Origin of the sequence: Petrimonas sulfuriphila, assembly GCA_038561985.1 — a bacterium.
Taxonomy (GTDB): Bacteria; Bacteroidota; Bacteroidia; order Bacteroidales; family Dysgonomonadaceae; genus Petrimonas; species Petrimonas sulfuriphila.
Genome location: CP073276.1, coordinates 2,191,515 through 2,306,857, shown reverse-complemented (window position 1 = coordinate 2,306,857; position 115,343 = coordinate 2,191,515). Strand labels below are relative to the sequence as shown.

General features: G+C 41.8%; 100 protein-coding genes, 2 tRNA genes, 2 pseudogenes and 1 CRISPR repeat array (2 of these 105 cut by a window edge). Of the genes and pseudogenes, 58 read left to right on the top strand and 46 right to left on the bottom strand.

The window, feature by feature from the left end; genetic code table 11:
- The 11 genes and pseudogenes from KCV26_09715 to KCV26_09665 all read left to right on the top strand — a co-directional run.
- Nucleotides 1–273, top strand: the 3' portion of a protein-coding gene (locus KCV26_09715; GenBank protein ID WZX35601.1) for a sugar phosphate isomerase/epimerase. It extends 555 nt beyond the left edge of the window; 273 of the gene's 828 nt are visible here — the last part of the coding sequence; the start codon falls outside the window, past its left edge; it ends in the stop codon at nt 271–273.
- A 2-nt stretch (nt 274–275) separates the two neighbouring features.
- Nucleotides 276–932 carry a rhomboid family intramembrane serine protease gene (locus KCV26_09710; protein ID WZX35600.1) on the top strand — a complete coding sequence of 219 codons (657 nt, stop codon included), beginning with the start codon at nt 276–278 and terminating at the stop codon, nt 930–932.
- Nucleotides 933–992: 60 nt separating this feature from the next.
- Nucleotides 993–1,562, top strand: coding sequence for an NUDIX hydrolase (locus tag KCV26_09705; protein ID WZX35599.1), 570 nt, complete (start codon nt 993–995; stop codon nt 1,560–1,562).
- Nucleotides 1,559–2,266 carry an SAM-dependent methyltransferase gene (locus KCV26_09700; protein WZX35598.1) on the top strand — a complete coding sequence of 236 codons (708 nt, stop codon included), beginning with the start codon at nt 1,559–1,561 and terminating at the stop codon, nt 2,264–2,266. The genes KCV26_09705 and KCV26_09700 overlap by 4 nt, the downstream gene beginning before the upstream one ends.
- 29 nt (nt 2,267–2,295) lie before the next feature.
- Nucleotides 2,296–3,294, top strand: coding sequence for a UDP-N-acetylmuramate dehydrogenase (gene murB / locus KCV26_09695; GenBank protein WZX35597.1), 999 nt, complete (start codon nt 2,296–2,298; stop codon nt 3,292–3,294).
- 88 nt (nt 3,295–3,382) lie between these two features.
- Nucleotides 3,383–4,687, top strand: a complete 1,305-nt coding sequence (murA, locus tag KCV26_09690; protein WZX35596.1) for a UDP-N-acetylglucosamine 1-carboxyvinyltransferase — start codon at nt 3,383–3,385, stop codon at nt 4,685–4,687.
- Between the two features lie 214 nt (nt 4,688–4,901).
- Nucleotides 4,902–6,764 carry a 2-oxoacid:acceptor oxidoreductase subunit alpha gene (locus KCV26_09685; protein WZX35595.1) on the top strand — a complete coding sequence of 621 codons (1,863 nt, stop codon included), beginning with the start codon at nt 4,902–4,904 and terminating at the stop codon, nt 6,762–6,764.
- A gap of 11 nt (nt 6,765–6,775) precedes the next feature.
- Entirely contained in the window at nt 6,776–7,816 is a 1,041-nt protein-coding gene (locus tag KCV26_09680) for a 2-oxoacid:ferredoxin oxidoreductase subunit beta (protein WZX35594.1), read from the top strand.
- Between the two features lie 237 nt (nt 7,817–8,053).
- On the top strand, nt 8,054–10,774 hold the full coding sequence (locus KCV26_09675) for a 2-oxoglutarate dehydrogenase E1 component (GenBank protein ID WZX35593.1): 2,721 nt from the start codon (nt 8,054–8,056) through the stop codon (nt 10,772–10,774).
- Nucleotides 10,775–10,830: 56 nt separating this feature from the next.
- Nucleotides 10,831–12,102 carry a 2-oxoglutarate dehydrogenase complex dihydrolipoyllysine-residue succinyltransferase gene (odhB, locus tag KCV26_09670; protein ID WZX35592.1) on the top strand — a complete coding sequence of 424 codons (1,272 nt, stop codon included), beginning with the start codon at nt 10,831–10,833 and terminating at the stop codon, nt 12,100–12,102.
- Nucleotides 12,103–12,133: 31 nt separating this feature from the next.
- Nucleotides 12,134–12,995 (top strand): annotated as a pseudogene (locus KCV26_09665) (EamA family transporter).
- A gap of 36 nt (nt 12,996–13,031) precedes the next feature.
- On the opposite strand, the gene KCV26_09660 reads toward KCV26_09665, so the two are convergent.
- The 4 genes from KCV26_09660 to KCV26_09645 form a co-directional block, all read right to left on the bottom strand.
- Nucleotides 13,032–14,216, bottom strand: coding sequence for a proline dehydrogenase family protein (locus KCV26_09660; GenBank protein WZX35591.1), 1,185 nt, complete (start codon nt 14,214–14,216; stop codon nt 13,032–13,034).
- Nucleotides 14,217–14,376: 160 nt separating this feature from the next.
- The gene (locus KCV26_09655; GenBank protein ID WZX35590.1) at nt 14,377–16,014 is read right to left on the bottom strand and encodes a hypothetical protein; all 1,638 of its coding nucleotides are present in this window, start codon (nt 16,012–16,014) and stop codon (nt 14,377–14,379) included.
- Nucleotides 16,015–16,092: 78 nt separating this feature from the next.
- Nucleotides 16,093–16,239, bottom strand: a complete 147-nt coding sequence (locus KCV26_09650) for a hypothetical protein (protein WZX35589.1) — start codon at nt 16,237–16,239, stop codon at nt 16,093–16,095.
- A gap of 210 nt (nt 16,240–16,449) precedes the next feature.
- The gene (locus KCV26_09645; protein ID WZX35588.1) at nt 16,450–16,920 is read right to left on the bottom strand and encodes an META domain-containing protein; all 471 of its coding nucleotides are present in this window, start codon (nt 16,918–16,920) and stop codon (nt 16,450–16,452) included.
- Between the two features lie 186 nt (nt 16,921–17,106).
- Between KCV26_09645 and pruA the strand changes: the two genes are divergently transcribed.
- From pruA to KCV26_09585, 12 genes are all read left to right on the top strand, one after another.
- Nucleotides 17,107–18,738 (top strand): L-glutamate gamma-semialdehyde dehydrogenase, encoded by a 1,632-nt coding sequence (gene pruA, locus KCV26_09640; protein ID WZX35587.1) that lies wholly within the window; start codon nt 17,107–17,109, stop codon nt 18,736–18,738.
- Between the two features lie 197 nt (nt 18,739–18,935).
- Nucleotides 18,936–19,961: an NAD(P)/FAD-dependent oxidoreductase gene (locus KCV26_09635; protein WZX35586.1), complete on the top strand. Its 1,026-nt coding sequence runs from the start codon at nt 18,936–18,938 to the stop codon at nt 19,959–19,961.
- Nucleotides 19,962–20,041: 80 nt separating this feature from the next.
- On the top strand, nt 20,042–20,725 hold the full coding sequence (locus KCV26_09630; GenBank protein ID WZX35585.1) for a (d)CMP kinase: 684 nt from the start codon (nt 20,042–20,044) through the stop codon (nt 20,723–20,725).
- A 1-nt stretch (nt 20,726) separates the two neighbouring features.
- Complete coding sequence (locus KCV26_09625; GenBank protein ID WZX35584.1) at nt 20,727–21,620, top strand: 4-hydroxy-3-methylbut-2-enyl diphosphate reductase; 894 nt, start codon at nt 20,727–20,729, stop codon at nt 21,618–21,620.
- A 96-nt stretch (nt 21,621–21,716) separates the two neighbouring features.
- Nucleotides 21,717–22,700, top strand: coding sequence for a 6-phosphofructokinase (pfkA, locus tag KCV26_09620; GenBank protein ID WZX35583.1), 984 nt, complete (start codon nt 21,717–21,719; stop codon nt 22,698–22,700).
- Between the two features lie 81 nt (nt 22,701–22,781).
- Nucleotides 22,782–23,186, top strand: coding sequence for a methylmalonyl-CoA epimerase (gene mce, locus KCV26_09615; GenBank protein WZX35582.1), 405 nt, complete (start codon nt 22,782–22,784; stop codon nt 23,184–23,186).
- An 82-nt stretch (nt 23,187–23,268) separates the two neighbouring features.
- On the top strand, nt 23,269–24,831 hold the full coding sequence (locus tag KCV26_09610) for an acyl-CoA carboxylase subunit beta (GenBank protein ID WZX35581.1): 1,563 nt from the start codon (nt 23,269–23,271) through the stop codon (nt 24,829–24,831).
- Between the two features lie 11 nt (nt 24,832–24,842).
- Nucleotides 24,843–25,751 (top strand): OadG family protein, encoded by a 909-nt coding sequence (locus KCV26_09605; GenBank protein WZX35580.1) that lies wholly within the window; start codon nt 24,843–24,845, stop codon nt 25,749–25,751.
- A 43-nt stretch (nt 25,752–25,794) separates the two neighbouring features.
- Complete coding sequence (locus KCV26_09600; protein WZX35579.1) at nt 25,795–26,232, top strand: acetyl-CoA carboxylase biotin carboxyl carrier protein subunit; 438 nt, start codon at nt 25,795–25,797, stop codon at nt 26,230–26,232.
- A gap of 10 nt (nt 26,233–26,242) precedes the next feature.
- Nucleotides 26,243–27,400 (top strand): sodium ion-translocating decarboxylase subunit beta, encoded by a 1,158-nt coding sequence (locus KCV26_09595; protein ID WZX35578.1) that lies wholly within the window; start codon nt 26,243–26,245, stop codon nt 27,398–27,400.
- A gap of 149 nt (nt 27,401–27,549) precedes the next feature.
- Nucleotides 27,550–28,707 carry a sodium ion-translocating decarboxylase subunit beta gene (locus KCV26_09590; GenBank protein WZX35577.1) on the top strand — a complete coding sequence of 386 codons (1,158 nt, stop codon included), beginning with the start codon at nt 27,550–27,552 and terminating at the stop codon, nt 28,705–28,707.
- A 67-nt stretch (nt 28,708–28,774) separates the two neighbouring features.
- Nucleotides 28,775–28,915 carry a hypothetical protein gene (locus tag KCV26_09585; GenBank protein WZX35576.1) on the top strand — a complete coding sequence of 47 codons (141 nt, stop codon included), beginning with the start codon at nt 28,775–28,777 and terminating at the stop codon, nt 28,913–28,915.
- A gap of 21 nt (nt 28,916–28,936) precedes the next feature.
- Here the strand turns inward: KCV26_09585 and KCV26_09580 are convergent, their stop codons facing one another.
- Both KCV26_09580 and KCV26_09575 read right to left on the bottom strand, forming a co-directional pair.
- A complete protein-coding gene (locus KCV26_09580; GenBank protein WZX35575.1) occupies nt 28,937–29,806 on the bottom strand; it encodes an NAD kinase in 870 nt (289 codons plus the stop codon).
- A gap of 82 nt (nt 29,807–29,888) precedes the next feature.
- The gene (locus KCV26_09575) at nt 29,889–30,260 is read right to left on the bottom strand and encodes a hypothetical protein (protein WZX35574.1); all 372 of its coding nucleotides are present in this window, start codon (nt 30,258–30,260) and stop codon (nt 29,889–29,891) included.
- A 157-nt stretch (nt 30,261–30,417) separates the two neighbouring features.
- Here KCV26_09575 and KCV26_09570 point away from each other — a divergent pair, with 157 nt between their 5' ends.
- From KCV26_09570 to rpsA, 6 genes are all read left to right on the top strand, one after another.
- Nucleotides 30,418–31,155 (top strand): pyridoxine 5'-phosphate synthase, encoded by a 738-nt coding sequence (locus KCV26_09570; protein ID WZX35573.1) that lies wholly within the window; start codon nt 30,418–30,420, stop codon nt 31,153–31,155.
- 44 nt (nt 31,156–31,199) lie between these two features.
- On the top strand, nt 31,200–31,901 hold the full coding sequence (locus tag KCV26_09565) for a MotA/TolQ/ExbB proton channel family protein (GenBank protein ID WZX35572.1): 702 nt from the start codon (nt 31,200–31,202) through the stop codon (nt 31,899–31,901).
- A 12-nt stretch (nt 31,902–31,913) separates the two neighbouring features.
- Nucleotides 31,914–32,321: a biopolymer transporter ExbD gene (locus tag KCV26_09560; protein ID WZX35571.1), complete on the top strand. Its 408-nt coding sequence runs from the start codon at nt 31,914–31,916 to the stop codon at nt 32,319–32,321.
- A gap of 25 nt (nt 32,322–32,346) precedes the next feature.
- Entirely contained in the window at nt 32,347–33,132 is a 786-nt protein-coding gene (locus tag KCV26_09555; protein ID WZX35570.1) for a TonB family protein, read from the top strand.
- Nucleotides 33,133–33,205: 73 nt separating this feature from the next.
- Nucleotides 33,206–33,751, top strand: coding sequence for a DJ-1/PfpI family protein (locus KCV26_09550; GenBank protein WZX35569.1), 546 nt, complete (start codon nt 33,206–33,208; stop codon nt 33,749–33,751).
- Nucleotides 33,752–33,909: 158 nt separating this feature from the next.
- Nucleotides 33,910–35,850, top strand: a complete 1,941-nt coding sequence (gene rpsA, locus KCV26_09545; protein ID WZX35568.1) for a 30S ribosomal protein S1 — start codon at nt 33,910–33,912, stop codon at nt 35,848–35,850.
- A gap of 617 nt (nt 35,851–36,467) precedes the next feature.
- Here the strand turns inward: rpsA and KCV26_09540 are convergent.
- Genes KCV26_09540 through KCV26_09530 form a run of 3 tightly spaced genes read right to left on the bottom strand, consistent with a single transcriptional unit; the run spans nt 36,468 to nt 39,131 of the window.
- Nucleotides 36,468–37,172 (bottom strand): hypothetical protein, encoded by a 705-nt coding sequence (locus KCV26_09540; protein WZX35567.1) that lies wholly within the window; start codon nt 37,170–37,172, stop codon nt 36,468–36,470.
- Between the two features lie 30 nt (nt 37,173–37,202).
- The gene (locus KCV26_09535; GenBank protein WZX35566.1) at nt 37,203–38,567 is read right to left on the bottom strand and encodes a hypothetical protein; all 1,365 of its coding nucleotides are present in this window, start codon (nt 38,565–38,567) and stop codon (nt 37,203–37,205) included.
- Nucleotides 38,568–38,573: 6 nt separating this feature from the next.
- Nucleotides 38,574–39,131, bottom strand: coding sequence for a sigma-70 family RNA polymerase sigma factor (locus KCV26_09530; GenBank protein WZX35565.1), 558 nt, complete (start codon nt 39,129–39,131; stop codon nt 38,574–38,576).
- 268 nt (nt 39,132–39,399) lie between these two features.
- Here KCV26_09530 and sppA point away from each other — a divergent pair, with 268 nt between their 5' ends.
- The 19 genes from sppA (at nt 39,400) to cas2 (ending at nt 58,280) form a co-directional block, all read left to right on the top strand.
- Complete coding sequence (sppA, locus tag KCV26_09525; protein ID WZX35564.1) at nt 39,400–41,175, top strand: signal peptide peptidase SppA; 1,776 nt, start codon at nt 39,400–39,402, stop codon at nt 41,173–41,175.
- Nucleotides 41,176–41,216: 41 nt separating this feature from the next.
- Nucleotides 41,217–42,335, top strand: coding sequence for a tetraacyldisaccharide 4'-kinase (gene lpxK / locus KCV26_09520; protein WZX35563.1), 1,119 nt, complete (start codon nt 41,217–41,219; stop codon nt 42,333–42,335).
- Entirely contained in the window at nt 42,292–43,104 is an 813-nt protein-coding gene (locus tag KCV26_09515) for a purine-nucleoside phosphorylase (GenBank protein WZX35562.1), read from the top strand. Before lpxK ends, KCV26_09515 begins: the two co-directional genes overlap by 44 nt.
- A gap of 11 nt (nt 43,105–43,115) precedes the next feature.
- Entirely contained in the window at nt 43,116–44,141 is a 1,026-nt protein-coding gene (gene thiL / locus KCV26_09510; GenBank protein WZX35561.1) for a thiamine-phosphate kinase, read from the top strand.
- Between the two features lie 87 nt (nt 44,142–44,228).
- A tRNA-Phe gene (locus KCV26_09505) sits at nt 44,229–44,301 on the top strand.
- A 445-nt stretch (nt 44,302–44,746) separates the two neighbouring features.
- Complete coding sequence (locus KCV26_09500) at nt 44,747–46,018, top strand: ATP-binding protein (GenBank protein ID WZX35560.1); 1,272 nt, start codon at nt 44,747–44,749, stop codon at nt 46,016–46,018.
- Between the two features lie 426 nt (nt 46,019–46,444).
- Nucleotides 46,445–47,215, top strand: coding sequence for a CRISPR-associated endoribonuclease Cas6 (cas6, locus tag KCV26_09495; protein WZX35559.1), 771 nt, complete (start codon nt 46,445–46,447; stop codon nt 47,213–47,215).
- Nucleotides 47,216–47,245: 30 nt separating this feature from the next.
- On the top strand, nt 47,246–47,866 hold the full coding sequence (locus KCV26_09490) for a plasmid pRiA4b ORF-3 family protein (protein ID WZX35558.1): 621 nt from the start codon (nt 47,246–47,248) through the stop codon (nt 47,864–47,866).
- 212 nt (nt 47,867–48,078) lie between these two features.
- Entirely contained in the window at nt 48,079–49,512 is a 1,434-nt protein-coding gene (gene cas8a1 / locus KCV26_09485; GenBank protein WZX35557.1) for a type I-B CRISPR-associated protein Cas8b1/Cst1, read from the top strand.
- A gap of 11 nt (nt 49,513–49,523) precedes the next feature.
- Nucleotides 49,524–50,582, top strand: a complete 1,059-nt coding sequence (cas7i, locus tag KCV26_09480) for a type I-B CRISPR-associated protein Cas7/Cst2/DevR (GenBank protein ID WZX35556.1) — start codon at nt 49,524–49,526, stop codon at nt 50,580–50,582.
- Entirely contained in the window at nt 50,582–51,256 is a 675-nt protein-coding gene (gene cas5b / locus KCV26_09475) for a type I-B CRISPR-associated protein Cas5 (GenBank protein WZX35555.1), read from the top strand. Before cas7i ends, cas5b begins: the two co-directional genes overlap by 1 nt.
- A gap of 22 nt (nt 51,257–51,278) precedes the next feature.
- Nucleotides 51,279–53,522 carry a CRISPR-associated helicase Cas3' gene (gene cas3 / locus KCV26_09470; protein ID WZX38368.1) on the top strand — a complete coding sequence of 748 codons (2,244 nt, stop codon included), beginning with the start codon at nt 51,279–51,281 and terminating at the stop codon, nt 53,520–53,522.
- 18 nt (nt 53,523–53,540) lie between these two features.
- Nucleotides 53,541–53,882 carry a hypothetical protein gene (locus tag KCV26_09465; protein WZX35554.1) on the top strand — a complete coding sequence of 114 codons (342 nt, stop codon included), beginning with the start codon at nt 53,541–53,543 and terminating at the stop codon, nt 53,880–53,882.
- Between the two features lie 51 nt (nt 53,883–53,933).
- Nucleotides 53,934–54,101, top strand: coding sequence for a hypothetical protein (locus tag KCV26_09460; GenBank protein WZX35553.1), 168 nt, complete (start codon nt 53,934–53,936; stop codon nt 54,099–54,101).
- Nucleotides 54,094–54,711, top strand: coding sequence for a hypothetical protein (locus tag KCV26_09455; protein WZX35552.1), 618 nt, complete (start codon nt 54,094–54,096; stop codon nt 54,709–54,711). Before KCV26_09460 ends, KCV26_09455 begins: the two co-directional genes overlap by 8 nt.
- A gap of 25 nt (nt 54,712–54,736) precedes the next feature.
- Nucleotides 54,737–56,452 carry an SWIM zinc finger family protein gene (locus tag KCV26_09450; protein WZX35551.1) on the top strand — a complete coding sequence of 572 codons (1,716 nt, stop codon included), beginning with the start codon at nt 54,737–54,739 and terminating at the stop codon, nt 56,450–56,452.
- 19 nt (nt 56,453–56,471) lie between these two features.
- Complete coding sequence (gene cas4 / locus KCV26_09445; protein WZX35550.1) at nt 56,472–56,981, top strand: CRISPR-associated protein Cas4; 510 nt, start codon at nt 56,472–56,474, stop codon at nt 56,979–56,981.
- Entirely contained in the window at nt 56,981–58,000 is a 1,020-nt protein-coding gene (gene cas1b / locus KCV26_09440) for a type I-B CRISPR-associated endonuclease Cas1 (protein WZX35549.1), read from the top strand. The genes cas4 and cas1b overlap by 1 nt, the downstream gene beginning before the upstream one ends.
- Nucleotides 58,001–58,013: 13 nt before the next feature.
- Nucleotides 58,014–58,280, top strand: a complete 267-nt coding sequence (cas2, locus tag KCV26_09435; protein ID WZX35548.1) for a CRISPR-associated endonuclease Cas2 — start codon at nt 58,014–58,016, stop codon at nt 58,278–58,280.
- Nucleotides 58,281–58,490: 210 nt separating this feature from the next.
- Nucleotides 58,491–62,989: a CRISPR direct-repeat array (repeat unit 31 nt; unit sequence CTTTTAATCGCACCGCTTATGGAATTGAAAT).
- A gap of 312 nt (nt 62,990–63,301) precedes the next feature.
- On the opposite strand, the gene KCV26_09430 is transcribed toward cas2, so the two are convergent.
- The 3 genes from KCV26_09430 to KCV26_09420 all read right to left on the bottom strand — a co-directional run bounded on the left by KCV26_09430 (nt 63,302) and on the right by KCV26_09420 (nt 65,695).
- Nucleotides 63,302–64,879 carry an IS66 family transposase gene (locus tag KCV26_09430; GenBank protein WZX35547.1) on the bottom strand — a complete coding sequence of 526 codons (1,578 nt, stop codon included), beginning with the start codon at nt 64,877–64,879 and terminating at the stop codon, nt 63,302–63,304.
- Nucleotides 64,880–64,974: 95 nt separating this feature from the next.
- Nucleotides 64,975–65,334 (bottom strand): IS66 family insertion sequence element accessory protein TnpB, encoded by a 360-nt coding sequence (gene tnpB, locus KCV26_09425; protein WZX35546.1) that lies wholly within the window; start codon nt 65,332–65,334, stop codon nt 64,975–64,977.
- Nucleotides 65,318–65,695 carry an IS66 family insertion sequence element accessory protein TnpB gene (locus tag KCV26_09420; GenBank protein WZX35545.1) on the bottom strand — a complete coding sequence of 126 codons (378 nt, stop codon included), beginning with the start codon at nt 65,693–65,695 and terminating at the stop codon, nt 65,318–65,320. The genes tnpB and KCV26_09420 overlap by 17 nt, the downstream gene beginning before the upstream one ends.
- A gap of 398 nt (nt 65,696–66,093) precedes the next feature.
- On the opposite strand from KCV26_09420, the gene KCV26_09415 reads away from it, so the two are divergent.
- Complete coding sequence (locus KCV26_09415; protein ID WZX38367.1) at nt 66,094–66,183, top strand: hypothetical protein; 90 nt, start codon at nt 66,094–66,096, stop codon at nt 66,181–66,183.
- A gap of 1,501 nt (nt 66,184–67,684) precedes the next feature.
- Here KCV26_09415 and KCV26_09410 read toward each other — a convergent pair.
- From KCV26_09410 to KCV26_09330, 17 genes and pseudogenes are all read right to left on the bottom strand, one after another.
- The gene (locus KCV26_09410) at nt 67,685–68,605 is read right to left on the bottom strand and encodes a hypothetical protein (protein ID WZX35544.1); all 921 of its coding nucleotides are present in this window, start codon (nt 68,603–68,605) and stop codon (nt 67,685–67,687) included.
- A 5-nt stretch (nt 68,606–68,610) separates the two neighbouring features.
- Nucleotides 68,611–70,146: a putative DNA binding domain-containing protein gene (locus KCV26_09405; protein WZX35543.1), complete on the bottom strand. Its 1,536-nt coding sequence runs from the start codon at nt 70,144–70,146 to the stop codon at nt 68,611–68,613.
- Nucleotides 70,147–70,150: 4 nt separating this feature from the next.
- On the bottom strand, nt 70,151–71,059 hold the full coding sequence (locus KCV26_09400) for a hypothetical protein (protein WZX35542.1): 909 nt from the start codon (nt 71,057–71,059) through the stop codon (nt 70,151–70,153).
- 8 nt (nt 71,060–71,067) lie between these two features.
- Nucleotides 71,068–74,280 carry a type I restriction endonuclease subunit R gene (locus KCV26_09395; GenBank protein ID WZX35541.1) on the bottom strand — a complete coding sequence of 1,071 codons (3,213 nt, stop codon included), beginning with the start codon at nt 74,278–74,280 and terminating at the stop codon, nt 71,068–71,070.
- Between the two features lies 1 nt (nt 74,281).
- Complete coding sequence (locus tag KCV26_09390; GenBank protein ID WZX35540.1) at nt 74,282–76,282, bottom strand: hypothetical protein; 2,001 nt, start codon at nt 76,280–76,282, stop codon at nt 74,282–74,284.
- A 6-nt stretch (nt 76,283–76,288) separates the two neighbouring features.
- Nucleotides 76,289–76,867 carry a hypothetical protein gene (locus KCV26_09385; GenBank protein WZX35539.1) on the bottom strand — a complete coding sequence of 193 codons (579 nt, stop codon included), beginning with the start codon at nt 76,865–76,867 and terminating at the stop codon, nt 76,289–76,291.
- 1 nt (nt 76,868) lies between these two features.
- Nucleotides 76,869–77,780: a nucleotidyltransferase gene (locus KCV26_09380; GenBank protein ID WZX35538.1), complete on the bottom strand. Its 912-nt coding sequence runs from the start codon at nt 77,778–77,780 to the stop codon at nt 76,869–76,871.
- Between the two features lie 128 nt (nt 77,781–77,908).
- A complete protein-coding gene (gene istB / locus KCV26_09375) occupies nt 77,909–78,670 on the bottom strand; it encodes an IS21-like element helper ATPase IstB (protein ID WZX35537.1) in 762 nt (253 codons plus the stop codon).
- A complete protein-coding gene (gene istA, locus KCV26_09370) occupies nt 78,645–80,237 on the bottom strand; it encodes an IS21 family transposase (GenBank protein ID WZX35536.1) in 1,593 nt (530 codons plus the stop codon). Before istA ends, istB begins: the two co-directional genes overlap by 26 nt.
- 172 nt (nt 80,238–80,409) lie before the next feature.
- Complete coding sequence (locus tag KCV26_09365) at nt 80,410–81,405, bottom strand: hypothetical protein (protein WZX35535.1); 996 nt, start codon at nt 81,403–81,405, stop codon at nt 80,410–80,412.
- A gap of 2 nt (nt 81,406–81,407) precedes the next feature.
- Nucleotides 81,408–82,535 (bottom strand): restriction endonuclease subunit S, encoded by a 1,128-nt coding sequence (locus tag KCV26_09360; protein ID WZX35534.1) that lies wholly within the window; start codon nt 82,533–82,535, stop codon nt 81,408–81,410.
- Nucleotides 82,532–84,100 (bottom strand): SAM-dependent DNA methyltransferase, encoded by a 1,569-nt coding sequence (locus tag KCV26_09355; protein ID WZX35533.1) that lies wholly within the window; start codon nt 84,098–84,100, stop codon nt 82,532–82,534. Before KCV26_09355 ends, KCV26_09360 begins: the two co-directional genes overlap by 4 nt.
- A gap of 3 nt (nt 84,101–84,103) precedes the next feature.
- Nucleotides 84,104–84,960 (bottom strand): annotated as a pseudogene (locus KCV26_09350) (haloacid dehalogenase-like hydrolase).
- A 4-nt stretch (nt 84,961–84,964) separates the two neighbouring features.
- Nucleotides 84,965–85,165, bottom strand: a complete 201-nt coding sequence (locus KCV26_09345) for a helix-turn-helix transcriptional regulator (protein ID WZX35532.1) — start codon at nt 85,163–85,165, stop codon at nt 84,965–84,967.
- 130 nt (nt 85,166–85,295) lie between these two features.
- Nucleotides 85,296–86,483 carry a relaxase/mobilization nuclease domain-containing protein gene (locus KCV26_09340; GenBank protein ID WZX35531.1) on the bottom strand — a complete coding sequence of 396 codons (1,188 nt, stop codon included), beginning with the start codon at nt 86,481–86,483 and terminating at the stop codon, nt 85,296–85,298.
- Nucleotides 86,473–86,823, bottom strand: a complete 351-nt coding sequence (locus KCV26_09335) for a MobC family plasmid mobilization relaxosome protein (GenBank protein ID WZX35530.1) — start codon at nt 86,821–86,823, stop codon at nt 86,473–86,475. Before KCV26_09335 ends, KCV26_09340 begins: the two co-directional genes overlap by 11 nt.
- Before the next feature lie 352 nt (nt 86,824–87,175).
- Nucleotides 87,176–87,658, bottom strand: a complete 483-nt coding sequence (locus tag KCV26_09330) for a DUF3408 domain-containing protein (GenBank protein WZX38366.1) — start codon at nt 87,656–87,658, stop codon at nt 87,176–87,178.
- A gap of 445 nt (nt 87,659–88,103) precedes the next feature.
- Here KCV26_09330 and KCV26_09325 point away from each other — a divergent pair, with 445 nt between their 5' ends.
- Together KCV26_09325 and KCV26_09320 are read left to right on the top strand one after the other, a co-directional pair.
- Complete coding sequence (locus KCV26_09325; protein WZX35529.1) at nt 88,104–88,418, top strand: helix-turn-helix domain-containing protein; 315 nt, start codon at nt 88,104–88,106, stop codon at nt 88,416–88,418.
- Between the two features lie 18 nt (nt 88,419–88,436).
- The gene (locus KCV26_09320) at nt 88,437–88,736 is read left to right on the top strand and encodes a helix-turn-helix domain-containing protein (GenBank protein ID WZX35528.1); all 300 of its coding nucleotides are present in this window, start codon (nt 88,437–88,439) and stop codon (nt 88,734–88,736) included.
- A gap of 33 nt (nt 88,737–88,769) precedes the next feature.
- On the opposite strand, the gene KCV26_09315 is transcribed toward KCV26_09320, so the two are convergent.
- The 4 genes from KCV26_09315 to KCV26_09300 form a co-directional block, all read right to left on the bottom strand.
- Complete coding sequence (locus KCV26_09315; GenBank protein ID WZX35527.1) at nt 88,770–90,017, bottom strand: site-specific integrase; 1,248 nt, start codon at nt 90,015–90,017, stop codon at nt 88,770–88,772.
- A 240-nt stretch (nt 90,018–90,257) separates the two neighbouring features.
- A tRNA-Asp gene (locus KCV26_09310) sits at nt 90,258–90,331 on the bottom strand.
- Between the two features lie 108 nt (nt 90,332–90,439).
- Nucleotides 90,440–92,545: a S9 family peptidase gene (locus tag KCV26_09305; GenBank protein ID WZX38365.1), complete on the bottom strand. Its 2,106-nt coding sequence runs from the start codon at nt 92,543–92,545 to the stop codon at nt 90,440–90,442.
- 52 nt (nt 92,546–92,597) lie between these two features.
- Entirely contained in the window at nt 92,598–93,263 is a 666-nt protein-coding gene (locus tag KCV26_09300) for an ABC transporter ATP-binding protein (GenBank protein WZX35526.1), read from the bottom strand.
- 207 nt (nt 93,264–93,470) lie between these two features.
- On the opposite strand from KCV26_09300, the gene pdxH reads away from it, so the two are divergent.
- From pdxH to KCV26_09270, 6 genes are all read left to right on the top strand, one after another.
- Entirely contained in the window at nt 93,471–94,109 is a 639-nt protein-coding gene (gene pdxH, locus KCV26_09295; protein WZX35525.1) for a pyridoxamine 5'-phosphate oxidase, read from the top strand.
- A 140-nt stretch (nt 94,110–94,249) separates the two neighbouring features.
- Entirely contained in the window at nt 94,250–95,005 is a 756-nt protein-coding gene (locus KCV26_09290; GenBank protein WZX35524.1) for a GntR family transcriptional regulator, read from the top strand.
- 126 nt (nt 95,006–95,131) lie between these two features.
- Nucleotides 95,132–96,880: a class I mannose-6-phosphate isomerase gene (locus tag KCV26_09285; GenBank protein ID WZX35523.1), complete on the top strand. Its 1,749-nt coding sequence runs from the start codon at nt 95,132–95,134 to the stop codon at nt 96,878–96,880.
- 4 nt (nt 96,881–96,884) lie between these two features.
- Nucleotides 96,885–98,045 (top strand): MFS transporter, encoded by a 1,161-nt coding sequence (locus KCV26_09280; GenBank protein ID WZX35522.1) that lies wholly within the window; start codon nt 96,885–96,887, stop codon nt 98,043–98,045.
- The gene (locus KCV26_09275; GenBank protein ID WZX35521.1) at nt 98,035–99,126 is read left to right on the top strand and encodes an ROK family protein; all 1,092 of its coding nucleotides are present in this window, start codon (nt 98,035–98,037) and stop codon (nt 99,124–99,126) included. Before KCV26_09280 ends, KCV26_09275 begins: the two co-directional genes overlap by 11 nt.
- A gap of 40 nt (nt 99,127–99,166) precedes the next feature.
- Nucleotides 99,167–102,289, top strand: coding sequence for a GH92 family glycosyl hydrolase (locus KCV26_09270; GenBank protein ID WZX35520.1), 3,123 nt, complete (start codon nt 99,167–99,169; stop codon nt 102,287–102,289).
- 7 nt (nt 102,290–102,296) lie between these two features.
- Here the strand turns inward: KCV26_09270 and KCV26_09265 are convergent, their stop codons facing one another.
- From KCV26_09265 to KCV26_09235, 7 genes are read right to left on the bottom strand one after another with little or no spacing between them, the layout of a single operon-like run.
- A complete protein-coding gene (locus KCV26_09265; GenBank protein ID WZX35519.1) occupies nt 102,297–103,352 on the bottom strand; it encodes a 4Fe-4S dicluster domain-containing protein in 1,056 nt (351 codons plus the stop codon).
- The gene (locus tag KCV26_09260) at nt 103,352–103,630 is read right to left on the bottom strand and encodes an ArsR family transcriptional regulator (protein WZX35518.1); all 279 of its coding nucleotides are present in this window, start codon (nt 103,628–103,630) and stop codon (nt 103,352–103,354) included. Before KCV26_09260 ends, KCV26_09265 begins: the two co-directional genes overlap by 1 nt.
- Before the next feature lie 26 nt (nt 103,631–103,656).
- Nucleotides 103,657–105,381, bottom strand: a complete 1,725-nt coding sequence (locus tag KCV26_09255) for a CoB--CoM heterodisulfide reductase iron-sulfur subunit A family protein (protein WZX35517.1) — start codon at nt 105,379–105,381, stop codon at nt 103,657–103,659.
- Nucleotides 105,378–106,685: a CoB--CoM heterodisulfide reductase iron-sulfur subunit A family protein gene (locus tag KCV26_09250; GenBank protein ID WZX35516.1), complete on the bottom strand. Its 1,308-nt coding sequence runs from the start codon at nt 106,683–106,685 to the stop codon at nt 105,378–105,380. The genes KCV26_09255 and KCV26_09250 overlap by 4 nt, the downstream gene beginning before the upstream one ends.
- A 6-nt stretch (nt 106,686–106,691) precedes the next feature.
- Nucleotides 106,692–107,087, bottom strand: a complete 396-nt coding sequence (locus tag KCV26_09245) for a hydrogenase iron-sulfur subunit (GenBank protein ID WZX35515.1) — start codon at nt 107,085–107,087, stop codon at nt 106,692–106,694.
- A gap of 14 nt (nt 107,088–107,101) precedes the next feature.
- Nucleotides 107,102–107,353 (bottom strand): sulfurtransferase TusA family protein, encoded by a 252-nt coding sequence (locus KCV26_09240; GenBank protein ID WZX35514.1) that lies wholly within the window; start codon nt 107,351–107,353, stop codon nt 107,102–107,104.
- Between the two features lie 49 nt (nt 107,354–107,402).
- Entirely contained in the window at nt 107,403–107,969 is a 567-nt protein-coding gene (locus KCV26_09235; GenBank protein WZX35513.1) for a DsrE/DsrF/DrsH-like family protein, read from the bottom strand.
- Between the two features lie 132 nt (nt 107,970–108,101).
- Between KCV26_09235 and KCV26_09230 the strand changes: the two genes are divergently transcribed.
- Nucleotides 108,102–108,779, top strand: coding sequence for a Crp/Fnr family transcriptional regulator (locus KCV26_09230; GenBank protein WZX35512.1), 678 nt, complete (start codon nt 108,102–108,104; stop codon nt 108,777–108,779).
- 9 nt (nt 108,780–108,788) lie between these two features.
- Here the strand turns inward: KCV26_09230 and KCV26_09225 are convergent, their stop codons facing one another.
- The 6 genes in view from KCV26_09225 to KCV26_09200 are tightly spaced (at most 20 nt apart) and all read right to left on the bottom strand, a layout consistent with a single transcriptional unit that may run on beyond the window.
- Nucleotides 108,789–109,403 carry a tetratricopeptide repeat protein gene (locus KCV26_09225; GenBank protein WZX35511.1) on the bottom strand — a complete coding sequence of 205 codons (615 nt, stop codon included), beginning with the start codon at nt 109,401–109,403 and terminating at the stop codon, nt 108,789–108,791.
- Nucleotides 109,391–110,704: a hypothetical protein gene (locus KCV26_09220; protein ID WZX35510.1), complete on the bottom strand. Its 1,314-nt coding sequence runs from the start codon at nt 110,702–110,704 to the stop codon at nt 109,391–109,393. Before KCV26_09220 ends, KCV26_09225 begins: the two co-directional genes overlap by 13 nt.
- Nucleotides 110,686–112,857 (bottom strand): urea transporter, encoded by a 2,172-nt coding sequence (locus KCV26_09215; GenBank protein ID WZX35509.1) that lies wholly within the window; start codon nt 112,855–112,857, stop codon nt 110,686–110,688. The genes KCV26_09220 and KCV26_09215 overlap by 19 nt, the downstream gene beginning before the upstream one ends.
- A 20-nt stretch (nt 112,858–112,877) precedes the next feature.
- Nucleotides 112,878–114,233, bottom strand: a complete 1,356-nt coding sequence (locus tag KCV26_09210) for a hypothetical protein (protein ID WZX35508.1) — start codon at nt 114,231–114,233, stop codon at nt 112,878–112,880.
- 2 nt (nt 114,234–114,235) lie between these two features.
- Complete coding sequence (locus KCV26_09205; protein ID WZX35507.1) at nt 114,236–115,285, bottom strand: ATP-grasp domain-containing protein; 1,050 nt, start codon at nt 115,283–115,285, stop codon at nt 114,236–114,238.
- On the bottom strand, nt 115,278–115,343 hold the 3' end of the coding sequence (locus KCV26_09200) for a PqqD family protein (protein WZX35506.1). Its footprint extends 180 nt past the window's final position; the window shows 66 of its 246 coding nt (coding positions 181–246); its start codon lies beyond the right edge, outside the window — the gene reads right to left on this strand; its stop codon occupies nt 115,278–115,280. Before KCV26_09200 ends, KCV26_09205 begins: the two co-directional genes overlap by 8 nt.

The window sequence follows — 115,343 nt, the reverse complement described above, 5'->3', positions numbered from 1 at the left end:
CGTAATGGAAAAGATCCTGTGAAAGACCTGAAAAAATACCGGTCCCGAGTTTTTGATGTGCATATCAAGGATGTGACCGGAGCCACGAAACAAGGCTATTCCGTTGAAGTGGGCCGGGGAATACTGGATATTCCGGCGTTTGTAAAAATGCTCAGAAAAGTAGGATACGAAGGCGTTTGTAGCTTGGAGCACGAGCGTAACATGAATGATCCGTTTCTGGGCATTGCCGAATCCATCGGATATTTCCGTGGGGTAATAGCTGCCACAAAATAAATATGATCACGTTCCTGATAATCGGAATAACATCGGTAATTTCCATAGCTGCTTTCGGCAACTATACGATGATGGATAAATTCATTTTCAGGCCCACAGAAGCGGGTCGCGGACAATGGTATCGTTTCTTCACGTATGGTGTATTACACGCCGACTATACGCACCTTATATTCAATATGTTCACGCTCTATTTTTTTGGCGGCGATATAGAGCGTGCTTTTAAAGCAACATTTGGAGGACAGACAGGAGTTTTCTATTACCTGCTGCTCTACGTAACCGCCCTGCCCGTATCCATTCTCCCCACTTACCTTAAACAGAAAAACAACAACAGTTACCGGGGAGTGGGTGCGTCCGGGGCAGTTTCAGCAATAATTTTCGCATATATTCTCATAAACCCGATGAATTTCATGGGAGTCCTATTTATCCCGGTATGGCTACCCGCTTTCCTTTTCGGAACGATTTTTTTGCTTATTTCTGTTTCACTTGACAAAAAGCAATCCAAAGGGATCAATCACTCGGCACACATAACCGGCGGTTTGTACGGAATAGCTTTTATGGTAACGGTTTTTATCGCATTTGCCAACATCAACCTGGTAAGCGAGTTTGCAGACAAAGTAAAAATCGATTCAATATACGATCTTATCCGGATAGGTTATTGATTCGTAAAATCACAACATGTATAAACATTTTTGGCTAATTTTGCAGGAAAATGTTCATCCATGAATTTGAAAAGCGACAACAAATCCCTGCATTGGAGAGTATTGGGAAGCGAATACCTGCATCAGGAACCCTGGTTAACGGTCAGAAAAGAGCAACTGCAATTGCCCAACGGAAATATCGCTCCCGAATATTACGTCTTGGAGTACGCCAATTGGGTAAATACGATTGCTATAACCCGCGAGAAAAAATTTGTACTGGTGAAGCAGTACAGGCATGGAATCAGACAGGTTTGCTACGAACTGTGTGCCGGGGTATGCGAAAACAGCGACCGGTCGCCACTCGAATCGGCAAAACGGGAGTTGATGGAAGAAACCGGCTACGGAAAAGGGAAATGGAGCGAATTTATCTGTGTTTCTCCCAATGCAAGCGCAAACACAAACCTCTCCTACTGTTTTATCGCTGAGGATGTGGAAAGGATAAATGACCAGGCACTAGAAGACTCCGAAGACCTTACGGTGCATCTCTTTTCTCTTGATGAAGTAAAAGAGTTGCTGATGAACGGAGAAATTATTCAGGCTACCATGGCTGCTCCTTTATGGAAATACATGGCTGTAAACAAGTTACTATGAAAGATGCCGCCTTATACCTGATTCCCACAACGCTGGGAGACACGCCGGTCAACCAGGTTTTACCATCGTACAACCTCCGGATCACTTCCGATTTACGCCATTTCATCGTAGAAAACGTACGAACAGCACGTAGATTTCTGAAGCAATGCAATCCTGAAATCGATATCGATTCCCTTGCTTTCTACGAGTTGAACGAACATACCGACCGGCATCGTATTTCAGCGTACCTGAAACCCATCCGGCAGGGAGAAAGTGTGGGAATTATCTCCGAAGCAGGCTGTCCGGCCATAGCCGATCCGGGAGCTGATGTAGTGGCTATTGCACAAAGCGAAAGAATAAAAGTTGTACCGCTGGTTGGCCCGTCATCCTTACTCATGGCGATGATGGCATCGGGATTCAACGGGCAAAGCTTTGCTTTTCACGGCTACCTGCCCATTGAATCCGGCGAGCGGATAAAAACACTTAAGAAACTGGAGAACAGGGTATATTCCGAAAATCAAACGCAGCTTTTTATCGAAACACCCTACCGCAACAAAAAGCTGGCAGAGGATATTTTACAGCACTGCAAACCTCAGACACTGTTATGTATCGCGATGAATATCTCCTGCGAGGATGAATACATTGCAACAAGACCGGTGAAGGCCTGGAAAGGCAATTTGCCCGATATGCACAAGAAACCGTGCGTATTTCTTATATACAGATAGGCGCTATAAGCAATAAACCCATAACCCGAATGAACATTCAACACGACATCCAACTTCAACCCTACAATTCTTTTAAAACAAAAGCGCTGGCTAAACTTTTCGCGCAACCGTCAACCATTACCGAATTGCAGGAAATTCTCTCCAGCTACAAAACCGAAAAGAAGTTGGTTATCGGAAGCGGATGCAACCTGTTTTTCACCCGAGATTTCGACGGGCTGATTATCAAACCCGAAATCCACGGCATCCGTGTTTTAGAGGAAAATGCCGATTGGGTAGAAATTGAAGCAGGGGCAGCGGAAGATTGGGACAACTTTGTGGAGTTCTGTGTTTCTCGCGGTTATTCGGGAGTGGAAAACCTATCGCTTATCCCCGGAACTGTAGGAGCGGCCCCCATACAAAACATCGGTGCTTACGGAGCCGAAGTAAAAGACGTAATCACGTACGTGAAAACAGTGGAAGCCTCAAGTGGCAAAATTGAAAGTTTCTCCAACACAGCATGCAATTTTTCCTATCGAAACAGCATCTTCAAGCAGACCCGTAAATTTGTGGTAACCTCGTCGGTTTTCAGGTTGCAAAAAGCATTTACGTATGTAGAAAAATATGCAGACCTGAACCTGGAACTGAGAAACAATTTCCACCCCTCTTTATCCCAGGTAAGGGAAGCCATTATCCGGATCCGTACCCGCAAATTACCCAACCACCTTGAATTGCCTAACGCGGGGAGTTTCTTCAAAAATCCCATTTTATCAAAACCGCAAAAGGAAAAACTGCTCACACTCCTACCCGATGCGCCAATATACAATATCGGAGACAACGGTTTTAAGACCTCGGCGGCATACCTTATCGAGAAAACGGGATGCAAAGGAAAACGGAAAGGCAACGTGGGCATTTACGAAGGTCACGCGCTGATTGTCGTGAATTACGGAACCGAAAACGGGGAGGAAATACTGAGTTTCGTTCAGGACATTCAAAACGAGGTACAATGTAAATTCCACATTATGCTGGAGCCGGAGGTCTGGATTTTTTAACAAAGGGCAGAAAATGCCGGCCGTATTTTCCTAAACAACGATTATTTCAAAAGAAAACCCTAAATTTGCACAAATCGAAAATCAACGTATGTCATCATTTATTATCGAAGGCGGACACCGGCTAAAAGGCGAAATATTTCCTCAGGGAGCAAAAAACGAAGCATTACAGGTAATCTGCGCCACACTGCTTACCGATGAAGAGGTTGTTATTGAAAACATCCCCGATATCCTGGATGTGAACAACCTTATAGCATTGCTTAAAGATATGGGTGTGGAAGTGCAAAAATTAAGCCCGGACACCTATTCGTTCAGAGCTTCAGCTATTGATTTGGAGTTCACGAAGACCGAAGATTACATGAAAAAAATCGCCGCCCTGCGTGGTTCAATTATGATAATTGGCCCACTTTTGGCACGATTCGGGAAAGCGATCGTCCCCAAACCTGGAGGCGACAAAATCGGGCGGCGGCGTTTGGATACACATTTCAACGGAATCATGAAGCTGGGGGCCGAACTGGTTTTCGATGAAAAAAAACAACTTTTTTCCCTTTCCGCCAACCACCTGCGCGGGCAATACATCCTGCTGGAAGAGGCATCGGTTACCGGAACCGCTAACTTGCTGATGGCTGCCGTGTTTGCAGAAGGAGAAACCATTATCTATAATGCCGCCTGTGAACCTTATGTGGAGCAATTGAGCAAGATGCTGGTAAGGATGGGGGCAAAAATCGAAGGGATAGGTTCTAACCGGCTCACCGTAAAAGGAGTTACAAGACTGGGGGGTTGCCGCCACAAACTGCTGCCCGATATGATCGAGGTCGGCAGCTTTATTGGAATGGCAGCGATGACTGCTTCTGAAGTAACCATAAAGAACGCGTCGATAGAAAATCTGGGAATTATTCCCGAAAGTTTCCGCAGGTTGGGTATCGCTGTTCAGCAACAGGGCGATGATTTATACATTCCGCCCCAGGAACATTACACCATCGAATCGTTTATAGACGGTTCCATCCTGACTATTGCCGATGCACCGTGGCCCGGCCTTACCCCTGACTTACTGAGCGTCATGCTTGTTGTTGCCACCAAAGCCGAAGGGTGCGTGCTGATCCACCAGAAAATGTTTGAGAGCCGCCTGTTTTTTGTAGACAAGCTTATCGATATGGGGGCTCAGATTATTTTATGTGACCCGCACCGGGCAACAGTTATCGGGTTAGGTGATCGATTCCGCCTTCGTGGGATGACCATGATCTCGCCCGATATCCGCGCCGGGATCTCGCTCCTTATTGCGGCGATGAGCGCCAAGGGCAAAAGCATCATTCATAATATCGACCAGATAGACCGGGGCTATCAGGATATTGACTTACGGTTGAATAAGCTGGGAGCAAATATTGAGAGGACATGAAACAGGAAGCTTGAAGTCTGTTAACACAAGGTAAGGCATCCGGCTAATTAATTTATAGAACGCAAAATTTGCTTTTTCCCCAACTCTTTTGTTACTTTGCACCGTATTATTATCAACGGAATTAACCTGTCAAAAGTTTAGAAACTTGTTTTTCAAAAACTCGATTGAAAAAACACACAAAGAAGTTAAAGATTTACAAATCAAGACATTTATTATGATTAATGAAACTGTAATTACAGATTTGAAGCAGGTAACGATACGGTTTTCCGGTGACTCGGGTGACGGGATGCAGTTAACCGGGACGTTATTTTCCACTTTGTCTGCCATTTTTGGAAATGAAATCGCCACTTTTCCCGATTATCCGGCAGAAATTCGCGCACCGCAAGGCACGTTAAACGGAGTTTCTGGTTTTCAGGTCCGTGTAGGATCGAAAGATATTTACAACGCGGGAGATAAAGCCGACGTATTGGTCGCGATGAACCCCGCTGCACTGAAAGTCAACCGCCAGCACTTGAAAAAAGGATCGATCGTCATTTTTGATACCGATTCCTTCACACGAAAAGACCTGGAGAAAGCGCTCTTCAAAACAGAAGATCCTTTTGCAGAACTTAACCTCAAGGACGTTCAACCTATTCCGGTGGCCATCACATCGATGACCAAAGACTCACTGGCAGACAGCGGAATGGAAAACAAGGATATTTTACGAAGCAAGAACATGTTTTCGCTGGGCATCGTTTGCTGGCTCTTTAACCGGCCGATTGAGATTGCCGAACAACTGCTGAAAGACAAATTCAAGAAAAGGCCAAAACTGGTCGAAACCAATATAAAAGCATTAACAGACGGATATAACTACGGAAACAACATACACCTGACAGCTACCACCTACCGTATCGACACCGTAGAAACCGGAAAGGGTTTTTATACCGATATAAACGGAAATACTGCCACAGCATACGGACTAATCGCAGCCGCCGAAAAAGCCGGAGTAAAACTTTTTCTAGGTTCCTACCCCATCACGCCGGCCACCGATATCTTACAGGAACTCTCCGCAAGGAAAGACCTGGGCGTAAAAGCATTGCAGATGGAAGATGAAATTGCCGGAATCTGTACCGCCATCGGCGCCAGCTTTGCCGGAAGCCTGGGTGCAACCTCCACTTCAGGTCCGGGGTTGTCGCTCAAAAGCGAAGCACTTGGACTAGCGGTGATGACCGAGCTGCCGTTGGTTGTGGTTGATGTACAGCGTGGCGGTCCATCAACAGGAATGCCCACCAAGAGCGAACAAGCCGATTTGTTTCAGGCTCTATACGGGAGAAACGGCGAAAGCCCCCTAGCGGTGATAGCGGCCACCACCCCCACCGATTGTTTCGACAGTGCCTACTGGGCATCGAAAATTGCCTTGGAACATATGACTCCGGTGGTTTTACTTACAGACGGGTATATTGCCAACGGTGCATCAACGTGGAAGATTCCAAACCTCGAAAAATACCCCACTATCACCCCTCCTTACGTTCAGAAGAACTTCAACGAAAGTGCCGAAAACTGGAAACCCTATCTCCGCGACGAAGAAACGCTGGTAAGGTACTGGGGTGTCCCGGGCACCGAAGGATACATGCACCGCATCGGAGGACTGGAAAAAGATTATTTCACGGGTGTGATATCGTCCAATCCCGAAAACCACCAACTGATGGTAGATACCCGTAAGGCAAAAATAAAAAAGATAGCCGACTTCATCCCCGAACAAGCGGTCATCGGCAATAAAGATGCCGACACGCTTATCGTTGGATGGGGAGGAACTTACGGCCATTTGCTGGAAGTAATGATGCGCATTCAGGATAAAGACAGAAAAGTAGCCCTCGCGCACTTCAGGTTTATCAATCCGTTGCCACGCAACACGTACGATATTTTGAAGAAATACAAAACCATTATCGTTGCCGAGCAAAATACCGGCCATTTTGCTTCCTATTTACTGAGCCAGTTCGATGATATTAAGGTACACCGGTTCAATCGGGTGGAAGGACAACCTTTCAGCGTAAGTGAGCTGGTGGATGAGTTTATTAAAATTATGGGAGACAACTAAAAATTAAATGTATGGAAACAGCAACAGCAGAAAAAATACAAGCAAAATATACCCAAAAAGATTATAAAAGTGAAGTAAATGTACGTTGGTGTCCGGGTTGCGGAGACTTTGCCATTTTAAGCTGTGTGCATAAAGCCATGGCAGAACTGAACATCCATCCACACGAGACGGTGGTGGTCTCGGGGATTGGCTGTTCATCGCGTTTGCCCTACTACATGAACACCTACGGATTTCACGGGATTCACGGCCGTGCCGCAGCCATCGCCACCGGAGTGAAAGTATCCAACCCCAACCTGAATGTTTGGGTGGCAACCGGCGACGGCGATTCACTGGCAATCGGTGGAAACCATTTTATCCACACCGTCCGGAGAAATGTAGACATCAACATCATCTTGTTTAACAATAAGATTTACGGGCTTACCAAAGGACAGTACTCCCCCACTTCCGATCGTGGATTTGTATCCAAATCCTCGCCTTTCGGAACGGTGGAAGATCCTTTCCGTCCGTCAGAACTTTGTTTCGGAGCACGGGGGACATTCTTCGCCAGAGCCATTGACGTGGACATGAAGAACACCACCGAGATAATGGTAGCCGCAGCCAGACACAAAGGAACATCCGTGGTGGAAGTATTGCAGAACTGCATCATTTTCAACGATGGTATTCACAATAAGATTGCTGATCGCGCGTGGAAAGCCGAGAAAACAATTATGCTGAAACACGGCGAGAAAATGATTTTCGGACTTGAGAACAATCGGGGGATTGTCCTGGATGGATGGAACTTAAAAGCTGTTACTATCGGCGAAGAAGGATATACAATGGATGATATTCTGGTTCACGATGCCTCCTCTACTGACAATGCATTACACATTAAGCTCAGCCTGATGGGTTACGACAATGATCTCCCGGTGGCGTTGGGCGTTATCCGCTCAGTGGATTCGCCATCATACGAAGCCGAATACGAGAATCAGATTGCCGAAGTACAGAAGAAAGCAGCCAAAAAGTCATTTACCGATTTTCTGATGAGCTCTTCCCATATCTGGGAAATGAAATAACGAAACAAAAGGGCGTTGTAGAATAAATGGGGCAATTTCAAAAAGAGATTGCCTCATTTTTTTTTCAGGTTTTTTCACTCCGATAGAAAATTTATCACAGCGTATCAACCTCATGTAAGGGTAGCGTTTTGCACAATCCGGTTTGACTTAAACTGCTTTTCTAAACAAAATTGTTGCAAAGCGTGAACAAAATCATCATCTTTACAGTTTGAATAAATTAACTACAACAACTGATCGATGGATACCCGCAAAGAGTTAAATTTTATGGATATTGGAGCCATAGAAGAATTGTATAAACAGTATATGGAAAATCCGGAAAGTGTCGATGAAAGCTTTCGTTTTTTCTTTCAGGGTTTTGATTTAGCCACCAGGCATTTCCCTGCCAAGCCACAGGAAATAAAGGGGGATGTCGGAGTTTCCACCAAGGAAATAGCCGTAATGAACCTGATTACCGGATACAGACGTAGAGGACACCTGTTTACCAAAACCAATCCGGTCCGTTCGCGCCGTCAATATTCACCTACACTCGATCTGGATAATTTCAATCTTTCCGAAAGCGATCTGGACAAGGAATTCGAAGCCGGGAAAGAGATCGGAATCGGCAGAGCAACCTTGAGAGAAATTGTCGAACATTTAAGTGAGACCTATTGTAAATCCATCGGCGTGGAATACCGTTACATGACGAAACCGGAAATCGTGCAATGGTTACAACAAAAAATGGAAAGCAGCAAAAACCAGGAAACCCTTCCCAACGAAAAAAAACTGCACATCCTCAACAGCCTGATCGAAGCATCGGGGTTTGAAGATTATATGCACAGAAAATACGTGGGGCAAAAACGGTTTTCACTGGAAGGCTCGGAAGCTATTATTCCAGCCCTGGACGCCATCGTTTCTCACGGAGGATCGTACGACGTAAACGATATTGTAATAGGAATGGCCCACCGGGGAAGGCTCAACGTACTGACAAACATCATGAAAAAGCCGTACTCCCAGGTTTTTCGCGGATTTACCGCTGAAAACTACGGAGAAGAGATAAAGTACGGCGACGTAAAATATCACCTGGGGTATAACAATACTATCGATTACGAGGGACGAAAAATTTCCGTCAGCCTGGCACCCAACCCTTCCCACCTGGAAGCAGTAGGTCCTGTGGTGGAAGGAATTGCCAAAGCCAAGTTGGAACAGGAACATGATTTTCAATACAATCAGGTGTTACCCATTTTGATACACGGTGATGCCGCCATTGCCGGACAAGGAGTTGTTTACGAGACCATCCAGTTCTCAAAACTGGATGGATACAAAACAGGAGGAACCATCCATATCGTAATAAACAACCAGGTGGGGTTCACCACCAACTACCTGCAGGGACGCTCCAGCACCTACTGTACCGACGTTGCCAAAGTAACCCAGTCGCCTGTTTTCCATGTAAACGGAGACGACGTGGAAGCCATGGTCTTTGTCGCAAAGTTGGCACTGGAGTTCCGTCAGAAATTCAATATCGACGTGTTTATCGATCTACTTTCGTACCGAAAATACGGGCACAACGAAGGTGACGAACCCCGTTTTACGCAACCCAAGTTATACGACATCATTGCTAAACATAAGAATCCGCGGGAAATTTATGCCGGGAAACTGATCAGCCAGGGAGTACTCACCCAACTGGAATACGAAACCCGGGTGGCAGACTTCCACAAGGTGCTGGATCAGGCATATGAAACTGCCAACGAAAGCACGCAATTGAATATCCAACTTTTTCTTGAAGAAAAATACAAGGGTATAAGGTTTCCCAAAGCAGAGGATTTCGAGACCATTGCCAATACCAAAATATCGAAAGAGATGTTTCTGGAATTAGCGGAAAAGATAACGTCATTGCCGAAGGACAAGCACTTCTACAATAAAACCGTCCGGCTGTTTTCACAAAGAGCCGGCATGATTAAAGACGATTCATACGATTGGGCGATGGGCGAATTGATGGCTTATGCATCGCTGGCAAAGGAAAATTATCCCGTTCGGTTGAGCGGACAGGATTCCGAGCGGGGAACTTTCTCGCACCGTCATGCTGAAATCATAACCGAAGACGGTGAAGAAAAATACTTTCCACTGAAGAACTTAGGCGGTGAGCACGCCATGGTGCGTGTGTACAATTCACCACTCAACGAATACGGAGTGCTGGGTTTTGAATACGGATATTCACTCGCCAATCCTTTCGGGTTAACTATCTGGGAAGCTCAGTTTGGAGACTTTTTTAACGTGGGGCAGGTAATCGTGGATCAATATATTTCTGCCGCACAGGAAAAGTGGGGCGTGAAATCGGGTTTGGTGATGTTTCTGCCACACGGATACGAAGGACAGGGAGCCGAGCATTCGAGCGGAAGAATTGAACGTTTTTTGAACCTGTGTGCCAACTTTAACATGCAAGTGGTTAACCCTACAACGCCGGCTAATCATTTTCATGCCATCCGCCGCCAATTGCATCGCGATATCCGGGTTCCTTTGATCGCATTTACACCGAAAAGCTTGTTGCGCCATCCCGACTGTACATCGACCATCGCTGATTTTACCGAGGGGCATTTCCAGGAAATAATTGCCGACAACAGCCTAAAATCCCTGTCGAAAGCAACCAAACTGCTGTTGTGTTCGGGTAAAATCTATTACGAACTGGATGCTGCACGCAAAGAAGCTAATGCAGACCACCTTTCCATTATCCGTATTGAGCAACTCTATCCCTTCCCCGAAAAGCAACTCCAAAAGATTCTGAAAAATTACAGCAAAGATATAAAGCTTGTCTGGGTGCAGGAAGAGCCACTGAACATGGGTGCTGCCCTGTTTGTTAAACACTGGATCGGTGACCGCAGCCTGCAGATCATCAGCCGTCCTTCAAGTGGCGTAACAGCAGAAGGCTTAACGGCTTTACACAAGATACATCAGGCAGAAATTATTAAGGAAGCAATACAATAAATGCAATCTGGATTCGCTTTTATTCTGAAAAACTATTGAATAACAACCGAGGTATTATGGCAATAATAGAAATAAGGGTACCCAGCCCTGGAGAATCGATAACGCACGTCGAGCTTTATAAATGGCTCGTTGCAGACGGAGCAGTAGTTAAGAAAGACACGGAAATAGCCGAGTTGGAATCGGAAAAGGCAACACTGACATTGGTAGCCGACGAATCGGGAAAAATATCGTTGAAAGCTTCGGAGGGTGATAGCCTGGAAGTCGGTTCCGTAGCATGCACCATTGATACGTCCGTTCAACCCGAAGCAGATGTGGAAACCGAAGAGAAGAAACAGACAACAGCTCCCGCTGACACGGAAAAGAAAGAAATCAAACCCGAACCTGCCAAAACAGAAAGTCGGAAGCCGGAAGCAAAAGCCACAACGGATGATTATGGAAATGTAAAAGTGACCCCATTAGCCAAACGGGTAATGGAAGAAAACGACCTGTCGCTGGAAGACGTCATAAGTGGCCTTCGCCGGTTGAAACGCTCCGATGTGGAAGCAGTACTGGCAGCAAGCGGCGTAAGCTCCGTAAGCGGATTAAAAAAACCGGCAAGCCGCGAATCCAGAATCGACAGGATGAGTTCGTTACGCCGAAAGTTGAGCGAACGCCTGGTTTCCGTAAAAAACGAAACAGCCATGCTTACTACGTTCAACGAAGTAAATATGAAGCCGATTATGGATTTGCGAAAAAATTATCAGGACAGATTCGTTGAGAAACACGGAATCAAATTGGGTATGATGTCGTTTTTCCTGAAAGCCTGTTCCATAGCGCTGCAGGAATTTCCGAGTGTAAACTCGATGATGGAAGGTGAAAACATGACCACTTACGACTATGCCGATATTTCGGTAGCGGTAAGCACACCCAAAGGACTAATGGTTCCCGTGATCCGGAACGTGGAAAGCATGGGGCTGTCCGAAATAGAAAAAGCCATTGCAGAGGTTGCCGATAAAGCCCGCAAGGGGAAGTTGTCTATCCCCGAAATGACAGGCGGAACGTTCACGATAACTAACGGCGGTGTTTTCGGGTCAATGATGTCTACCCCTATCATTAATCCCCCTCAATCTGCCATCTTGGGGATGCACAATATCTTGGACCGCCCGGTGGTGGTAGAAGGGCAGATTGTCGTACGGCCGATGATGTACGTAGCACTGTCTTACGACCATCGCGTGATTGACGGACGCGAGTCTGTGGGTTTCCTGGTACGGGTAAAGCAGCTGCTCGAAAACCCAACCGATATGCTCTTTGGGAAGAGCAGCGGAGAGAAAGAGTTGCTGGAACTGTGAGTCTCAACAAGACAAAAAGGACTCCACCCGAATGGCCGAAACCCTTTCAATTACGATAGCGGTAATATTAAGGATATTTTCCAACCCGCTGGCAAAAAGGGAGCCATCCGCTGGTTGTTAACTTTCTCACTTATTTTCTGCTATCGGTGGTTTGTGGCATTTCGCTGTTTTTTTTACGAATATCCCATCTCAACCACGATTTCTGGATCTATTCGATACTCGGAGGGATAGCAGGAGCATTGGGAAACGGATTTCTGGTAAAGGCGCTTCACCTGGGCGATTTATCGGTACTGGGACCCATTAATTCCTATAAATCCATTGTTGGGATTATTGCCGGAATATTCCTACTCTCAGAAATCCCTAACATTTGGGGAATCCTGGGCATAGCATTGATAATTTACGGGAGCTACTTTGTTTTAGACACGACCGATGAGAAATTCTCGTGGAGATTGCTGAAACGTCCCGAAATCCAATTCAGAATTTGGGCAATGATTCTTACCGCTATCGAAGCCGTTTTTATTAAAAAAGTAATACTGGCATCATCAACCACTGTGGCATTCATGAGTTGGTGCCTGTTTGGTGCTTTGTTTTCGTTTATCGTACTGTTTTTCTGCAAACTGAACCTCAAAGCAGAACTCAGCAAGACAATGAAATTTAATTATGCAAGTAAGTTCTTGCTGTTAGCAGGATGCGTAGGGACAATGCAACTTACGACAAACTACACTTTTGACCACATGCCTGTCGGTTATGCATTATCGCTGTTTCAGCTTTCTGTCATAATAAGTATTTTGTTCGGATATAAATTTTTCCGGGAAAAAGAGATTGGAAAGAAAATCGCCGGATCCATTATTATGATCATGGGGTCAACACTGATCATCTTACTTAAAAATTAAAAATCACCCTTACCCGACAACAAACCTATTTCCAGACTATTTACCTTTTCTTCTTCTGACTTCTTTCTCGATAAGCTTCAGTTCACGACTCGATTGTCCTTTTACCGATGTGTTTTCCTCGGCCCTGCGAAAAAGGTAAGGCATCATTGTTTTCACTTCACCGTAAGGCACGTATTTTACGACATTGTAACCCTTCTCCGCCAGGTTAAAGGTAATGTGGTCACTCATGCCGTAGAGTTGTGAAAAATAAATATGTGGATGATCATGAGGCAGGCCGCGTTCATCAATTAACTGCGCCAGCAGCTGTGAGCTCACTTCGTTATGCGTGGCCACCATGAAATGGATGGTATCGAGGTGGTCCATGAAATAACGGATAACTTCGTTGAAATCGTGGTCCGTAGCGGGCTTATCGGGCTGAATAGGTGATGGGTAACCCATTTCGGCAGCACGTGCACGCTCAATCTCCATATAAGCCCCCCGTACAATCTTAAGCCCAAACTTCACTCCCATATCCAAGGCAATCCGGTGGTGATCCTTTAACCGGTGAATGGCATCATGACGGTACATCTGATAGGTGTTTTGTACAATGGCCACATCTTTGTTGTATCTTTCCATCATTTCCAGCACCAGGTCGTCCAAAACAGGTTGAATCCAGGTGTGCTCCGCATCGATAAGTATAGGGACACCCAGATCATAACCCCGTTTGAAAATTGACTCCACACGGTCGTAAACCCTTCTGTATTCTTTCGACTCCTCCTCAGAAAGCTGTGCTTTTTCACTCACTTTGGCAAGCAGGTCGAACCGTCCGACACCGGTTATTTTAAATGCACTGAACGGTACATGCCTGTTGTTACGGGCAAATTCTATTGTACGAATGACCTCTGCACACGTGGCATCAAAAAGTTCGTCACGTTCCTCACCCTCAACCGCAAAATCAAGAATAGTGCCCACGTTTCGTGCTGCGAGTTTTTGAATGGTTTTGGAACAATCTGCAATAGATGTTCCCCCCACAAAATGCTGATAGATGGTGTTACGAAGGATTCCCTTAACGGGAAAGTGGACAGCAAAGGCAATGTTCACCAAGTGTTTGCCTAGCTTTACCAGACCGGCATTGTTCATTACTTTAAATAGTAAATGAGCTTGTCTCAATTCGGCATTTGATTTATTCCGGAAAGCAATTTCTGAATTATTGAAATCGATAACACTGTGTGTCAATGACATATTTTTTCTATAAAGTATTTAGATTATAAATACAAAAATAAGAATTTTTTTATTTATATGCCTATATCCCGTGTATTTTTTTATTTACTCTAAACCTGGCCAGCCGGAAAATCAGGTCACCTTTTAAAAATCCGTTGGTTTGAAACGCGGCTATGCCGCTTTATTCCCGGACGCACCGCACCGGGAACCCGTACCTCCGATCGAAATAATAGACTGGATAAAAACCACTAAAGACAAAAACCATGTGAAAAGCCATGTCCGTTCCAGTGAAGATGCTACTGCTCCAATTGTCCCCATAGGTACCGATACTTAAGAGCATGCCATTATGATCCCGGTAACCGGAGGCAGGAAAACGTGAAACAGCATGGCCGACAGTATAGGTACCGCCACTCCCGACCAGAGTTGTACCGTCTGCCTCAGCACCGGAAACTGTAGCGAAAGTACCAAACCTCGACCAGGGAAGAGAATTGGTTGACCAGCCAACCATAGCGTGCTCCGCTATACCTGCAGCATTAAAATCGGCACCGGTTGGCATGCGCCAGTTGCCTTCTACAGCACCGGTCTTACTCAGGTACTTGCAGATATCGCCCCTGGACGTCAGATACATAAAGTCGGTATTCTGCTGGGTATCGTTAAGATAAGTGTTGGTCTGTCCGCCGCCAGAAATATTTGCGCCATAAAAATCCAGGATACTATTATACGGGGTAGCACCTGAGATCCAAGAGCTTGCACCTCCCATCACATAAATGGGAGTATAGGTTACATAAGATAGGGAGGGGGAAACGCCCACCAGCGATCCCCATTTAAAGAACACACCCTGTTTAAGGTCGGAGCCAGCACCGGCATCGACAACCGTTTCATCGAACGTGAGCTGCGTACCGTTCCAATAGATATTGCTGCCCGCCCAAACAAGGGGTTCGGCAAACTTGAGGTCAGTATGGTAGTAATTCGCCGAGCCATAGAGATGGTAGGCACGGCCTCTATCCAGTCCGGCGCTGCGCGCAGGCTTTTGGTTGGAGGAAACGAGGCTACCAGCCTTTAACCCTATTACCGGTGGAATGTTCCCGTTGGGCATCACCCATTGAGCAAACAATACTGCCTGTGTGGCCGGAACGGAAACCTCCTGCCAAGGGGTTGTACCGCTACCGATGTTGGTAACCGATTCGCTTATCAGGTCGTATTTGCTGCCGGCCTTGTAAAACCATTCATCGCCTGCTGTATAGGATAATTCCAGCGTTGCCGTAAACGCATTTTCCCAGTAGTTTACCAGTGTGAGGCACTGCAAGGCACCCAAATGATGCAGCGGAATGGCACCCACCGAACTACCGGAAACAACCTCCACTTTTCCAGTAAGAGGTGTGACCAATTCGTCCAGCTTTTTGAAACCCACGGGAGAAACATCCACTTCGATCTTGCTGCCATCAGTGGCTGCCGTTGCACCGTGAACCAGATAAACGGTGCAGGGTGCAGTAACACCCGCCGGCAGTATAACGTCAAAGGTAGCTTTTTTGCTGTCCGTATCGGGGACGATGGTTATGGTTGGCTCATCTCCTGCCACAACCGACCCATCCGGCTTCTGAAAGAAAAGAAGCACCTTGTCGCCCGCTTTCCATCTCACGACAATATTTTTGTTGTCCGGATCTTTCTCCAGGGCAACGCGGGTTTGCGACTCCGTGCTCGGCATGACAGCAGTGAGGGTCAATATGCCGGTATCGCTTTGTTCGACTGGCAGTTCTGTTTTTGTGCAGCTCGCCGCTATGAAAACGAGGGCTACAAAAAGGAATAATTTATGTCTCATAACGCATAATTTTAAGTCGGAAGTTCGAGGAAGCAAATCGGCATTTTGTAATTGATAATTGACACTTGTTCATTCATTTTACCAGTCTTCGCCAGGCATACCGGGTAAATCGCCGCTACCGGCCAAAATGGTGTGACTGATTTCAATGTCGGTTACTTCGATGTCCGGGGAAATGTACTGTTCTTCGGTTGCAGATAAGGTTGTTTTTGTTTTTGCTGTTATCATAGTTATGAATGTAAATTAAAGTCAGGAAGGTATACTGCCAGCCCGGGGAAAAAGCATTTAAGCCTATAAATCAGGGCATTACACTAAATAGCGAACGTTACAATATTATTCCAAAACTGTTTTATAGCTATAAAAAGCGCAAAGAAAAACAAAAAAACGATACCAACAAGCATTGGAAAGAGGAAAAAGAGGAAAAGAGGGCAGAAACAATTATTTAACAGGCTTAATAAAAAGCAGGTATTCTTTGTCTGAATAGTAGAAATGCAGTTTATTGGTGAAAACCCTGTAATTTTTCACTTTTAACAGCCGGTTCAGGTATAAGTTGCCGTCGTTTGTTTCAGTCAGCTTGCCTGAAGAGTAAAAATCTGTCGTCGAAAAATTTATAACGCCTCTGTGCGTGTCTATGGTAAATTTCCCACCGATTGCATTAGTAGATGAGGTTCCGGTAAAGGTACCGTCTTGGTTCAACGTCAGGTAATACGCCGACGGAGAACCTAGAACTATCGTAACCTGCTTACTTTCCGAACTGGCATATCCTTCGAGCTTCCATCGGCCGTAAGGCGATTGTAATTCAAGGACATCACTTTCCAAACCTAACGCATCTTCCCTGGAACAAGAGAAGAGTATTGCCGTTGTGACGATGATTAAAAAAAACACTGTGAAGATTCTATATTTCCTCATCTGATTCATAAACGAATTACAATGTTACGTATAATAGATGAAAAAAACGAAAAAACGTTGCATGAGAAAGTGTTAAAAATGAATTTTACAATTAATTCAATAGCAAACTGCTCTTCTTCTCCGTATTTTTTTTATAAATTTGTAACACTAAAAATAATACTAACCACACAAAAAACAATACGCCTTATGTCAAAAGGAATTTATAAACTACCCGAAATTAAGAACGAACCTGTAAAGAGTTACGCACCGGGGTCACCGGAGAGACAAGCTTTAAAACAAAAACTTGTCGAATTAAATAAAGGCGGATTGGATATTCCAATGATCATTGACGGAAAAGAAGTCCGTACGGGAAACTTATACGATATTTGCCCGCCACACGACCATCAACGCTTACTGGGACACTATCATCAAGGAGACAAAACACACGTACAGATGGCTATCGATGCTGCTCTAAAAGCAAAACCCGCCTGGGAAGCGATGCACTGGGAAAGTCGTGCTGCCATATTCCTGAAAGCAGCCGAACTGATTGCCGGACCATACCGGTACGACTTCAATGCCGTCACCATGATCGGACAATCGAAAAATGCTTTTCAATCTGAGATTGATGCTGTTTGCGAATTAATCGATTTTTACCGTTTCAACGTACGCAACATGTATGACCTTTACGGGATGCAGCCTAATTCGGCTCCCGGAATCTGGAACCGCACGGTTTGGCGTCCGCTGGAAGGATTTGTTTTCGCGCTCACTCCGTTCAATTTCACTTCCATAGCTGCTAACTTGGGGGGAGCACCGGCGTTAATGGGCAACACCGTAGTATGGAAACCTTCGAAAACAGCGGTCTATTCAGCTCATCTTATTATGGAAGTGTTAAAAGAGGCCGGACTGCCCGACGGTGTTATCAACCTGGTTTATGTAGGAGGAAGGGAAGCAGCCGAGGTAATTTTTAATCATCGGGAATTTGCCGGATTGCATTTTACGGGCTCTACGGGTGTCTTTAACGGAATGTGGAAAACCATAGCCGGAAATATGGAGAAATATAAATCCTACCCGCGTATCGTGGGTGAAACCGGTGGAAAAGATTACGTTTTTGCCGATGCAACGGCCAATGCTAAACAAGTAGCCACTGCCCTCACACGCGGAGCATTCGAATATCAGGGACAAAAATGTTCTGCCGCTTCCCGGGCATATATTCCTACGACCCTGTGGGAAGAGGTTAAAAATCATATGGAAGAGGATTTAAAATCGATAAAAACGGGTACCCCTGAAGATTTCACCCATTTCATCAATGCGGTTATCGATGAAGAGTCTTTCGATAAACTGGCAAAAGAGATTGCGGATGCGCAACAATCGCTGGATGCCGAAGTAATTATGGGCGGAAACTGCGACAAGTCGAAAGGGTACTTCATTGAACCGACAGTTATTCTTGCCAAGAAACCCGACTATAACACGATGAAAGAGGAACTTTTCGGTCCTATACTAACCGTTTATGTTTACGATCCGGATAAATTGGATGAGACATTGGATATTCTTGATACAACCACCGATTATGCACTCACAGGGGCTATTTTCTCCTCCAACAGAGCCAATATAGAGAAAATGACTTCCCGGCTTACTCATACGGCTGGTAATTTTTACATCAACGACAAACCTACTGGCGCTGTGGTTGACCAACAACCGTTTGGTGGTGGCCGCGCATCAGGAACAAACGATAAAGCCGGCTCTGTTTTTAACCTGCTTCGTTGGGTCTCTCCGCAAACCATTAAGGAGACTTTCGTCCCGGCAACGGATTATATGTATCCGAATTTTTTGAATGAATAACTTAATTATTAGGGCGTTACACTAATGTAACGTCCTAATTGAATAACCTCAGATGCGCTAGGATGCGCATTCTAACTTTTATGAAGATAAACTCGCTCAAACAACAATAAAAACAAACACAGTTTTACTAATTTCCGTTATTGTTTGTTTCATTAGAAAAAAGGAAATTTTATCTTTGTAAAAAAAATATTCAAAACGTGCAATTCTTCGATGTCGTCATCATCGGCGCAGGGCCTGCCGGTCTAAAATGCGCAGAAAAATTGGGTAATTCTTCTTTGAAAGTTTTATTGCTTGAGAAGAACGACGAGATTGGGCCTAAAGTATGCGCTGGAGGACTTACCGGAAAAGGAATTGAATATCTTGGCCTTCCGCCGCAACTCATTGAATATAGTTACAACCAGGTAAAGCTACATGTTAACAATATCGCTTCAACCTTAAAATCCGATACCGATTTTGCTTTTACTATCGATAGGAAAAAATTCGGACAGTGGCAATTACAAAAAATAAAGGCATTCCCCAATATCGAAATAAGAATCAGCAGCAAGGCTACGGTGGTCAACAAAGACTTCATTGTTGTCGGTGGGGAAAAAATAGGCTTTAAATATCTCGTTGGAGCAGATGGATCCAATTCTATCGTGAAAACCTTTCTTGGTTTAAAGTCAAGAAGGAAAATTATTGGTATTCAATACATAATTTCCACCAACAAGTACCAAGATTTCGAAATATTCTTTCAGCCTGAATACTTTTCGGCATGGTACGCGTGGATTTTTCCGCATCGCAGCTATATCTCCGTCGGTTGCGGCGCCGATCCGAAACATGTATCGCCGAAAAAATTAAAGGAGAATTTTCATCAATGGCTCAACGACAGACAGATCGATATTTCCAAAGGAAAATACGAAGCTTTCCCCATGGATGCCGATTATAACGGAATCCGTTTTGACAACATATTTCTGACCGGTGATGCCGCCGGACTGGTTTCTCCGTTCACCGGCGAAGGGATTTACCAAGCACTTATATCGGGAGAAGAAACTGCAAAAACTATTCTCAACCCATCGTATATCTCCGATAAAATGCCGGCTGTTATTCATAAGCACAAACGACACCAGCAGTTAATTAATCTGATGATTAAATCGGGAAGGTTAAAATCGCTTTTCTTTGCAACCGGACAGCAGTTATTCAAGATTCCCAAATACGAGAAAAAAGCAATCGAATTGTTTGGCTAGATTTTGTGTTAAAACCAATTATAACGAAAACATTCTATCTTTGTAGTTGTTTATAAAAACAGTATCTGCTTTCAATAAGAATGGGAAAAATAAATATCGCCGTAGATGGCTTCTCATCATGCGGCAAAAGTACTATAGCCAAGGGATTGGCAAGGGAATTAGGTTATACTTATATCGACAGCGGAGCCATGTACAGGGCAGTAGCTCTGTTTGCATACCGTAAGGGATGGATAACCGATACGGAAATTGATGATGCTGCATTACAAATGCATATCTCAGAAATAGATATTTCCTTTAAAACAAATTCAGAAGGCCAACAGGAAACTTATCTAAACGGTGAAAATGTAGAAAAAGAAATCCGTTCGCTTGAAATAGGGAACGGTGCAAGCCGCGTGAGTGCTTTGGGATTTGTACGCAGAGAGTTGGTACGCCAGCAACAGGCAATGGGGAAAAAGAAAGGGGTAGTGATGGACGGCAGGGATATCGGCACAGTAGTTTTCCCTGACGCGGAATTCAAAATTTTTCTCACGGCATCACCCGAAGTTCGCGCACAACGCCGTTACGAAGAACTTCAGGCCAAAGGCAATCCTGTTACCTATGAAGACACCCTCGCCAACGTCCTCGAAAGAGATGAAAGAGACACCACCCGCATAGAGAGTCCGTTACGAAAAGCGACCGATGCTATCGAACTGGATAATTCACATATAACTATTACAGAACAATTGCAATGGGCAATGGATATGTTTAACAAAATCACAAAGTAAAATGAGTAAAATTGAGATAGACAAGCAGTCCGGCTGCTGTTTTGGGGTAGCCAAAGCTATCAGCAAAGCCGAGGAAGAACTGAAAAAAGGCGGAACTCTTTACTGTTTAGGCGATATCGTTCACAATAACATTGAAGTGGAGCGTCTCGCCAAAATGGGATTGATTACCATCAACCACGATGAATTTAAAAAACTCAGGGATGTCCGCGTTCTGCTTCGCGCCCACGGGGAGCCCCCAAGCACTTACCAAATAGCAAAAGAAAACAATATAGAATTGATTGACGCATCCTGTCCGGTCGTTCTTGGGTTGCAAAAACGAATCAAAAAGAAATTTATCACCAAACAAAATGAAGATGGACAAATAGTGATATTCGGAAAAAAAGGCCATGCCGAGGTAAATGGATTGATGGGACAGACCGATGAATCAGCCATAGTAATCGAAAAGAAAGAAGACATAGACAAACTCGACTTCTCACGCGACATAAGCCTCTTTTCACAAACGACGAAACCGCTGGACGGATTTCAGGAAATAGGGGAATTGATAAAAGAACGGATGAAAAATGGTGCCACATTTGAATTTTATGATACCATTTGTCGTCAGGTTTCCAATCGCGTACCCAACATGCAAGAATTTGCTAAGAATCACGACCTCGTTATTTTTATCGCAGGAGAAAAAAGTTCCAACGGAAAAGTCCTTTTTGCCGAATGTGAAAAGTACAACCGGAACTCACACTTGATCCATCATCCTGACCAACTGGATACGGAATGGATACGGGATGACATCAGCATCGGCATTTGTGGAGCTACCTCAACACCCATGTGGCAGATGGAGGTTGTCGCAAAAAAAATATCGGAGCTTATACCGGAAATGAAAGTTGAAAAAGCTGCTTTTTAAAGCAGCTTTTTTTTGTGCGCCTCCTAAAAAAAAATTACCTTTGCAGCCGATTGTATTCAGGTTCAACCAATTTTAAAAAAAGAACTAATTTTCGAAATGGATTCAAATGTAAAAAGCATCGGCGTACTTACTTCCGGAGGAGATGCACCGGGCATGAATGCTGCCATCCGCGCTGTAACGCGCGCTGCAATTTTCAACGGTATGCGCGTTTTTGGCATCTACAGAGGCTATAAGGGACTTATTAGCAACGAAATAGAAGAGTTTAAGACCAACAGCGTAAGCAATATAATCCAACAGGGCGGAACAATACTTAAGACTGCCCGATGTGAGGAGTTTATGACTGAAGCCGGAAGAAAGACAGCTTACGAAAACATGCAACGACACGGAATAGATGCGCTTGTGGTCATCGGCGGCGACGGATCACTGACTGGTGCCGGAGTATTTGCCAATGAATACAATATTCCGATTGTTGGGTTGCCAGGAACCATTGATAACGACCTGAACGGAACCGACACCACCATTGGTTACGATACTGCCCTAAATACCATTATGCAATCGATGGATAAAATTCGCGATACAGCCACATCCCACGAACGACTCTTCTTTGTGGAAGTGATGGGACGTAATTGTGGCTATCTGGCACTCAACAGCGCTATAGCCTCGGGGGCGGAAGCCGCCATAATCCCTGAAATAAGCATGGAGAAAGACCAGTTGGCGGAACTTATCGATCAGGGTTTCCGAAAATCGAAAAGCAGCAGCATGGTTCTTGTTACTGAAAGTGAAATTACAGGTGGCGCGATGAACCTGGCTGAGAGGGTAAAAAAACAGTATCCTCAGTACGATGTGCGCGTCTCCATTTTAGGACATTTGCAACGTGGAGGTTCACCCACGGCACAGGACCGTATCCTGGCAAGCAGGATGGGCATAGCAGCCATCCAGGCGTTGCTGGAAAATCAACGCAATGTAATGATCGGTATTCGTGAAAACGAAATCGACTATGTACCGTTTAAACGTGCCATAAAAAAAGATCGGGAAATCAGTCCTGAACTACTCGAAGTACTTGAAATTTCTTCCATTTAAAACGAAAAAAATAAATTTTATCATACAACTTAAAAGTCTTACCTTTGCATTTTTAAAAAAATAATCACTTAATTAAGTAATATGGAATTAACACACATTGAACACATCGGCATTGCTGTAAAAAACATTGAAGAACAACTTCCTTATTATGAAGGAGTTCTTGGTCTAAAATGCTACAACATCGAAACGGTTGAAGACCAAAAAGTAAAAACGGCCTTTTTTATGATCGGCCAAACAAAAATAGAACTATTGGAACCTACCAGCGAAGAAAGTACCATTGCCAAATTCATTGAAAAAAGAGGTGAAGGTATTCATCACATCGCTTTTGCCACTAAAAACCTGGGTGAGTCTCTCCGGGAAATTGAAGCAAAAGGCGTACGCCTTATCGATACGCAACCCCGTGCCGGCGCCGAAGGACTGAACATTGCTTTTTTACATCCCAAATCAACCGGTAGCGTATTGACCGAATTGTGCGAGCATCCGTAGATGACCAACCTCGATAGTGATTTGAGGAGGCTATCGATGTAACAATAAAACAAAAATTTAATTCATAACAAATTATAATCTTATGAGCATCCAACTCGAAAAAGTTAAAGAGCTTATTCAATTACGAGAAAAAGCTCGCTTAGGTGGTGGTGAGAAAAGAATCGAGTCTCAGCACCTAAAAGGTAAATACACAGCTCGCGAACGTCTGGCCATGCTTCTTGACGAAGGAAGTTTTGAAGAATTCGACATGTTTGTGGAACACCGTTGTCACAACTTCGGCATGGAAAAAACCAAATTCCTTGGCGACGGAGTTGTTACCGGATACGGCACTATCCAAGGACGCCTGGTTTATGTTTTTGCCCAGGACTTTACCGTTTCTGGCGGTTCGCTATCCGAAATGCAATCGCAAAAAATTTGCAAAGTAATGGATCAGGCTATGAAAATGGGTGCCCCTCTTATCGGTATCAACGACTCCGGAGGTGCACGCATTCAGGAGGGAATTAATGCACTGGCAGGTTATGCCGAGATTTTCCAACGTAACATTTTAGCGTCGGGAGTGATTCCACAGATTTCAGGTATCTTCGGTCCCTGTGCAGGAGGTGCCGTATATTCCCCTGCTCTTACTGACTTCAACATCATGACCCAGGGAACTTCCTACATGTTCCTTACCGGTCCCAAAGTGGTAAAAACCGTTACCGGAGAAGATGTTACACAGGAACAACTGGGTGGCGCTTCGGTGCATACTTCCAAATCGGGCGTGGCCCATTTCTCCGCTCAGACCGAAGAGGATGCTATACAGATGATTCAGAAACTGTTGTCGTACATTCCTCAGAATAACCTGGAGGAACCGCCGGTATTTAAAAGCTCCGACCCGATCGACAGGTTGGAGGACGGCCTGAACGAAATTATCCCAGACAGTGCCAACAAACCCTACGACATGTACGAAATTATTGGAGCCATTGTCGACAGTGGAGAATTTCTGGAGGTGCATGCTGACTATGCAAAAAACATCATCGTGGGTTTCGCTCGTTTCAACGGTCAATCGGTAGGTATTGTAGCAAACCAACCCAAGTTTTTGGCAGGGGTTCTCGACATTAACGCTTCACGCAAGGCAGCCAGGTTTGTCCGTTTCTGTGATGCTTTCAACATTCCCATTGTTTCGCTGGTTGACGTTCCCGGTTTCCTTCCTGGTACCGGTCAGGAATATGGCGGCGTAATCACTCACGGTGCAAAGCTGCTATACGCATACGGTGAAGCCACTGTTCCGAAAGTGACCGTCACACTGCGTAAGTCGTACGGAGGAGCACATATAGTCATGAGCTGCAAGCAACTTCGCGGTGATATTAACTATGCTTGGCCAAGTGCAGAAATCGCTGTGATGGGTGCCGAAGGAGCTGTAGAGGTTCTTTACAGCAAGGAAATTGCTGCCGAAAAGGACCCCGAAAAACTGGCTGTCGTGTTGGAAGAAAAGAAAAAAGAATACAACGACTTGTTTACCAACCCGTATGAAGCAGCCCGTTACGGCTATATCGATGATGTGATAGAACCGAGAAATACCCGTTTCCGTGTGATCAGGGCACTACAGCAATTGCAAACCAAAAAGCTGACCAATCCTCCCAAAAAACACGATAATTTACCGCTATAATTTACATAAGTATGAATAATTTAAAACAACTGTTGTTTTTGTCTGCATTGATACTTCTTGTGAGTTGTACCATAAAAGATGAAAATCCGCGTTGGGTGATCAATGAAGTTATGGTGGATAACCAAACAGGGTACATGGACGACTTCGGTCAACGAAACGGATGGATCGAGATATTCAACAACACGTATAAAACGCAGGATCTGGGTGGAAGATATCTTACCGATGATCCCAACAATCCGAAAAAATATCCAATTCCGCGGGGTGATGTTCTCACAAAAATTCCACCCCGACAGCATGCACTGTTCTGGGCAGACAACGAGCCTTTTAACGGAACCTTCCACGTGAATTTCAAGCTTGATCCGAGTAAAGACAATTATATCGCATTGTATGAAAATGACGGAAAAACATTACTGGATGAAATAATAATTCCTGCTGGATTGCCCGCTGACAAGACTTATGGTTATCCTGACGACGGCATCAAGTTCGATAAAAACAGCAATACACCTCTGGCCACTCAGCTTGAACGAATAACCCCAAGCAGCAACAATGCTGTTCTGGAAGAAAATCCAAAAGTGGTTTCACTACAGGAGAACGATCCTATTGGGGTAACCATAACCATTACCTCGATGTTGGTGGTTTTCCTGGGACTGATCTTGCTGTATCTTATCTTCAAGGCAATTGGAAACACAGCGAAAAACATTTCGCATAAACGTGTTGCTAGTGCGGGGACACTATCGGCAGTGCGGGGCGAGAGTTTGCTTACTGGAGAAGTACTGGCCGCAATATCCGCTGCAATTCATGAGCTGAATCAGGACGTTCACGATGTTGAAAGTACCATCCTTACCATCAGCGAAGTCCGACGCAAATACTCTCCCTGGAGTTCCAAATTATACACCTTGCGTCAGGATCCCCGCAGATAATTCATTAATCCATTTACACATTACACAGAAAGAAATATTCCTTATGAAAGAATTTAATTATAAAATTAACGGCGCTCCCTACCGTGTGATTATTAACAGTACCGATAGTTCTGTCGTTGAACTTGAAGTGAACGGAACTCCGTATAAAGTAGAATTGGAAAAAAAGGAAAGTAAACCGCTCTCAAAAATTAAAAAACAAGCCATTACTACGCCTACTCCACAAACGACCTCTACTCCGCTTGTTACAAGGCCTAAAGAAGCAACTGGAAAAAACACCATACAGTCTCCGCTTCCGGGAATTATTCTCGATATTCGCTGCCAGGTAGGGGATACGGTAAAGAAAGGACAAACCATCATGATTCTGGAAGCCATGAAAATGGAAAACAACATCTTGTCAAACGCCAACGGAAAGATAACAGGGATCTTGGTTAACAAAGGAGACTCTGTACTTGAAGGAGCCGAATTAGTAACCATAGAATAAAAAAGAGAAAATGAATACACTTTTGACTTTGGGTGACAACCTGAAAACATTTTGGGACTATACCGGAATGGCCAATGCCAGTTCCGGGCACATCATCATGATTCTGGTTGGCTTAATCTTTATTTACCTGGCTATTGCAAAAGAATACGAACCGTTGCTGTTAATACCTATCGGTTTTGGTATTCTTATCGGGAACATCCCGTTCAATGAGGCAGCCGGCTTGCAAGTAGGGATCTACGAAGAGGGTTCTGTACTTAATATTCTGTATCAAGGCGTTGTACAAGGCTGGTATCCTCCGCTTATCTTTATGGGGATCGGGGCTATGACCGACTTCTCGTCACTGATCGCAAATCCAAAACTTTTCCTCATAGGTGCAGCCTGTCAGTTCGGGATTTTCGGGGCTTACATTGCAGCGCTAATGTGGGGATTTGCACCCAACGAAGCAGGCTCCATCGGTATTATCGGCGGGGCAGACGGTCCAACGGCTATCTTCCTTACATCGAAACTGGCTCCACAACTCCTGGGCGCAGTAGCCATATCGGCATATTCCTATATGGCGTTGGTTCCGGTGATTCAACCCCCTTTTATGAAATTGCTTACCACCAAAAAAGAAAGGGTTATCAGGATGAAAACACCCCGTGTGGTGTCGCAAACCGAAAAAATATTGTTCCCCATAGTCGGCCTGTTGCTGACCACTTTCCTGGTGCCTTCCGGACTTCCCTTATTGGGTATGCTCTTTTTCGGCAACCTGCTGAAAGAATCGGGAGTAACACGCCGTTTGGCTGAAACGGCCCGGGGTCCGCTGATCGACACAATTACCATCTTATTGGGATTAACAGTGGGGGCATCCACACAAGCCACCACGTTCCTACGTCCCGAATCTGTAAAGATTTTTATTATTGGCGCTTTCTCCTTTGTGGTAGCCACCTGTGCAGGAGTACTTTTTGTTAAATTTTTCAACTTATTCTTGAAAAAAGGCAACAAGATCAATCCGCTTATTGGCAATTCAGGAGTATCTGCCGTTCCAGACTCGGCACGTATCTCACAGATTGTGGGGCTTGAATACGACAACACGAATTACTTACTCATGCATGCCATGGGTCCCAACGTTGCCGGAGTTATCGGTTCTGCTGTTGCTGCCGGTATTATGCTTGGCTTCTTGTATTAATATCAGGCATTAAACCCTGACAGTCTGATAAAGGGTGTTGCCGTAAGGCAATGCCCTTGTTTCAAAATTTATAAATACTGAAAAATATACCTTACTTTTGCACCGGTATATTTCAACCAACATGAATATACGCTAAAAAACGGAAAACTATGGGATTTGAACAACTGATGCCTGCTGTCGCAGGAATGACATGGCAAGACCTGGTTATGATAACCATCGGACTGATTCTCATCTATTTGGCTATTGCCAAGAATTATGAACCCACGCTACTCCTGCCAATGGGATTCGGGGCTATTTTGGTGAATATTCCACTATCGTCGGCTATCACGCAGATTGATCCTGCTACGGGAGAAGCAGTAGAGGGTGTTCTCAACATTTTCTTTCAGGCAGGGATAGCAACGGAAATATTTCCCTTGCTAATTTTCATCGCTATCGGAGCCATGATCGATTTCTCACCGCTGTTCAGGAGCCCCTCGTTACTTTTGTTCGGAGCGGCAGCACAGTTTGGTATTTTCATGACCATGGTCCTGGCTTCTTTTCTCGGTTATGACTTGAGAGAAGCCGCCTCTATCGGTATTATCGGTGCGGCTGACGGTCCAACCTCCATCGTAGTTGCCTCCAGGTTTGCTCCCAACTTATTGGGACCTATTTCTGTTGCTGCCTATTCTTACATGGCGCTGGTTCCTATTATTCAACCGCCGGTCATCCGATTGCTGACATCAAAAAAAGAACGCTTGATAAGAATGTCGGGGACCGGACACGCCAATAAGAGGATCTCGAAAAAAGCGCTGATTGCTTTTCCTATAGTTGTTACGATTGTTGCCGGTATTATAGCTCCATCATCATTGGCGTTGATCGGTTTTCTGATGTTTGGCAACCTAATCCGGGAGTGCGGAGTATTAAATAAATTGTCGCTCTCTGCTCAAAACGAATTGGCCAGTTTAGTCACCATATTGTTGGGAATCACTATTGCCAGCACCATGACTTCCGACCGCTTCGTCCGCGTTGACACATTACTAATCATTGCACTGGGATTATTTGCCTTTGTCTTCGACACGTTCGGCGGAGTAATTTTTGCAAAATTCCTCAATCTTTTCCGTAAGGAGGGTAACAAAATCAATCCCATGATAGGCGCCTGTGGTATTTCTGCGTTCCCAATGTCGGCACGCGTTATCCACCAAATGGGACAGAAAGAAGATCCGTATAATTACCTGCTCATGCCGGCTATCAGCGCCAATGTGGGCGGACAAATCGGATCGGTTGTTGCCGGAGGTATTATTTTAACGCTGGTCCCGCTGTTTGCGTGAATCAGGGTGTAAAATGATTCTCCTGTAGCACTCAGCACCCAATATCAAAAACTAAACATAAAACATTATGACATCTACAATAGAAACTACTTTATTGATTGCCGGAATAGGCATAACGGGGATTTTTGTTTTTATGGCTATCTTTTATCTGCTGATCATTGGGCTGGATAAACTCTTGCCCTTTGAAGAGGTAAAACCGGAGGAGTAAGCCAATCGCATCGCTTCATCGTTATTTTCTCCTTACGTCCACGCCCCACATCAGTTTATCGCGTAGCGTTTCGTAAAAAGTATGCCCTTTGCGCTTTACCACCTTGAGCATATAGTCTGCTTTTTTCACTTCAATTTCGGTTCTCACATGACAAACTTGTGACTGACCGTCCAGGGAAACCAGAAAACTGTTGCTTCGGCTTTCTATTCTTAGTTTGATCTTTGCATCGTCCTGTACGATTAACGGCCTTGATGTCAAATTGTGGGGAGCAATAGGCGACAAGACAAAACTTGGAGAGCTTGGAACAAGTATTGGCCCACCAACGCTGAGTGAATAGGCTGTTGAACCTGTTGGTGTAGCAACAACTAGGCCATCGGCCTGATAAGACGTGAGAAAATCGTTGTTTATATATGTATGAATAGTGAGCATCGACGCTGTGTCTTGTTTTAGTATTGCCACTTCGTTCAAGGCACGATTCGGTTCATCCACAGCTATTTCAAGCAGAGATCGTTCTTCAATCTCATATTCACCGGTAAAAATCTCATGAAGCGTTTCTTTTAAATCACTAAAGTTAACATCAGCAAGAAAACCTAGCCTTCCGGTGTTTATACCTAAAACAGGAATGTCTGAGTTACCTACAACAGCTGCCGTTCGCAGGAAAGTACCGTCTCCACCTACGCTTAACGCGAGATCTACAGGGGGTAGTTCATCGAAAAGTAAACACAACGGACGGAGGGTATCTTGTGTAAATCGCGATACCGAGTAGAATAAGGTATCAGACAAATAGAGCTCAACCGGATATTGCTTCACCGCCTCACAAACTTTAATCATTTGAGATTCGGCTTGGGGGGTATACTCGGGAAAAGTGCTCCCAAACAGTGCAATTTTCATTTTTTTCAGATTGTCAAACTTATGGGTTTACAGACATCAGAGAGTTAGGCCTTGGACCAAAAGGAGGAAGAGACGAAGCCACTCACATGTTTAGATAATACAACAACTCATCCAACCTCTCTTTATGAGTTTCGGTAACAACGCCCTCTTTCATCTCATAGTGCAAAACTTTGTAATTGAATCTTTCCAAACTCATCAAAACCGGAGAAATATCCAACAGGTTCAACTTGATGGAAATAATTAACGTATTGCCGTCAGCTACCGGGAGAATAAAAACATTCATGATGCGGGCATTGTTGCTTTCAACAATACGGGCAATCTCGGTGAGTGTATAGTCTACCAACGAAATCTCTATTACAACCAGTGAGTTTTCCGTATCGGAAAGACCGAGAAAATTCTCAACAGTAAACGATACGGACTGTTTTTCTATCTGATGTCTGATAAAATCTTTCATCTGTTACTAGGCAAAACCGTTATTTCGTATTAATTTTGTAATGTTTTACAAAGATGGGAATTTTTTAGGTAAAAAATCGCGTTAGGTTGTTTTTTATCAATTCTCATCAGAGAAATGAATTTCAAACACAACAATCAAAGAGGGTAAGTTGATTTAAATGACAAAATTAAGTGTAAATATCAATAAAGTGGCTACCATCCGAAATTCAAGAGGAGGGAATATTCCAGACGTAATTCAAGTAGCCGTTGACTGTCAACTGTTTGGAGCAGAAGGAATTACCGTCCACCCCAGACCCGATGAGCGCCATATCCGCTATACGGATGTAATTGACCTGCAACCCAGGATAACTACCGAATTTAACATTGAAGGGAATCCTTCCCCTGAGTTTATTTCGCTGATAAAAAAAATACGCCCTACGCAAGTAACACTCGTTCCTGACGCACACGATGTCCTTACATCGGATTGCGGATGGAATACGTTGGAAAACAGGGATTTTCTAACCGAGGTAGTAAATGAATTCCAATCGATGGGTGTGCGTACTTCCATTTTTGTAGACACAAATCTGGAAATGATAAAAATGGCATCGAAAATTGGTACTGACAGAATTGAGCTTTATACCGGACCCTATGCCGAAGAATTCAAAACCAATAAGGAAAAGGCAGTGGCCCCTTACGTAGAAGCGGCAACAATGGCTAAAAACCTGGGTTTGGGAGTAAATGCGGGACATGATTTGAATTTGGACAATCTGAATTACCTTTACGTAAACATTCCCTGGCTAAAAGAAGTATCCATTGGGCATTCGCTCATTAGCGACGCACTTTATATGGGTTTGGAAAAAACAATTAAAGCTTATAAAAATTGTTTAAATACTCCTGTCAACAGTACTAATGCCTAGAATATTATTTATCTTTACAAACACCTTTTAAAATATCCGATTTGATGAACTTGTTACAAATTGCTCCTGTTCAAGATACATTGCAACAAATACAGCAGATTACAACTGCCGTTGAACCTCAAACAACCATGAACGCCTTAGACCTGGCATTTAAAGGCGGTTGGTTGATGATCGTATTGTTGGTACTTTTACTACTTTCCGTATACGTACTGATTGAGAGAACATTAGTAATAAATAAAGCCGGGCAGGAAGACAATTCTTTCATGAACCGCATAAAGGATTATATCCTGGATGGAAAAATAGAAACAGCGATGACTCTTTGTCGTAATACCAACACACCCTCAGCAAGAATGGTTGAGAAAGGAATCTCGCGGTTGGGCAGACCTACGGCAGATGTTATGTCAGCAATTGAGAATCAGGGAAACATAGAAATCTCCAAACTGGAAAAAGGATTGCCGCTTCTTGCGACCACCGCATCGGGAGCTCCTATGATCGGATTTCTTGGAACGGTTACAGGGATGGTGAAGGCCTTTATGAGCATGGCTAGTGCAGGAGCGAATGTGGATGTCAATATTTTATCAACAGGAATCTATGAAGCGTTGGTTACAACCGTTGCCGGCCTTATCGTGGGGATTATCGCATTATTTGCCTACAACTACCTTACAACGAGAATAAAAGGTATCGTAAACAAACTGGAGATGCGAATCATGGAATTTATGGATATTTTGAATGAACCGGTGGCATAAAACAAAAGGAAAATGGCATTAAAACAACGATTTAATGTAGAAGCAAATTTCAGCATGGCCTCCATGACTGATGTGATCTTTCTTCTGTTGATTTTCTTCATGATCACATCCACCATCGTAGTGCCAAATGCAATAAAGGTGCTGCTTCCCAAATCACAACAACAGGCACAGGCAAAGCCCATTACTCGGGTTACCATAGACAAGAGCCTGAACTATTACGTTGCCAATGCAAACGAGACCGAACGGATGGTAACTTTTGAACAAATTACACCGTTTTTGCAATCGGTCTACTCGGCTGAACCGGATATCTTCGTAGCACTCTATGCCGATGAGGAAGTGCCCTACCGCGAAATAGTAAAAATACTGGATATTGCGAATCAGAACCAATTTAAAATGGTGCTGATGACAAGACCGAACTAGAAAACCGGTCAATTACTTTTACAGGATGCAAATCACAAGAGAAAAAACAGCAGGAATAGCAGGGACAATCCTCTTTGCCGTATTGCTTCTGCTTGTACTTTTGTTCTCTTACTTCACACTGGTAATACCCCCGGATGAGCTGGAGGGTATCCCCGTTATGTTTGGAAATGTGGAAGAGGCTTCCGGCACAACGGAATCTCCCATGAATGAAATATCTCCTGCACCCGCGCAACGCCCATCCGTCCCTGAATACTCGCCCGAAGAGCCGCTGATCACTCAACAAACAGAACCAACAATAGACGTTACTGCACAACGTGAAGCAGAGCGACGTAAGGCGCAATTAGCAGAACAACGTAGGTTACAGGAAGAGGCTGCACGCAGACAACGTGAAGAAGATGCCAGGCGCAGAGAAATAAATCAGCAAATGAGCGGACTGTTTGGTGAAAACTCCGGCAGCCGGGGTGAAACCGAAGGCAGCGGAACCCAAGGAGTTTCTACGGGAAATGCTTCCCAGGGAGCCACATCGGGTACAGGTGGAATCGGGACCTTCGATTTGGGAGGCCGAAGCTTGGGTTCAGGCGGGTTAGCTCAACCCAACTATTCGGTAAACGATTACGGAACGGTCGTTGTCAACATTACGGTAGATCCCCGCGGAAACGTTATAAATGCCGAAATTGGCCGCGGCACAAATACCCCGAACACTTCACTGCGTAACGAAGCACTGCGGGCGGCACGCAGAACTAAATTCAATGCTATCAACTCTGCCAACAATCAGCAAGGGACCATTACGTACAGGTTTAACCTCAACTGATTGCATCTTTAAATTCGGCGATTTCGCCGCTTTCAATTATCATACGAGTACAACGTAAACAAAACATGAACAGATGAAAAAAGTAGCGCTATTCTTAGCCAATGGCTTCGAAGAAATTGAAGCTTTGGGAACTGTAGACATTTTACGGAGGGCAGGGATTCCTGTTCAGACTGTTTCGATAACTAACGAGAAAAACGTCACCGGAGCGCACCATATTACCGTTCTGGCAGATGTAATCTTCCGGGAGGTGAATTTCCACGATGTGGATGTACTGATACTTCCCGGCGGCATGCCCGGAGCAAAAAACCTTAACGAACACGAAGAACTTAAGAGAAAGGTGAAGGAATATGCCGAAAAAGGCAAGGTTGTAGCTGCTATTTGCGCTGCACCAATGGTATTAGGGGGATTAGGACTTCTGGAAGGGAAAAAAGCAACCTGTTACCCCGGTTTTGAACATCAATTGATCGGAGCTAAAGTCAGCGGCAACAAGGTGAGCGTTGACAAAAATATCATTACCGGAAAAGGGCCGGGATTAGTTTTCGAGTTTGCTTTGGAGTTGGTAGAAACCATTGCCGGAGCGGGGACAAGAAAAGAAGTCCAGGAAGGATTACTTATCTGATCTTCTGCTGGCCTGTCCTCACTTGCGGAAAGTTGATATTTTCCCAAAATTCCGGGTGCAAAGAATTGGTTATTAACAAAAAACCGACTATCTTTGCACCGTTTTTTTTCGACAATATAATGTCTAACTTATTTAATTATTAATTTTTCAAACAACAAATGACTGACAATTTAAAAACTGTAGCTCCCATAGAGGAATTCGATTGGGATGCTTACGCAAAAGGTGACGTCTACTCCAAAGAAAACAAAGAAAAACTTACCGAAAGCTACGACAACACGTTGAGCAAAATCAACGATAAAGAAGTGGTAACCGGTACGGTAACCTCCATGAACAAACGCGAAGTGGTTGTAAACATCGGCTACAAATCAGACGGCGTGGTATCGATGAACGAATTCCGCTACAACCCTGAATTGAAAGTTGGCGACGAGGTAGAGGTTTACATCGAGAGCCAGGAAGACAAAAAAGGACAGTTGATCCTTTCTCACAAAAAAGCACGTGCTTCGCGTTCATGGGATCGCGTAAACGCAGCATTAGAAAACAACGAAGTAATCAAAGGATACATCAAATGCCGTACAAAAGGCGGTATGATTGTGGATGTATTCGGTATCGAAGCGTTCCTGCCGGGTTCTCAAATCGATGTGAAACCTATCCGCGACTACGATATCTTTGTTGACAAAACAATGGAATTCAAGGTGGTAAAAATCAATCCTGAATTCAAGAATGTAGTTGTTTCCCACAAAGCCCTTATTGAAGAAGAGCTGGAACAACAGAAAAAGGAAATTATTTCGAAACTCGAAAAAGGACAGGTACTCGAAGGAGTGGTTAAAAATGTTACCTCCTACGGTGTATTTGTTGACCTCGGCGGCGTTGACGGCTTGATCCACATTACCGACCTTTCCTGGGGACGTATCCAACATCCGGACGAAGTGGTTAAACTGGACGATAAGATCAATGTGGTAATTCTCGACTTTGATGATGACAAAAAGCGCATCGCCCTTGGATTGAAACAGTTAACCCCACATCCGTGGGATGCCATGGACGACAGCCTGAAAGTAGGCGATATCGTTAAGGGAAAAGTGGTAGTTATAGCGGATTACGGAGCATTTGTTGAAGTTGCAGCGGGCGTAGAAGGATTGATCCACGTATCGGAAATGAGCTGGACACAGCATCTGCACAGCGCACAAGACTTTATGAAAGTGGGCGACGAGGTAGAAGCCGTTATCCTGACACTCGATCGCGAGGAGAGAAAAATGTCGCTCGGCGTAAAACAACTCAAGCCCGATCCATGGGATAACATCGAAGAGAAATATCCTGTTGGAAGCACCCACACAGCAACCGTTCGGAACTTCACCAACTTTGGTGCCTTCGTTGAAATTGAAGAAGGTGTTGAAGGATTGATCCATATTTCCGATTTATCCTGGACGAAAAAAATTAAACATCCAAGCGAAGTTACCGAAATCGGAGCTCCAATTAAAGTTCAGGTTCTGGAAATTGATAAAGAGAATCGTCGTTTAAGCCTTGGGCATAAACAATTGGAAGAAAATCCGTGGGATGTATTTGAAACCATTTTCACAGCTGGTTCGGTTCACGAAGGGACAATTCTCGAATTTGTCGACAAAGGTGCAGTAATCGCATTGCCTTACGGTGTAGAAGGTTTTGCTACTCCAAAACACCTGGTGAAAGAAGACGGTTCACAAGCTCAAGTGGACGAAAAACTGGAATTTAAAGTTATCGAGTTCAATAAAGATGCTAAACGCATTATTGTTTCTCACAGCCGTATTCACGAGGATGCTCAAGGAGGCGGTTCTGACGAAAGCAGAAAAGGCAAACGTTCGGGTAAGAAAGAAAACCAATCATCAACAATGGCAATTCCAGTAATGGAAAAAACCACGTTGGGTGATATCGAAGAACTCGCTGCTCTGAAAGAAAAACTCGACAACCAAAAGGTGGCAGCTTTCAAGAAAGAAGCTAAGGCAAAAGCTAATAAAGAAGAGGAAGCAAAAGTTGCTGAGGCAGAAGTGAAGGATGAACCTAAAATTGCAACTGAAGCAGAAGAAACAGTTGAAAATAAAACTGAAGAAACAAAGAGCGAAGAATAAAATTCTCTTCTTCACATGTTTCAACAATAAAAAAAGCTGCCCGTTTGGGTAGCTTTTTTTATTGTTGAAACATGTCTTGTTCTGGAATAGTGTTACGTAAAAAAAGATTACAGGATAACCACCGACTCTCATCATAGATTCAAAAAGTATAAGAATCTGGTGGAAGGTACGCATCTAAACCATCCAGAACAGGTATGGGTTTCCGATATAACTTATATTGGTGGCAAAAAAACGATCATCAGAATGCACTAAATAGCAAAAAGATAACACCGGGTATGACCGAAAGCTATGATCCGTATGCGAATGCAATTGCAGAAAGGGTGAACGGTATATTAAAATAGGAGTTCTTAATCGAAGAGTATCAAGTTGATATAGAGACAATGAGATGGTTGGTTAAAGATGCCGTGCGCATCAACAATCAAAAGGCCTTATTGGTTTTGTCATGTGAAAACACCTGAACAGATGCATAAACAAGAAAGTGTAAACTTTTACATATAAAAAATCAGAGAGAAACAAGGTTAGCCTTGTTTCTCTCTGATGATTCAATTAATATTGTTCTATAAACCTGTAACGCTTATTTAGGACTAGTCAAGATGGTGTTTTGACCGCGGCTCAAATCAGTTTTTATATATCCTGACAGGCTGTGTAACGCTGGTTGGCTGTCCTGCATTTTCTTTGTAATAATTGAATTTTAACTGGATATCTTTAAAATCTTGTCCGTTAAAGTTAACCAGACTACGCAATGAACTCACGTCAAATGCTGCAAAACCATCAACATTCTTTCCAGAAGTTTCCGTGGAAGTGCCGGATTTTTCTAAACGCAATTCCAGTATATATGTATCCGTTGCATCTGGTTGAGTGGTTTCATTATAGAGTTTCGCCTGTACTTTTTCGCCTTCTTTCTTATTCCATACATATTGAACAATCAGGAAATCACCAAATGAACCAACTATGGGCAACCCCCCAATCATGTTAAAGTTAAGGACAGGAGTCATGGTTTCTTGAGGAGCCTCTTGTTGAGAATATACGCCAAGAGGTATTTGCTCTATTTCCGGTGTTATAGCGTTATGTACATTTGTACTGACCATACCGTTTTCGGTACTCCACGACCAGGTAATAAGGTACCACCTGTCCGAATCTTTCGATTTAATCTCATTGGAAGTCATCACAAAATCTCCGTTATGGGCAACTTGTGTTCCCTCTAATTGAGTAATATAAAACAATTGCCGCTGACCTGAAAAGTTACTATCTCCGGCCTCTAAGCATGAAGTCAAAAAGAGTCCAGCAATCACAACACTAAAAAATAAAATCAATTTTCTCATATACATAATTATTTGTTAAATTAAAAATCATTAGAAATCAAATCGGATCCCCGCATTCAAATCGAAACCGATTTTCTTGTCGGTATATATCGTTTTATATTCATAGTTTTTTGCATCAAAGTAATAAACCCCACCAACCTTGCCGTACAAATTAAATCCTCCGTAAATAGGGTAAAACACCCCTACCCCTGCATTTACTGAGATCTGTGGATTCTTCTGACTGATTTTCGTAGTAATCACCCCCTGAGACGCACTGTTTAGTTCAGTTGAAACACTTTGTCCCGTACTCCTGAATTCCCCGTAAATATCTTTTTCCACCATCCCTCCGAAGGATGCAAACAAACCCAGTTTTCCTATATTCACGAAGTTATAATTCAGATTGACTGGAATACCTAAATAATGAAAATGTTGCGTCTCCTGATTTTGAAAATCAACACTGGTGTTTTTAGCCCGCGAGAACAGATAGGTATAAACCAATCCGGTTTCAATGGATAACCTGTCAACAATGGTTTTAGAAACGGTGATGCCGAACGAAACCGGCTGATCGTGTTCCATTTCGGCTACGTTATCAGCAATACTTCGGTTGTTGAATGGGATACTGCTGTAATCAGCATACATCTTATTCGATCCCGTTAATCCGGAATAAAGACCATCTCCGTTTTCAGATGGCTTGACCGCACTGGCACTGCGCAAAGTCATGGGACTATTTACGGTTTTCCGCGAAGAAGTAAGTCCACCTTTTGCGTTCAGTGCCAACATAATAGGTTTACTCTTCTTATCTTCAAACGCCAAACCTTCAAAGATTGTAGCTTTCCCGGCATTCTCAAACTCCTGAATGAGCCGGTCAACCTCTTCCTGACTGGGTTGAACCACCTGCCTTTCCTCAGGACGAATTATTCTTTCTCCCATTGCCTCGGCCTTAACTTCAACAGTTTGTTCAGCAATCACTATCTTTTCCGGAGTTTGTTCTAAGTCTATGTTTACAGACAACACCTTTTCTTTTCTTTTGGTGTACCTGGCCACCAAAACCTCTTGTTTTTGAAGAGAATACCCAACCTGACCGTCCTTGTTACTTTCCTTCTTTGTCGTTTCAGTTTTTGCTATTTGAGTATCCTGTGTATCTAGGCTTCCTGTTTTTTCAGGTGCCATCTTCCCGGTGAAAACAGGGAGATCGGGTTTGACCGGATGAGGCGAATTCAAAAAGAACAAACTTCCCAGTATTAATGCCGCAGTAGCTGCTGCGGAGCCGACATACCAATTTCGGCGGATAATTCTCGCCCGCCTAATGGCATTAAGCGACTGCTCTACCTTCTCCCAGCCATCAGGGGGAACAGGAGCTTCAAAATCGCTGAAAACCGACTTCAATTGTTCTTTAAATATATCTTTTTCGTTCATAGAAGATCATATGTATTTCTTCTTCAACATGGATTGGACTTTCTTTTGTAAAAAAGTCTTGGCTCTGAAATATTGCGACCGGGAAGCGTTTTCTGTTATCCCCAGCATTGCACCAATTTCCTTATGAGGTATATCCTCAAAAATCACTAAGTTGAAAACCGTTCTGTAGCCTTCAGGCATCTCACGAATAATATTCAGAAGTTCTTGACGCGGAATATCTCCTACTTCGAGAGAGTCATCCTCAGGAGTATCCCAAAAGTCTGAATTGTCTTTTCCGTAATCGTTTAAAAAGTTGAACCTTTTTTTCTCCTGACGATAATTTTCGAGAGCCAGATTAACGAAAATCTTGCGTAACCAACCTTCAAAAGAACCCTTGCCCGAATAAGAGCCAATTTGCGTAAAAACCTGCAGAAAACCGTCGTGTAACACATCACGAGCGGTCTCATTATCTTGACAATAACGCAGGCAGACAGCCATCATTTTCGGAGCATACAACTCATACAATGCCTTTTGGGCATTCCGGTTCTGCTTCTTACATGCTGTTATCAACTGCGAATCATCCATGCTTATCGCTTACATTAGTAAAGATGGAAAAAATGAAAAAACGTTGCACGGTTTATCCATTCACCCCTATTCTTTATATTTTTTTAACTATTATAGGTTCTTTCGTGGTCTTTTGTTCTCAAAACAATTTATGAGGTATAAAACCCCGATCACTACAATAATAAATTATCTTACAAGTATAAAGAAACTAAATTGTAATTGTTTTCAATTGCAATATAATTCTTTTTTCTCTATTTTTGTGCTTATAATCAATTTAGAACACAAATTTATGAAAGATTTCTTTAAAATGATGTTTGCATCAGCATTGGGCTTCATCATCGCGAGTTTTATTTTTTCGCTTATTTCAATGCTGATCATGTTTGCTATGATGGGCTCGATCATGGGTTCTTTTGGCAAACAGGAATCATTTGTATTGCAAAATAACTCCGTTTTAAATCTAAGACTCGAAGGCGCCATACAGGAACGTATTGCGGAAAGTGACCCGTTTACCGACCTGGTAGGTGGAGTCCCATCTGCCATAGGTATGAACGACATCATTGGAGCCATCCGTAAAGCAAAAAATAACGACAAGATAAAAGGTATTTATCTGGATACACGTCTTTTTGCAGCTTCCACTGCTACATTGGCAGAAATACGGCAAGAGTTGGAGGATTTTAAAAAAAGTGGCAAGTTTATCGTTGCATATGCCGATACATACACTCAAAACGGCTATTATCTGGCTTCTGTTGCTGATAAGGTGGCCATCAATCCTCAGGGGATGCTCGATGTTCACGGAATTGCTTCAGTTCCGCTGTTTTATAAAGACGCGTTGCAAAAACTCGGCGTAGAAATGCAACTGTTTAAAGTGGGCACTTATAAATCTTTTGCAGAGCCTTTTACCCAAACCGAAATGAGTGAAGCCAACAGAGAACAGGTGAACTCATTCATTACAGATATTTGGAATACTATGAAAACCGATATGGCTGCATCCAGAAATATGGAAACTATGCAAATAGATTCGATCGCCAATCAGTTTCCAATGCTCAGAAAAACCGATTTCCTGTTGTCCCGAAATTTAGTCGACACCGTTCTCTACGAAAGTGAAATGAAAAATTATGTCCGGGAACTGCTCGGGATAGATACTGATACTAAAATTCCGTCGGCAACGGTTGCGGAAATGAAATCAGTAAAAACACCGGCTATACGGAAATCAACAAACTCCATCGCCTTGCTATACGCCACAGGAGGAATTGCATCCGGCAATAGGCCTAATGGCATTCAGGATAAATATTTCGTAAACGAGATTGAAAAACTTCGGAAAGACGATGACATTAAAGCGGTTGTTTTTCGCATCAATTCGGGAGGCGGAAGCGCATATGCCTCGGAGCAAATCTGGAAAGCAATTTCCGATCTGAAGTCGGAAAAACCGGTAGTTGTTTCTATGGGTGACATGGCTGCATCGGGCGGTTACTATATTGCGTGTAATGCTGATAAAATTGTTGCTCAACCCACCACCATCACAGGTTCTATAGGCATTTTCGGTATGTTTCCTAACTTTAGCGGCACACTTGATAAACTGGGCATCGATACAGACGTAGTTAAAACTAATGAATTCTCTGATTTCGGAGACGTTTCCCGAGCTTTCAACGCTCAGGAAGCAGCTATGATGCAAGCTTATGTGGACAGCGGTTACGATCTGTTCCTGACCAGATGTGCCGAAGGCCGTGGAATGCTGAAAGATAGCCTGGCCAAATATGCCGAAGGCAGGGTTTGGACAGGAAATCAGGCCAAGGAAATTGGATTGGTAGATGAACTGGGCGGGGTCGATGAAGCTATCCGTATCGCGGCTGAAATGGCTAATTTAGGCAAAAGCTATGCTGTTTTCGAGTATCCAAGGATAAGGTCACCGTTTGAGGAGATTTTCAGCAAAGACAAGGAAGAATTGGCCGCCAAGACGTTAAAAAGTTATCTGGGAGAAAGCTACGATAAGTTTATGTTCTTGAAAAACCTCAAAGATCAGGATTATATCCAAGCACGTATTCCGTATGAGTTGAATATAAAATAATACAGGCTTTAAAACGCGTAATCTAAAGTTGTAAACAAAAGATGGATTCACCCGTTCCCGATATACGACGTTCGTTGCTGCCACTATCGTGGTTGTACGGGCTTGGCGTGAATTTTCGGAACAGGTTGTTTGATGCGAAAATCCTGAAGCAGCACAAGTTTGATATTCCCGTTATTTGTGTGGGGAATATCACTGTGGGGGGCACAGGAAAAACACCACACATTGAATACCTTATCTACTTATTATCGTCAAGATATAAAGTGGCCGTCCTAAGCCGGGGTTACAAGCGGAAAAGCAAAGGGTTCAGGATTGTAGACGTCGATTCAAAGCCACAGGATGTGGGTGATGAGCCGCTTCAAATAAAGCAGAAATTTCCCGGAACACTCGTTGTGGTGGATAAAAACAGGAGAAGCGCCATAGAGAAAATACAATCCATCGACATAGAAGAGCGACCCCAGGTCATTCTGCTAGACGACGGTTTCCAACACCGTTACGTCACTCCGTCTCTCTCCATCTTATTGGTTGACAGTAACCGCCCGGTCTACGAGGACAAATTACTTCCCGCAGGAAACTTGCGAGAGCCGTTACAGGGAAAAGACCGCGCTTCAATCGTCATTGTCACCAAATGCAGCCGCGATATGCAACCCATCGACTTCCGTATTTATGAAAACGGCCTCGATTTATTTCCTTATCAGGATCTGTACTTCACCACTTTTGATTACGGTAACCTCATACCTGTTTTCCCCGAGTTGCAACCGGAAATTCTCGAGCCCGATGATTTGCGCAAAAAGCACGTTTTTCTGATTACCGGAATTGCATCACCTCAGCCGTTAGTAGAAAAGCTGGAACTGAAAACGTACAATTTATATCCGAAATACTTTCCCGATCACCATTTTTTTAAAAAAGAAGATATTGAGGAAGTTGTACGGGAAATGAACGCCCTGGATGTGGACGACGACGATAAGATGATCGTAACTACCGAGAAAGATGCTGTACGCTTTCATGCATTGTCGTTTCTTGACGAAGAGGTGAAAAAAAGATTGTACTATATCCCCATAGAAGTAGTATTTTTAGAAAAAAACGAAAAAGAATCATTTAATAAAAAAATCAACAAACATGTTAGAAGCTATCAATCAAACAGCCGATTATCTAAAAAATAGAATCGGTGATGTTCCCAATACCGCTATCATTTTAGGAACCGGACTGGGAGAACTAGCCCGGGAGATTAATGATAAAACTGAAATTCCTTACACCGAAATCCCCAACTTCCCGGTTTCGACCGTGGAGGGTCATAGCGGAAAACTCATCATCGGAACACTCGGCAGTAAAAGAGTACTGGCCATGCAAGGGCGTTTTCACTTTTACGAAGGATACAACATGAAACAGGTAACTTTTCCCATCCGTGTTTTCAAGGCTTTGGGTGTTGAATATCTTTTCGTATCAAACGCTGCCGGCGGAATGAATCCGAGCTTCGACGTGGGCGACATCATGCTCATTGAAGATCATATTAACATGTTTCCCGAGCATCCGCTTCACGGCAAGAACTACAACGAACTGGGAACAAGATTTCCCGATATGAGCGAAGCCTACAACAAAGAACTCCGGTTAATGGCGATGGAAATTGCCAAAGAGAAAAACATCAAGTTACAGCACGGTGTGTACGTAGGCGTATCCGGCCCGACGTTTGAAACGCCTGCAGAATATCATTTCTTCCGCGTTATCGGCGGTGATGCCGTAGGCATGTCCACCGTCCCCGAAGTTATCGTTGCCAACCACGCCAAAATGAAAGTATTGGCTTTTTCCATCATTACTGACCTAGGTGTAGTCGGAAAAATTGTGGAAGTTTCACACGAAGAGGTACAGGAAGCTGCAAAAATTGCTCAGCCCAAAATGGCAGAAATTATGCGGGCAATTGTGGAAAGAATGTAAGCAGTTAATTTATGCGTACAGAAATTTCCACCTTAGGAGAGTTTGGATTAATAGACCACCTCACCAAAAATATAATACTCACGCAACCCACAACAAAAAAAGGAGTGGGAGACGATGCTGCTGTTATAGACAACTCGGACAAACGGACGCTTGTCACCACCGATTTATTGCTGGAAGGTATTCATTTCGACCTGACTTACGTTCCGTTGAAACACTTGGGATATAAATCGGCAGTTGTCAACTTTTCCGACATTTATGCGATGAACGGAAAACCACAGCAAATAACGGTTTCGTTGGGTATCTCTCAACGGTTTTCGGTTGAAGATCTGGAAACTTTCTACGCCGGGGTATTACTTGCATGTGAAATTTACGGTGTTGATCTCGTAGGAGGCGACACGACATCATCGCTAACCGGGTTTTCTATTTCCATAACCTGTGTCGGCACAGCTGATGAAGAAAAAATCGTATACCGAAACGGAGCCAAAGATACCGACCTGATATTTGTTTCGGGCGACCTCGGTGCGGCATACATGGGCCTGCAATTGTTGGAACGTGAAAAGGCGGTTTTCGGAGGAAAAGCGGATTTTCAACCTGATTTTTCGGGGAAAGAATATATCCTTGAACGCCAGCTCAAGCCGGAAGCCCGGAAAGACATTGTTCAGTTCCTGTCCGGACAGGAAATAGTCCCCACGGCAATGATTGATATCTCGGATGGATTATCGTCAGACCTCCTCCACATCTGTAAGCAAAGCAACACGGGTTGCCGTATTTTCGAGGAACGGCTACCCATCGATTACCAAACCGCCGTAATGGCAGAAACATTCCATATGAATGTCACAACCGTTGCGTTAAACGGCGGCGAAGACTATGAATTGCTTTTTACCGTTCCCTTGTCTCTTCACGAGAAAGTGTCTGCCCTGCCGGGCGTACATCTTGTGGGCCACATCACTAAACCCGAAGAAGGGTGCTACCTGGTTACCCGCGATGGACAGGAAATGGAATTGAAAGCGCAGGGATGGAATCCAATTGGAAAATAACCGGATAATTTCCGCATATTTTTGTTCCAAAAATTTTTTATTTGTAAAAAATCCTTTTATCTTTGCAGTCGCAATTAAAAAAGCGATGGTGCCATAGCTCAGTTGGTAGAGCAACGGACTGAAAATCCGTGTGTCCCTAGTTCGATTCTTGGTGGCACCACCTGAAAACCAGGGAGTTACGAAAAAGTAGCTCCCCTTTTTTATGTCCATTTCTGTTAAAATACAGGTGAAAACGGTGAAATGTTTTCCATATAGTTAATGATATTTCGTACAAACGGGGTAAAATGTGGGAAAGTGGCTGCTTGCGGCATCTACAAAAGAAAAGCCCCTCATTTAGACGAGCTTCTGGCGGTATGGACGGGTGCGGAACACCCATCTATTAATCCGCTGTATTTGGATATATTACAGTCTCAAACAATACTTATCCCCTACGGATAAACCTACGATTGTATTTCTCTAAAATGTAAAGAACTTCTCCAAACATCTATTTCTTGGTCTTGCAAATATACATTTTTTTCGATTATGGACAAATAAAAATCAAATAAATAATTAAATATATTCGTATATAAACGAAAAAGAATTACATTTGTGCAAAATATTCGATTATGGACGAAAGAATTGCAAGAATAGAAAAGTATAACTTATGGGGGGCTAAAACATTTGATTTTGGCTTTAAACGCGAAGAATATACAGAAAAAATAGTCGATTTTATAGGAAATAGACTAATTAAAGTGCTTGTCGGACAAAGGCGTTCCGGCAAAAGCTATATCTTGCGACAAGTGGGCAAACAGCTTATCGACAATGGTGTAAAGCCTGAAAATACGTTGTTTATAAATCGCGAATTTGCCGATCTGGACTTCCTTCGTACATACAAAGATTTAGACGAACTCATAAAATCTTATAAGAAAGAACTTAAACCCAAAGGGAAAGTTTATATTTTCATTGACGAAGTCCAAATAATAGAACAATGGGAAAAAGTTGTCAATTCATACTCTCAGGATTATTCGGACAGTTACGAGATATTCATTACCGGCTCCAATTCTAAAATGCTTTCGGGTGACTTAGCCACACTCCTATCAGGACGATATGTATCTTTCGAAGTTTTCCCTTACAGTTATTCGGAATACTTGAGAATAACGGGGCAAGACAAGGGCAAACAAAGTTATATGGCTTACATGGATGGTGGCGGACTACCCGAATTATTTATGCTCCAAAAGCAAGAACTTAAACGCAATTATATCTCCGCAATAAAAGACACCGTTTTATTAAGGGATATAATTCAACGTAATAACATTCGTGATCCCAAACTGCTTGAAGATATTTTTGTGTTTTTGGTGAACAACGCTTCTAATCTAATATCCATATCAAGTATTGTAAAGTATTTCAAAGGACAGGGACGAAGAGTAAGCTATGATGCGATATCTAACTATATCGGATATATCGAAGATACGTTTTTAATTCATCGTTGCGACCGATATGATATAAAAGGAAAAGACACGTTATCGGGTAATGCTAAATTTTACATGAATGATTTAGCCTACAAAAATTATCTTTATCCGGGGTTTGGTTATGGTTTTGGATATCTTGTAGAAAATCTGATATACTTAGAGCTGTGTCGTGCCGGATTTGATGTTTATGTCGGTGTTTTACGAAACAAGGAAGTCGATTTTGTAGCTAAGAAAGCTGATCGTGTGATCTATATACAAAGTACGTATTTGCTTTCGGATGAATCTACCGTCGAACGTGAATATTCCGCTCTCGAATCCATTGGTGATAATTTTGAGAAAATTGTCGTATCACTTGATGATGCAACATTGCCTCTAAGGGGTGGAATAAGGCATTTGCAGGCATGGAATCTAAAAGAAATATTGCGATGAAAAAATGACTATTCGGAATATTTGTATCTTATACGTATCCATTTCTGATAGCCAAAGATGATGAATTGGGTAGAAAACTGCAAGATACAGATTTACGTACAAGGTTGCCGGTACCTAAAAAGAAAACAAAACAATTAAGTTAATTGATAAAATAAAATGAGTGTCTCTGCCTGGAAAAAGCAGTAATCAAATACAGAATACCAAAGATAGAACAAGATTTGATGAGGCCGGTTTTTAGGAGTTAGTAAAGGATGAGTAGAAATCCGCATAAAGCTACTTTTCTGAGATGTAAAAGGGGTGCTTTGAACCGTTAGCTGTATAAATTATTAATAAAGTTTTTTTCATAAGCATTTATTTGCAATACATGTAATTAATACCTAATTTTATTCCGTTCTTAATTATTAAAGTCAACTCACTTTGTAAGAAATGAGATTCAAAATTACCTTAAATATTGATAACACTACATTCAGGAACCGACTTCCGCTCAACTACCAATACGAAATGTCAGCCGCACTATACAAAATACTGTATAGTGCTAACGAAGAATACGCTGCATGGCTGCACAACAATGGCTACCTGGCGGACAAATTGACTTTCAAACTCTTTACGTTTTCACGCTTACATATTCCAAACTACCGAATAAAACCGCCGTTTATTGAAATTCAATCCGATACGGTGGAGTGGCTGATTTCATTCCTTCCCGGACGAAGCACACAAGAATTCATTCAAGGTTTATTCAAAGAGCAAAGTTTTGATTTGGGTAACAGGCAGGCGAACGTGCGTTTTCAGGTGAAAAGTGTGGAAATGGTTCCGCCACCAGAGTTTGAAGAAACAATGATATTTGAAACTCTTTCGCCAGCTTGCATTGTTCTCAAACGGGATGACGGCGGGGAAGATTATATTGCTCCCGACCATCCGCAAGCATATGAACAGGTAAAAATAAACTTACTAAATAAATATAAGGCCTTTAAGGGAGAAGATTTTCCCGAAACCGACTTCCCTTTTGCCCTCAAAGCGCTCACCGCGCCAAAATCTGCCCTTATCGCTATTAAATCCGGTACACCGCAAGAAACCAAAATACGTGGATTTATGTGCAAATTTCAATTGACTGCACCGGTGGAGTTGATAAAGATTGCGTATGAGTGTGGGGTTGGTGGGAAAAATAGTCAGGGATTTGGGATGGTCAAAAACAGCTAACGTTTTCATAAATCAATTAACTCAAAAGTTATGACATTTACATTTAAAATCAAAATTGACGGTAGCTCCAAACCTCCTATTTGGAGAAAAGTAAAAGTTAACAGCACCATCTCATTCGATGATTTTCATTTAGCAATCCAAGTGCTATTTGGGTGGCGTAATTATCATATGTATCAATTTTCGCCCAGCGGATGGAGGAGTACACCCTGCATCATGTATATTTACGAAGATGATGCCGAAGTTGAAATCAGACCGCTCTCTGATCCGGACACATTTCCTTACGGAGAACGATACGATGCTGAAAAAATTAAATTGGAAGACTATTTCAGACAACTCAAACAAAAAATGGTGTATATATATGATTTTGGCGATGATTGGAAACATACCATCGAATTAATCGAAGTTTCTGATGATACGGTTCTCTATCCTGTATGCTTGGGAGGAAAAGGTTCTAACCTCGAAGAAGATTGCGGTGGAATTTGGGGCTTTTACAATATGGTGGAGGCTATAAACGATCCAAAACACCCACAGCATAAGGAATACCGTGAATGGCTTGGGATGAAACGAGGGGAAAAATGGGATTTGAATGTGTTTGATTTGGAAGAAACGAATGAGATGTTGCGGGAGGTGTGGGGGATGAATAAGATGTGATTTTTTAGATAGAAACTTAAAACAACCCTCGTTAAGTAAACGAGGGTTGTACTTCCAAGTGGTGCGATTAAACTAACTAAAGTATTCTGTTATTTCAATTCCAAAACTTGGTTTGCAAAATTAGCAAATTAAAATATTTATTTTAGTTATAAAGTATTCTGTTTGGATTATAAAAATATATTTATATCTTTGTGGCACAAAATTAAAATAATATGAAACGCACCTACAATTCTATCAATTACGACTGGCTTTTTCGACCAACAGGTGATCCTTTTGCGGATGCTGGCGGATACGCCCTTAAAGAGTTTGAAAAACGGTATCCAGAATCAGATGTTTTGGAAATTATTATGAAAGCTACAGATATCTATGTGGACAAGTGGAATGGGAAAATAAATCCTTTTTTCTTAAACTCAAAAATTACGCAACCGGCTTTTGATTTAAAAAGGAAGAAAGAAGAAACAAAAAAATATTTTCTTGATTTATTGACAGATGAAACGCAAGGGAATATCGGAATCTGTAGAATTATGGGAGAGAAAACCAAGCTTTATCCTGCAGGGCGAGACAATACTGTCTTATCAGGCTCAGGCACATTGGTTAATTTCCATCATACTTTTCAGGAAGGTATTATGCTTTCCAAAGAGGCTATTATACGCTACCATTTTCTACCATTAGGTTGTGAATTATTAATCGGCCGTGTAGCGGTTATTCACAGTAATAATCAGGATATTACCAAGCAGTTTGCTTCGGATTGTTGTAGCAGAAATTTACGAAATGTGGGGAGCGGGTTATCCGATGGAATTTTAAAATCCCAATCTCGTGCACCTGGCACTGCTTTGTTTCGTTTTATGGATAATGTTATTTCGGAAGTCAAAAAAACGGACAATAAAAACAACCCACAAAATTTAATTTCACTTTATCATTTTACAAATTTTGGAGCAAACCCGGATGTGCAGATTTACACATTACCTTTTGATGTTTTCAAGTTTTACAGAACAACTCAAATAAATGCTACAATAAAAAAACAATGGAATGAGTTTGTCGCCGGGTATTATAGTAACGCTGACTATAAAAAAGCAAAATTTTACGGAGATACCAGTACCTTTATTTATGAAGACAAAAATGAAACAATTGAAGTAAAAGAAGACGACTTTAAGTTTTGGCGCAATTCTATTTACGAAAGATTAATTTATAATCAATCGATTGTGCCACAGATGTTAAAGCGGAGTCGTGAATACGAATTATCTTGGGAACTAATAAAAATTTACGAGCAATATATCAGAAAAATGAAAAAAGAAACTCTTGCAAAAATTGAACAAATGGCTGATTTTATATTATCGTCCAATGATGAACGGACAATAACAAAAGCCATAAAAAAACTGGATGGGGTAAAAAACTCTTATCTTTTAAGGCGATTTATCTTGAAGGACATTGTAGCAAAGTACTATAATGAAGGAAATGATGAAGCGATTGTAACTATTGAAGATTACGCCGAATATCTTTTCCCGGACACAAACTCTTGGCAAGAAACCAGAGATGTGCTTTTGATTGCTATTTACCAGAAAATGCACGAACGGAAAATGTACGTGGATACAGAAATTACAGACGATGAATATTTAGAAAATGATTTAGAAAATAACGAACAATAAATTTTAAAACGATGGAAAATAATTTAAAAACTCAAGGATTTGTTCTACTTGATGTAGATGTAGTGGCGTTAAATAATGCAGGCAAAAGCACAACTTCGAACTTTGATAACGCTGTTGCAACCAAAACTATATTCAAAAATGGCAAAAGCTATGTTTATGTTTCCGGGCAAGCATGGCGTTATTGGTGGCGGGAAGCGTTGCAAAAAAACCTAGGATGGAAACTTTCGCCCGTAATAAGAGACAGCAAAATTGCATACACCAATGCAAATCCTATTGAATTTCCCGACGACGATGTGTTCGGTTATATGCGTGCCGCATCAGAGGAAATAGTTGATGATAAAGGAAAGAAAAAGAATGTAAACATTACCGTTACAAGAATTTCTCCATTAAAAAATTCGGCGATAATTTCAGCTGCGTCTGTTAGACCTGTTGAAAACTGGTCCAGTATGGCTCGTCAAGAAGGAGATTCCGTTCCTTATGCCAAGCAAGAGTACAGTGCTATCATGAAAGGTATGTTCAGCTTGGATTTGAATATGATTGGCACCTTTTCCAATTACAATAAGACCGGTTATCAAAACTTATCTGATAAATTAAAAGCTGAAGCATTGGAAAACGGTGCAGTTGAAATTGATGACAATTTTGTTGAAACCAAAAAACTTATTCAACTGCCAAAACCAACAAGAGTTTCACGAGCCGTTGACACTATTTCTGCTTTGAAAAACATTTCGGGCGGTGCGATGCAAACAAATAACATGGGTGATGTCACCCCAAAATTCATTGTATTGGCAACAACAAATACGGGTAATCATCCATTTTCGCACATTGCAAAAAGTAAAGGCGAGAGAGATGAAGTGGTTGTATTAAACATTGATGGGTTAGAAGAAGTCTTGAATGAGTACAAAGACAACTTCAAAGGAAAAATTTTTATAGGCAAACGGAGTGGTTTTTTTGACGATGAAAATGAATCACTTAAAAAATTACAGGAAAAATTTAGTAACACTGTAGTTTTAGGTACTATAAATGAAGCTATTGATCAATATTGTGAACAACTAAAAGAACAAATGCAATAATGAAAGTTTACCGTATAACCATTAGTACGTGGATTTCAAGTTTCCGATATCCGAACATCATATCCGGATTTCAACCAACTTTGTTAGTCCCGCCTATCAGTACGGTATTGGGTTTTCTGAACGCTTGTTCCGGGCAGTATTTGAAACACGAACAACTGTTATTGGGATATTATTTTGAATATGGTGCCAAAACAGTTGATTTGGAAACAATTTATCAAATTGAGATAAACGACAAAGGGATTCCCAAAAACATGGTTAAATCAAATGTGATTAGAAGAGAATTTTTATTTGACTGTAAATTAGCTATTTACATTACAAATGAACACTATGTTGAATTTTTGAAATCTCCGGTTTATCAGATTCTTCTTGGACGAAGCAATGATTTGGCAACTATTGAGAAAATAGAAAAAGTGGAATTACGGGAAGTACAAAATGCCGATAAAATCAAGGGACAAGTTATTCCTTTTATTGGAAATTATCTACCCGGACTTTTACAAGCTTTGCCAAAATATTTTACGGATACTATTCCAAGAAGCAACATAGGAACAGAACCCTACTCTGTAATACCGTATGACGCCAATGATTTTCAAACAAATATCATTGCTTACCGAGACATTATTGACGGGAAAGAAGTAGATATTTATTTTCACAAATTAGAATTTGAATACGATTAATAAAAACACAGAAGAATTTCGGGTGTTGGCAAAATCCAACCCCGAAATTTCTCTTAAGAAACACATAGACGACTGCTTGTGCATTTATGAGCAGTTGCTAACGTGTGTACCCAATATTCCTGTAAGTGATAAAACATTATTTTGGCAATTGCTCAAAACAAGTATTGTGTTTCACGATATGGGAAAAGCACATCCGGACTTCCAAGATATGTTGAAAGGATTTTCGCATAAATGGCAGCAGCAGCGTCATGAACTGTTTTCTTTGTTTTTTATTAACCAATTAGACCTGCCGGAAGAACAAAAAGAATTAATTCTGTTTACGGTTTTAGGGCATCACAAGGATTTAAACGAACTGTTTTTTTTCGTTGATAAAAATTATTCTTCAGAACAAGATAAATTTTCGTTTGGAATAACTTCAGGACTTGACTTCACCAATGAGTGCAATAGAATTGCGGCAGATGAAGTTTGGGAGGTTGCAGTCTCTAATGGTTTTGTTAAAAAATCTGAAAATAAGCTGGATATAATTTCTTTAATTGAAAAAGAAACAAAACATAATACTGTTTCTGACAGAAACTATTTAGCTAAACTCCTTTTAGTAGGAGCGATGAAACAATGCGATCATTTAGCCTCTGCCGGAATAAATCAATTACATAAAATAGAAGAAAAAGATTTTTCATTTCTTTTCAGGTTTCCGCCTTATCACCATCAGCAACTTGCCTATAATGCGCTTGGGAATGTAATGTTATCAGCTCCCACAGGTTCAGGAAAAACAGAGACATCCCTGCTGTGGCTAAAAAAACAAATTGAGACAAAAGGACAAGGTCGTGTTTTTTATATTTTGCCTTATACTGCTTCTATCAACGCGATGTATGAACGGTTAAATGATGATATCAATTCTGATATTTCTAAAGTTGGGATGATACACGGAAAACTTGCCCAATATATTGAAAACAAGATGGCATACGAAGACAAATCATCGATGGGCGAATTTGACAGGAAGCAGTTAATTGAAGATTTTAAAACTCTTGTTACACCAATTAAAATCACTACGCCTTTTCAGTTACTAAAGCATATTTTTGGGTTCAAAGGTTTTGAAAAAGGGCTTTTGGAGTGGGCTGGGGGATATTTTATCTTTGATGAAATACACGCTTATGATGCGCAAACTTTTGCACAAATAATTGTTTTACTTGAATTTGCCACGAAAAAATTAGGCGTTACAGCTCATATAATGACCGCTACACTGCCGACATTTATGAAGCAAGAAATTGAAAAAGCCATCGGCAATTTTACACCCATTTTAGCTGACAATGAACTTTATAATTCCTTTACCAGGCACAAAGTTATTCTAAAAGATGGTTTATTAATCAATTCATTATCCGAGATTCGACAAAAAATTGACGATGAAAAAAAAGTATTGGTGGTTTGCAATACTGTTGAGCAGTCTCAGCTCGTTTATCAATCTTTACATGCTGACTATAAAGTTTTGATACACGGGTCATTTAATGCTGAAGACAGATTTAGAAAAGAAGAGGAATTAATGTCAGACAAAACCCAGCTGTTGGTAGGGACCCAGGCTATAGAAGTGAGTCTGGATATAGACTTTGATGTTATTTTTACGGAACCTGCACCATTGGATGCTTTGATACAAAGATTCGGCAGAGTTAACCGCAAACGTAAAAAAGGAATTTGCCCTTGTTATATTTTCAAGGAAAGAAACGAAAAAGACAAATACATATACAAAGATAAGGAAGTTATAGAGCGAACAATCAATGAATTACAAAGTATTATCGATGAGAGTAACGGAATAATCTCCGAAGCAGAACTTCAAAAAATGATGGATATTGTATATCCAAAATGGAATGAAGTAAGTAAAAATGATTTTGAAGAAACTAAACGGCTTCTCTCTTATTCTTTGGATAATGAATTGGTTCCATTAATGAATAGCGAACAATGCGAAGAAAATTTCTACAAACAATTTGATGGAAAAAAAGTACTCCCAGTATCTTTGGTTTCAAAATATCAAGGATATTTGTCTAATAGCGAATTTATTAAAGCAGAAGGTTTAATGGTCTCAATTCGTGAAACTCGTTTTATCGGGATGTTTAAAAAAGGGGAAATCAATAGGAAAGAGTTTCCTTACGAATTAAGAAACTCAGAGAAATTACTTGGAAAGACAGCGTATATAATCAAAAGAAAGTATAATGCTGAACTTGGATTACAAGTAAATGAACCGGAAAATTATTTAACAGAAGATTTTATTTTATAATTATTTACATATTTTCCCATGTCCAAATCCATCCTCAAAACCCACTTAAAATCCCTAACCAAAGAGCAGGTGATCGATTTTGTTATGCAGGTTTACGACAACGTGAAGCCCGCAAAAGAATTTATGGAATACTATCTCAATCCTAACGAACAGGTGATGTTTGAGAAGTATAAGAAAATCATTGTCCAGGAATTTTACTCAACCACAAAATACGGTGATCCTAGAACTCGCTTCTCTGTTTGCAAGAAAGCCATTGCCAATTTTCGTACGTTACATCCATCACCATTTCTTTTGGCTGATTTGATGCTTACTCTTGCCGAAAATGCCTGTAAATTTACATACGATTACGGCGATATGTGAGAACAGTTTTATGATAGCGCCGCAACAAATTTTCAATCGGCATTGAAATATATGCAAAAAAATAATTTGTTGGATGACTTCAAACTGCGTTGCGTTGATTGCGTAAAATATGCTTCGCCCTGCGGATATGGTTTTACCGATGAAATTGCTAAAATATTTTATGAATATTACGGTGAAAGTGCCAAGTTTACAAACAAATACGGAGATAAATATGAGTAACACATTAGACCAAATACTTGCCATCATCCGTTCGGTAATGGATGATAAACAGAAGCTCAACCGGATTTTGGAGTTTTTGGAAGAAGAAATTTTCATCGAGGAGAAATTTAAAGAAATTGAGATTCCTGAAAAATTTAAACCCTGCATTGCCGAGATAGCCGTCAGTATTGATGCCGGCCTTGTATGTTTTTTCAACCCCGAAACGCTTGCGATAGACGCTTATCCCCGCGATCTTTTGCATGAAGTTGATTTGTTTGAAGACGATCCGGAAGAGGTGAAAAAGAACTTGTCGGAATTATACGGTTGGGACGACGTAAAAGTGCTTGATTGGCTAATCTTTATCGAATTTACTCCGCCCGACTCTCACGAAAGCTTCCGTATTATGGAAGCATTTGCTGAAAGACTGAAAAATGCAGACAAACTGAAAAATAAACTCATCGATGCGCTGAATAATCATAAACCGTTTGCCAATTTCAAGAATATCATCGACAACAGCGACCATCGGCAAGATTGGTTCGATTTCAAGTTTCGATGGTTAGAGAATAATGTGGCCACACAATTGATGGAAGAGTTGGAAAATTTCCAATGTGAGGCTTTTGAAAAAATATAAAGTATTTAAGAAAACAATACGGGCAATGACTAAAGCAAAAAAAACGCTTCCCCTCTACGAACATCTTTTTTCTGCTCAATCATTAAAAAGAGCTTACGAATATGTGGATTATGTTGAAAATGTGCAGTTTTCCCAAAACGGTATTTCCTGTAAAGTGGAAGGTAGTTATCCATACAAAGTAAAAATTGCCTGGAACGATAACGATTACACAGAATTATCTTGCACTTGCCCATACGATTACGAAGGTTATTGTAAACACATTGCCGCCGTGTTAATGTATATAGAGGAAGAGGAGGAATTTCTCGAAATACCAACCGCAACAAAAAAACAAAAAAAGCCGGAGTGGAGACAAATTATTGAAAAATTATCGAAAGAAGAGCTACAAGCTTTCCTGATCGAATATGCTACCGATGATGAAAGCCTGATAAACACGATAATGATAAAATACGCAACGCCAATTGACAGGGTGGATATTCAAAAATACAAGAAAATTGTAAACAACATTTTCAGTTCTGCTTCCGATGATTTCGGATTTATCCACTACCAAGACGTATATGGTGTTTCTCATTTAATATCCAATTTATCAGACAAAGCGATTTCTACTAGAAAAAAAGCCAAATTTGAGGAATCGTTCAGCATTAGCGCAGCCATGTGCGAAGTATACATCGATTATATTCAAAACCTGGACGACTCAAGCGGATGGATTGGAGGACTTATTTATGACGCGTTCCGGAATATTGAAAATGTTTTTCACGAGTGTAAAAACGAAACACTCGAAAACTTGGTTTTCGAATGGCTTAGCAAACAAATGAAAAATCCGGATTACAGCGATTACGGCTGCGATGAAGGATTAGAATCCATTTATTTCGAGCTGGGGAGTAATTCACCATACACAGAATCGACATCTCGGTTTATCGATGAACAGTTATCGCAATATGAAAAGGGAACCGACTGGAGTTCTAAATACAGGTATAACAAGTTTCTAATGCACAAATTAGCATTACTTGAAAAACAAGAAAAAACAGAAGAAGCTCAATTATTGATCGAAGAGAATTTGCAACTGTCCGATATCCGGAAAATAAAGGTAAATCAGTTACTCGAACAAAAAGACTTCTTTAAAGCAATTGCGTGTATCAAAGAAGGAATTGGAATATCGGAGCAAGAGAATCTTGCCGGCGTTACCCGAAACTGGAATAATCTGCTGCTTCAAATCTATCAAGAACAAAACATGCAATACGAGCTCCATTATTTGGCAAGAAGCATGTTTTTAAATCATTCAGAATCTATGGAATATTACCGTATATATAAACGAACCGTAGAAAAAGCAAAATGGAGCGCAGAGTTGGCATCGATAATCGATGAACTGAAAAAACGGAGAAAAACAAACGCATGGCATTACCACTTCTCGTATGATTTAGCCAATATTTACATCGAAGAGAAAATGTGGGGAGAACTTTTTATCGAAGTAAAAGATGCAAACGATATCTCTGTAACAAGTAGATATGCCAAATATCTTCAAGACGGCTTTTCTCCGCAACTTATTGATATTTATCGAGACTCCATCGTTAAATATGCTCAAAGAACAGGCCGAAATATTTACGAAGATACTAAGAAATATTTGAAAGAAATGAGTAAGTTAAAAAATGGCTTGTTTGCGGCTAAAGTTTTGAAAGAGGAACTTCTTAACACATACAAGAATCGTCCGGCAATGAAAGAGATTTTATCGCCTTTATTCCGCTAATCAATAAAAAAAGAGCAAAATGCACCCCACCGGCACCCATTTCAATTACTATCAAGTTTGCAAGCGAAAACTTTGGCTTTTTGCTAACGGCATCAATATGGAGCACACATCCGACTTGGTGTACGACGGCAAGTTGATACAGGAAACCAGTTATCCGCAACGTTCGGAAAGGTACGAGGAGCTGGAAATGGACGGGATAAAAATTGATTTTTATGATGCCCGCAACAAGGTAATTCACGAAATCAAACGCTCCGATAAGGTGGAGCGAGCACACGAATGGCAAGTGAAATATTACATCCACGTGTTGGAGCGGAACGGTGTCGAAGGCGTTACGGGAATCTTGGAATATCCTGCCCTGCGCCATACATCCCAAGTGGTTATGACCGACGAAGACCGCAAAAAAATATTGGAAATGGAAAAAGATATCGAAAAAATCATTTATTCTGATGAATGTCCACCGGTAATCAATGCTAAGATTTGCCGCAGTTGCAGTTATTATGAATTTTGCTACGTGAGAGAAACCGAATAATGAAAAAAACCTATTATTTATTCAATCCCGGCACATTAGAGCGAAAGGATAACACGCTTAAGTTTACTCCGTTTGAGGAAGATGGTAATGGAGAAATGCTGAAATCCGGCCAACCGCGTTATCTTCCGGTGGAAGATATCATGGAGTTTTATGTTTTCGGCTCGCTTAGGGCAAACAGTTCGTTATATAATTTTCTGGGGCAAAAAGGTATAGCCGTTCATTTTTTTGATTATTACGAAAACTATACCGGATCGTTTATGCCACGCGACAGTTTGCTCTCGGGGCGAATGATTTTGGCGCAAACTTCTGTTTATCAAAATAAAAAGAAACGCATTGAACTGGCTCGCAAATTTGTGGAAGGAGCTTCGTTTAATATGACCAAAAACCTACGGTATTACAACACACGTGGCAAAGATCTCGATGGTTTAATAGAAAAAATTGAAGAATATACTTCACAACTTCCGTATTTAAATGCGGTGGACGCAATCATGGGTATTGAAGGCAATGTCAGACAGATATATTACAAAGGCTTTGATTTGATACTGAATGATTTCAGTATGGATGGACGAAGCAAAATGCCGCCCCGTAACGAGGTAAACGCGCTTATATCGTTTGGAAATATGATGTGCTATAGTCAATGTTTGCGTGCCATTCATCAAACTCAACTTAATCCTACGATAAGCTATCTGCATACACCTGGAGAAAGACGTTATTCACTTTCGATGGATATTTCGGAAATTTTCAAACCAATTTTGGTCGATAGAGTTATTTTCAGACTGCTGAATAAAAGGGAATTGCGGGAAAAGCATTTTGATAATAAACTCAATCGCTGCTTACTCAACCCGACAGGCAAAAAGATTTTCGTAAAAGCTTTTGATGAGCGCTTATCTGAGACTATCCAGCACCGTTCGTTAAAACGAAAAGTGAGTTACAAACATCTCGTCAAGTTGGAATGCTATAAACTGAGTAAGCATTTGTTGGGAATGGAAGAATACAAGCCATTTAAGATGTGGTGGTAATAAAGTGTTTTTTATGTACGTTATTTTAGTTTATGATATAGGAGAAAAACGTGTGGGCAAAATGCTTAGACTTTGTCGAAAGTATTTGAATTGGATTCAAAATTCCGTTTTTGAGGGAGAAATTTCCGAAGTTCGCCTAAAAGAGCTAATTTTAAAAGCAGAGAAAATTATGAAAAAAGAAGAGGATGATAGTTTGATTGTTTTTTCGAGTCCTACTAATAAATTTCTTGACAAACAAATAATTGGAAAAGAGCGTAGTAGTATCGATGTTTTCTTATAATCTGTTGTCGAAACTTACTTTTTTGAAAAATTCACCACTAGTTATCCGATCTTAAGTTCTTTGACATATTGAAAATCAAGATATAAAATAGGTTGTCGGTAGTCGGCAGTTTTCTTACTATTGACTATCGACAACTTTTTACACTAAAAAAACAATCTTATATTCATCAAACAGCTGAGCATCAGCTGTATTTTTTGCTGTTATTAACGGCTTTTAATCGCACCGCTTATGGAATTGAAATTCGTATCCGACAATCTACCTGACAATCCAAGAGACTCTTTTAATCGCACCGCTTATGGAATTGAAATAATCATATCTTGCCCTTTTGAAACAATCTTCAATCTTTTAATCGCACCGCTTATGGAATTGAAATGTAATTGATGTTGAGGGTACGGAGCGACCTTTTATTTCTTTTAATCGCACCGCTTATGGAATTGAAATTGTGGCACTTGATGGGGTGACTATTCCCGAGGGGGCTTTTAATCGCACCGCTTATGGAATTGAAATGACACCAGCGGGGCACTGGTACGCCTTTAATCGCAGCTTTTAATCGCACCGCTTATGGAATTGAAATTGGAGAAGGGTTAAGGAGCAAGTATATTGCGGAAGACTTTTAATCGCACCGCTTATGGAATTGAAATCCTGTTCCAGTACCCGTGCTTCCTCCAGTTATACCGCCTTTTAATCGCACCGCTTATGGAATTGAAATTTCGTTACTTGTTCCGTCAAGAAGGTTCACTCCGCCTTTTAATCGCACCGCTTATGGAATTGAAATGCACCAAGAGGCCCGGTTGTGAAATCTCCTATCTCGACTTTTAATCGCACCGCTTATGGAATTGAAATAATGTTCCGTCAAGGTTCGCTATTACCGCCTTGAAGCTTTTAATCGCACCGCTTATGGAATTGAAATAAATTTATGATTAATAACTACACTGGCGGTGGCCCTTTTAATCGCACCGCTTATGGAATTGAAATCTCCATCATCTCCCATAACTTGCTTTGCTTAATTACTTTTAATCGCACCGCTTATGGAATTGAAATGTCGAAAATACTTTCACCTTCGTCGGAGAAGTCAAGCTTTTAATCGCACCGCTTATGGAATTGAAATGCGCTATCTCCTGTGCCTCTGCCTGTGCTTGCTGACTTTTAATCGCACCGCTTATGGAATTGAAATGAACGTACTACGTCAAATGCGTAATCAACTTGATACTTTTAATCGCACCGCTTATGGAATTGAAATTACGTTCACCAGTTGCCAGTAGATGAAAGGGTAACTTTTAATCGCACCGCTTATGGAATTGAAATATTATTTGCGTTCATTCGATGCCAGGAGACAAGCCACCTTTTAATCGCACCGCTTATGGAATTGAAATCTCAAAATCCTCCTCGCTATCAATAAATCTATGCGCTTTTAATCGCACCGCTTATGGAATTGAAATCTGCTAAGTATGATATCTCCTGTTACGGTTACAATCCTTTTAATCGCACCGCTTATGGAATTGAAATGTCATCACTAATCATATCGTATTCTTTTTTATGGCTTTTAATCGCACCGCTTATGGAATTGAAATTTGTCTGTGTGCTATCGTTGCGATAGTGGCATTATTCTTTTAATCGCACCGCTTATGGAATTGAAATTATTAGCCATATCTTCATATTCAAGCTTGCAGCAATGCTTTTAATCGCACCGCTTATGGAATTGAAATAATGTTGTTTCATACTTTTCAATAATTCTAGTTATCTTTTAATCGCACCGCTTATGGAATTGAAATTCAATATTGATACTTCGTTCAATTTTTTTACAGTAACTTTTAATCGCACCGCTTATGGAATTGAAATATGAATTAATCGGACAAAAAAAGAATAGATGAAAACCTTTTAATCGCACCGCTTATGGAATTGAAATACGAATATAATGTGAAAAATAACAACTTGATGGCGCAACTTTTAATCGCACCGCTTATGGAATTGAAATAACACTCATAGTCGTCAGGATTAAATTTGTTTTCCGCTTTTAATCGCACCGCTTATGGAATTGAAATCCTTAAGCCGGAAAGACACAGTTCACCCGGATCCCCCTTTTAATCGCACCGCTTATGGAATTGAAATTGATTTTAATTGGAAGTATGGGGGATGGATTTTAACTTTTAATCGCACCGCTTATGGAATTGAAATGGGACTGGCCTATCTATGAGTTGCTGCCTTGCTGTCTTTTAATCGCACCGCTTATGGAATTGAAATGGGACTGGCCTATCTATGAGTTGCTGCCTTGCTGTCTTTTAATCGCACCGCTTATGGAATTGAAATTTAATAGAAAACCCTTTAACCGTCATTTCTTTTCCACTTTTAATCGCACCGCTTATGGAATTGAAATACGATTGCTACTATTTCGAGAACGTACAAAGCGGCTTTTAATCGCACCGCTTATGGAATTGAAATTTAAGCCCGGCACATAACCACAAGTCGGCGTTGTTTCTTTTAATCGCACCGCTTATGGAATTGAAATTTTTTTGGATGTATGGGTTGAGTTGGGCTTCGGAATTCTTTTAATCGCACCGCTTATGGAATTGAAATGTCCTTTCAAGTGCGATGTTAAACTCCGCGTCAATCACTTTTAATCGCACCGCTTATGGAATTGAAATCATGAAGTCCAACGGGCAATGGCATTTGATGAAGATTACTTTTAATCGCACCGCTTATGGAATTGAAATCTCGTTATAGTCAGGCTGATCGTATCGTTTGCATTCTTTTAATCGCACCGCTTATGGAATTGAAATGAATAATACTTTTTTCATAACTTATTCACTTTTTGCTTTTAATCGCACCGCTTATGGAATTGAAATTAGGCTGGTTTATCGGTTGTCTCTTCTTTTGGAGCCTTTTAATCGCACCGCTTATGGAATTGAAATGGAGATGTGGTTCTGACTTAACCCTGTCTTTTCGGCAACTTTTAATCGCACCGCTTATGGAATTGAAATGCAATTGCAGAGTTTCTAAGTTACGATAAGGTTGCTTTTAATCGCACCGCTTATGGAATTGAAATATAGCAGAAGCAATAATCGCAGCTAATGTAGTAACAGCTTTTAATCGCACCGCTTATGGAATTGAAATTGTAATTGATTATTTTGCGCCATCATCAGCACAACCGCTTTTAATCGCACCGCTTATGGAATTGAAATGGTAATTGGAATGAGCTATCGCTCGAACAATATATTCTTTTAATCGCACCGCTTATGGAATTGAAATTCAACTACCTCTGAAATGGGTATGATGATCTCACGTGCTTTTAATCGCACCGCTTATGGAATTGAAATAAGATGAAGAAGTTCGACTATTCCGAACTGGTTCTTTCTTTTAATCGCACCGCTTATGGAATTGAAATTGGTTTCAATCCACTTTGGATCAGTGTAGTAATCAACTTTTAATCGCACCGCTTATGGAATTGAAATCAATAATCCCGGTCGCCGTGTCGGAATATCTCTCCTTTTAATCGCACCGCTTATGGAATTGAAATCAATAATCCCGGTCGCCGTGTCGGAATATCTCTCCTTTTAATCGCACCGCTTATGGAATTGAAATTAGAACAGAAGGTTAACAACACCGTGGTTGGTAGTGCTTTTAATCGCACCGCTTATGGAATTGAAATGCAGGATAACGACGGATAAGATTGTTTCAAGTGACTTTTAATCGCACCGCTTATGGAATTGAAATGTCGGTTGGCTTGTTGCCTTTTTCGATTTGGATGTTCTTTTAATCGCACCGCTTATGGAATTGAAATGATAATCCCATTTACGTAATTTTTTTGCATATCTCTCTTTTAATCGCACCGCTTATGGAATTGAAATTATACAAGCCATAAGGGTCGTATGCATCGAGCTTCTTTTAATCGCACCGCTTATGGAATTGAAATGTCGGTTGGCTTGTTGCCTTTTTCGATTTGGATGTCTTTTAATCGCACCGCTTATGGAATTGAAATCGATTTAATATTTCATTGACTATCAAGGTAGTTACCATCTTTTAATCGCACCGCTTATGGAATTGAAATGATATATTCGTTTTAACATCAATATTAAACTCCCTACTTTTAATCGCACCGCTTATGGAATTGAAATATGTGATAGAGGAGCACGACGATGAGTTCCAGGTCTTTTAATCGCACCGCTTATGGAATTGAAATGCGGGTAATACAGGCGATAGAGAACAAGAACACGCTTTTAATCGCACCGCTTATGGAATTGAAATACTCATCCCAAACATCCTTTTTTAAAGAGTTAACCTCTTTTAATCGCACCGCTTATGGAATTGAAATCAGAGAGGTGAACTTAGGCCGCGTGGAGGGAGGCAACTTTTAATCGCACCGCTTATGGAATTGAAATCTATGTGAGGAGTGCGAGAAGCGGGACAGGATCACGCTTTTAATCGCACCGCTTATGGAATTGAAATGTTACAAACAAAATCAATGCCGTAGAGGCAAGAATACTTTTAATCGCACCGCTTATGGAATTGAAATGTCTGAAACAAGACGATAGTCTTTTACTACATTTGACTTTTAATCGCACCGCTTATGGAATTGAAATAGGGGGATATCTCCTGGGCGAACGTAGTGGCAATGGCTTTTAATCGCACCGCTTATGGAATTGAAATTGAACTGTGGATTGTCTGCAAAGTATTTGTTATACTTTTAATCGCACCGCTTATGGAATTGAAAGACAGGAATATCCAATAAATTCAAAAAGAGATCTGATCCATCAATATTCCATACAAACCATTTCGATTTTTCGGAGCTGTTTTTTATATGTTCAATAGTGAATTGGGATAGAAGTTTTACAAATGTTGTGCAAATTAGAAAAACAGTAAGCACCCGAGCAACTACCTCTTGATTATTCCGGAGCATACGCACCCACGGATTTGATCTGATTATTCATTCCGACAGTTACTGGATCTCCAGTAAATTGTTAGCGTATTATTAGAGTGGCTATAGGCATTTATTAGAGCATTATTAGATTTTGACTGGTGATTCGCTAGTTTCCTTCGTTTTTCCAGTAATGCGGCAAGAGCTTCTTCAGGTTTTCTTCATTCCCCGGTTTCTGGTAATATGGCATCTTGCCTATAACATCGATGAGCCACTCCCGCGGGTTCACGCCCTGCTCCTTGCATGAGGTCAACAGGGAGCAAATTATGGCCGTGTTCCCGGCTGCCTCGTGGTTGCCACAGAACATGAAGTTCTTTCGAGACAGGGCAATGGGACGGATGGCATTTTCAGCCATGTTGTTGTCGAGTTTCAGCCTCCCATCCAGCAGGTAATTTTTCATTCGAGGCCAAAGTGAGTAGGAGTAACCGATGGCTTCACCGATAAGGCTCTGGGGAAGGACCTTCGGGTAGGTTTTCTCCATCCAGGCTTCAAGCGACTTCATGATAGGAGCTGCAAGTTCCTCCCTGAGTTTGGCCCGTTCCTCGAACGGGAGGTTTCGCTCATCGGCCATCCTCTCTATACGGTATAGCTGCTGGATCTCTTTCAGGGCATGTTCTGCCAGTGCCTTATTCTCATTCAAGGCCTTCTCGTAATAGCGCCTTATGTGGACCATGCAGCCAACGAGACACACCTGATCCTCCTTGTCAAAGACATTGTAAGCTTGCCACCCGTCACTTTGCAGGTAACCGGTAAAGGATTTCAGTAAGGTACCCACGGTTTCCTGAGACCTGGAACCATCGTTGTAATAAAAGAAAACCAGTTTCTTCATGACCGCTCTCACCATCCACAAGTATTCTTTCTTTGCCTTGTGACTTTCCTTGTTGATCACCGGAAGTGTGGTTTCATCCACCTGGAGGTAATCAGTATCAATAATCTCTTTCTTCAGTACCTCGTAGAGTGGCTTCAGGAGCTCACAGGCCGGTTTGAACCAGCCGGAGATCGTATTCTCCGGTATCTTCACCCCCAGATGCCCCAACTGCTGTACCTGGCGGTAAAAGGGGAGATGATACACATACTTCTGGAGCAGGATCTCAGCCAGGAGACTGGCACCGGGAAGTCCCTTGTATATGGGCAGTAACGGGAGCGGGGCGATGATCACACCGGATGTGCCATCAACCGTCGGGGCAGTGTTGTCTTTTAAAGCGTACTTGGGGCGCACAAGCTCTTTCACATACAGCTTCCCGGGTTCAAACTCAAGTGTGCGGGTACGTTCCTCACCGATACGCTTATACTTGTTCAGGTCAAGTTCTTCCGGTTCCAGCACAACCTCCACCACGGGCAGACCCTCCAACATCTTGCGGTTGGATCTCTCTTTCTTCCTGGCGGGAGCCTGCTCTTCTATCTGCTTCTCGGCAGTAGCACGGGCCGCTTCGATCTCGGCAAGCCTTTCCTCTTCGTCTGCAATCGTTTCAAACAGGGAGAGCTGGCCCGGATCCAGTTGCGAGAGTTTCTCGCTTTTACGCCCGTAGAACTGGCGGGTGAACCAGGCGATCTGTGCCAGCAGCTTATCCATCCGCTGCTGCATCCCGGTGAGCTGTCCGGATAGCTTCGCGTTAGCCTCAGTGAGCTGACGGATTTGTTCCGCCTGCGATTGTATGAGGAGCTCTACTGCTTGCATCTGGTCCATTTACCGGGCTTTTATTCAGTCATAAAAATACTAAAAAAACCTGATCTGGACAAGCTTTCAGGAGATTATTCTCACTCTTTTCCCGATTATTTTTATCACCCGTGTCTCATCGCTTTGAGCCTCTTCAAGCGGCTTCCCGGATCATCCTGTATCCCTTCCACCATCATCACCAGATCGCGCCACTGCATGGGATAGGAACGACTCTTTTCATCGTACGCGGGTATGCGGAAGGTACCCTCCTCGAGCCTTTTCATGTACAGAACCAACCCTCCATCTTCCGCATGCAAAAGCTTCATGGTTGTACGGTTTCGATTGATGAAGATGAAGACATCACCCATGCGGACATCATATCCCATCAGGTTTTGAACCACACCACAGAGCGAGTTCATCCCTTTTCGCATGTCTGTCTTTCCCGGACACAGGAAATAGCGCATGGTGTCATTCAGGCAGAACATGGCGTGAGCAGATTTGATTCAGTAAATTGATCGCGAGCTCTGCCTGGGCAGTGCCAATGAAACTAACCTGAATACCTCCCGGGAGCTTGATCCTGATCTCTCCCTGACTGCTGCGTGGTGATGAAGCCGGCGAGGATACAGGGGCTTTAACGGGAAGATTGATACTGATCGGTGCCAGCGTACTCGTGGGTGCCTCCGGTGCATGATTGTTATAGGGACGGGTGAGTCCGAACTTGGTTTTCCAGTAGTGAAAGCTGGAGACCGTATAGGACTCGTTCGCACAAAAGTCCTTGATGCTTAACCCGCTTTTCTGTTGGCGTTCCAATATTTCCAGGAATTCTTCTTTGCTTACAGGCTTCATAAAAAATAGGTTTGCCGGCAAAGATCGAAAAAAACCATTTACGCTAAAATGGGTATTTTATCGGGGGCTTACGAAAAACAAAAACGCTATCAATCTATTTATCAGATTAATAGCGTTTTCATTTGCGGTATGGACGGAATATGAACCTCAAGGCCAACCAACTTCCGCCCAATATGTTAGCAAAGTCTGAAAATCCACGCTCACGAATTGCCACCGTGATTTCTTCGGTGATTTTCAACTTTCTGCAATTTTGTCAATGAACTACCTCACAAAGGTAAGGAATATTTATGAAGATGCAATTATAAAAAATCCTGTCCGAAAAAAAGTAATAATTTCGGACAAAATCCAAACAGTCTAGAATATGTAAAAGTTCAGTCTTGACTTACTGAACCGTGTAAATACCTCAATCATTGTTCTCCGGGTCTTATATTGCATTGTATAATTACCAATCATCTGTTTTACGACATCCTCACCTCCCTTTACATTAAGCATCGATTCGAAATGTTTGACAGTGTTGTCATATACATCCCGACCGGTATTTCTCATGTATTCATCAACCGCTTGCTTGAAAAGGGCTACTGTTTCTTCAGGAAACTCATCGGCTATATGCTTGTAATATTGTTCTAAAATATTACAGCGGAGATGTTTCGTCAGGTATGCCAATAAACGTGCAGTCTGTTTCTCTTCCACAAAAATATCAGCAATACTTGAGATAAACCAATTGTTCCCTTTCTGGTAATGCTTTATCAACTTCTCATTTTCCGCAGCCCATTCGTCTTCTGAAAAAGTTGATTTATAGGGCCGGTAATATTCAAGGTGAAAAGCCCTATCAATAAACTTACGGGATATTCTCCGTATCTCTTTTGCATTGCTTTCTTTCCGGGCTATTTCCAACAGGTATTCATCCCAGCAAGAATGATATCCATTAAAACTGTTGTTCGTATCTTTACTTTGGATATACTCATTGATCAATCTTTTCGCCTCCTTGTATTTATTATCTGCAATCATCTCTTTGACAATAATTTGACGAAAGTCTTCAATCTGTAGATTTTCTTCAAGTATTCTCTGTGCGGTCTGAGCGTCTCCTCGCTGCTTATAAAAGTCGATTTTCCGCTCCAGAATTTGTTTGGCTTCATAAGAGTTTTTATCCGAAAGGCTACTGAACAACCTATCCTGCATCGAAATATAGGCTTCAGGATCGGTATCTTGCGTCAGATTCATTACCAGATCGTTAAACAGATTCCGGGTAACCTTGTCATATTTGTTCTTTCCTATTTCCTTTTTGCAATATGCCAAAAGTCCTTCCGCTGTTAGACAACCAGCTTCGTATGCTTTTTCAAGGATATCGAATGGCCCATACAAATACTCTTCACTGATATATCCATCCGGATCAACATCAATTCTCCTCGTCCATTCAGCATACTCTTCAAGACAGGCTTTGGCTATCAGGATTGCTTCCTTCCAATTATCCTGTTCAATATACTCTCTTGCCTTATTTAGCCATTGATCCAAAACATCGATTTCAAAGCTGTCGTAATGATAATCGTAGATATCATCCATATCAAAATCGATGTCCTCCAAGGCACAACGTATGATTTCCGAATAATCAATATTTCCGTGCTGTTTTTGTTGAGGAGTAAATTCCAGCAAAACAGTCTGTTGGAATGAGCTATTGTGCAATCCGAAACGGATAACAAACTCCTGCAAATCATTTAAAGACATTTTCCTAACCACATTCTCAAACATTCCTTTTTCAGGCTTCGACCTGTTCTTACTAATGCGTTCATTAATAGCCTCCTGAACAATTGGTATATGTTTGCAAGGATAATAATCACTGGGGCAGGAACATGAAAAATTCCGGGTATTCCTGCCGTCGGTTTCTATCTTTATGGTGTAGGTTCCATAGTTTCCCCGATACCTGGCCTTCCAAAAGTTTGGACTTGTTTCCTGTAATTCGATTATCTTGTTCATAAAGTGATAGTATATTGCTTACCGGGCAGGTTTAATAATAAATAGCACATCGAAAAGAGGGGTTCTATGAATCAATTTGGCATGATTTGGACTGTATCTATTCCTTTCATCTATTGTAACAAGCCCAAGATGATAAAACAACACGTCGAATATCCTATATGAATAGCAATATGTAGCCACTTCCTCTTGTGAGCTATATCCCTCTGTAACTTCGCCAAGCAATAAGGGGAATGCTTTAAAATATTTATCGGAATAGAATGTATCTTTTTGGTCTTTCTTCCCGTATTTATGCAATAGCACAAGATTAAAACCGAGACCTACATATCCGATATTTTCAGACGAATAGAAATCGAAATAGGCGGGATTATATTTTGTAAACATCACGATTAATAAGCCCGACAACAACTTGCGGTTATCCTTCATTAATTCCTTTCCTTGTTTTGTCAAAGAAAGAGTATTGTTACGTTTCTTTACTGCCCCCATCAATTCTACAGCTATTCTTGCCATTTGGACAGAGACAGAATCTTTCTCCGTACGCAATTTAACGATACCACTCTGGATATGAGGTTCAGGGGCTCCCGCGGAATACACTTCCTTCACGATACGTGGTGGAAGGTTCCCCGTTTGGGTTAATTTAAGATTTTCTTCCTTTTCGATAATTTCCAGCAATCTTTTTATCTGCCGGAATAAAGGCACAGAATTACAATCTTCATCGACAAAATCTGCCAATTGAACAGGACAGTTCTCTCCAAACAGATTATACATGATATACTGCATTTGAGTAGGAGAATAACCATCGAAATGTGCTAACGGGCGATTATTTTCAATTTGCATCCATTCGGCAACAAATTCGTTGAGTTGTTCGATAGTTGGAGTACCGATTCCTGTTTCCCGTATCCGTTTTTCAACGTATTCTTGTAGTTCCTCTTTCTTATTCATAAAATTCATTTTTTCAATAACTCTAAAAAGACAATGCCTCGTTTTGTTATGCGGAGTTTTTGTTTCGGATGATTTTTATTTCCCGGAATAGTATTCTCTATGAGTTTATCCTCAATTAGCTTTGATACTATTTTTTCTAATTGACCGGAGATTTTCTTTTGTCCGAACGCTTCAGATATTTCTTTTCGAGAAAGAGGAACTTCCATTATTTTGTGAAGAATTTCGGAATACATTGTAGGATTGTTCAACTCCCCCTGCAACTCCCCCTGCAACTCCCCCTGCAACTCCCCCTGCAACTCCCCCTGCAACTCCCCCTGCAACTCCCCCTGCTGCCCTTGCCCTAACTCTTGCCGTGGATCTTGCTGTAACTCTTGCTGCTCAGCATAATCAAGTTTCACAAACTGTACCTGAAACGATAATCCCGTTTCTTTCCAACGGAATTCTATTTGAGGATATTCTTTCAATTCATCAGCTATAAGCTTCAATCCATTTCCCCATTGGTCGATAATCCCCATTCGTTTGAAGACAGGCGCGATAACTTTGTTGCGGGCATCGCTCTGACGACTTTCCATCGCCGCATAGTCAATAGAAGGAGGCAAAAGTCCCGGACTTGTTATTTCGACCATATCATCATAAATGGCCACTTTGATATCTTTTCCGGAAAGGGACAGGTCTCGGTGAACCACCGCATTCCGGAGGACTTCCCTTATCGCCTTTACCGGATATTCCCAACGGGAAACGGTATAGACGCCCTCCACAACAGCGCCTTTGTTTATATGACGTAACACAAAATTATAGGCTTCCTCTGCCTGTGTGGCGATATTGGTCAAAATGCTCTTCTGATCGATAAATTCCTCCGACGTAACACCTTTGAATCTTGCACATTCCACCTTGACAAAAGGAAATAGGGAACGACGAAGCTCATCATCAGAGAACAAGACCAAAGCATTAGTCGGGTATTCCACACCGTTTACTTCTCTGATGAGTTCTAATTTACGAAGTGCTTGAATATCTAACTTCTCTCCGGTTTTATCTTTATACTCCTGCTTAAAGTTCTCGATATCCAGTTCAGAGGCGGGCTTATCCACCACCAATTCACTATCGAAAGATATATTGCGTTTCCTACGCTCCAATTCAGCTATAATCTCTTCATCTGCCAAACGATTAGATGAACCAACCCGTATATACGTTCCATTATGTTTTCCTTTATCTTTCCGATAATATGGGAACGAGCTGCCACGATACACGGTAACCCGTATAATAAGCTTATCTTCCTCCGTTAGAAACGTGATATCAGGTATAATAGCAGGGTAACATCGATCAAAGATTATATTGCTAATCTGCTCCTCCATTTTAACAAGTTCTTCTTCCGGAAGCCCAACAATCTCTCTCGGGTTATTTTGGATACCAATATACAGTTCTCCCCCGGCATCATTTGCAAAAGCAATGATGGTATTCGCCAAGTCAGCACTTACCGGAAGAGCTTCCTTGAACTCTAACCGTCTGCCTTCGGGCTGTTTTATGATTTCTTTGATTCCCATAATCTTATCTTATTGCCTGCTTAATCAAACTCATGATATACTCTAAATTATTTGTATCTGAGACATTCAATTCATAATCACCGTTTCCCCAATGCCCTTTTAGAGAAACATCACTTGCTATTTTCTTCGGATCATCTAATTGTCCTTTAGGAAGATTGATCCAAATTTTCAATCCTATTTGCTGGATACGAATATCGGCAATATTCTTCTCTTTCTTGAATGCTATATACAATTTCTTTGGATGTGATTCAATATCCGAAGCTAAATTTAAAATAGCGTTTTTGTAATTTTCATATAACTCTATTACCTCGTCAGGCTTTCCGGTTAAATGGTCTTCTTCGGTGTACACTTTTATCTCTTTTACTACTTTCTTAATTTCAGATTCGTCATTATTCTGTATTTGTTTAATACTGGGAGCGGATTGAGATTTCTTGAGCGGATTAATAACGATAATACCGTTATTGAATTGTTTTATTTCCCACAATTCAATAGGCAAGTCTTTAAAGTTGGATGACTGGCGCTGAAAATCGGTAAATGAAGGAGCTACAAATATTACTTTACTTTGTGACCAATCGACATCCGATCTTTTCAGATTTTTCTTTTGAGATTCGTTATGCTCAATTATAAAGTCAGCCTTATATTCCAACATTAAATTAAGGTATGACACTCCTTGGTCAACAACGCTGTAATTCCTGCTCTGTTTATATTCGAATATTACAAAGGATTGACTTTCCTCATCGAATGCCAATGTATCAATACGATTACTTTTTATCCTAAACTCCGATTTGATAAACTTATATCCGAAAATCCTTTCCAAATTATTTTCTATTATTCTTTGAATATCTTTCTCCAATTTAAAAGGTATTTCCTTTAAACCGATTAACTCGTTTTTATTTTGCTGGAATAATTGCATGGTTATGTTTATCTATTCTTTTTAAAGTTTTCAGCTTGTTCAAATATCTCAATATATACTTCATCGCGTTCTACCGGAGGATAGCCGAATTCGTCAAGCAATAATATCAATCCAACTTTTAAAGCAGATTTAATATCTTCCCGCTTATCCCAGTCCGGATATTTAGCCTGCGTATCAACCAATACTTTCACGCTTTTAGCTAACTCAATCATTTTATCATCAGGATAAGTAAAGTCGTATTTAACGCACAACGATTTGAGTATGTCGTAAAAAGCTTTTTCTTCAAAATCAATCCCCAATTCATCTCCTGCATTAAATTCTTTATGCACATCCCATATCAGATTGGTCAAGGTTTCCGCCATCTCCTCATAGACTTCACTTCGTAGAATATCATTTGCTTCGCGATTATTATAACGCTCCACTACGGCTTGCATTTTCTTTGTAAAGTCGATGCCTTTTATCCTGTTGACTTTCCGTAAATCCCCTATAACCTTAGCTAACAACTGTTGCAATAGTTTGATTTTCGTGTTGGGCAGTTTAATTTTATCAATTTTTGCCAGATAGTCTTTATCAAAAATATCTTGTCCGGTTTCGCTTTCACCTCCCAGTTTAAATATTTCTTCTACCCCGTCGCTCTCTAATGCTGCTTTTATCATTTCCTGAACCTTGGCATTCATCCGCGCGGTATCGGGGGCATCTCCTTTAGTCAATTTGAAAACAATGGAACGGACAGCCAGATAGAAATGGGTATAATCCCGTTCCTGTTGTGTCAATTTCTCACTTCCTACGCATATATCATAAGCCGCCTTTAGTCGCTTCACCAATCCCATGAACCGAACTTCCGACTCTTTGGTCTGCTGCACAAACTCCGCGGCAAGGTTCAACGTGTTCAATTGTTCGAGATTATCTCCGTGGAAATAGTTTGTATCGTTGAATTTATGCATCAATCTGGCCAACAAATCTAAGTGGTCTCTTACAATTACCAACGATTTATCAATATCCTCAAAATTATGTTTATCGCCCCTACTGTACTTGGCAAGTGCGAGATTCATTTGCTTTTTGATACCGATATAATCGACCACCAGGCCTTTGTTTTTACCCTCCACTTTGCGGTTTACCCGGGAAATAGTCTGTATCAGGTTATGCTGTTGAATCGGTTTGTCGATATAAATCGTATCCAACGAAGGCACATCAAACCCGGTCAGCCACATATCAACCACGATAGCAATTTTAAAGTTCGATTTTTCATTTTTAAATTGCCGGTCAAGTTCTTTGCGGTATTCTTTTGTACCAAGAAGATTGTATAGTTTCTCATCATCATTATCCCCATCCCTTGTCATCACCATTTTGATCCGCTCTATCGGCTTCAATTCCCGTTTGTCTTTATCCGTAAGTTCAGCCCCTTCTTCGGCTTCACGGGTTTCGTTCCACCCTGGGCGCAGGACTATAATGTTTTTATATAGTTCATACGCGATCTTTCGATTACTACACACGAACATCGCTTTGCCTTTCACAGTTGCACCTTCAGCAACCCTTTTTTCATAATGATTGACAAAATCCTCCGCAACCGCTTTCAATCTTTTGGGGTCACCCAAAATTGCGTCCAGTCTGGTAGTCTCCTTCTTGCTCTTGTCAATTTGATATTCATTGGCCCCGGCTTGTGCAGCCTCTTCATAGTAGCGTTCAATTTTTTCTAACTCGGAATTATTTAGGGCGACTTTGGCAGCCCTGCCTTCATACACAATCCGTACAGTAATTTCGTCACGTACCGATTCAGTCATTGTATAAGCATCCACTTCCTGACCAAAGACATCGAGCGTGGCATCAATAGGTGTTCCTGTAAATCCGACAAAAGTAGCGTTTGGTAATGAATCATGCAGGTATTTCGCAAAACCAAATGATTTTGTCACTCCACTCTCGGTTATCCTGATTTTCTGCTCCAGATTTATTTGGCTCCGGTGTGCTTCATCCGAAATACAGATCACATTGGTTCTTTCGGAGAGTAGTTCGGTATCTCCCGTAAACTTTTGTATGGTGGTAAGGAATACACCCCCGCTTTGCCGTCCCTGTAGTTTCTCCCTCAAGTCAGCACGGCTTTCCACACTCTCTACCGTATTATCCCCAATGAACGTCCTGGCATTGACAAACTGTTTTGACAGTTGATCATCCAAATCGTTCCTATCGGTAATCAAAACAACGGTAGGGCTTCCAAAGTGCTCACTTTTCATCAGCAAGCGTGTCAGGTAGAGCATGGTATAACTTTTACCGCTTCCCGTGGCACCGAAGTAAGTTCCACCCTTGCCATCCCCTAAAGGCTTTTGGGCTTTTTTTATATTCTCAAATAGAGCACGCGCGGCATAGTACTGCGGATAGCGGCTAACAATCTTTTCTTCCTTTTTGCCTGTGTCGGGAATAAAAATAAAATTACGGATAACATCCCTCAACCGATTTTTATGGAACATCCCCTGTATGAGTGTAAACATGCTGTCAATACCATCTACTTCATTCGGTTGTCCTGCTATGCGTCTCCACGCGTAGTAAAATTCATAAGGCGCAAAGAGTGAACCGGCCTTGTTATTCACCCCGTCGCTGATCACACAAAAGGCGTTGTATTTTAGCACCTCAGGTATATCCCTGCGATAGCGGACTGTCAACTGATTATAGGCGTTGAAAATGGTAGCATCTTCCCGAATGGCAGATTTAAATTCAAATAGCACCAAAGGTAAACCATTGATATATACAATGCCGTCTGGGATCCGTTTTTCGGAACCATATATTTCGAGTTGGGTCACAAAACGATAAATATTTTTATCTTCCGGAATGTATTCCTCTTCTATGTCCGCGACAATGGTAATCAGTTCTTCCGCGCTATATTTGTATTTCTCTAATCCGGTATAATCGATCAGTTGGATATAGATATCCTTCTGATTACGGTCTTCACGTTTCAGGATAAACCCGTCCGAGAGCATTTTCATAAAACGCTTGTTGCTTTCGTACAGATCAGAGGCCGGCAGCGATTTCAGTTCCAAAATAATAGACTTAATTTCCGTATCAGTCAATCCCTGGCTCTTATACCGACTGCTTAGATAACAATATAAATCACCTTCTATCAGCACCTCATCAATCTGACGCTGCAATGTATTTCCCGAACTATGTAGGTAACCCTCCTGAGTTAATAGTTCGGAAAATGATTGTTCTAATTTCGCCTCTGTGAATTTCATTTTAGTCTTCTAATTTTTTTCTTAATCTCTTATTAACTTCATCCTCCACCCAATTCGTTCTATCTTTTTTTAACTGCCGAATTTCAGGTAATCCTTTAAGCATAATAATTAATATATCTGTTAATAAGTTAACTATTACTGCGGGAACAATATAACTCCAAAAATTATTACTGTTATCACCATACATATAGTAAGCATAAAAACCTATAGCCGAAAGGAAAAAGATCAAAATAGGAAATATTAAATAAAACAATAATCTTTTATTTCGAATTTTCTTACGATACACCTTTTCTACCTCAGCTTTAATTGTTTCTCTCAGCGCATTCGTTGTTTTATCTGCACTCTGTTTATACCTACCTTTTTCTTGTTGTTCTAACGTCAGTTTTGTTTTTGTTTCTTCTAAATCATCGACTAATTGCATTTTTACACCTTGAATCTCCCTTGTCATCTCAAGTGCAATTTTATCTTCATTTTCACCAAGTAATCTTTTCCTATGGACATCTTTTGCAATTCTAATCGTCTCTTCACTGGGAAGTTGTGCAATCTGCTCATTTTTTTCTAGCATTAAAGAAAGATCTGCAACCTTAAAAGCATCACGATTAGGAATTAATCCCCTCCTAACCATTGACGCAAACAAAGGAATATAATCCGTAGCATCTATATTTACCCCACCGTTATTTACTGCTAATACGTTTATTATAGTTTCTAACTTTATAGACATCGGCAAGTCTTGCACTGAGGGCTTTTGTTTCGCATAATTATTAACGGAAACTTCTTGTGACAAAATAAAATACTTTCCTTGTTCTCTTAAATAGTTTACACCCGCAATTAAGCCAACGTCATGTATCAATGCATTTTGGCGCTTATCATGTCCTGTAATTTGGTAAAATATCGCATTTAATTCAGATTGTTTTTGCTCGTCATTCTGTGACTTTTCTATCACCTCTTCCAATTTCGGATCATGATCGAATAACTCAATCCTAACTTTCTCTTCAATATACTGTGGTATCTCTAACAATTGAGAGAAAAATCGTTCGAAATCAGAATAAGTACGACATCTCCGAGCTATCGCAGTTTTTGTATATTGATCATCTGCTTCCTTTATAACATCAAGCTGATATTTTTCAACCATTCGCAGAATTTCATCTCTCTTATTTCCAACTGTATTCTTGTACTCTTCTTTGGTAATATATAAAACCCCGACCTCAATGTTTAATGATTGAAAAACTTCTTCCAAAGATTTAAATGAAGGGTAATACTCGCTTGATTCAAGTCCTATGTGCATAAGTATATTTGTATCCAATACACATTTACAGTCCTTAAATGTTTCAATAGATATATCGTCCGCACCTACAGAATTCTTAATAAGTTGTGCAGAAAAAGATGAAGTCCCATACTCCCACAAGTAAGAATCGACAACACTATCTTTTGTTGTTATAAAGCGAACAAATTTTTCGCATAAATCTTTTTGCTCTTTCTTTTCAATTTGCTCGTTGTTTAAAGTACGTCTGTTTATCGAATCCAAAATACTTTCTTTACTCCCCGAAATTGCCGACATTCTCTTATAACATAAATCGGCAATCCATTCGTTCGAATATAATTGAAAAAAAGATACAGTAATATCTTCCAACCATTCTTTTACAGCCTTTTCATCCGAAAAGAAAGGTTTAAAATAAGTTTCTATTATGTCTACTTTTCTCCTTTCCGATTCTTGATATGATGAATCTATTTTCTCTCTCTTACTTGTTGAAATATGGTATCTACCTTTATGCAAAGTGATAGAGCTGTCCTCTACTAACAATGACAAACAATTTCTAATCTCATTATCATCGAGGTTCTTAACATTTAGAATCGACTTATATTCAGCTATTATCTGCTTCTCCGAGAGAGGATTATTACTAGCATAAATAATTTTAATCAATAACTGAGAGATTGCGGCTTTTGTCAATGATTTATTTGTCGAATCCAATCGCAAGTATATTGATTTTAAAGTTTTATCCATGGTTACTTAATTTATTTTTGTAAGTTGAATATCTCCTGTTGTTTTGCGAGAAGTCCAATATTCTCCTTCTAAAGTCTTAGCATCATCACAAATTTCTAATCTTGTCGTTCCATAATGAATGCCACTACAATCTCTTACAGTCGCTTTTGGATTATTTTGGTAGGTATAAATTAATTGATTTAATCCTCTATCTTCATCAATATCGAATGAGCCACAAGTGCTAATACTCGAACTTTCGTTGGTTTTTATCTTTATTTGTATATTGAAGAAGTGATGTTTAATGACCACATCTACTAGTATAGAAGCATGACCATGATTATAAGTTGACTTAATCACACCTCTCCATTTTCCAGATAAGCAAGGAAAAGGAACAAGCCAGCCTTTAAATATTTTACATCTCCAACCCCACAGAACAAATAGCGTACATATAAGAGTAACAATCGTAACCGTAGTTGTAACATCTTCCCATATAGAATCTAAATCATTAAAATTAAGATTATTCCGAAAAGAAGATATTAGCAAAAATAATGCTATAGAAAGAATAACAATTGCAGCTATATAGCGATCCACGTTATATTTAACCATACTATCCTAATTGTAAATAATTCCACATCCAATACATAGACTCATGTACATCTCTCCGATTCCATTTATGTCCTCTCATTAAATATAGTAAATCAGAAACTTCTCCCCATTCATCATATAGTGACGAATCTTCTTTTGTACCGTTCCATAAATAGAAAATCGCATCTTTTAATATATCATTCCATATACAATTATATCTATTTTTATTGTATGTTTCCGTGGGTACATTGAAAGCCAAGCATTCCAATAAAAAAGACGTAATGTTATCATTAGAATGATAATTATCATTATTCATGTTTATTCGAACATTTTTGAAAATACGGGTGAGTCGCTTAAATCGCCTTAATGTATTGGTATTTTTGTCGATTCCATTCCTTAAATGTTGTTTAGGATAGTTGATGATTCTTTTAATTGGATTATCATCCGCGAACAATACAACTCCTTCAATATAATTTCTATTATTTGCATTGTCATATCGGCGAAATTTCCAAGTCGGAACTACATCTATTTGAATACGATTTGTGTTACCTTTTACTGTAATACATTTATTCTTTCTTATAATTTCCGATCGACCATAATAAGAAACCAACATACTTTCAATATCATTCTTAAATACTTGAAAACTGTAATTTATTGAATTTCCTAAACCATAATCATTTGCCACTCTCCCTTCTGGAAGAGAATAATAGAACCCGCCTGCATAACAAACATTGATATCAATATCACTATTTAAGCGAATGTTGGTATTATTAGCATATGAGCCCTGCCCAAACACTTCATAATCAGAATATGACACTATTGTACTCGCAGATAATGCTCTTCGTAACATAATTTCTGCATTATGCAGTTTAGTTTCTTCACTATCGCTTGCGGGGCGACACATTCGGTTCAATTGTTCTTCTGTGTATTTCATTTTGTAAACAGGAATTAAAAATACAGTGAAAATGGGAAAATCCTGTACAGTGTTTTTGGGAACATTACCTACAGTATTTTCGGGAACAGGAATACAGTAAATTCTGAGCAAAAATAAAGATATTTTCGTTAGTTTTTTTCATTTTCAAAAATTGTTTTTCTGTTTTGCATACGATAGCTTTTTCCTTTTAGTTGTATTAGTTGACATTTATACAGGAAACGGTCTAATAATGCGGTAGCCAGAGTTTCATCATCAAGTGATCTGGCCCACTCGGCGGGTGATTTGTTGGTTGTGATAATAAACGAGGTGGTTTCATATACCTGATTGATAAATACAAAGAACCGGTTACCATCTTCGCGGTTTACCGGAAGTGTCATCACGTCATCAATAATGATCAACTGGGCCTCCGCTAATCGTTTGAACTCTTTGGCTGCATTTTGAGATACATCCTTTAAGCGTAAGGTTGACAGAATATCACTGATATTTCTAAAATATGCCTTATAACCACGCTGTACGGCATCAAAGCCCAAGCCCGCCGAGATATAGGTCTTTCCTGTTCCCGAAGGTCCGGTTAGCATGATGTTGTAACATTGATCCAACCAGTTCAATTCACGCAACTGATTGAGCTGAGTGGGATTCAGGCCACTGGTAAAAGAGTGGTCGTACTGTTCCAGATCGTGGTTGACGGGCAGTCTGGCTAATTTCATTCGTAGCAGCTGCTGTTTGGCTTCGCGCTCCTTGACTTCGTGGGAAAACAGCTTGAACACAAACTCGTCGTAGCTGGGGGCGTCGTTCTGTGCCTCAAGTAGCAAGTTGGTGATATTACTACCGATACCCGACAGGCGCAGACGTGTGGCATGCTTCTTAATTTGTGGTATGTACTGGCTCATGGCTGCTGATGTTCTGGTTAAAGATTAATTCATATTCGCTGATCCTTGACTTGTCAGGCTCCATGTTTGCCAGTAGTTGAGTTTGCGTCCCTCCAAGTGGTTTAAAGGTGGCCTTTTCAGGTGTCTTTTTTACTTTATTGGTACTTTCTAACAGAGATTTGAAATCATTGGCACTAAACAATTCGTTGCGAACACAAAAGTCCAGGGCTTTTTCGGATGCTGCGGCTCCATAACTTTCAGCCAATGCCAACAAGGTGCCGAGTTGATCCCGCACATAACGGGGATAACGTTGATCAATACGATCTACAAAACAAAGAATGGCCGAACTGTGCATAAAAAAGTCCTTTACCCTGGAACGTAACTGGTCCAGCTTGATAGATGTGTCCCGGCGATGATTGCTGTTGATGACATTGTTTCCAACCCCGGCTGGCACCTGATGCCTGGCAATGGTTTGTCCGCCTTGGTCCGAGATGATTAACAGGGAACCATCTTCCTTGAGATGTACACGGGTTTCATCGTTCCTGTAGGTTCCAAAGGGTACGGAATAGCTGTTGCCACGATATTTAACCGTATTGGTCTTTAAAACCCGGTGGCCTTCTTCTCTTGTCTGTGGAAATAACGGATACCATGTCATAAGGTAGGGTTGTTCCCTTGTCCATAGCTCCCGGGGAATCCGTCTGGTAGTGTTATGTACCATTGCATTGCCGGTACGCTCCAGCCAGTTCAGAACCTCGGTATTCAGGTGATTAACGTCAACAAAGGTACGATGGAACAAAAAATTATTCTTTACATACCTTACCGTATTCTCGACTTTACCTTTACTCTGGGGATCTGCCGCACGACAGAACACAACCCGGAAGGGACGGGAGGACTGGTAGCTATTGAAGGTTTCCGTCATTATATAATCACCCAGATTCTCACGATGCAAAAATACGCTGTCCTGATCATAAACAATCTCCTGAGGGATCCCTTTAAAGTAGGAGAAAGCCAGTTCGTGTGCCATTGCGGCACTATCGGATGTAAACGCAGAATCACGAAACAGTACAAACTTTTGCCGGCTATAACAAAGCAACATAATGAAAAAATATACTTTCACCCATTCACCATTACTTGTACGTAACTTCTTCTCTCCAAAATCGACCTGCGCCTGTTCGCCCGGTGCAAGATCAGGTACCGGCGAGTATTGACGCTCACTGGCTGTAACCTTTGGGATGTTCAGCTGCCTGCGCAGATGCATTACGTAATTGTACACGGTTTTGGGGTCAACAGTTGGAAACAAGGGAAAATGCTCTTTTATACGATCGTGAACTACGGATGCAGGAGCATCTTCAAACTGTTTCAGGTAACGAATGATAAATTCTTTATAAGGGTCTAACAGACAGGGTTTGGAAAACTTCTTATCCATAAAATTGTCGAACTCTTCCTCGCTCATGGTGAGCAGCTTCCTTGCTGTGCGGAAATTAATCTGAAGATAATCGGCAATCCGCTGAATGGAAAAGCCCTCGTTTTTGCGAAGTGAATGAATCTGGTGATACATAATAATAAGTCCTTTCTTTTTTGCGTCCATGGCTGTAACCTTTTTAGTTTTGACTGCCAAGATACGCTGGTTAATAAAATTAATACAACTTATTACTGTACTTTTGTTCCCATTTTCACTGTATAATTGTTCCCGTTTTTACTGTAGTCGGATTCCCATTTTCACTGTATTTTTGATTCCTGTTTACACATTTTTTCTATCATTATTCAAATAATTCCATTTGTATCTTGTCCGCTTCTCTTTTTTGCCTATTTCTCCGACCTTCTGGGGTTTCAATAGGGGTATCATTCTCAAAATACTGCTCCACCATTGTCACATCATATCCTTTGATTCTTACCTCTCCTTCACTGTTAATTTTCTTATTTGTTATCAAATGACATAACATTGAAGATCCATTTTTAAACTCTATTTTACCCGTTTGTACCAGTGTTTTGAATTCATTTGACTTCATATTAAATTGAATAACTTCACCATCATATATTCCAACCCATTTATATTTTCCTTTTTTGAGAACAGGCGACACAATCTCAATAATGGCATTTTTATTTACATCCGGATCAATATCATCAGAAGATAGAATATATTGATCAAAAGTGTTTCTAGGTATTTTATACTCTTTAATTACTTGTTTGTTATCGTCAGCAATAGAAAAAGAGACGTCCTGTACCTTTTCGTAGGCATTTACAGTTTCAAAATAGTTGGATTTTTTCTTTTTAAGTACGTTCTCGTCTAGTGCATTGCATAAAGTTTTTGTTTCAAGTTCTATCTTGGCAATATCATATTCTAATTTTGCTCTTTCTTTTTTCTTTTTGAGTTCCCGTATTTCTGGGTCTTCAAAAAATCTCTCTACTGCGGAAGAGGTTGCTATTTGTATCGTTGTAGTAAGCGGTGTAAGTAGAACTTCAGTACATAGATATGTTATAAGCGCTATCTTGAGGGTCTCTTTTGAGGTTATGCTTTTCCGAGATATTTTTTGTTTTGGCTTAAGTTTTAACCAACTCCTAAGTCCTCCATTTGCCAGCGGCTCAGTTTCAATCTCGACCTCTATTTTTAGTTTTATAGCCAGTTCTTTGACAATACCTAAAACCTCATATTCACATTTATTAAACACCACAGCGTTCATCGTATGTGATTCATCATTGAACCAATAATGTAATTCAATGCTATTTGCGGACAGAATTGAAATTGGTGTATTCATATTCAATCATTTTTCATATTTTCCACCACTCCTCTCATTAGCACAGGATAAAGTGGTTTGATTATCCTTTTTAATTGTCCATTGATACGTTTCCGCGTCTCCAAAGTTCGGTAAATGGTAACAATTGCCTTTTGTGATTGAAGGTTGGGAATTGGAATTTTAATCTCCTTAAATCTTTCCCATTCTAAACTTGCTCTTACACTACTGTCACTAATAAACCAACCATATCTGTTAAACTCGGGTCTGTAGAACCACAACATCAGAAATTCAGGCAATATAATACCCTTATCAATCACTTTAAAAACCAGATAAGCAGGAGAGATAATAGCAGGTTCACTGGAGGAGTATAAAACAACTCGTACTGTTTCATCTCTTCCTACCTGCATCGCACTATATGCAAATTGTTCTTGCTGTATAATTTTATATCTTGACAAGTCTGTCTTTGATACATTCGCCTTTGAAGGCATAAAAACCTTATCGACGTTTATTCCTAACAAATTGGTTACTGAATTATCTATATTTCTGTTATCAATAAGCTCAACCAACTCTCCGATAGACTTTTTATACTCAATGTATGTTAGCGAATCCATATATTGATTGCAGATCAATTGTAAATCTTCCAAACTGTTTTCATAGCATTTTTGGTTGTTGAGCAAACCGTTATAAAATGCTACATATTTCCGTTGCTCTTTTATGTCGGGAATGGGGATTTGTATATCACAAAATCGTTCCCAATCCAAACTTGCCCTTACACTACTATCACTGATAAACCAACCGTATCTATCAGATTCCGGTCGATGAAACCACATCATCATAAACTCAGGCAATAATTCGGTTTCGTCATTTACCTCAATTACAGAATAAGCTGGCGAAATAATCGCTGGTTTATCATCTGTATAAAGAGCTATACGAATGGTTTCATCTCTTCCAACCTGCATAGAACTATAGGCAAATTGTCCTTTCTGAATAATTTTATATCTGGACAAATCTGTTTCAGAGGTATTAGCTACAGAAGGCATAAAATTCTTGGAAATATTGATGCCTAGTAAATTTGAAACCACCAAATCTTTATTGCGGTTATCCACCAAATGTATATAATCTCCAATACGTTTGTAGTTATTCAGTTTCATAATTCATATCCCAAAATTTTAAATGCATTAACCAGCTCTTCTTGCGAAGCTCTTTCCTCTTTCAACAATTCCCTAAAATCCTTTTGAATACGTTTCATCTCGGCATCGAAATCTATACCACTATCCTGGTCAATAAATTCGATGTATTTACTTGGAACCAATGAAAAATCATTAGCTGCAATTTCATCAAAATGGGCAGAGTAACAAAATTCCGGTATATTATTATAAACTGTCCCATACTCTTTCTGTTGCCAATTATGGTAATTCTCTGCGACTTTAGCAATTTCATCACCTGAGAGTTCAACATACATCTTCTCAAATTCCTGCCCCCACCGTCTTAAATCCATAAAAAGAACTTCTTTCTCCCGATTACGATAATATCTTACATTTCCATTTATTTCTACAACTCTCTCTTTTTTGTTCTTATTTAAGATCCAAAGCGTTACACTAATATCCGTAGTATAAAATGTATTCCTTGGAATAATAACAATAGCTTCCACCAAATCATTCTCAATAAGCTTTCTACGTATTTTATATTCATCGCCACCTCCACTCAATGCTCCATTGGCAAGAATAAAACCGGCTACTCCATTGTCAGAGAGTTTACTTGCCATATTGAGAATCCAACCGTAATTGGCATTACTTTTTGGAGGCACATCATACCCTTCCCAACGTGGATCGTCTAATAATTCATTTTCACCTCTCCAATCTTTTTGGTTAAATGGTGGATTTGCCATAATATAGTCAGCTTTCAAATCCTTATGCTGATCATCCGAGAATGTATTGGCAGCTTTGGCTCCTAAATTGGCAGAAATTCCCCGTATAGCTAAATTCATTTTTGCCAATTTATAGGTGGTATTGGTATATTCCTGCCCATAAATCGACACTTCCTTTTTGTTCCCATTATGGCTTTCGATAAACCTTACCGATTGCACAAACATACCACCGGAACCACAAGCAGGATCGTAAATGATTCCTTTGTAGGGTTGAATCATTTCAGCAATCAAGTTCACAATACTTTTAGGGGTGTAAAATTCGCCTTTCCCCTTTCCCTCGGCTAATGCAAACTTGGACAAGAAATATTCATAGACACGCCCGACCACATCCTGCTCTTTATCTTTCAGCGTATTTATTTCATTGATTTCATCAATCAAGGAAGCCAATTTAGACGATTCCAATCCTAAGCGGGAAAAATAGTTGTCGGGCAAAGCTCCTTTCAAGCTTTTGTTGTCTTTCTCTATGGTGTGCAAGGCGGTATCAATAATCAAGGCGAGATCATCCTGTTTGGCTTTTTCCTGTATATAACTCCAACGGGATATTTCTTTCAGAAAGAATACATTGCTCATATTATAGAATTCAGGAATTTCTATGTATTTCCCTTTCCCTTCTGCGATCAACTTTGCCCGGTGTTCTTCAAACTTATCACTGACAAATTTAAGAAATATCAATCCCAGCACAACGTGTTTATACTCGGAAGGCTCTACGCTCCCGCGTAATTTGTTTGCTGACTCCCACAAACTGACTTCTATCGGTTTATCTTTTTTTTGATTTGCTTTTTTAGCCATCTCTTATTTTTTAACTGCTTTCGTTTTATGTTTTTTCTGTAAATTATGGAATTCCGTATCTGCTTTTATTTTATCAATAATAGTTTTGACGACATTATGCACTTCTTTATTTTCCGAGTAATCCGCAGAACATACAAAATTGACACGATTTTCATTTATCAATTTAGCTGCTGTTTTCTTTTTTGTCGATCCCGGTTTATACACGGCAATAGAATGACCTCCTTGTTCTTTTATCAACTTCATACAAGGAATGTCTGTCTCTCCATCTCCAAAGTAGATCATGTTTTTGAAAGGAATGGGCCTGTCTTCTTCTGCTACATATTCATTTATCCTCTTATTATCACTGATCCTCTCAATACCTTTATTGATTTTGAATAAGAATTGTGTTTTTGCGGTGTAATCGACTGCAACGGCTGGCCAAACAGCCTTGCCATCGACATCATACAAAAGGAACAAGCATAGATTTTCTTGAATTCTTTGGCTATAGAAGTGCCCTCTATCATTTCTGTCAAGCCCGAGGAGTTAATATAATGCTCAATATTTACCCCAACACTTTTTCCATAGTCGTTGATAAGCTTAAACCAATCCTGAACACCTTTAAACAATTCCACATCTCTCCCGAATTTCCGGAAAGAACTTCTGGACAACGAAATATTTTCGGCTTGCGCTTTCTGTAGCATTAAATACATATAGCACAAAATGCCACTGGCATCATTTTCTTCCGACAGTTTCTTGTTTTGCTCCCAAAAACTTTTAGTATCTTTCCCTATTGCTTGAATAAAACCAAACTCCTGCATATTGCCGGGAGATAATGTACCATCAAAATCGTATATCAATGCTATAGTACTCTTCTTAGCCATATTCTCATTTTTCTTCTTTATTATCGACAATTAAATCTTTCACACTCACCTGTAGTATTTCTGCAATCTGATATAAAGTTTCCAATGGGGGCTGGATTCGATTGCAAGCATAGCTGTTCACAATCTTGAAACTCTTACCGAGCTTCTCTGCAAGCCATGTCTGTTTAATCCCTCTTTCCTGTAATACTTCTTTTATCCGGTTCATTTTGTGGTGATGTTATAAAAGGCAAATATAGGAAATTAAACTGGATAAATATAAGAAATTGTTAATCTAAACACCACGCTTTAAACACTAAATAAAAAACAAAGGTTATAACCTTGCAGAATAGGAATATCTATATCTTTTTCCCTCTATTCTTATTTAAGACAATAGGCTGTTTTTGTTTAGCTTCGCTCATTTGGAATTTCGACAATCTCGGATCATCCCACGCTTCCTGATATTGAGAATCAGTTTTATTTGTTTTCCAAAGATACGGATAAGCATAACTCCCGATGCCATACCATTTAACTTTTGCTTTGACAACCTGACCGTTTTCCACAAGTATCTTGTCTCTCAAACGCATTTCGTATTTCCCATACCGTACAAATGTATCGGGATGTTCATTGCTGAAAAAGAGTTTATTCTTTTCGTCGTTGAGAAAAACAAACGAGGAAAATTTACCTTTTCCGTTATTTCGATTCATGTTTTCAAGATAAATCCATCCGCCATTTCTCAATACTGTTTCTTGTGCGAGAGTAATCTCGATTCCCCGTATAACACGGTTTTCTTCGATTTGAGATACTTGTTTTTTCTCTTCTGATTGATTCTTCTGAAACACTTTCTTGAGGTTTCCGTAACTAAATTTCCTATCCACTTGGGAACCTTTGAAAGAAAAATCGCCGTAACGAAATGATAATCCTTCCACTTCTCCCGTTGTTCTTTTCAACTTAAACTCTGTCTTAATTTCCGATTTTAAAAGTAAGGATTGGAGTTCTTTTTCATCTTTACACTGTGATAAAACTGCTTTAATTGTATCATAAATATGATATTTGACCTTATCGGGATTCTTTAATTTCTCTCTCTTAACTCTTTCCTTACCCTTTCCGTATGTCAATCCATGCTTGTCTTTGAGCTTTTTGCAGACCTTGATATTGCGCTTATAATCATGATTGACGGATATTAATTTTAGATCGTTATTGATACGGTTGTACACAATATGCAGATGCTCATTACCGGTATTATGATGGCGGACAATAATATATTGGGTATTGCGGATACCCATTTCTTCCATATATTCTTTGACCAATTGTACCATAAAATCATTCGTCATCCGCTCCTTATCTTCAGGAGCAAACGATATAGGGATGTGTCCGACAGGTTGCTTTACTTCTCTCCTACCGGAACGTTGCATGACAAAACTGCGAATAATTTCTTCAGACGTTCCTGCCACTACACCTTCCACTTCGAGCAATTGAGCGGTATCGTTCATCACATAACGAACACAGCCTTTGAATGACTTCCCTTTGATATTCTTAGCGATCATTCAATATACTTTTGATTTGGCTCATAATCTTCATTATCTCAATTGCTTCCATAATATATCCGGCCTGATTTGCCTTTTTAGCAATCTGATTTAGGTTGTTTGCTATACCTGCCAACTTACGCATTAAGTCGAGTTCTTCTAACGTAAAACGAGATTTAACACTTCCTTTAAGTACCATTTCCCGAACATATTGTGTGGCTTTCATACCTAATTTTTCCGCTTTCTCCCTTATTCTATTGAAATCCGCCTCGGTCAATTTGAGATTAATCGAAGTGGATAGTTTCGTTTTTTCTTTCGCAGGACGACCTCGCTTTCGTTTATTTCTCTCTCTGTTTTCCATAATATTTATCTTTTAATGGTTATGGAATTTTTCCGGCTATGCAGATAGCCGTGCAAGCCAAAGAGGAAGCGACCAACGGGAGATGAAACGCAGGCTTGCACGACAATCCTAAAGCAATGAGACCATCGGGAGCATCGCAAAGGGATTGTCAAGCGACCTTGAACCTGCCGACCATCGGGAGCGGGTTTTAAAGGTCGCAGCCCCGCAGGGCAAGGTATGCACTGGAGGAACCGGAAAAGCCCCTCAGGGATTTTTGGGTTACCCGTGCGATTACCTTGCTCCCGAACATCCCATGTTCCATTAGAAAAGATAAGCTGCAAGATATCACAGCTTATCCTTTCGTAACCGGAGGTTACAACTTTCGCCATACCTCGATATCTTCATGGTATGCGCTCAGGTGATGACGGGCTAAATTCTCTACAAAGCCCGACACACTCAATCGCCGTCCGCCTAATTTACGGACGATCTCATCCAGCCGATCCCGCACCTCACGGCTGACAAAGACCGGTTTACGGTCATCCAGCTTCGGAACTTGCAAGAAGGTGTCACGATATTCATCCAATGATTCTTTCCGATGCTTGCTACTGATACGCTTGGGCACAGTCGGAACTTTTGGTGTGGTAGATACTTTTGGTTCCGAAGACATAATTTCATCAGTTTCAATCGTTTTATCAGTTTCGGTTGTATTGACAGTATCGTTAGTATAAACACTATCGTTTGTACCACTTGCATCATCAGCATCTCTACCGAAACTATCCATCAAATCATTTGGAAGAAGTTTTTTAATTGAGGAATCAGAATCTTCCGGTGTTCTCCGTTTTACGCTCCCTGGCATCAGGGGATTAAAATCACCCGGTACTTGTTTCTTCTCACTACCTTTTCTTTGCATTGCACTGTTCGCTTCTTTTCTTTCCATACTTTTCAGTCTTTTATAAGTGAATATTACGGCTGCTGTATATACAGTAAACCGATTGTCGCTTGCAAAGAAAAGTCTATTAATCAGTATTGTATTTACGCTGGATTCATATGGGATATTCTGTAATATATTTCAATATTGGTCTCATTGCAGAGGGTGCAAACTTCATCATTATGCAGAGTAGACAAGAATTAGTCCTACTATTCTCTTTATTCGAGATACTTTGTCTATCAAACATATCAAATATTGGCTTCGTGCATAGTCAAATCGACGCCACACACTTCCATCTCATTACCAACCCATTGTAGTATGGTATTTTCTTCTTTCCTTCGTCAAAAAATATCAAGAACAGAAACTAAAACATATGGATATTGTAAATATTGAAGCTAAAACATTCGAGGCGATGCTTTCGAAATTCGAGAGCTTTGCAGCCCGAATGGAACATCTCTGCCGCTTGCATAGCGACAAGGACATGAAAGAGTGGTTAGACAATCAGGACGTATGCCTACTTCTGAATATATCTCCGAGAACGTTACAAACATTTCGGGATAATGGAACGCTGGCTTACTCCCAAATCAATCACAAGATTTATTACAAACCTGCCGACGTGGAACGTATTCTGCCACTCGTTGAAAAAAAGCGGAAACAGGTGGCATATAAAACAGGGAGGAAGATATAACCAATTAAAAACAAGAATATGAGCAATGAGTTAATTACACCAGAGAACAATGAAAGGGTAAAATCTTTTTTTCTTTCATTGGATCGTCTTGCGTCGGCAATGGAACGCCTATTCGTCAGTCGCAAACCGACTTTGAACGGAGAGAGTTTCTATACAGACGAAGAGTTATCAAAGAAATTGAAATTAAGCCGGAGAAGTCTCCAAGACTACAGAAATGAAGGACGTATCCCTTATATCAAGTTGGGAGGAAAAATTTTGTATCGGGCTTCGGATATAGAGAAATTGCTGGAAGAAGGGTATCGGGATAGCTGGAAATAACTGACTGTCTCCAAACTACCCCCACCTCCTTGATTATTCTTTTCCTTTTTCGACTGATAAACCACCAAAGCATTTTTCCACGTCAGCCATATCCCGCATAATTGACTGGTCGAGAACCTTGGCGTAATGCTGGGTCATTTTCGTATTGGAATGTCCGAGTATCTTGGCAACATTCTCCATCGACACATTATTGGCTAAGAAAACAACGGTAGCTGCGGTATGTCGGGCTACGTGGGTGCTTAGTTTTTTCTTGATTCCGCACAAGTCGGCAATTTCTTTCAGATAGGCATTGAGTTTTTGATTACTCATGACAGGGAGCAATACATTCTTTTTCACGCATTCAGGATGATTGGCATATTTCTCTATCAATCCCTTTGTAACAGACAATACCGGAATATTACTCATGTTACCGGTCTTCTGCCGTGGCTTTCGAATCCATAATGCGCCATTGTTATCTTTCATCAGATGTTCCGAAGTGAGATTCTTGACATCTATAAATGCCAAACCGGTGAAAGCACAAAAAACGAAAACATCCCTCACAAGGGCGAGGCGTGGCAGAGTGAACTCCTTATTCATAATCCGCTCCAATTCTTCCTGCGTAAGAAATTCCACATGGGTTTCATCATGCTTGAATTGGATTCCAAAGAAAGGGTCTTTTTTCATCCAGTCGTTTGCCAAAGCAATGCGGATGATTTTCTTCAAGTTTTTCAAATGCTTGATACTGGAATTATTCTGGCACTTACGAACGGTTTTCAGATAGAAATCGAAATCGCTTACAAATTGACTGTTAATCTCCGATAAGAGCATATCATCTTTGCCATATTGGTGTTGCATGTATTCCTGAAGATGAGATAACGAGGTGTCAAATTTTTCGACGGTAGATTTGGTAAAATCAATACCGATCAATGCACGGCATTTCTTGTTATGCTCCCGATAAACATCTACAATGGTTTTATCATTTTCATCCCGACCATAGAAACTATCACGCAAAGCTTTCGCAGTAATCTGTCTGCCGTCAATCTCAAAAGTACGGTGGATTTGATACATCCGCATTTTGAGCGTTTCGAGATAGTGATTCAACTCTCGGTCTTTTACCGTCTTTCCGGAACTGGATTCCCGACGTTGATCCCACATCTTGGCCTGAATACTCCGTTTAGTGGTAATATCGGCAACCTCTCCGTTTACCGTAACACGTAAATAAATAGGGGCTTCTCCATTCTTAAGAAGCCTGTGCCTTCTGATTACAAAAAGCAAATTGAACGTTGATTTAATTACATTCATGGGCTTTAAAATTTAGTTTTGCAAAGTTACTTTATGCAGCCCATTAACAAGATATGCAAATTATTGAAAATCAACGAATAAAAACCCAAATCGTGGGCAAAAAATCAGGATTAAAAAAGCCCACGATTTGTGCCGTGAATAGTGCGTTAAACCGCTATTTTTTGTGGACAAGGGATATAAAGAAAAAGCCCTGAAACCATTGGATTTCAGAGCTTTGCTTAATCTTTCAACTTTTATCTGCGGTATGGACGGGACTCGAACCCGCGACCCCCTGCGTGACAGGCAGGTATTCTAACCAACTGAACTACCACACCGTTTGCAAATCGTTTTCGATAGCGAGTGCAAAGGTAGCTATATTTTTAAAACCTGCAAATATTTCACCGTATTTTTTTCCTTTTTCTTGCACTCGTTATCGAAACTGATTATTGTGTATTTACCTTCCCTCCTGGTTTTAACCATTGATCGAACCACCTGAAAAATTCACGCTGAAATAAAATTCCGTTTTGCGGCTTCGAAATCCAATGATTCTCGTCGGGAAAAATAAGCATCCGCGAAGGAATTCCACGAAGTTGTGCCGCATTGAACGCCATCATTCCTTGTGACGCCAGGATACGATAATCAAGTTCGCCGTGTGTAATCATAATAGGCGTGTCCCATTTATCCACAAAGCGATGAGGGGACGTAGCGTATGTTTTCTGCGCTACTGCATTTAATTTATCCCAATAAGGCCCTCCCATATCCCAGTTGGCAAACCACATCTCTTCGGTCTCGAGATATTGCGCTTCCAGATTAAAAATTCCCGCATGCGACAAGAATGCTTTAAACCTCTTGTCGTGATTACCGGCAAGCCAGTAAACGGAAAAGCCGCCATAACTTGCCCCGGTACAGCCTAAGCGGGTTTCATCAACATACGGTTCTTGAGCGAGAGCATCGATGGCGGAGAGATAATCTTTCATGTTCTGCCCACCGTAATCACCGCTGATCTGTTCGTTCCATTCCTGTCCGAATCCCGGCAACCCACGACGGTTGGGCGCCACAACAATATATCCATTGGCGGCCATCATTTGCAGGTTCCACCGGTAAGACCAGAACTGGCTTACCGTGCTTTGAGGACCGCCCTGGCAATACAACAATGCCGGATAAGTCTTTGTAGAATCGAAGTCAGGCGGATAAACTATCCAGGTCAACATCTGTTTTCCGTCAGTAGTCTCAATCCAGCGCTCTTCCGTTTCGCCCATGGTCAGCTGCTCCAGGATGTGTTTGTTCTCAAACGAAATTTCAGTGGCTTGCCCGTTGGTAAGTTCAACGGAGTATATCTCGTCGGGTTGCGACATGGAATGGCGTTTTGCTATAAGCTTTCCGTTTCCAAGCGCAACGGATGCATAGTCGTGCTTGCCTTTGGTTATTGGCGAAATCTGTTTCGACCGGATATCGGCAGAGAACAGCTGCGTTTTGGCTTCAACGCAAGCCACCAAATAAAGGGTTTTATTATCCGTGTTCCAGACAAATGCATCGGTATTGTAGTCGAAATTCTCCGTCACATACGTCTTATCACCCGTTGCCAGGTCCATCACAAACAGCCTGTTTTTATCGGCCTCATATCCGTCACGCTCCATGCTTTGCCAGGCAAGTTTTGAACCGTCGGGCGAAAACTGCGGATTCACATCGTAACCCATCATTCCTTCGGTCATGTTTGTTGTTTTTCCGCTTTCCACATCGTAAAAAAAGATATCGGAATTGGTGGAAACGGCGTATTCCTTTCCTGTTTTTTTACGGGAGGTGTATGCGATGGTTTTCCCGTCGGGGCTCCAGGCCAGTTGTTCTATCCCGCCAAAAGGCAGCATGGGGGCCTCATAAGGCTCATCCTGGAGTAAATCAATAATGTTCGATACTTTATCGTCGCTGAAATCAGCCACAAACGTGTGCGGGATTTCTTCCACCCAACTGTCCCAATGCTTGTACATCAGGTTATCCACGATCCTGCCCGATGCCTCCGGCAAATCGGGATGCTTATCTTTTATGGCCTCCCCCACTTTTACGTTCTTGATGAACAGCACCTTTTTATTGTCTGGTGAAAAAACAAAACCAGTTATTCCTTCCTCCACATCGGTTATCTTTTTCATTCCGCTACCGTCGGGATTCATGATCCATATTTGTGATGTCCCGCTTTCGTTGCTTATGAACGCGACCTTCTTCCCCCCCGAGATCCATTGCGGATTGCTCTCTCTGGCATTGGTGACTGTTAATTGTTTTTTATCGCTCCCATCAGTATTCATCACAAAAAGTTCGGGATTGGTCTTGTTCTGTTTAATATCGACGTAGGTAACCTGATAAAGTATTTTCGACTTGTCCGGAGACACTTCCACACTTCCTATACGTCCAAAACTATACAAAACCTCCGGGGTTATTAACCCATTCTCCACTTTTATTTTTGATCTCCCTATAGCTTCCCCCAGGTTCTTTGAATCAGTATCCGATTTCTGTTCGTTGTTACATGAGAGTAACAGTCCAGTCGTTGCCATTACCATAATAAAAAACGATTTTAGTTTCATAGAATACTTGTTTTTTGCCATTTGATTTTTAATCTGAAATCTTTTCAACAATTCTCCCATCCATCATATGAATGGTTCGATCTGTAATGGATGCCAGTTGTTCGTCATGTGTTACAATGATAAACGTTTGATTTAGCTGGCTGCGAAGTTCAAAAAACAATGAATGCAGTTCGGCTTTATTATCGGTATCAAGGCTTCCCGAAGGCTCATCGGCAAAAACGACTACGGGATCGTTTATCAGTGCGCGGGCAACTGCCACACGCTGTTTTTCTCCTCCGGATAGTTCAGCAGGCTTGTGTTCCATTCGTTCACTCAGCCCCATCATAGCCAAAAGTTTTTTTGCTTTTTTCTCCGCCGCACCCTGCTTCATGTTACCGATCAGTGCGGGTATCATAACGTTTTCCAAAGCCGTAAATTCCGGCAGAAGTTGATGGAACTGAAAAACAAACCCGATATTCTTGTTACGAAAATCCGCAAGTTTTTTCTCGCTGAGTTTACTCAGGTCGTTGTTGTCAATCATTACCTTTCCGGAATTTGCCTTTTCAAGTGTGCCCATAATCATCAACAGCGTGGTTTTTCCTGCACCGCTGGGACCCACGATCGATACGATCTCCCCTTTACCCACTTCCAAATCAATTCCCTTCAACACCTGAAGGTCACCAAAACTCTTGTGTACCTGTTTAACGTTTATCATTCGAAACATTATTTCTAAATCCTGTGCGAAGATAGCAAATTACTCTGTTTTATTGAATTCAATAGGGTTACAAGAAAAAATCGTTAGTATTTATTAACTAAACCTCACCGTCGGATAGCTATTGCATGGCTTATATTTGCAGAGCAACTCACCGTAAGGATGGACAGCTACAGGTTGTCCGCTTTCTTTATCTAAAAAGGATCGCATATGAAAAAGCTGTTTGATTTCAGGGAAGAATATAAAACCGGAGAATTGAATGAATCGGGGGTGAAAGCAAACCCGATGGAACAATTTCAGTTGTGGCTGCAGGCGGCTATCGACTCGAAAATACCGGAACCAAACGCCATGACTATTGCAACATGTACCGCAAATGGAAAACCTTCCGCCAGGGTAGTGTTATTAAAAGAAATAAATAAAAGCGGGTTTGTCTTTTTCACCAATTATCTTAGCCGGAAAGGCAGGGAGTTACTCGAAAATCCATTTGCCGCACTTGTTTTCGACTGGCATTCCATCGAACGCCAGGTCCGCGTTGAAGGACGGGTAGAAAGACTTCCTGTTCATGACTCCGATACATATTTTAACGAGCGTCCCCGAGAAGCACAAATCGGTGCCTGGAGTTCACAGCAAAGTAAAATATTAAATAACCGTGAAGAGTTGGAACAACGTCAAGTCTCTTTCGAAGAAAAATTCAACAATCGTAAAATTTTCCGCCCGTCCAATTGGGGAGGATTTATTCTTCTCCCCGCAACTATCGAATTCTGGCAGGGACGTCCAGGACGATTGCACGACAGACTTGTTTATCTTAGGACAGAAGAAGGGTGGACGTTGCACAGACTGGCACCTTGAAGTAGCGCCTGCTTCAGCTTCCCATGAATACGAAAGCGTCGCCTATAGGATAAATCAGTCAACATGTATGGACATATATTAAATCGACTACAGGTATTTTTTCGGAATTCTTTGTTTTTTATTTACTTTGTAGAAAAAAGATGAATTTAAAAATAGACCGCAGCAGCCCCATTCCTTTACACAGGCAAGCCGAAATACTTCTTCGCGACTTAATAACGAAAGAAGAATACAAAGAGGGGAAAATGCTGCCAAACGAAGTAGAGCTGTCTGAACAATTAAGAATATCAAGAAACACATTAAGACAGTCGATCAATACCTTGGTTACGGAAGGTTTGTTGATACGAAAAAAAGGCGTAGGAACAAGGGTTGCCGAAAAGAATTTATACAGCGAAGCGACCAACTGGCTGAGTTTTTCACAAGAAATGAAAGTATTGGGAGTAAAAATTGAAAACTTCGAACTACACATCAGCAAACAGGCTCCCACTGAAAATGCCAGGCAGTTTTTTGAAATCACTAACCAGGTGAAGGTCCTGCGTTTAGAAAGATTGCGCGGCAAAGAAAATTTCCCTTTTGTCTATTTTCATTCGGAATTTAATCCTAAAATCAGAATGGATGGTACGGAGAACTTTAACCGGCCATTATACGAAATATTGGAAAATGATTATAATATTATCGTAAAAACATCAAGAGAAGAAATCCGGGCATCCGGTGCCAATCCATTCATTGCTGGAAAATTAGAAATTGAAGTCGGAGATCCAATCCTTATCCGTAAAAGATTTGTAAGCGACATAAACGATCTGCCAATAGAATACAATATCGGTTGGTACAGAGCCGATTCATTCAGTTATAAGATTGAAAGCGTCAGAGAGTCCAGATCTTTTTCTTCCAATTTTTAAGCCAGACCTCATCCATTAAAAAAACATAAAAAACACAAAATAAGATTCAACAGCAGAGATATTGATTATTTTTGCACCCGAAGCATGTTCATACATACGATGAAAAACCCAACATATACTATAAATATGAACCGGAAAAGAAAAAGCAATTACGATAAGCGTCCTGCTGTTGCAATCGGGAAAGGCTTTATACTTGAAGGGTGGAAAAGCATTTCCTCTTTCGTGAGCGGGAAGGTAGAACATGCGAAACTGCTGACGGTCGACTGCTATACAGGCGTTTACTATGACTTATTAAAATCTAAGCTACAAGAAATCAATAATGCACGGCTTATCGACACATTGGAGATCTTTAAATCCGAAAATGAAATTAACGCATTGACCGAGCAGTTTTTAACCGAAGACATTCTTTTTGGCTTCTATTCCAACCTTTCCATCAGCGATTATTTCGATGAAGAGAAACTCCGTTTTGCCAGGGAAAGTATTGAGCAGGCATCGGGTACTGTGATCGTCTTCGGATATGGGGCACAATATGTAACAACAGGCGACATCAACATTTACGCAGACATGCCCCGATGGGAGATCCAGCAACGGATGCGAAGAAAGGAAGTGAACGGCCTGGGTGTGAACAATAAAGAGGAAACTTTTTCTCTTCAATACAAACGCGGCCTTTTCAACGACTGGAAAGCACTGGACAAGCACAAAAAAACAATCTATGACACCGTTGATTTCTGGCTCGACACAGTCAGGAACGACGGGCCCAAACTAATTGACAAAGAGACTTTCTTCAAGGGAATGGACAAGGCGGCAAGTTCTCCTTTCCGGTTAGTACCTTTTTTCGATCCGGCACCATGGGGTGGACAATGGATGAAAGAAGTGTGTGATCTGGACCGTTCGGTGAGTAATTTTGGTTGGTGTTTCGACTGTGTACCCGAAGAAAACAGTTTATTGTTAAAAATTAACGACATTGAATTCGAGATGCCTTCGGTTAACCTGGTGTATACGAGAAGCAGGGAGTTGCTTGGAGACCCTGTCGAAGCCCGCTTTGGCAAAGAATTTCCTATCCGGTTCGACCTTTTGGATACCATAGGAGGTGGCAACCTCAGTTTGCAGGTACACCCAACGACCGAATACGCCCGGGAAAACTTCGGCTTGGCATATACACAGGATGAAAGTTATTACATTATGGATACCAAAGAGGATACTTACGTGTATCTGGGCCTTAGAAACGACATAAATCCCGATGAAATGGTGACCGATCTAAATAAAGCTCAGCAAGATCCTTTTTTTGTGTTTGATGTGGATAAATACGTGAATAAAGTTCCCGTAAAGAAACACGATCATTTCCTTATACCCGGAGGGACCGTACATTGTTCGGGAAAAGACACATTGGTACTCGAAATCAGCTCAACACCCAATCTTTTTACTTTTAAGCTCTGGGACTGGCAACGGTTGGGACTCGACGGAAAACCACGCCCGATAAACGTAGATCGGGGCAAAAAGGTTATCGTGTGGGGAAGAGATACCGGATTTACCTACCGTGAACTGGTGAATAAAGTGAAAATTCTGAACGATACCGGTACGGTACGCGAAGAGAAAACAGGCTTACATAAAAATGAGTTTATCGAAACCAGGAGGCATATATTCACGGAAAAAGCAACTCACTACACCAACGATTCGGTAAACGTACTAAACCTGGTAGAAGGCGATTCGGTGATTGTGGAGAGCTTAAACGGTGATTTTGAACCTTTCGTTGTCCATTATGCCGAGACCTTTGTTGTCCCCGCTCGAATAAAAACGTATACTGTTCGTCCTTACGGCAACTCCAAAGGGAAAGAATGTATTACCATCAAAGCATCGGTAAGATTTAATGCATAATACAATGAACACCTCAAAGAAATCTAATGTCCTTGCACCCATTGCCGCTTTTTTCGGATTTTTCATCATGGGGTTTGTAGACATAGTGGGTATCGCCACTAATTATGTCAAAAACGATTTCAATCTTTCGTCAGGGATCGCAGGGACACTGCCAATGATGGTATTCCTCTGGTTTGCCATCTTCTCCATTCCCACCGGAATTCTTATGGGAAAAGCAGGAAGAAAAAAAACAGTGCTGCTTGCGCTTGCAACAACCTGTGTGGCAATGATCATACCTTTTCTTTTTTACACGTTTTACACGGTACTGATTGCCTTCATTCTGCTGGGTATCAGCAACACTATTTTGCAAGTATCACTTAATCCGCTTGTAGCAGCCATGTTCAACAAGGAGAAGACAGCCAGTATCCTTACACTGGGACAGTTCATCAAATCTGTTTGTTCCTTTTTCGGCCCTATTGTTGCGGGATTTACAGCCAGCCGGTTTGGGGATTGGAAGCTAACGTTTGCAGTCTTTGCTGCAATCTCCGTGATTTCCGTATTCTTGCTTGCATTTTCCAAGGTAGAGGAGCTTGGGTTCAAAAGCACTCCTGCTACATTTAGCGGCGCATTGGGATTATTAAAAGATAAATTTATTTTCTTTTGTTTTTTATCTATTTTTTTAATCGTTGGATTTGATGTAGGATTAAATGTCTCTATTCCTGAACTTTTGATGAGACATGCAGGACTTACGCTCGAAAATGCCGGTTATGGGAACAGTGTCTATTTTGCTGCTAAAACAACTGGTGCTTTTTTGGGCACGTTCCTTCTGTTGAAAATAAAGCCGATGAAGTACCTGCTCGTTTCACTTTTTGTGGCGCTACTATCTTATTTAGCTCTAATGCTCATACACGAGGTGTGGAGTTTGAGGGTGTTGATTTTTATGCTGGGCTTTGCCGGTGCCAATGTTTTTTCCATTATTTTCTCTTTTGCATTACAACGGTTTCCCTCACGCTCAAACGAGATATCTGCCCTGATGATTATGGGAGTTGTGGGTGGTGCTGTTATCCCCTTTGTCCAGGGTCTGATAAATGACAGTATCAGCTTTACCGCCGCACTTTCCGTCATTTTTGCCTCTCTTTTACTTATCCTGATTTTCACCTTTAACCTGAAGAAAAATGTTCAGTAACGATCCACGAACAGTTTTGACGTTGGATGCCGGCGGCACCAACTTTGTCTTTACGGCAATCCGCGGCAATAAGGAGATAACAGATCCTGTTATATTACCTTCTCATCCCGATAACCGGGAGGTTTGCCTGGAGACGATTGTTAACGGTTTCAGCACAATAAAAAAAAAGCTGGATGATCTGCCTGTTGCCATCAGCTTTGCATTTCCGGGCCCTGCGGATTACGAAAACGGGATAATAGGTGATTTGCCCAATTTCCCCGCATTTCGTGGCGGTGTGGCATTAGGCCCTTTCTTGATTAAGAAATTCGGGTTGCCTGTTTTTATCAACAACGATGGGAACCTTTTTGCTTATGGTGAAGCCCTCGCTGGAGCGTTGCCCGAAATAAACGCCGAGTTGAAAAAGGCCGGAAGCTCCAAGCAATATAAAAACCTGCTTGGAATTACCTTAGGAACAGGCTTTGGCGGCGGGGTGGTTATAAACAATGTATTGCTTTCGGGCGACAACGGTTGTGGGGGCGATGTATGGTGTTCCGCTAACAAATACAACAACGGCTTGGTATCGGAAGAAGGAGTCAGCATTCGTGCCGTTAAAAGAGTATATCGGGAACTGTCGGGAGATGATACTGAACTCACCCCCAAAGAGATATATGACATAGCGGAAAGCAACAGGAAGGGTAACAGGAACGCAGCTATCGGCACCTTCGAAGAGCTTGGCAGGGTAGCCGGATTCACCGTTGCCGAATCGCTCAACATTGTGGATGGTATTGTGGTAATAGGAGGAGGGATCGCCAAAGCATACAAATATATTTTGCCGGCAATGGTAGATGAAATGAACGGAACGCGCAGCATGCTAAGCGGTAGTGTCTTTCCACGTCTCCAGATGAGGGTATATAACCTTATGAGCGATACGGAAAAGAAAGCCTTTTTGATGGATGAGTCCGTTTGGGTCTCCATTCCCGGTTCAGATAAAAAAATGAGTCATAACACAGGTAAAAAGACAGGCGTAACCGTAAGTAGCTTAGGGACCAGCGAAGCCATTGCTTTAGGGGCTTATGCCTATGCCCTGAGGATGTTGGATTAACTATTTACTATCTGTTTCTATACCCTTTAATAATTTCCAAATGAAAAAAACAGTTGTTTTATTTTATCTGATTTCAATTGCAAACCTCATCCAGGCTCAAATCGTCTGGAATATCGGGGAAAAAGATAAGAATACAGCCGGATTCGCATTGGTCCCGGACAAGTACGCCGACTTCCTGAAAAATGATTTCGGTTGGGAAGATAAATACTTCATCATAGGGTGGTCAAATCCGAAAACTGATTTTCCATACGTTCTTCCCGGGACATCAGATGTATGGGCCGGCTCTCTAAACGGTGCAGGTATTCGAACTCAGGAGATCAACATACTTTTCCGGATGAAAGAAACCGGATCAGGTACCGGTTATAAACTGGTGGTGGACGTCTTGGATGCTCACAGCAAAAACCCGCCTTTACTCAAAATAACCGTGAACGGCCATGTGTATAAAACCGTTTTACCCAAAGGGAAAAGCGATGCGTCGCTCACGGGTGATTACAGTCAAATCACTCCGAATACGATAGAAATACCGCTCGATGACATCATTAAAACGGGTTCAAATACGGTTCAATTAAAGGTAATCGAAGGTTCATGGCTGATTTTGGATGATGTTCGTCTGGAAGGACCGTCTTCGGCCAAACTGGAAACGTTAAACCCTTTCGTATATCTTCGAAACGTAAAAGTTGCCGGCTACCAGCTCAACGAAAAAGCCCAACCGTTATTGATCGATGTGGAACACCTGAAAGATTTGCCTGAACTTACCGTGAGATTAGACGGTAAAACAATCTTAAAGCAAAGGCTGGAAAAGGGGCGGTACAAACTCGAAGCACCCATGCCGGCAGTAAAAAAGGAAAAATTGAGTGTATACGAGGTTTTGATAAACGGAGATTTGGTTGAAAAAGATACGGTACTACGTACTCCGGAACATATTGTAACTCCAGCCGACTATGTGGACACACATATAGGGACAGCACACTCGAGATGGATGATCGCACCCGGCCCGTGGATGCCGTTCAGCATGGTGAAACTCAGTCCCGACAACGAGAATGCCGGTTGGCAGGCAGGTTACGATCCGTCCATAGAGAGTGTGGGCGTGTTCAGTCACGTTCACGAATGGACGATGGCGGGCCTGGGGATGTTGCCCGTAAACGGAGCGCTAAAAACGAAAATAGGCGATCAGAGACAAATCGAAAAAGATCCTGAAGCCTACCGTTCCGCAATCGATAAAACTACCGAAAAAACTCCGTTGGGGTACTATGCAGTCAGGCTGACCGATTACGACATTGAAGCTGAACTCACGTCCACCACCCGTTGCAGCTTTCAACGATATACCTATCCGCAGGACAAAGACGGCCGGGTGATGATTGACTTGAAGATCCCTGCCGAATACCGGTATAATATCCTGGATGCATCCGTCAACCAGGTAAACGACTACACCGTTGAAGGATACAGCGTCCAGCAAACCACAAAAGTATGGTCTGCCGATGACAATCAGGACTACACCATTTACTTCACCATTGAATTTGACAAACCGATCAAGCATTTTGGCACCTGGATAAACGATACGATTTTTAGCGATGAAAAAGCAGTAAACGCCTTAAAACCAGACAAGATAGGTTGCTTCGCTGAATTCGACACAAAAACAAACCCGGTCGTTCAGGTACGTACGGGAATCTCATTTGTGGATATGGAAGGTTCACGCCGGAACCTAAGCGAAGAGGTTACAAAACCATTCGGTTGGAGTTTTGATGCAGTACGCAATAACAACCAAAAAACCTGGAACGATATTTTGTCAAGAGTGAATATAGAAACAAACGATAGTCGTGAAAAAACCCGTTTCTATACTAACATGTACCGGGCATTTTGTCGCAATACATTCAGTGATGTGGACGGCAGATGGGTGGATGCCACCGAAAAAATACAGCGACTAAAAGACCCGGCAAATGAAGTAGCGTTGGGATGTGATGCTTTCTGGAACACGTTCTGGAACCTGAACCAGGTCTGGAACCTGATCGCTCCGGAATGGAGCGGCCGGTGGGTTAAATCCCAACTGGCCATGTACGATGCCAACGGCATGCTTGCCAAAGGCCCTGCAGGAATGGAATACATTCCGGTTATGGTTGCCGAACACGAGATTCCGTTGATGGTAAGCGCGTATCAGATGGGAATCCGCGATTACGATGTTCAGAAAATGTTTTCCGCTATAAAGAAAATGCAAACCGTCCAACCTCGGAAAATTGGTGACGGGCTTGCGGGAAACCGGGACATAGAGGCTTATCTAAAATACAAATACGTACCTTCCGATCTTGGCCGTTTCTCCAATTCGCTGGAGTATTCATTTGACGACTGGACGGTTTCCCAACTAGCCAAGGCTTTAGGGAAAATAGATGATTACCATTATTTTGCCGACCGCGGCACATGGTGGAAAAACACCATTGATCCTGAAACCGGGTATGCTCGCCTGCGAAAAAGTGACGGTTCTTTCGAGAAAGATTTCGATCCGTTTGTAACAGGTGTTAACGAACATTATGTGGAAGGAAATGCCTGGCAACTCACTTTTTTTGTTCCTCAGGATGTTCCTGAACTGGTAAAAATGATTGGTAAAGACCGTTTTCTGAGTCGGCTATCCGAAGGATTCAGGGAAAGTGAGGGGTGGCGATATAACGCTCCCGGCGAGCGTTACGGCGATTTTCCCGTAGTACAAGGTAACCAACAAAGCATGCATTTCGCTTTTCTGTTCAATTGGGCGGGCGAACCCTGGCAGACACAAAAATGGAGCCGTTCCATCTTGGAACGGTATTACGGCTATGGCGCCGGCGACGCTTACCTTGGTGATGAAGACCAGGGTCAGATGAGCGCCTGGTTTATCATGGCTGCACTGGGATTATTTCAGACCGATGGCGGATGCAACATAAATCCTGTTTACGAAATCGCCAGCCCTTTGTATGAAAAGGCTACCATCAATCTGGAAAATCGTTATGGACGAGGCAAACAATTTGTCATCAAGGCAAACGGTGCATCGCGCATCAACAAGTACGTGCAGTCGGCTAAGCTTAACGGCAAACCGCTAGATAGCTTCAAGTTTCCCGCCGCTGATTTGCTGAAAGGCGGAATGTTGGAGCTCGAAATGGGAGACAAGCCAAACTACAAGTGGGGACTAAAAAAATAAACCTTGTTTATTTCTTCACCGATTTAATTTTCGCAAAATACATCGCGAACGAGCGATACAGAAAGTGCGTCCATTTTCCGAAGGGGACAATGATTAGTGCCCATTGCACCAATACTGTTAAATGAATAATATACAACCACTTGCTGGTTTCAAGGATATTAAAATCGATAAATAAACGTACAAAAAACGCCGTTAACCCCATCAACATTAACCAAATTACAAAAAACCAGTCAGATGGTTTGGAGTTTTTAGTCAACGTTTGCTTCTTCTGAATGCGATCTTTCACAAAATCCGCCGTGATGATAAAAATAAAGGCGCTCTCCAGATATCCAAGAACAATTACAAAAAGGTTTTCGGTACTGAACCAATTCAAAAATACCGTTGTAAACAGCAACGCCAAGTAAGCAAATACCAAAATCATGTGTTCTAGCCACCGGAAATGGTTGCCGTCGCAGTCCCTGGCTCGTTTTTGTGTAAACATGTGCACGAAAAGATCATTCAAGGCGGTAAAATAAGTCTTGAACGGCACTTTCACTCCTGCTTTCACCACAGTGAAGTACCACATACGAAGCAAGTTAGGAATAAATATCACTACAAAAACAGTGGCAATAGCGGTTCTTTCAAACATATGTCCCAAATGAAGCAGCCTTTCCAGTTCCCAATTTACCGAATTGGCAAAGAACAATACACCCGCAAACACCAGTACCATGGCAGTAAGAAATGCCGGCAGGTATTTATAAAACAAACCCGAAAGCCCTGTCCAATCATATTTTGCCGTGAGCCAGCGACGCAAAGACATCATCAGTTCACCGGGATTTGCCGTTTGCGGGCAGTGGGTGGTGCACTCGCCGCAATAGTAGCACTCCCAAGGTTTCAGCGATTTTTTTATCTCATCTTCCAGGCCCAACGCGCTCAGCCGGACCATTTCGCGCGGAAAGGAAATGTCTGTCGTGGATAATGAACATACGGCCGTGCACGTTCCGCAATTGTAACAGGCGTTGAAGTTTACGGAGCCGTATTTTTTCAGTTCTTCCGAAAAGGTTGGATTTAATTTACTTGCCATTATTTCACCAGTTTATACAAATAATATTCATCCCTATCGTCAATTTCTCCCGTTGCCACAACTCCGTACTTGACCAGCGACATCAGGTAATACATAACATCGTGTTTGGGCATTCGCAGCTTTTCCGATAGTTGCGCAATGGTCAGTTCTCCCTCTTTCAAGGTGTCGGTTATGGCTCTTTTTATCCGGTTGAATTCTTTCAGTTCTTCTTTTACGTGCTCGGGGACACCCTGCTTCTCCCGAAGGTACTTCGCAGTTTTTCCTGATTCTGCTTCCATCGTCTTTTTGCTTTTATTCAATAAACTTATACCAATGCATCGATCATGCTCATGATTTCCTCACTCGAGTAATTGACCAGGTTAATGGCATCTGGCGGACAAACCGGCGCACACATGCCGCAGCCTTTACAAACCGAGTTGTTGACCACCGCCACCTGCTTTCCGTTGATTTCCTTTTGTTCGATAGCATCGAAAGGACAGGCTTCGGTACATTTTCCGCACCATGTACACAATTCGGCGTTTACTTCGGCTACAATCGGTTCCGTCTCAAGCACACCTTTGCTAATGTGCGAGTAGGATTTGGCTGCTGCAGAAAGCGCCGAATTCACCGATTCCACAATGTTTTTAGGCCCCTGGCAAGCTCCGGCAATAGTAACTCCGTCGATGACCGTTTCCACGGGACGCAGTTTCATGTGTACCTCATTGAAAAATTTGTCCCTGCCTTTCGGGAGTTTAAACAGGGTTCCGATGGAATTATCGGTTCGTGGAACCATTCCCGTAACCAGGACCACCAGGTCGGCTTCGACTTCCAACTCCTTGTTTTTTGTCAGCACATCCTTAACCTTCACTTTGGTGATGCCATTCTCGGCGTAGACCTGTGGTGGGGCATCTTCAAACGATTGCAGGTAGATATCGCCTTGCTGTAATGACTCGGCATACAGCAATTCCTGTTTCCCATACGTGCGGATTCCGCGGTTGAAATGGAAGTTATAAATGTTGTTGAATTTCTTTTTGGCCTGGATGGCTGCGTGAATGACCGACGTACAACAATAACGCGAACAGTATTTGTTTTCCCCATCAATCTGCCGGCTCCCCACACAGTAAATATAAGCTATACGGCTAACTCTCTTCCCTTTATACTCCAGAAATTTTCCAGAAAACGAATCGATCAGGTGCTTGAAATCAGGCAGCGTGATCACGTTCTCATACGATAAAAATCCGAATTCCTCTTCTTTTGGCAGATAGGAGTCGAAACCGGTAGCAACAACTACGGAGCCGACGTTGAACTCCATGGTTTCGACCGGATCTCCCGCTTGGCATGGCCGCCTACGGACTTTCAGCGTAAAGTTTCCAATGCTACCTTTCGAAGAAATCACTTCCGATCCGGTAAGAATGGTCACGTTATCGCGTTGCAGCAAATCGGAATGGATGCGTTGGGAGAGTTCGCACCCTTTTTCATCGGACATGGCCAAGGAGCCCCACGTAGCGGTGTGTCCGCCTACCCGGTCTTCCTTTTCAATGAGAATCACATGCGTGTTTTTATCGGAAAGCGTGGCGGCGGCCTTCATACCGGAAATTCCCGCTCCGATAACGGCAATTGTTTTCTCCGCTTCAAACTGGTGGGGATACAAGGGCTCCGCATAACGCGATTTGGCTATGGCCGCCTTTACCAGGTGGATGGTTTTTTCGGTTGCCCCGGCTTTATCGTCGGAATGTGCCCAGGATGCCTGCTCACGGATATTGGTGTGGACGTAAGTATATTTATTCAAATCACCGCGTTCCGTAACGTTTCTAAACGTCACCAAATGTAACTTCGGCGAGCAAGAAGCTACAATGACCCCGTCCAGGTTATGCTTTTTGATGTCCTCAACCATGTCGTTCTGATTGGAATCGGAACAAGCGAACACGGTTGTTTTGGCCAAAGCCACTCCTTTGTCGTTCTCCACCGCCTGACGCACTTTTTCCACATCAACGTAATCGGAGATGTTTCCTCCGCAGTGGCAAATGTATACGCCTATTCTCTCTTTCATGGTTCCTGGTGTTGAATTAAATAACTGATAGCCTCGGACGATGCCGAGCCTGCCGAAAGAATGGAATCGGGAATATCCATGGGTGCGGAAGCTGTTCCGGCAACAAAAACACCGTCAATACTGGTTTTGGAAGGACTTCCCAATAAATCGTCCTGCGCTACAAAATGGAACGGGTCTAATTTCAGTTCGCCACGACCGAACATTTTTCCGACCGTAGGATTGGACTTCACCCCGACAGAAAGCACCACCATATCGTGTTCGGCCTCCTTCACCACCCCCTCGTTGATGTCCTCATAACGAAGGATAAGGTTGCCGTTTTCTTTTTCGGTTATTTTCCCGATCTTGCCTTTCACAAAGTTTACACCCATACCCTTGGCCTGCTGGTAAAACTCTTCAAATCCTTTTCCGAATGAGCGGATATTGATGTAGTAAATCGTCACGTCTGCCATCGGCAACGCACCCATCAACAACTGGGCCTGCTTGATGGAATACATGCAACAGATCTGCGAACAGATGGGATTTCCAACGGTAGCATCGCGCGAACCGGTACAGAGCACGTAAGCAATCCTATCGGGGACTTTTCCGTCACCAGGACGTAAAATCGTATTGTACGGACGTGTAGGCGCAATCTCGCGCTCCATTTGCATGGACGTAATCACGTTTTTGTGTTGCCCGTAGCCGTATCGCGGTATCTGAAGCGGATCGAACAGATTGAAGCCGGTGGCCAGAACAACCGTTCTGACATGCAGTTCATAATATTCGGTCTCCATCGTGAAATCGATGCAATGCGTAGGACAAACTTTCTCACATGCACCGCAGAGCGTACAATTCTCAATATCGATTGCTGCAGCTTTGGGGTTGGCGATGCTAAAAGGAATAAACGCCGCCTTTCGGCCAATCAACCCCGATTGATACTCATCGCGCACACTCACCGGACAGGCTTTTTCGCACAACTGGCAAGCCGTGCAATCCTCCACACGCACATAGCGCGGTTTTTTCGTTACCTGAGCCGTAAAATCGTTTTCTGATTTTTTGACAATAGCAGTCACTTCACTCTCCGTGAAAATGGTAATGTTTTTATGCCGGGCAATTTCCGACACTTTGGGTGTAGTGATGCAGGCCGAACAGTCCAGTGTGGGAAAAACCTTGCTCAGGAGGATCATTTTTCCTCCTAGCGAACGGTCTTTCTCCACAAGCAACACCTTATAACCGGTGTTGGCCAGGTTAAGCGCCGCTTCTCCTCCGGCAATCCCGCCTCCCACAACCAACGCGTCGTAATGGAGCATTTTTCTTTCTTCGTTCATCGAAATCTATGCGTGTAATGTTTTAATCAGATAGTCGTTGAAGCTGCGTATTTGCTTCACGAAAGACTCGCTGCATACCGAACAGATGGCTGCCATGCGCAAGCGTGCCGGATCGATGCCCGATTCTTTCATTTTGTCGTGTGTGACCGAAACCACGTTTCCGGTTTTCTCGGTACAGGTCTCTCCAAAGACACAATCGCTCCCATCGGCAGCAATAAACACGCCGTCGAAACCTTTTTCATAGGCATGCAAGATCCAGCTCGGTTTTATTCCGCTCGAACAAGGAACGGTAATGGTATAAACCGTTGGAGGGTAATGCAACTTGAGCAATCCCGCCATATCAATGGCGGGATCGGATATTTTCTCCGTAGAAAAAACCAATATCCGGGCGTTCTTCTTCATTTCGAAGCAAAAGTTTATTTTTTCTTCATGTATACTTTGAAGTATCCGTTTTCTTCCACCGCACCCAGGTACTCATGACCTTGCTTACCGCACCATTTCGGAATATCCACCTTGGTTCCCTCGTCTGCCGAAAGAATTTCCATCACATCGTTTGAATGGAGGGTACCTATGGCCTTTTTAGCTTCCAGTAACGGGCCTGGACAAGCTGTACCCCGTGCGTCTACCGATTTTGCTACTGTCAATGTTCTTAATTCTTCTGTTGTCATAGTTGTAAATGTTTACTAATTATATATATGTGTCGTTTTTATTCTTCGCTTAAATAAACCATTGCATACTGCTTTCTCCGGCATCGGCGACAAATGTGGTGGCTCCGGCATAACGAAGATGAGGATAATCGATCATCTCCTCTTTCTTGAAACCCATCAGGTTCATCGACATTTCACAAACCGTGATTTCCACTCCCAGTTCGGCAGCTTCCGTAAACATCGCATCAAGCGACATCACGTTTTGCTTCTTCATCAGTTTTTTAATCATCACCGGCCCCATACCGCACATGTTCATATTCGACAACTTCAGTTTGTTGCGTCCATTGGGAAGCATCATTCCAAACATTTTCGAGATAAAATCTTTTCCTCTTACCTTTTTCCGGGGATCACGCAATGCGGACAACGCCCAAAAGGAGAAGAAAAGTTTCACTTGTGTGTCCATGGCTGCTGCAGCCAGGGAAATAATCATGGCCGCCAGAATTTTATCCATATCGCCCGATACGATGGCAATAGACAACTGGTCTTTACGGGAAACTTCTAGCCGGTCGGCTTTTGCCTCCAGGCTTTCCAGTTCCGCCTGGAGTTTCTCCAGGGTCAGGGTATTAATACTTTCCATTTAAAAAGATGTTTTTGAGTGAATTAACCGGACGCAAATTAAAGATATATTTCTTTAATTATTTGTTTTTACCGGGTGAACATTCTTACAATATTTAGTGATAAATGTCACATTTTTATCTATTTTTGCTGTATGAAAAACGAATGCATCGATTGTGCCTGTGTGATGAAATCATCGAGCACACTAAAAAATTGTCAGCTTGAGATGTTGGAGAACAACCACGCGGTGGTAAAATTCCGCAAAGGAGATTCCATCATTAAACAGGGCGTTTTTTCCACGAACGTTATCTTTCTTCGGAAAGGACTGGTAAAAATTCATATCACAGGGCCCTATCGCGAACAAATTGTCCGCCTTATAAAAGCACCAACCTATTTGGGTTTACCCACTACACTGGGTGACAAGATAAATCAGTACAGCGTTACGGCAGTATTGGACTCGGAGGTTTGTTTTATCGACATTGAAGTTTTTAAACGTGTGCTGGAAGAAAACAGGGATTTCTCTTCCTATATCATCATGGAGTTGTCCAAAAGCGAGCTGGAGGCTTATCGCCGATGCGCCAACCGCACGCAAAAACAAACACGCGGCAAGCTTGCTGACGTATTGCTCGACTTTTCCGATACTATTTTTAATTCGGATGAGTTTGTCCTGCCGGTTTCACAATCGGATATCGGAAACTGGGTGGACGCAGGCAGAGAAAGCATCAACCGTGTCCTTTCGGAATTCGCTACCGATGGGCTTATTGAGATGACGGGAAGAAACGTGAAAATACGCGACAAGAAACTCCTGAAAATGATTAGCCAAAACGGCTAGAAAAAATGGCTATTTTAGAAGATTCAACCCCTCTTTTGCTGACTGGTCAGTTGGAGAGATGATAAGAACAATATTGAAGAGTCGCTGGGCATCGTTTTTTTTGTTGAGAAAATATTTTGTCCAGGCGCTCATCAGTGTTGAATAGTAATCGAAAGGATACATGGTTTGCACCAGGTCAAAATATTTTTCAGCCTGTATAAAATCTTTCCGGTAATAATAGATATTTCCCAGTGCATAATTCACTTTTGAGTTTGTCTTATCCAGCGACAGGATTTTTTTATAGACCGTTTCCAGTTCATCCGTTTTCTTTTGTGCTTCTAGCGGATAACAAATTCCCAACAAGGCTTCAACAGCCTGCGGTGCTAAACTGATGGCCTGATTATAAAATTTTTTGCTGCTCTCGTAATCCTTAGCCAGGTAATACAGCCAGCCGAGGCGCAACGATTTGTGATAATCGTATCCGTTCAGGACATTCAATTCCGCTATGGCTTTCTGATAATCGCCCGACGATTCGTATCGATAACTGTCTGCAAAAACCTGAGATGAATTCACTTGTGCTGAAACTGTTGCTGAGAACAACAACAAAAGGATAAACCATCCGCTTTTTTTATTTAAAGGTTCCATGTGAATGCAATATTTAGGAGGTGATTGTTGTATTTATAGGCAGAGTAGTTGATCGCAGAATAAGCATATCCCTCTCTTTGTTGCCACTGGTATCCTGCAGACAGCATGACATCTCGGAAAAAGCAGGAAAGAGAAAGCCCGGCAATGGCCTTCACGGGATCGTACGTGTCATACACCAGAAAAGAGCGTTCGGAAACGTAATTCCGGTGATTTCCCAGGCTTATGTTTCCGTCGAGCCACAACTGTTTGGTTAACTTTACTCCGAGGCTCTGAGAGAATATAAGTTGAGTGTCCGTCCAGGCGTCTTGGTTGCGGATGACTGCTGCAGCAGTTGTTCCGTAAAAATTGAGATTACCTAACGGATAATAAGTAAGCGATCCCTTTACCTGATACTGGTGCCCGCCCCCAAAATTGGAATAGGTTGCAGCAATCTCGGGTAAAGTGTACGCAAAGCGTTTGTTCAGAAATACTAGTGCAGAAAATGCCGAAACGGATTTTCCGCCTGAAGTTGTGAAGATTCTCCCGGTTCCCGGCCCGAATCCCTTTCCTCCGCCTCCGAGAGTATAAATGGCTGTCCTATCAAACAATTCAATGAAGTAATACCCCCCTGCAACTCCCCACAAAACATTGTTTTCCGTAAAGAATTCCAATGTCCCAACCAATTGATGCTGAGCGAGTTTATCGGTCTGAGCAAGCCCGGCGGCTGTATACTGTTCGAAATTCGTGTTGTACACTTGGTAGCCGAGTTTAAATCTGGAACGGGAAGAAAGATTAAAGCCCAATCCTAAGCTCGTGAAAATCATATCTCTATATTGATTGACGGAATCGTTTCCCGCAAAATCAGAGTGTATATCCGGTGTATTGTCGTTTGTCATATATCCGCCCGATAATGAAATGTAATCTACGGCCGAAGGCTTGTATCCTATGGTTACCTGCGTGTGCGGCGCAAGCGATCTGGCAACGATAGCTGCGTTTTCTTTCTGTCCGCTTAACAGATAGGAGTAGTAAAGACTTTCCTGCAAAATCGGGTCATCTGGGGTTTCGGCGAGCGTCTTTCTGTAGAATTCTGCTGCCTTCGCATAATTTTTCAGTTCGTAGTAGGCAATGGCGGTCCGGTAATTGAGGTAGTAAAAATTAATATGTTGCTCACGGGCCTTCTTACCCGTTTCTATCAGGTTTTTGTAATCCTTGTTGAGGTATTGCTGATATGTGAGGCTGTCTAATTCTCTGCGCAGGCTGTCCTGAGCAAGAACCGAAGCCACAACCATGACTATAATTAACGTTACGCCCAATCGATACATAATTTTTCGTTTTGGAAATGGATTTCAATGCTGTTTTTTAAAACCGTCACCGATGTTTCTTTCCGGCGGTTTTTAAAATGAAACGATACCGTATTTGTTTGTGTCAGGTAAACAACTTTTTCGGGAAAATGCATGTTGTCCACCTCTATCAATTCCGACCGGTACTTGATTCGAGTAAAAATTACAAACGGAGCCAACAGGTCCTGGATCCACCTTGTTCCGGTGGGGTGCTCTTTCGTCAGGGGAACGAAGTCCTTTACAGGAATTTCTTTTTCACAGGAAAGCAGGAGTTTAAAGCAACTCCGATAAAAAAGATACAACGGCGACGATTTTTTCCCTTCAAAATCGGTAAAATAGAACATTGTGCCGTCGTTCTCCAGGTAAGCCATCGATTTTGTTTTCCGGCAATATATGTACGTTTTGTTATAAGCATCCGTAGCTACCGGCCACATAAAATCTTCGCCGTTGTATTTTACACGTAGCAGTTTTCCCGGTTTAGCCTCAAATGCGTCAAGCAACAGACCCGATGCCACTACATTCCAAGCGGTTGAATTTTCCTGCGGAACCTCACCGATGCGCAGTACTCTTTTTCCCTTTGCTTTTTCGAAAAAATACCCGATTGGATACGGATGGGTTGCCGCACCGATTTCCGGTGTCAGCTGCACTTGAAAATGAAGATGAGGCTCCGGAGAGCGTCCCGAATTACCACATGCGGCGACGACGGTTCCTTTCGTTACAAAATCGCCGGTGCGAACCTTGAAACTGTCTTTCTTCAGGTGACTTATCTGTGTATATAATCCGTTTAGGTGATTAATAATAATTGTATTGCCCCAATTTTTCCGGGTGTCAACCTGGTTTATCTCATTGTCTCCGGCAATGTTGCTGATTGTATAGACATAACCGTCAGCAGGAGCAAGAACCGGTTTGTTGTAACAGTAGAAATCTTCTTTCTGCGCACACCTGCCGAAGCAAGTACTCCCCTCTTCATCCATAATCACAAAGTCAAGCGCTTTTCCCCAGGCGCCCAAATGCGTGATAGCTCCGTCGTAGCCCTGACTGACCGTCCACTTGTCTAAAAATGGAAGTTGCATCTTAAACAAGGTTTCCTGTCCAAAACGTTGCATGTAGTTTACATTCTTGTACACCGTCTTTTCAGGATTATAATATTGTATATAGGGGAAAACAAAAAATCGGTTCAGGCTTCGCTGCCTTAAAATGAACAACAGCAATATCGACAAAAGACTGAACGACAAGGTATATGAAGACAACCCCATATTCAAAATAAGGTTTTCGATACCTGTATAAAAAAGGAAAAGCACCGGGGTAAGCCCGACAACCAACAAGTAGCTGTACGCGTTGGGGATAATAAAGAAACTGCCGATAGCCATTCCCCAGAAAATATAATTCACCCCGGCCAGGTTTTGGGTCAGCTGCTGAATATCCACTCCCATCATTTTGCTTGTCACAAAAGCAAAGAAAAATCCCAGAAAAGCCACCGTCGATTTAATTCTCGAATGAAACAGCAACGCAATTACAACAATCACCCCCACTAAAATGCTGTCGGTAAAGAAAATTGAGGCCATCGTCTTTAAGTAAAAATAGAGCATCTGCGGGATTTCGGTATTATCGAAAAAGTGCACGGCATTATACCAGGGAACTTTCATCTGTTCTGCCAGAACAATTGTAAAACGGTCGAAAGGGAGAATGGGCTGGATATGGGTAAATGTTTTAAATGAAAGGTCAACTACAAACAACGTGAATACAAACGGAAGAGTGAGGATGGGAACTTTGTATTTGGATAACAGGGTTTCAAACCAGATCGTCAGCATAAATCCCAAAATAACAGAAAAAAAGAAAAGCACAAACAGCGCCGGGTTCACGTGAAACTTATATACCATACTGATCCCGATAAAAACAGCGTTGAAACCATATAGCCCGGTTCTGATTTTTTCTTTCGAGAAACCGAGCAGGTGCGCCATCAGGTTGGTCAAGACCACCGCAGTAAGCCCACCCAATCCCAACCGGTAATCGAGCATACTGACCGTCAGTAAAATGACGGCGTACCATCTATCCTGAGAAAAGAATATCTGGGCATAGCTGTTGATCGTGCCATTCAAATGCAACTCACCGATGGATTGAATCTGCGATTTCATTTACCAATCCTTTTTACACTTTACAACTTGAAAACCTTTAGGTGATCGGGTACGTTTTCGTTTTCCACGATAGTTTCCACGGTTTCGTTTTTCCGGATTAAATGCACCTTCCCGGTGGTGTCTATCATAACTACATTCGGCCGAAGCGTGATAAACTGCATCCATTGTGTCATGTTGTATGCACCTACTTCGTGAACCACCACACGGTCACCCTTCTTCAGCAAAGGCAGGCTCACACTTTCACGAAGGCAATCGATATTCATACACAACGGGCCATAAAGCGCCATTTCTTCGGCATGCTGCGTAAAATCCTGTGCGGGCGATACCCGATGATTGTACCAGAATGAGGTAAACATGATGTTTACACCGATATCGAGAACGGTTGCCCGCCTACTGTCAGCCAGACGTTTCGTAGCCAGGACTGACCCCAGCAGGTACCCGGCCTCGTCGATCAACGCCCGCCCTGTTTCGAGGATCAACAAGGGTAATTCATCGGGTTTGAAACCAAAATGCAAAAGGGTGTTCACAATAGCCTCGGCATAATCGTCAAAATTGGGAATTACATCAACACCCTGCAAATAAGAGCCCTTCAGCGTGTTCGAAGAACAAAATCCGCCACCCATGTCCAGGTACTTGACTTTAACACCGGCAGTGTTTGCCGTAGCTTGTGCCAACTCACACATTTTCCGGGCAGCAACCGCATATGCGTTTGCCGTAAGCATATAGGTACCGATGTGACAGTGCAGGCCTTCCAGTTCGAGATTTTTCTGTGTCACAATCTTCATGATAGCATTCCATGCCTGTCCGGATTCATAATTGAATCCGAACCTGTCCCATTGTGGATAAACACCCGTATCCATATTTACACGAATGGCTACGCGTGCGCTGTAGGAGGTCCCTTCCAGCATCTCGATAAGTGAATAGAGTTCATCGAAATGGTCGATATGAATAAGCGAACAGTTTTCGACAGCCTTTTTCAAATCTTCCACCGATTTATCAGGGCCGTTGAAAATGATAAGGTTACCCGGCACTCCGTTGTGTAGCGCTTTTTGGTATTCAAATCCTGATACCACTTCCGCCCAGCTTCCTTCCTGATGAAAAACGTTGCAGACCGCATCGAGATAGTTGGTTTTATAGCTCCAGGCAAACTGCACTTTCGGGTAACGCATTTTAAACGCCTTCAACGCACGTTGATAGGTTTGACGGATGGTTTTCTCGCTGATCACAAACAAGGGTGAACCGTACTGATCCATCAAGTTGTTTACGGAAACACCATCGATCTGTTTTACGGGTGTGTACTCGGTTCTGCTGCCGAATTTATTGAGTAAGCCCGTATTCAGTTTTTGAATGACAGGGCGTTCATAGGTAGGTTTCATCTTTACATTTCCCCCGTTGTTGAAATTTTTTCAAATTCCGTAATATCCACAATCATATCGTAAGAATAGCGGATGAACATTTTCCCGCTTTTATATCCGGCAAATGGTTTTACCTCTTCACCCAGCGCCATTTTCACCAATGCTTCGGCGTGGTTTTGCCCGCATCCGTTTGCCAGGTAAACCCAGGCTGGAAAACGCGGATTCATCTCCAGCAAATAATATTCATCTTTCTTGGTTTTGATAAACTCCAGCTCGCAGCCACCGCGCCATTTGCTGTTTTCAATCACCCGGCGTGTAATTTCCATCAGCGTATCATCTTCCAGCGAAATGCCCGACCACGCTTTTCCTTTGTCGGTGATGTAAAGCTTCCGCATCGGCACGGCACCGATACAGTTGCCATACCCATCACCAATGGCGGTGACGTTCACTTCCGTTCCGGTCACAAATTCCTGAACAATCACCGGGTAACCCCACTTGGACACTATCTTGTAAAAACCAGCGCTTGCCTGTTCGTGAGAAGAAGCAACGTATGCGTCGTAATACCTGCCTTTGATAACCATGGGATAATCCAAATCGTCTTCCAGTTTTTTCAATTCCGAAAGCTGATTTATCATATGGCTTTTCGGCACCCTTACGTTGTATTTTTCGCCAAATTTGTTCAGTTCCGATTTCTGTCGTTCTTCAAACGATTCGTGAGAAGGCAGAAACGTGGCAATGTCCAGCTCCGATTTCAATTGCTGTTGTATCTTGATGAAGTTGTGCAGTTCTGCATCAAAATTGGGAATGATTACATCTATTTTCTCAATGCCCGCAATATATTGCAGCCTTTCTTTCAGCATTGAAGATCCTGCGGTGGGTAACGGCAACTGATACACTTTGTCCACCAGTTCGTGCATATAAATTCCCGGTTCCAGGGTCTCGTACGAGAATCCGATAATGCGCACATCGAATTCACTGCTTTCCTTCAATGCGCGAATGACAGGAATCCCGGGTCCCGGGCTGTCTATATTGTTGAGTCCGCTTACCCCGACGGTAATTTTTCTTTTACTCATTTTCGGTCAGCTGGTAACTTTTCAGTAAAGACAAGAAATCGTAAAGGTCCTTTTCGGC

Bases quoted from the DNA above. Each gene is read 5' to 3' on its own strand.
- istB (WZX35537.1), bottom strand. From the start codon at position 78,670: ATGAGCCAGTACATACCACAAATTAAGAAGCATGCCACACGTCTGCGC.
- cas8a1 (WZX35557.1), top strand. From the start codon at position 48,079: ATGAAACGCACCTACAATTCTATCAATTACGACTGGCTTTTTCGACCA.
- KCV26_09535 (WZX35566.1), bottom strand. From the start codon at position 38,567: ATGAACGAAAAAGATATATTTAAAGAACAATTGAAGTCGGTTTTCAGC.
- pruA (WZX35587.1), top strand. From the start codon at position 17,107: ATGTCAAAAGGAATTTATAAACTACCCGAAATTAAGAACGAACCTGTA.
- KCV26_09500 (WZX35560.1), top strand. From the start codon at position 44,747: ATGGACGAAAGAATTGCAAGAATAGAAAAGTATAACTTATGGGGGGCT.
- KCV26_09405 (WZX35543.1), bottom strand. From the start codon at position 70,146: ATGGGAATCAAAGAAATCATAAAACAGCCCGAAGGCAGACGGTTAGAG.
- KCV26_09685 (WZX35595.1), top strand. From the start codon at position 4,902: ATGATTAATGAAACTGTAATTACAGATTTGAAGCAGGTAACGATACGG.
- KCV26_09590 (WZX35577.1), top strand. From the start codon at position 27,550: ATGGGATTTGAACAACTGATGCCTGCTGTCGCAGGAATGACATGGCAA.
- KCV26_09305 (WZX38365.1), bottom strand. From the start codon at position 92,545: ATGGTAATGGCAACGACTGGACTGTTACTCTCATGTAACAACGAACAG.
- KCV26_09570 (WZX35573.1), top strand. From the start codon at position 30,418: ATGACAAAATTAAGTGTAAATATCAATAAAGTGGCTACCATCCGAAAT.
- KCV26_09330 (WZX38366.1), bottom strand. From the start codon at position 87,658: ATGCCAGGGAGCGTAAAACGGAGAACACCGGAAGATTCTGATTCCTCA.
- KCV26_09585 (WZX35576.1), top strand. From the start codon at position 28,775: ATGACATCTACAATAGAAACTACTTTATTGATTGCCGGAATAGGCATA.
- KCV26_09225 (WZX35511.1), bottom strand. From the start codon at position 109,403: ATGGAACCTTTAAATAAAAAAAGCGGATGGTTTATCCTTTTGTTGTTG.
- KCV26_09280 (WZX35522.1), top strand. From the start codon at position 96,885: ATGAACACCTCAAAGAAATCTAATGTCCTTGCACCCATTGCCGCTTTT.
- KCV26_09705 (WZX35599.1), top strand. From the start codon at position 993: ATGAATTTGAAAAGCGACAACAAATCCCTGCATTGGAGAGTATTGGGA.
- KCV26_09240 (WZX35514.1), bottom strand. From the start codon at position 107,353: ATGACAACAGAAGAATTAAGAACATTGACAGTAGCAAAATCGGTAGAC.
- KCV26_09265 (WZX35519.1), bottom strand. From the start codon at position 103,352: ATGGCAAGTAAATTAAATCCAACCTTTTCGGAAGAACTGAAAAAATAC.
- KCV26_09360 (WZX35534.1), bottom strand. From the start codon at position 82,535: ATGAAACTGAATAACTACAAACGTATTGGAGATTATATACATTTGGTG.
- KCV26_09455 (WZX35552.1), top strand. From the start codon at position 54,094: ATGAGTAACACATTAGACCAAATACTTGCCATCATCCGTTCGGTAATG.
- KCV26_09450 (WZX35551.1), top strand. From the start codon at position 54,737: ATGACTAAAGCAAAAAAAACGCTTCCCCTCTACGAACATCTTTTTTCT.
- KCV26_09515 (WZX35562.1), top strand. From the start codon at position 42,292: ATGTTAGAAGCTATCAATCAAACAGCCGATTATCTAAAAAATAGAATC.
- KCV26_09250 (WZX35516.1), bottom strand. From the start codon at position 106,685: ATGAACGAAGAAAGAAAAATGCTCCATTACGACGCGTTGGTTGTGGGA.
- KCV26_09245 (WZX35515.1), bottom strand. From the start codon at position 107,087: ATGAAGAAGAACGCCCGGATATTGGTTTTTTCTACGGAGAAAATATCC.
- KCV26_09550 (WZX35569.1), top strand. From the start codon at position 33,206: ATGAAAAAAGTAGCGCTATTCTTAGCCAATGGCTTCGAAGAAATTGAA.
- cas2 (WZX35548.1), top strand. From the start codon at position 58,014: ATGTACGTTATTTTAGTTTATGATATAGGAGAAAAACGTGTGGGCAAA.
- KCV26_09595 (WZX35578.1), top strand. From the start codon at position 26,243: ATGAATACACTTTTGACTTTGGGTGACAACCTGAAAACATTTTGGGAC.
- murB (WZX35597.1), top strand. From the start codon at position 2,296: ATGAACATTCAACACGACATCCAACTTCAACCCTACAATTCTTTTAAA.
- KCV26_09630 (WZX35585.1), top strand. From the start codon at position 20,042: ATGGGAAAAATAAATATCGCCGTAGATGGCTTCTCATCATGCGGCAAA.
- tnpB (WZX35546.1), bottom strand. From the start codon at position 65,334: ATGTTCTGCCTGAATGACACCATGCGCTATTTCCTGTGTCCGGGAAAG.
- KCV26_09610 (WZX35581.1), top strand. From the start codon at position 23,269: ATGAGCATCCAACTCGAAAAAGTTAAAGAGCTTATTCAATTACGAGAA.
- KCV26_09260 (WZX35518.1), bottom strand. From the start codon at position 103,630: ATGGAAGCAGAATCAGGAAAAACTGCGAAGTACCTTCGGGAGAAGCAG.
- KCV26_09675 (WZX35593.1), top strand. From the start codon at position 8,054: ATGGATACCCGCAAAGAGTTAAATTTTATGGATATTGGAGCCATAGAA.
- KCV26_09255 (WZX35517.1), bottom strand. From the start codon at position 105,381: ATGAAAGAGAGAATAGGCGTATACATTTGCCACTGCGGAGGAAACATC.
- KCV26_09420 (WZX35545.1), bottom strand. From the start codon at position 65,695: ATGAAGCCTGTAAGCAAAGAAGAATTCCTGGAAATATTGGAACGCCAA.
- KCV26_09335 (WZX35530.1), bottom strand. From the start codon at position 86,823: ATGGAAAACAGAGAGAGAAATAAACGAAAGCGAGGTCGTCCTGCGAAA.
- KCV26_09395 (WZX35541.1), bottom strand. From the start codon at position 74,280: ATGAAATTCACAGAGGCGAAATTAGAACAATCATTTTCCGAACTATTA.
- cas6 (WZX35559.1), top strand. From the start codon at position 46,445: ATGAGATTCAAAATTACCTTAAATATTGATAACACTACATTCAGGAAC.
- KCV26_09385 (WZX35539.1), bottom strand. From the start codon at position 76,867: ATGGTTAAATATAACGTGGATCGCTATATAGCTGCAATTGTTATTCTT.
- lpxK (WZX35563.1), top strand. From the start codon at position 41,217: ATGGATTCACCCGTTCCCGATATACGACGTTCGTTGCTGCCACTATCG.
- KCV26_09210 (WZX35508.1), bottom strand. From the start codon at position 114,233: ATGAAACCTACCTATGAACGCCCTGTCATTCAAAAACTGAATACGGGC.
- cas4 (WZX35550.1), top strand. From the start codon at position 56,472: ATGCACCCCACCGGCACCCATTTCAATTACTATCAAGTTTGCAAGCGA.
- KCV26_09565 (WZX35572.1), top strand. From the start codon at position 31,200: ATGAACTTGTTACAAATTGCTCCTGTTCAAGATACATTGCAACAAATA.
- KCV26_09580 (WZX35575.1), bottom strand. From the start codon at position 29,806: ATGAAAATTGCACTGTTTGGGAGCACTTTTCCCGAGTATACCCCCCAA.
- KCV26_09655 (WZX35590.1), bottom strand. From the start codon at position 16,014: ATGAGACATAAATTATTCCTTTTTGTAGCCCTCGTTTTCATAGCGGCG.
- KCV26_09275 (WZX35521.1), top strand. From the start codon at position 98,035: ATGTTCAGTAACGATCCACGAACAGTTTTGACGTTGGATGCCGGCGGC.
- KCV26_09600 (WZX35579.1), top strand. From the start codon at position 25,795: ATGAAAGAATTTAATTATAAAATTAACGGCGCTCCCTACCGTGTGATT.
- KCV26_09355 (WZX35533.1), bottom strand. From the start codon at position 84,100: ATGGCTAAAAAAGCAAATCAAAAAAAAGATAAACCGATAGAAGTCAGT.
- sppA (WZX35564.1), top strand. From the start codon at position 39,400: ATGAAAGATTTCTTTAAAATGATGTTTGCATCAGCATTGGGCTTCATC.
- KCV26_09700 (WZX35598.1), top strand. From the start codon at position 1,559: ATGAAAGATGCCGCCTTATACCTGATTCCCACAACGCTGGGAGACACG.
- KCV26_09460 (WZX35553.1), top strand. From the start codon at position 53,934: ATGCAAAAAAATAATTTGTTGGATGACTTCAAACTGCGTTGCGTTGAT.
- cas7i (WZX35556.1), top strand. From the start codon at position 49,524: ATGGAAAATAATTTAAAAACTCAAGGATTTGTTCTACTTGATGTAGAT.
- murA (WZX35596.1), top strand. From the start codon at position 3,383: ATGTCATCATTTATTATCGAAGGCGGACACCGGCTAAAAGGCGAAATA.
- cas1b (WZX35549.1), top strand. From the start codon at position 56,981: ATGAAAAAAACCTATTATTTATTCAATCCCGGCACATTAGAGCGAAAG.
- cas5b (WZX35555.1), top strand. From the start codon at position 50,582: ATGAAAGTTTACCGTATAACCATTAGTACGTGGATTTCAAGTTTCCGA.
- KCV26_09540 (WZX35567.1), bottom strand. From the start codon at position 37,172: ATGAGAAAATTGATTTTATTTTTTAGTGTTGTGATTGCTGGACTCTTT.
- KCV26_09650 (WZX35589.1), bottom strand. From the start codon at position 16,239: ATGATAACAGCAAAAACAAAAACAACCTTATCTGCAACCGAAGAACAG.
- KCV26_09645 (WZX35588.1), bottom strand. From the start codon at position 16,920: ATGAGGAAATATAGAATCTTCACAGTGTTTTTTTTAATCATCGTCACA.
- KCV26_09205 (WZX35507.1), bottom strand. From the start codon at position 115,285: ATGAGTAAAAGAAAAATTACCGTCGGGGTAAGCGGACTCAACAATATA.
- KCV26_09410 (WZX35544.1), bottom strand. From the start codon at position 68,605: ATGAATAAGAAAGAGGAACTACAAGAATACGTTGAAAAACGGATACGG.
- KCV26_09465 (WZX35554.1), top strand. From the start codon at position 53,541: ATGTCCAAATCCATCCTCAAAACCCACTTAAAATCCCTAACCAAAGAG.
- KCV26_09530 (WZX35565.1), bottom strand. From the start codon at position 39,131: ATGGATGATTCGCAGTTGATAACAGCATGTAAGAAGCAGAACCGGAAT.
- KCV26_09380 (WZX35538.1), bottom strand. From the start codon at position 77,780: ATGAAATACACAGAAGAACAATTGAACCGAATGTGTCGCCCCGCAAGC.
- KCV26_09560 (WZX35571.1), top strand. From the start codon at position 31,914: ATGGCATTAAAACAACGATTTAATGTAGAAGCAAATTTCAGCATGGCC.
- KCV26_09340 (WZX35531.1), bottom strand. From the start codon at position 86,483: ATGATCGCTAAGAATATCAAAGGGAAGTCATTCAAAGGCTGTGTTCGT.
- KCV26_09230 (WZX35512.1), top strand. From the start codon at position 108,102: ATGAAAAACGAATGCATCGATTGTGCCTGTGTGATGAAATCATCGAGC.
- KCV26_09605 (WZX35580.1), top strand. From the start codon at position 24,843: ATGAATAATTTAAAACAACTGTTGTTTTTGTCTGCATTGATACTTCTT.
- KCV26_09365 (WZX35535.1), bottom strand. From the start codon at position 81,405: ATGAATACACCAATTTCAATTCTGTCCGCAAATAGCATTGAATTACAT.
- pfkA (WZX35583.1), top strand. From the start codon at position 21,717: ATGGATTCAAATGTAAAAAGCATCGGCGTACTTACTTCCGGAGGAGAT.
- KCV26_09285 (WZX35523.1), top strand. From the start codon at position 95,132: ATGAACCGGAAAAGAAAAAGCAATTACGATAAGCGTCCTGCTGTTGCA.
- KCV26_09430 (WZX35547.1), bottom strand. From the start codon at position 64,879: ATGGACCAGATGCAAGCAGTAGAGCTCCTCATACAATCGCAGGCGGAA.
- KCV26_09660 (WZX35591.1), bottom strand. From the start codon at position 14,216: ATGTCATTGACACACAGTGTTATCGATTTCAATAATTCAGAAATTGCT.
- KCV26_09315 (WZX35527.1), bottom strand. From the start codon at position 90,017: ATGAATGTAATTAAATCAACGTTCAATTTGCTTTTTGTAATCAGAAGG.
- KCV26_09625 (WZX35584.1), top strand. From the start codon at position 20,727: ATGAGTAAAATTGAGATAGACAAGCAGTCCGGCTGCTGTTTTGGGGTA.
- odhB (WZX35592.1), top strand. From the start codon at position 10,831: ATGGCAATAATAGAAATAAGGGTACCCAGCCCTGGAGAATCGATAACG.
- KCV26_09300 (WZX35526.1), bottom strand. From the start codon at position 93,263: ATGATAAACGTTAAACAGGTACACAAGAGTTTTGGTGACCTTCAGGTG.
- KCV26_09235 (WZX35513.1), bottom strand. From the start codon at position 107,969: ATGGAAAGTATTAATACCCTGACCCTGGAGAAACTCCAGGCGGAACTG.
- KCV26_09710 (WZX35600.1), top strand. From the start codon at position 276: ATGATCACGTTCCTGATAATCGGAATAACATCGGTAATTTCCATAGCT.
- KCV26_09325 (WZX35529.1), top strand. From the start codon at position 88,104: ATGGATATTGTAAATATTGAAGCTAAAACATTCGAGGCGATGCTTTCG.
- KCV26_09215 (WZX35509.1), bottom strand. From the start codon at position 112,857: ATGAAATCGCAGATTCAATCCATCGGTGAGTTGCATTTGAATGGCACG.
- KCV26_09290 (WZX35524.1), top strand. From the start codon at position 94,250: ATGAATTTAAAAATAGACCGCAGCAGCCCCATTCCTTTACACAGGCAA.
- KCV26_09220 (WZX35510.1), bottom strand. From the start codon at position 110,704: ATGTATCGATTGGGCGTAACGTTAATTATAGTCATGGTTGTGGCTTCG.
- KCV26_09270 (WZX35520.1), top strand. From the start codon at position 99,167: ATGAAAAAAACAGTTGTTTTATTTTATCTGATTTCAATTGCAAACCTC.
- thiL (WZX35561.1), top strand. From the start codon at position 43,116: ATGCGTACAGAAATTTCCACCTTAGGAGAGTTTGGATTAATAGACCAC.
- KCV26_09490 (WZX35558.1), top strand. From the start codon at position 47,246: ATGACATTTACATTTAAAATCAAAATTGACGGTAGCTCCAAACCTCCT.
- KCV26_09320 (WZX35528.1), top strand. From the start codon at position 88,437: ATGAGCAATGAGTTAATTACACCAGAGAACAATGAAAGGGTAAAATCT.
- KCV26_09555 (WZX35570.1), top strand. From the start codon at position 32,347: ATGCAAATCACAAGAGAAAAAACAGCAGGAATAGCAGGGACAATCCTC.
- KCV26_09575 (WZX35574.1), bottom strand. From the start codon at position 30,260: ATGAAAGATTTTATCAGACATCAGATAGAAAAACAGTCCGTATCGTTT.
- KCV26_09680 (WZX35594.1), top strand. From the start codon at position 6,776: ATGGAAACAGCAACAGCAGAAAAAATACAAGCAAAATATACCCAAAAA.
- istA (WZX35536.1), bottom strand. From the start codon at position 80,237: ATGGACGCAAAAAAGAAAGGACTTATTATTATGTATCACCAGATTCAT.
- KCV26_09345 (WZX35532.1), bottom strand. From the start codon at position 85,165: ATGAACCGGATAAAAGAAGTATTACAGGAAAGAGGGATTAAACAGACA.
- KCV26_09390 (WZX35540.1), bottom strand. From the start codon at position 76,282: ATGGATAAAACTTTAAAATCAATATACTTGCGATTGGATTCGACAAAT.
- KCV26_09400 (WZX35542.1), bottom strand. From the start codon at position 71,059: ATGCAATTATTCCAGCAAAATAAAAACGAGTTAATCGGTTTAAAGGAA.
- mce (WZX35582.1), top strand. From the start codon at position 22,782: ATGGAATTAACACACATTGAACACATCGGCATTGCTGTAAAAAACATT.
- rpsA (WZX35568.1), top strand. From the start codon at position 33,910: ATGACTGACAATTTAAAAACTGTAGCTCCCATAGAGGAATTCGATTGG.
- pdxH (WZX35525.1), top strand. From the start codon at position 93,471: ATGAAAAAGCTGTTTGATTTCAGGGAAGAATATAAAACCGGAGAATTG.